This window comes from Paramagnetospirillum kuznetsovii (assembly GCF_003284725.1).
GTDB lineage: Bacteria > Pseudomonadota > Alphaproteobacteria > Rhodospirillales > Magnetospirillaceae > Phaeospirillum > Phaeospirillum kuznetsovii.
In genome coordinates this window covers 112,322-223,712 of sequence record NZ_PGTO01000005.1, presented here as the reverse complement: position 1 = coordinate 223,712, position 111,391 = coordinate 112,322, and the positions used below count along the sequence as shown (strand labels likewise).

The 111,391-nt window shown below is 64.3% G+C and carries 114 protein-coding genes and 1 tRNA gene (2 of these 115 cut by a window edge); 57 read left to right on the top strand and 58 right to left on the bottom strand.

Annotated elements, in window-relative coordinates; translation table 11 throughout:
- The 10 genes from CU669_RS09610 to nifH form a co-directional block, all read right to left on the bottom strand.
- Positions 1-142, bottom strand: the start of a protein-coding gene (locus tag CU669_RS09610; protein WP_112144074.1) for a HesB/IscA family protein. 188 nt of this gene lie to the left of the window's left edge; only the first 142 of its 330 coding nucleotides appear in the window; its start codon is at positions 140-142; the stop codon falls past the left edge of the window.
- Positions 143-243: 101 nt separating this feature from the next.
- On the bottom strand, positions 244-864 hold the full coding sequence (locus CU669_RS09605) for a nitrogen fixation protein NifQ (RefSeq protein ID WP_112144073.1): 621 nt from the start codon (positions 862-864) through the stop codon (positions 244-246).
- A gap of 80 nt (positions 865-944) precedes the next feature.
- Entirely contained in the window at positions 945-1,241 is a 297-nt protein-coding gene (gene fdxB, locus CU669_RS09600) for a ferredoxin III, nif-specific (RefSeq protein ID WP_112144071.1), read from the bottom strand.
- Between the two features lie 32 nt (positions 1,242-1,273).
- Positions 1,274-1,708, bottom strand: coding sequence for a NifX-associated nitrogen fixation protein (locus CU669_RS09595; protein WP_112144070.1), 435 nt, complete (start codon positions 1,706-1,708; stop codon positions 1,274-1,276).
- Positions 1,709-1,837: 129 nt separating this feature from the next.
- Positions 1,838-2,254, bottom strand: coding sequence for a nitrogen fixation protein NifX (nifX, locus tag CU669_RS09590; protein WP_112144068.1), 417 nt, complete (start codon positions 2,252-2,254; stop codon positions 1,838-1,840).
- A gap of 49 nt (positions 2,255-2,303) precedes the next feature.
- The gene (gene nifN, locus CU669_RS09585) at positions 2,304-3,656 is read right to left on the bottom strand and encodes a nitrogenase iron-molybdenum cofactor biosynthesis protein NifN (RefSeq protein ID WP_112144066.1); all 1,353 of its coding nucleotides are present in this window, start codon (positions 3,654-3,656) and stop codon (positions 2,304-2,306) included.
- A gap of 4 nt (positions 3,657-3,660) precedes the next feature.
- Positions 3,661-5,043 carry a nitrogenase iron-molybdenum cofactor biosynthesis protein NifE gene (nifE, locus tag CU669_RS09580; protein ID WP_112144064.1) on the bottom strand — a complete coding sequence of 461 codons (1,383 nt, stop codon included), beginning with the start codon at positions 5,041-5,043 and terminating at the stop codon, positions 3,661-3,663.
- Positions 5,044-5,242: 199 nt separating this feature from the next.
- The gene (gene nifK / locus CU669_RS09575) at positions 5,243-6,778 is read right to left on the bottom strand and encodes a nitrogenase molybdenum-iron protein subunit beta (protein WP_112144062.1); all 1,536 of its coding nucleotides are present in this window, start codon (positions 6,776-6,778) and stop codon (positions 5,243-5,245) included.
- A gap of 98 nt (positions 6,779-6,876) precedes the next feature.
- Positions 6,877-8,334, bottom strand: coding sequence for a nitrogenase molybdenum-iron protein alpha chain (nifD, locus tag CU669_RS09570; protein ID WP_112144060.1), 1,458 nt, complete (start codon positions 8,332-8,334; stop codon positions 6,877-6,879).
- A 71-nt stretch (positions 8,335-8,405) separates the two neighbouring features.
- Positions 8,406-9,302, bottom strand: a complete 897-nt coding sequence (nifH, locus tag CU669_RS09565; RefSeq protein WP_112144058.1) for a nitrogenase iron protein — start codon at positions 9,300-9,302, stop codon at positions 8,406-8,408.
- A gap of 312 nt (positions 9,303-9,614) precedes the next feature.
- Between nifH and CU669_RS09560 the strand changes: the two genes are divergently transcribed.
- Positions 9,615-10,451: an NAD(+)--dinitrogen-reductase ADP-D-ribosyltransferase gene (locus tag CU669_RS09560; protein ID WP_112144056.1), complete on the top strand. Its 837-nt coding sequence runs from the start codon at positions 9,615-9,617 to the stop codon at positions 10,449-10,451.
- A 12-nt stretch (positions 10,452-10,463) separates the two neighbouring features.
- Positions 10,464-11,348 carry an ADP-ribosyl-[dinitrogen reductase] hydrolase gene (gene draG, locus CU669_RS09555; protein ID WP_112144054.1) on the top strand — a complete coding sequence of 295 codons (885 nt, stop codon included), beginning with the start codon at positions 10,464-10,466 and terminating at the stop codon, positions 11,346-11,348.
- Between the two features lie 223 nt (positions 11,349-11,571).
- On the opposite strand, the gene CU669_RS09550 is transcribed toward draG, so the two are convergent.
- The 7 genes from CU669_RS09550 to nifA form a co-directional block, all read right to left on the bottom strand.
- The gene (locus tag CU669_RS09550) at positions 11,572-11,955 is read right to left on the bottom strand and encodes a 2Fe-2S iron-sulfur cluster-binding protein (protein WP_112144052.1); all 384 of its coding nucleotides are present in this window, start codon (positions 11,953-11,955) and stop codon (positions 11,572-11,574) included.
- A 28-nt stretch (positions 11,956-11,983) separates the two neighbouring features.
- Entirely contained in the window at positions 11,984-12,832 is an 849-nt protein-coding gene (locus CU669_RS09545) for an SIR2 family NAD-dependent protein deacylase (RefSeq protein ID WP_112144119.1), read from the bottom strand.
- 23 nt (positions 12,833-12,855) lie between these two features.
- Positions 12,856-13,071: a putative nitrogen fixation protein NifT gene (nifT, locus tag CU669_RS09540; RefSeq protein WP_112144051.1), complete on the bottom strand. Its 216-nt coding sequence runs from the start codon at positions 13,069-13,071 to the stop codon at positions 12,856-12,858.
- A complete protein-coding gene (locus CU669_RS09535) occupies positions 13,068-13,328 on the bottom strand; it encodes a nitrogen fixation protein NifZ (RefSeq protein ID WP_112144049.1) in 261 nt (86 codons plus the stop codon). The genes nifT and CU669_RS09535 overlap by 4 nt, the downstream gene beginning before the upstream one ends.
- A 32-nt stretch (positions 13,329-13,360) precedes the next feature.
- Complete coding sequence (locus tag CU669_RS09530; protein WP_112144047.1) at positions 13,361-13,549, bottom strand: 4Fe-4S binding protein; 189 nt, start codon at positions 13,547-13,549, stop codon at positions 13,361-13,363.
- Between the two features lie 23 nt (positions 13,550-13,572).
- Positions 13,573-15,060 (bottom strand): nitrogenase cofactor biosynthesis protein NifB, encoded by a 1,488-nt coding sequence (gene nifB / locus CU669_RS09525; RefSeq protein WP_192884603.1) that lies wholly within the window; start codon positions 15,058-15,060, stop codon positions 13,573-13,575.
- Between the two features lie 129 nt (positions 15,061-15,189).
- Positions 15,190-16,866 (bottom strand): nif-specific transcriptional activator NifA, encoded by a 1,677-nt coding sequence (gene nifA / locus CU669_RS09520; RefSeq protein ID WP_239988640.1) that lies wholly within the window; start codon positions 16,864-16,866, stop codon positions 15,190-15,192.
- Between the two features lie 251 nt (positions 16,867-17,117).
- Between nifA and CU669_RS09515 the strand changes: the two genes are divergently transcribed.
- Positions 17,118-17,309 carry a hypothetical protein gene (locus CU669_RS09515; protein ID WP_146747713.1) on the top strand — a complete coding sequence of 64 codons (192 nt, stop codon included), beginning with the start codon at positions 17,118-17,120 and terminating at the stop codon, positions 17,307-17,309.
- Positions 17,306-17,602, top strand: a complete 297-nt coding sequence (locus tag CU669_RS09510; protein ID WP_112144044.1) for a DUF3572 domain-containing protein — start codon at positions 17,306-17,308, stop codon at positions 17,600-17,602. Before CU669_RS09515 ends, CU669_RS09510 begins: the two co-directional genes overlap by 4 nt.
- Here the strand turns inward: CU669_RS09510 and CU669_RS09505 are convergent.
- The gene (locus CU669_RS09505; RefSeq protein ID WP_112144043.1) at positions 17,590-18,144 is read right to left on the bottom strand and encodes an antibiotic biosynthesis monooxygenase; all 555 of its coding nucleotides are present in this window, start codon (positions 18,142-18,144) and stop codon (positions 17,590-17,592) included. The two genes, CU669_RS09510 and CU669_RS09505, sit on opposite strands and share 13 nt — an antisense overlap.
- Before the next feature lie 125 nt (positions 18,145-18,269).
- Here CU669_RS09505 and CU669_RS09500 point away from each other — a divergent pair, with 125 nt between their 5' ends.
- Positions 18,270-19,109 carry a hypothetical protein gene (locus CU669_RS09500; protein ID WP_146747712.1) on the top strand — a complete coding sequence of 280 codons (840 nt, stop codon included), beginning with the start codon at positions 18,270-18,272 and terminating at the stop codon, positions 19,107-19,109.
- Between the two features lie 252 nt (positions 19,110-19,361).
- Here the strand turns inward: CU669_RS09500 and CU669_RS09495 are convergent, their stop codons facing one another.
- Both CU669_RS09495 and CU669_RS09490 read right to left on the bottom strand, forming a co-directional pair.
- Complete coding sequence (locus tag CU669_RS09495; protein WP_112144039.1) at positions 19,362-19,739, bottom strand: hypothetical protein; 378 nt, start codon at positions 19,737-19,739, stop codon at positions 19,362-19,364.
- A gap of 177 nt (positions 19,740-19,916) precedes the next feature.
- Entirely contained in the window at positions 19,917-21,884 is a 1,968-nt protein-coding gene (locus tag CU669_RS09490) for a 4Fe-4S binding protein (RefSeq protein ID WP_239988635.1), read from the bottom strand.
- A 110-nt stretch (positions 21,885-21,994) separates the two neighbouring features.
- Between CU669_RS09490 and fdhD the strand changes: the two genes are divergently transcribed.
- From fdhD to CU669_RS09445, 9 genes are all read left to right on the top strand, one after another.
- Complete coding sequence (gene fdhD / locus CU669_RS09485; protein ID WP_112144035.1) at positions 21,995-22,876, top strand: formate dehydrogenase accessory sulfurtransferase FdhD; 882 nt, start codon at positions 21,995-21,997, stop codon at positions 22,874-22,876.
- A 158-nt stretch (positions 22,877-23,034) separates the two neighbouring features.
- Positions 23,035-24,171, top strand: coding sequence for a molybdenum cofactor guanylyltransferase MobA (gene mobA / locus CU669_RS09480; protein WP_112144033.1), 1,137 nt, complete (start codon positions 23,035-23,037; stop codon positions 24,169-24,171).
- The gene (locus tag CU669_RS09475; protein WP_112144031.1) at positions 24,168-24,608 is read left to right on the top strand and encodes a DUF3306 domain-containing protein; all 441 of its coding nucleotides are present in this window, start codon (positions 24,168-24,170) and stop codon (positions 24,606-24,608) included. Before mobA ends, CU669_RS09475 begins: the two co-directional genes overlap by 4 nt.
- Before the next feature lie 231 nt (positions 24,609-24,839).
- On the top strand, positions 24,840-25,427 hold the full coding sequence (locus tag CU669_RS09470) for a TorD/DmsD family molecular chaperone (RefSeq protein WP_239988634.1): 588 nt from the start codon (positions 24,840-24,842) through the stop codon (positions 25,425-25,427).
- A gap of 14 nt (positions 25,428-25,441) precedes the next feature.
- Positions 25,442-25,651: a twin-arginine translocation signal domain-containing protein gene (locus CU669_RS09465; protein WP_239988633.1), complete on the top strand. Its 210-nt coding sequence runs from the start codon at positions 25,442-25,444 to the stop codon at positions 25,649-25,651.
- A 17-nt stretch (positions 25,652-25,668) separates the two neighbouring features.
- Entirely contained in the window at positions 25,669-28,569 is a 2,901-nt protein-coding gene (locus tag CU669_RS09460; RefSeq protein ID WP_112144028.1) for a formate dehydrogenase subunit alpha, read from the top strand.
- A gap of 14 nt (positions 28,570-28,583) precedes the next feature.
- Positions 28,584-29,174, top strand: a complete 591-nt coding sequence (fdh3B, locus tag CU669_RS09455) for a formate dehydrogenase FDH3 subunit beta (protein WP_112144027.1) — start codon at positions 28,584-28,586, stop codon at positions 29,172-29,174.
- 4 nt (positions 29,175-29,178) lie between these two features.
- Positions 29,179-29,442, top strand: a complete 264-nt coding sequence (locus CU669_RS09450) for a hypothetical protein (protein ID WP_112144025.1) — start codon at positions 29,179-29,181, stop codon at positions 29,440-29,442.
- A gap of 14 nt (positions 29,443-29,456) precedes the next feature.
- Positions 29,457-30,449 carry a formate dehydrogenase subunit gamma gene (locus CU669_RS09445; protein WP_112144023.1) on the top strand — a complete coding sequence of 331 codons (993 nt, stop codon included), beginning with the start codon at positions 29,457-29,459 and terminating at the stop codon, positions 30,447-30,449.
- Between the two features lie 4 nt (positions 30,450-30,453).
- On the opposite strand, the gene CU669_RS09440 is transcribed toward CU669_RS09445, so the two are convergent.
- On the bottom strand, positions 30,454-31,077 hold the full coding sequence (locus CU669_RS09440) for an acyltransferase (protein WP_112144022.1): 624 nt from the start codon (positions 31,075-31,077) through the stop codon (positions 30,454-30,456).
- A gap of 152 nt (positions 31,078-31,229) precedes the next feature.
- Entirely contained in the window at positions 31,230-32,012 is a 783-nt protein-coding gene (locus CU669_RS09435) for a 3-hydroxybutyrate dehydrogenase (protein ID WP_112144020.1), read from the bottom strand.
- A 184-nt stretch (positions 32,013-32,196) separates the two neighbouring features.
- Here CU669_RS09435 and CU669_RS09430 point away from each other — a divergent pair, with 184 nt between their 5' ends.
- On the top strand, positions 32,197-33,879 hold the full coding sequence (locus tag CU669_RS09430; RefSeq protein WP_112144018.1) for a methyl-accepting chemotaxis protein: 1,683 nt from the start codon (positions 32,197-32,199) through the stop codon (positions 33,877-33,879).
- 4 nt (positions 33,880-33,883) lie between these two features.
- On the opposite strand, the gene CU669_RS09425 is transcribed toward CU669_RS09430, so the two are convergent.
- Positions 33,884-34,078, bottom strand: coding sequence for a DUF1192 domain-containing protein (locus CU669_RS09425; RefSeq protein WP_239988632.1), 195 nt, complete (start codon positions 34,076-34,078; stop codon positions 33,884-33,886).
- Positions 34,079-34,146: 68 nt separating this feature from the next.
- On the opposite strand from CU669_RS09425, the gene CU669_RS09420 reads away from it, so the two are divergent.
- Positions 34,147-35,139 carry an NAD(P)H-quinone oxidoreductase gene (locus tag CU669_RS09420; protein WP_112144017.1) on the top strand — a complete coding sequence of 331 codons (993 nt, stop codon included), beginning with the start codon at positions 34,147-34,149 and terminating at the stop codon, positions 35,137-35,139.
- Between the two features lie 207 nt (positions 35,140-35,346).
- Positions 35,347-35,919, top strand: coding sequence for a DUF1013 domain-containing protein (locus CU669_RS09415; RefSeq protein ID WP_112144015.1), 573 nt, complete (start codon positions 35,347-35,349; stop codon positions 35,917-35,919).
- 363 nt (positions 35,920-36,282) lie between these two features.
- Here the strand turns inward: CU669_RS09415 and CU669_RS09405 are convergent, their stop codons facing one another.
- Complete coding sequence (locus CU669_RS09405) at positions 36,283-39,381, bottom strand: YhdP family protein (protein ID WP_239988639.1); 3,099 nt, start codon at positions 39,379-39,381, stop codon at positions 36,283-36,285.
- A 136-nt stretch (positions 39,382-39,517) separates the two neighbouring features.
- Here CU669_RS09405 and CU669_RS09400 point away from each other — a divergent pair, with 136 nt between their 5' ends.
- The 5 genes from CU669_RS09400 to CU669_RS09380 all read left to right on the top strand — a co-directional run bounded on the left by CU669_RS09400 (position 39,518) and on the right by CU669_RS09380 (position 47,314).
- Positions 39,518-42,481 carry a bifunctional [glutamine synthetase] adenylyltransferase/[glutamine synthetase]-adenylyl-L-tyrosine phosphorylase gene (locus CU669_RS09400; protein WP_112144012.1) on the top strand — a complete coding sequence of 988 codons (2,964 nt, stop codon included), beginning with the start codon at positions 39,518-39,520 and terminating at the stop codon, positions 42,479-42,481.
- 36 nt (positions 42,482-42,517) lie between these two features.
- Positions 42,518-44,284, top strand: a complete 1,767-nt coding sequence (locus tag CU669_RS09395) for an O-linked N-acetylglucosamine transferase, SPINDLY family protein (protein ID WP_161539630.1) — start codon at positions 42,518-42,520, stop codon at positions 44,282-44,284.
- A complete protein-coding gene (gene bcp, locus CU669_RS09390) occupies positions 44,281-44,733 on the top strand; it encodes a thioredoxin-dependent thiol peroxidase (RefSeq protein WP_112144008.1) in 453 nt (150 codons plus the stop codon). The genes CU669_RS09395 and bcp overlap by 4 nt, the downstream gene beginning before the upstream one ends.
- Positions 44,734-44,815: 82 nt before the next feature.
- Positions 44,816-45,610 (top strand): ferritin-like domain-containing protein, encoded by a 795-nt coding sequence (locus CU669_RS09385; protein WP_112144006.1) that lies wholly within the window; start codon positions 44,816-44,818, stop codon positions 45,608-45,610.
- Between the two features lie 300 nt (positions 45,611-45,910).
- Positions 45,911-47,314, top strand: coding sequence for a GNAT family N-acetyltransferase (locus tag CU669_RS09380; RefSeq protein WP_112144004.1), 1,404 nt, complete (start codon positions 45,911-45,913; stop codon positions 47,312-47,314).
- Positions 47,315-47,412: 98 nt separating this feature from the next.
- On the opposite strand, the gene CU669_RS09375 is transcribed toward CU669_RS09380, so the two are convergent.
- The 6 genes from CU669_RS09375 to CU669_RS09350 are packed head-to-tail and all read right to left on the bottom strand — an operon-like array spanning position 47,413 to position 51,309.
- Positions 47,413-47,853 (bottom strand): group III truncated hemoglobin, encoded by a 441-nt coding sequence (locus CU669_RS09375; RefSeq protein ID WP_205119411.1) that lies wholly within the window; start codon positions 47,851-47,853, stop codon positions 47,413-47,415.
- A gap of 43 nt (positions 47,854-47,896) precedes the next feature.
- Positions 47,897-48,298, bottom strand: coding sequence for an iron-sulfur cluster assembly scaffold protein (locus CU669_RS09370; RefSeq protein WP_112144002.1), 402 nt, complete (start codon positions 48,296-48,298; stop codon positions 47,897-47,899).
- Complete coding sequence (locus CU669_RS09365) at positions 48,295-49,494, bottom strand: aminotransferase class V-fold PLP-dependent enzyme (protein ID WP_112144000.1); 1,200 nt, start codon at positions 49,492-49,494, stop codon at positions 48,295-48,297. The genes CU669_RS09370 and CU669_RS09365 overlap by 4 nt, the downstream gene beginning before the upstream one ends.
- Positions 49,491-50,060, bottom strand: coding sequence for a nucleotidyltransferase family protein (locus CU669_RS09360; RefSeq protein ID WP_112143998.1), 570 nt, complete (start codon positions 50,058-50,060; stop codon positions 49,491-49,493). Before CU669_RS09360 ends, CU669_RS09365 begins: the two co-directional genes overlap by 4 nt.
- Positions 50,057-50,839, bottom strand: coding sequence for an FAD binding domain-containing protein (locus tag CU669_RS09355; RefSeq protein WP_112143996.1), 783 nt, complete (start codon positions 50,837-50,839; stop codon positions 50,057-50,059). Before CU669_RS09355 ends, CU669_RS09360 begins: the two co-directional genes overlap by 4 nt.
- Positions 50,836-51,309 (bottom strand): (2Fe-2S)-binding protein, encoded by a 474-nt coding sequence (locus CU669_RS09350; protein ID WP_112143994.1) that lies wholly within the window; start codon positions 51,307-51,309, stop codon positions 50,836-50,838. The genes CU669_RS09355 and CU669_RS09350 overlap by 4 nt, the downstream gene beginning before the upstream one ends.
- A gap of 217 nt (positions 51,310-51,526) precedes the next feature.
- Between CU669_RS09350 and CU669_RS09345 the strand changes: the two genes are divergently transcribed.
- Both CU669_RS09345 and CU669_RS09340 read left to right on the top strand, forming a co-directional pair.
- Positions 51,527-52,099 carry a Panacea domain-containing protein gene (locus CU669_RS09345; RefSeq protein WP_112143992.1) on the top strand — a complete coding sequence of 191 codons (573 nt, stop codon included), beginning with the start codon at positions 51,527-51,529 and terminating at the stop codon, positions 52,097-52,099.
- Positions 52,096-52,905, top strand: a complete 810-nt coding sequence (locus tag CU669_RS09340; protein ID WP_239988630.1) for a glycoside hydrolase family 25 protein — start codon at positions 52,096-52,098, stop codon at positions 52,903-52,905. The genes CU669_RS09345 and CU669_RS09340 overlap by 4 nt, the downstream gene beginning before the upstream one ends.
- A gap of 159 nt (positions 52,906-53,064) precedes the next feature.
- Here the strand turns inward: CU669_RS09340 and CU669_RS09335 are convergent, their stop codons facing one another.
- Positions 53,065-53,547 (bottom strand): MaoC family dehydratase, encoded by a 483-nt coding sequence (locus CU669_RS09335; protein WP_112143990.1) that lies wholly within the window; start codon positions 53,545-53,547, stop codon positions 53,065-53,067.
- Positions 53,544-54,824, bottom strand: a complete 1,281-nt coding sequence (locus CU669_RS09330; protein ID WP_112144107.1) for an MFS transporter — start codon at positions 54,822-54,824, stop codon at positions 53,544-53,546. Before CU669_RS09330 ends, CU669_RS09335 begins: the two co-directional genes overlap by 4 nt.
- 298 nt (positions 54,825-55,122) lie before the next feature.
- On the opposite strand from CU669_RS09330, the gene CU669_RS09325 reads away from it, so the two are divergent.
- The 3 genes from CU669_RS09325 (at position 55,123) to CU669_RS09315 (ending at position 57,339) form a co-directional block, all read left to right on the top strand.
- Positions 55,123-55,731 carry a TetR/AcrR family transcriptional regulator gene (locus CU669_RS09325; protein ID WP_112143988.1) on the top strand — a complete coding sequence of 203 codons (609 nt, stop codon included), beginning with the start codon at positions 55,123-55,125 and terminating at the stop codon, positions 55,729-55,731.
- Positions 55,728-56,837 carry an NADH:flavin oxidoreductase/NADH oxidase gene (locus CU669_RS09320; RefSeq protein WP_112143987.1) on the top strand — a complete coding sequence of 370 codons (1,110 nt, stop codon included), beginning with the start codon at positions 55,728-55,730 and terminating at the stop codon, positions 56,835-56,837. The genes CU669_RS09325 and CU669_RS09320 overlap by 4 nt, the downstream gene beginning before the upstream one ends.
- A gap of 100 nt (positions 56,838-56,937) precedes the next feature.
- Positions 56,938-57,339, top strand: a complete 402-nt coding sequence (locus tag CU669_RS09315; RefSeq protein WP_112143985.1) for a bacteriohemerythrin — start codon at positions 56,938-56,940, stop codon at positions 57,337-57,339.
- Here the strand turns inward: CU669_RS09315 and CU669_RS09310 are convergent.
- The 5 genes from CU669_RS09310 to CU669_RS09290 all read right to left on the bottom strand — a co-directional run bounded on the left by CU669_RS09310 (position 57,326) and on the right by CU669_RS09290 (position 61,582).
- Positions 57,326-58,516, bottom strand: a complete 1,191-nt coding sequence (locus tag CU669_RS09310) for a molybdopterin molybdotransferase MoeA (protein ID WP_112143983.1) — start codon at positions 58,514-58,516, stop codon at positions 57,326-57,328. The genes CU669_RS09315 and CU669_RS09310 overlap by 14 nt on opposite strands.
- A gap of 139 nt (positions 58,517-58,655) precedes the next feature.
- Positions 58,656-59,135: a cyclic pyranopterin monophosphate synthase MoaC gene (gene moaC, locus CU669_RS09305; protein WP_112143981.1), complete on the bottom strand. Its 480-nt coding sequence runs from the start codon at positions 59,133-59,135 to the stop codon at positions 58,656-58,658.
- Entirely contained in the window at positions 59,128-59,928 is an 801-nt protein-coding gene (gene trpC / locus CU669_RS09300) for an indole-3-glycerol phosphate synthase TrpC (RefSeq protein ID WP_112143980.1), read from the bottom strand. The genes moaC and trpC overlap by 8 nt, the downstream gene beginning before the upstream one ends.
- Complete coding sequence (trpD, locus tag CU669_RS09295) at positions 59,925-60,992, bottom strand: anthranilate phosphoribosyltransferase (RefSeq protein ID WP_112143978.1); 1,068 nt, start codon at positions 60,990-60,992, stop codon at positions 59,925-59,927. Before trpD ends, trpC begins: the two co-directional genes overlap by 4 nt.
- Complete coding sequence (locus tag CU669_RS09290) at positions 60,992-61,582, bottom strand: anthranilate synthase component II (RefSeq protein ID WP_112143977.1); 591 nt, start codon at positions 61,580-61,582, stop codon at positions 60,992-60,994. Before CU669_RS09290 ends, trpD begins: the two co-directional genes overlap by 1 nt.
- A 163-nt stretch (positions 61,583-61,745) precedes the next feature.
- On the opposite strand from CU669_RS09290, the gene CU669_RS09285 reads away from it, so the two are divergent.
- The gene (locus tag CU669_RS09285; RefSeq protein WP_112143975.1) at positions 61,746-62,717 is read left to right on the top strand and encodes a 2-hydroxyacid dehydrogenase; all 972 of its coding nucleotides are present in this window, start codon (positions 61,746-61,748) and stop codon (positions 62,715-62,717) included.
- Between the two features lie 68 nt (positions 62,718-62,785).
- Positions 62,786-63,286, top strand: a complete 501-nt coding sequence (locus tag CU669_RS09280; RefSeq protein ID WP_112143973.1) for an acyl-CoA synthetase — start codon at positions 62,786-62,788, stop codon at positions 63,284-63,286.
- Positions 63,287-63,383: 97 nt separating this feature from the next.
- Here the strand turns inward: CU669_RS09280 and rpoH are convergent, their stop codons facing one another.
- Positions 63,384-64,274 carry an RNA polymerase sigma factor RpoH gene (gene rpoH / locus CU669_RS09275; protein WP_112143971.1) on the bottom strand — a complete coding sequence of 297 codons (891 nt, stop codon included), beginning with the start codon at positions 64,272-64,274 and terminating at the stop codon, positions 63,384-63,386.
- Positions 64,275-64,403: 129 nt separating this feature from the next.
- Positions 64,404-65,375, bottom strand: a complete 972-nt coding sequence (locus tag CU669_RS09270; RefSeq protein ID WP_112144105.1) for an RluA family pseudouridine synthase — start codon at positions 65,373-65,375, stop codon at positions 64,404-64,406.
- 68 nt (positions 65,376-65,443) lie between these two features.
- Here CU669_RS09270 and CU669_RS09265 point away from each other — a divergent pair, with 68 nt between their 5' ends.
- From CU669_RS09265 to CU669_RS09255, 3 genes are all read left to right on the top strand, one after another.
- The gene (locus tag CU669_RS09265) at positions 65,444-65,767 is read left to right on the top strand and encodes a hypothetical protein (RefSeq protein WP_112143970.1); all 324 of its coding nucleotides are present in this window, start codon (positions 65,444-65,446) and stop codon (positions 65,765-65,767) included.
- 1 nt (position 65,768) lies between these two features.
- Positions 65,769-66,239, top strand: coding sequence for a M67 family metallopeptidase (locus CU669_RS09260; protein ID WP_112143968.1), 471 nt, complete (start codon positions 65,769-65,771; stop codon positions 66,237-66,239).
- 20 nt (positions 66,240-66,259) lie between these two features.
- Positions 66,260-66,335, top strand: a tRNA-Glu gene (locus tag CU669_RS09255).
- 219 nt (positions 66,336-66,554) lie between these two features.
- On the opposite strand, the gene CU669_RS09250 is transcribed toward CU669_RS09255, so the two are convergent.
- From CU669_RS09250 to CU669_RS09210, 9 genes are all read right to left on the bottom strand, one after another.
- The gene (locus CU669_RS09250; RefSeq protein WP_112143966.1) at positions 66,555-66,761 is read right to left on the bottom strand and encodes a hypothetical protein; all 207 of its coding nucleotides are present in this window, start codon (positions 66,759-66,761) and stop codon (positions 66,555-66,557) included.
- A gap of 11 nt (positions 66,762-66,772) precedes the next feature.
- Positions 66,773-67,138 carry a hypothetical protein gene (locus tag CU669_RS09245; protein ID WP_112143965.1) on the bottom strand — a complete coding sequence of 122 codons (366 nt, stop codon included), beginning with the start codon at positions 67,136-67,138 and terminating at the stop codon, positions 66,773-66,775.
- Positions 67,138-67,596 (bottom strand): hypothetical protein, encoded by a 459-nt coding sequence (locus CU669_RS09240; protein ID WP_112143963.1) that lies wholly within the window; start codon positions 67,594-67,596, stop codon positions 67,138-67,140. Before CU669_RS09240 ends, CU669_RS09245 begins: the two co-directional genes overlap by 1 nt.
- Positions 67,597-67,680: 84 nt before the next feature.
- A complete protein-coding gene (locus CU669_RS09235) occupies positions 67,681-68,028 on the bottom strand; it encodes a hypothetical protein (RefSeq protein ID WP_112143961.1) in 348 nt (115 codons plus the stop codon).
- Between the two features lie 295 nt (positions 68,029-68,323).
- Positions 68,324-68,707, bottom strand: a complete 384-nt coding sequence (locus tag CU669_RS09230) for an HNH endonuclease (protein WP_112143959.1) — start codon at positions 68,705-68,707, stop codon at positions 68,324-68,326.
- Between the two features lie 6 nt (positions 68,708-68,713).
- The gene (locus tag CU669_RS09225) at positions 68,714-69,022 is read right to left on the bottom strand and encodes a hypothetical protein (protein ID WP_112143958.1); all 309 of its coding nucleotides are present in this window, start codon (positions 69,020-69,022) and stop codon (positions 68,714-68,716) included.
- Positions 69,015-69,380, bottom strand: a complete 366-nt coding sequence (locus tag CU669_RS09220; RefSeq protein WP_112143956.1) for a hypothetical protein — start codon at positions 69,378-69,380, stop codon at positions 69,015-69,017. Before CU669_RS09220 ends, CU669_RS09225 begins: the two co-directional genes overlap by 8 nt.
- 643 nt (positions 69,381-70,023) lie before the next feature.
- Positions 70,024-70,230 carry a hypothetical protein gene (locus CU669_RS09215; protein WP_112143954.1) on the bottom strand — a complete coding sequence of 69 codons (207 nt, stop codon included), beginning with the start codon at positions 70,228-70,230 and terminating at the stop codon, positions 70,024-70,026.
- A 137-nt stretch (positions 70,231-70,367) separates the two neighbouring features.
- Complete coding sequence (locus tag CU669_RS09210) at positions 70,368-71,054, bottom strand: recombinase family protein (RefSeq protein ID WP_112143952.1); 687 nt, start codon at positions 71,052-71,054, stop codon at positions 70,368-70,370.
- A 313-nt stretch (positions 71,055-71,367) separates the two neighbouring features.
- Here CU669_RS09210 and CU669_RS21095 point away from each other — a divergent pair, with 313 nt between their 5' ends.
- Positions 71,368-71,781 carry a hypothetical protein gene (locus CU669_RS21095; protein WP_146747711.1) on the top strand — a complete coding sequence of 138 codons (414 nt, stop codon included), beginning with the start codon at positions 71,368-71,370 and terminating at the stop codon, positions 71,779-71,781.
- On the opposite strand, the gene CU669_RS09205 is transcribed toward CU669_RS21095, so the two are convergent.
- The 4 genes from CU669_RS09205 to CU669_RS09190 all read right to left on the bottom strand — a co-directional run bounded on the left by CU669_RS09205 (position 71,766) and on the right by CU669_RS09190 (position 77,482).
- On the bottom strand, positions 71,766-73,070 hold the full coding sequence (locus CU669_RS09205; RefSeq protein WP_112143950.1) for a tyrosine-type recombinase/integrase: 1,305 nt from the start codon (positions 73,068-73,070) through the stop codon (positions 71,766-71,768). The two genes, CU669_RS21095 and CU669_RS09205, sit on opposite strands and share 16 nt — an antisense overlap.
- 678 nt (positions 73,071-73,748) lie before the next feature.
- Positions 73,749-75,191, bottom strand: coding sequence for a cytochrome c oxidase accessory protein CcoG (gene ccoG, locus CU669_RS09200; protein WP_112143949.1), 1,443 nt, complete (start codon positions 75,189-75,191; stop codon positions 73,749-73,751).
- 214 nt (positions 75,192-75,405) lie between these two features.
- A complete protein-coding gene (locus CU669_RS09195; protein ID WP_112143947.1) occupies positions 75,406-76,101 on the bottom strand; it encodes a Crp/Fnr family transcriptional regulator in 696 nt (231 codons plus the stop codon).
- A 160-nt stretch (positions 76,102-76,261) separates the two neighbouring features.
- A complete protein-coding gene (locus CU669_RS09190; protein ID WP_112143946.1) occupies positions 76,262-77,482 on the bottom strand; it encodes a hypothetical protein in 1,221 nt (406 codons plus the stop codon).
- 336 nt (positions 77,483-77,818) lie between these two features.
- Between CU669_RS09190 and CU669_RS09185 the strand changes: the two genes are divergently transcribed.
- The 6 genes from CU669_RS09185 (at position 77,819) to rodA (ending at position 85,270) form a co-directional block, all read left to right on the top strand.
- Positions 77,819-79,363, top strand: a complete 1,545-nt coding sequence (locus tag CU669_RS09185) for a 2-isopropylmalate synthase (protein WP_112143945.1) — start codon at positions 77,819-77,821, stop codon at positions 79,361-79,363.
- 101 nt (positions 79,364-79,464) lie between these two features.
- Positions 79,465-80,505: a rod shape-determining protein gene (locus tag CU669_RS09180; protein WP_008618978.1), complete on the top strand. Its 1,041-nt coding sequence runs from the start codon at positions 79,465-79,467 to the stop codon at positions 80,503-80,505.
- Between the two features lie 311 nt (positions 80,506-80,816).
- On the top strand, positions 80,817-81,710 hold the full coding sequence (mreC, locus tag CU669_RS09175; protein ID WP_112143943.1) for a rod shape-determining protein MreC: 894 nt from the start codon (positions 80,817-80,819) through the stop codon (positions 81,708-81,710).
- Positions 81,707-82,222, top strand: coding sequence for a rod shape-determining protein MreD (mreD, locus tag CU669_RS09170; RefSeq protein ID WP_112143941.1), 516 nt, complete (start codon positions 81,707-81,709; stop codon positions 82,220-82,222). Before mreC ends, mreD begins: the two co-directional genes overlap by 4 nt.
- Positions 82,223-82,232: 10 nt before the next feature.
- Positions 82,233-84,107, top strand: a complete 1,875-nt coding sequence (gene mrdA / locus CU669_RS09165) for a penicillin-binding protein 2 (protein ID WP_112143939.1) — start codon at positions 82,233-82,235, stop codon at positions 84,105-84,107.
- Positions 84,107-85,270, top strand: coding sequence for a rod shape-determining protein RodA (gene rodA, locus CU669_RS09160; RefSeq protein WP_112143937.1), 1,164 nt, complete (start codon positions 84,107-84,109; stop codon positions 85,268-85,270). The genes mrdA and rodA overlap by 1 nt, the downstream gene beginning before the upstream one ends.
- A gap of 3 nt (positions 85,271-85,273) precedes the next feature.
- Here the strand turns inward: rodA and murI are convergent, their stop codons facing one another.
- Positions 85,274-86,086: a glutamate racemase gene (murI, locus tag CU669_RS09155; RefSeq protein ID WP_112143934.1), complete on the bottom strand. Its 813-nt coding sequence runs from the start codon at positions 86,084-86,086 to the stop codon at positions 85,274-85,276.
- Between the two features lie 221 nt (positions 86,087-86,307).
- Here murI and CU669_RS09150 point away from each other — a divergent pair, with 221 nt between their 5' ends.
- From CU669_RS09150 to CU669_RS09120, 7 genes are all read left to right on the top strand, one after another.
- Positions 86,308-87,144, top strand: a complete 837-nt coding sequence (locus CU669_RS09150; RefSeq protein WP_112143933.1) for a hypothetical protein — start codon at positions 86,308-86,310, stop codon at positions 87,142-87,144.
- A gap of 25 nt (positions 87,145-87,169) precedes the next feature.
- A complete protein-coding gene (locus tag CU669_RS09145; RefSeq protein ID WP_112143931.1) occupies positions 87,170-89,254 on the top strand; it encodes an MFS transporter in 2,085 nt (694 codons plus the stop codon).
- Entirely contained in the window at positions 89,251-90,285 is a 1,035-nt protein-coding gene (locus tag CU669_RS09140) for an ABC transporter substrate-binding protein (RefSeq protein ID WP_112143929.1), read from the top strand. Before CU669_RS09145 ends, CU669_RS09140 begins: the two co-directional genes overlap by 4 nt.
- Before the next feature lie 34 nt (positions 90,286-90,319).
- Complete coding sequence (locus CU669_RS09135; protein ID WP_112143927.1) at positions 90,320-93,055, top strand: SpoIIE family protein phosphatase; 2,736 nt, start codon at positions 90,320-90,322, stop codon at positions 93,053-93,055.
- Between the two features lie 5 nt (positions 93,056-93,060).
- Positions 93,061-93,390, top strand: a complete 330-nt coding sequence (locus tag CU669_RS09130; RefSeq protein WP_112143925.1) for an STAS domain-containing protein — start codon at positions 93,061-93,063, stop codon at positions 93,388-93,390.
- 114 nt (positions 93,391-93,504) lie between these two features.
- Positions 93,505-93,738 carry a hypothetical protein gene (locus CU669_RS09125; protein WP_112143923.1) on the top strand — a complete coding sequence of 78 codons (234 nt, stop codon included), beginning with the start codon at positions 93,505-93,507 and terminating at the stop codon, positions 93,736-93,738.
- 24 nt (positions 93,739-93,762) lie between these two features.
- Complete coding sequence (locus tag CU669_RS09120; RefSeq protein WP_112143921.1) at positions 93,763-94,473, top strand: GNAT family N-acetyltransferase; 711 nt, start codon at positions 93,763-93,765, stop codon at positions 94,471-94,473.
- Between the two features lie 158 nt (positions 94,474-94,631).
- Here CU669_RS09120 and CU669_RS09115 read toward each other — a convergent pair whose 3' ends face one another.
- A complete protein-coding gene (locus CU669_RS09115) occupies positions 94,632-96,311 on the bottom strand; it encodes a methyl-accepting chemotaxis protein (RefSeq protein ID WP_112144104.1) in 1,680 nt (559 codons plus the stop codon).
- Between the two features lie 205 nt (positions 96,312-96,516).
- A complete protein-coding gene (locus tag CU669_RS09110; RefSeq protein WP_112143919.1) occupies positions 96,517-97,215 on the bottom strand; it encodes a glutathione S-transferase N-terminal domain-containing protein in 699 nt (232 codons plus the stop codon).
- Between the two features lie 32 nt (positions 97,216-97,247).
- Between CU669_RS09110 and epmA the strand changes: the two genes are divergently transcribed.
- On the top strand, positions 97,248-98,291 hold the full coding sequence (gene epmA / locus CU669_RS09105; RefSeq protein WP_112143917.1) for an EF-P lysine aminoacylase EpmA: 1,044 nt from the start codon (positions 97,248-97,250) through the stop codon (positions 98,289-98,291).
- 64 nt (positions 98,292-98,355) lie between these two features.
- Here the strand turns inward: epmA and CU669_RS09100 are convergent, their stop codons facing one another.
- Together CU669_RS09100 and CU669_RS09095 are read right to left on the bottom strand one after the other, a co-directional pair.
- The gene (locus CU669_RS09100) at positions 98,356-100,041 is read right to left on the bottom strand and encodes a hypothetical protein (RefSeq protein WP_112143915.1); all 1,686 of its coding nucleotides are present in this window, start codon (positions 100,039-100,041) and stop codon (positions 98,356-98,358) included.
- Positions 100,038-101,387, bottom strand: a complete 1,350-nt coding sequence (locus tag CU669_RS09095) for an SEL1-like repeat protein (RefSeq protein ID WP_112143913.1) — start codon at positions 101,385-101,387, stop codon at positions 100,038-100,040. The genes CU669_RS09100 and CU669_RS09095 overlap by 4 nt, the downstream gene beginning before the upstream one ends.
- Before the next feature lie 481 nt (positions 101,388-101,868).
- Between CU669_RS09095 and CU669_RS21570 the strand changes: the two genes are divergently transcribed.
- The 6 genes from CU669_RS21570 (at position 101,869) to CU669_RS09070 (ending at position 107,615) form a co-directional block, all read left to right on the top strand.
- On the top strand, positions 101,869-102,033 hold the full coding sequence (locus CU669_RS21570; protein ID WP_192884602.1) for a hypothetical protein: 165 nt from the start codon (positions 101,869-101,871) through the stop codon (positions 102,031-102,033).
- Positions 102,034-102,092: 59 nt separating this feature from the next.
- On the top strand, positions 102,093-102,317 hold the full coding sequence (locus CU669_RS09090) for a hypothetical protein (protein WP_112143911.1): 225 nt from the start codon (positions 102,093-102,095) through the stop codon (positions 102,315-102,317).
- Positions 102,318-102,319: 2 nt separating this feature from the next.
- Positions 102,320-102,697 carry a 4'-phosphopantetheinyl transferase family protein gene (locus tag CU669_RS09085; protein WP_112143909.1) on the top strand — a complete coding sequence of 126 codons (378 nt, stop codon included), beginning with the start codon at positions 102,320-102,322 and terminating at the stop codon, positions 102,695-102,697.
- Positions 102,694-106,686, top strand: coding sequence for a Pls/PosA family non-ribosomal peptide synthetase (locus CU669_RS09080; RefSeq protein ID WP_112143907.1), 3,993 nt, complete (start codon positions 102,694-102,696; stop codon positions 106,684-106,686). Before CU669_RS09085 ends, CU669_RS09080 begins: the two co-directional genes overlap by 4 nt.
- Complete coding sequence (locus CU669_RS09075; protein ID WP_112144102.1) at positions 106,683-106,934, top strand: ribbon-helix-helix domain-containing protein; 252 nt, start codon at positions 106,683-106,685, stop codon at positions 106,932-106,934. Before CU669_RS09080 ends, CU669_RS09075 begins: the two co-directional genes overlap by 4 nt.
- A 249-nt stretch (positions 106,935-107,183) precedes the next feature.
- Positions 107,184-107,615, top strand: a complete 432-nt coding sequence (locus CU669_RS09070; RefSeq protein WP_239988629.1) for a DUF2934 domain-containing protein — start codon at positions 107,184-107,186, stop codon at positions 107,613-107,615.
- On the opposite strand, the gene CU669_RS21360 is transcribed toward CU669_RS09070, so the two are convergent.
- Positions 107,612-108,031, bottom strand: a complete 420-nt coding sequence (locus tag CU669_RS21360) for a hypothetical protein (RefSeq protein WP_161539629.1) — start codon at positions 108,029-108,031, stop codon at positions 107,612-107,614. The two genes, CU669_RS09070 and CU669_RS21360, sit on opposite strands and share 4 nt — an antisense overlap.
- Before the next feature lie 87 nt (positions 108,032-108,118).
- Between CU669_RS21360 and CU669_RS21355 the strand changes: the two genes are divergently transcribed.
- The 4 genes in view from CU669_RS21355 to CU669_RS09050 are tightly spaced (at most 26 nt apart) and all read left to right on the top strand, a layout consistent with a single transcriptional unit that may run on beyond the window.
- Positions 108,119-108,421 carry an STAS domain-containing protein gene (locus CU669_RS21355; RefSeq protein WP_161539628.1) on the top strand — a complete coding sequence of 101 codons (303 nt, stop codon included), beginning with the start codon at positions 108,119-108,121 and terminating at the stop codon, positions 108,419-108,421.
- Positions 108,422-108,438: 17 nt separating this feature from the next.
- Complete coding sequence (locus CU669_RS09060; protein WP_112143902.1) at positions 108,439-108,807, top strand: response regulator; 369 nt, start codon at positions 108,439-108,441, stop codon at positions 108,805-108,807.
- Between the two features lie 26 nt (positions 108,808-108,833).
- The gene (locus CU669_RS09055; RefSeq protein WP_112143900.1) at positions 108,834-110,957 is read left to right on the top strand and encodes a chemotaxis protein CheA; all 2,124 of its coding nucleotides are present in this window, start codon (positions 108,834-108,836) and stop codon (positions 110,955-110,957) included.
- 19 nt (positions 110,958-110,976) lie between these two features.
- A protein-coding gene (locus CU669_RS09050) for a chemotaxis protein CheW (RefSeq protein ID WP_239988628.1) crosses the window boundary here: on the top strand, positions 110,977-111,391 show its 5' portion. Its footprint extends 56 nt past the window's final position; the window shows 415 of its 471 coding nt (coding positions 1-415); it begins with the start codon at positions 110,977-110,979; the stop codon falls past the right edge of the window.

Sequence of the window (111,391 nt, the reverse complement as noted above, 5' to 3'; positions counted from 1 at the left end):
CGTCCTCGGCGGCGGCGGCTTCCAGGCCCATATTGTAGGAGAAGCCGGAACAGCCCTTCTGCACCATGATGCGCAGGCCTTCGAACTCGCCCTTGCAAACGTCACGGATGACGTCAACGGCCTTGTCGGTGAGGGTCATCATATCAGCGTCCTCCTTGGTGAACCGAATTCCACACCAATGACTAAGCAAGGAGGATGCCAGACTTTATCGCGTTGTTTTGTAACGTTTTTTTAGATTGTCGCTTATGGGGAAACCGAACAATGTCGGATCTGCGACACCGGACGATGGGCCAGCAGCGACACGCCGTCCTCGGCGCCGAAGCAGACGGCGACATCGGCGCAGACTTCGCAATTGGGCGATTTGCAGATGACGATGCCTTCGCGCTGGCACAGTTCGCGATAGAAGAATTTCTTCCACTTCATGTCACCGCTATTGGCCTCGGCCAGGCGGGAGAAGTGACGGCGCATCAGTCCGGATAGATCGGCGCGACCAGTCAGGCCGAGATCTTGCCACAGATGGTTGGCGCCCAACGAGCGCCGCGCGATCACATGGGCCAGCCATTCCTCTTCCACCAAGCCGCGGGAACGGTGCTCCACCAGCAGGGCGCGAAGGTCCGGTTCCTCGGCGGCCAGGGGCTCGTCCTCTTCTTCTCCGGACAACCCGGACAACAGGCCGGGCGCCAGGGGAAAATACCGTCCGACCAGGGCGGCGAGATTGAAGGCGGAAAGCCCCAAACCGCTGGTCAGCGGCCTGCCGGAACGATCCGCCATGGCGACCGCGATGGCGCAAGCGAACAGATGGCGGTCAAAGGAATTGCCGCTGCCTGCACCGGCCATCAGTCGGGTATAGACATCCATTGCCATGGCGTTTACCCCCACCATTGGAGAGCGGGCCTCCCGCCCGCTGGGTGAAGAGCGGGCGGGAGGCCCGCCCCCCGTTCGCGTTAAGCCGGAACCGGCTCGTGGGATTGGGCGTTGGTGCCGCACACTGCTTGGCAAGAGCCGCAGCCGATACAACTGCCAGCCTTGTCCAGGGTCATGACCTTGCGCACGATCTCTTCGCTGTCATCGAAGGGATCGCACAACTCGTCATCCTCGTTGATGCCCATCAGCTTCATGACCGACTGGGTGCAGACCTTGAAGCAACGGCCGCAGCCGATGCACAGCTCGTCGCTGATGGCGGTCAGGTACTTGGGAATCCAAGTGGACCCATCACGGGTGATGAATTGGCGAAACGACATGGAACTCTCCCTCTCCTTCGGGTGCAGTAATTTCAGGCGGCCGCCACTTCGGGGAATTTGGCGATGACGGCGGCGGCCTCGGCGATGATCTTGGTGGCCTTGGTGGACATGGACGCCACGTCGTCGAAGCCGAAGCGGTGCAGGTCGCGCAGATAGGAATTGACCACCACCAACTTGCCGCAGGTCAGCAGCATGCGGCCCCAGCCTTCATGATGGATCTTCATGATGGGCGAGGCGGCGCAGCCGGTGGCCTTCTCGATGGCGAAGGCGATGGCGTTGTAATACAGCTCGACCCGCCACAGGATGTCCGGATCGGGATCGCCCATGATGGGGATCTCGCGGCGCTGTTCCTTGGTGACGATGAAGGGAGCGAGCAGTTCCTCGTCGGACATGGTCTCCCAGGCGCCGCTGCTATCCTGGGCGCGGATCAGCGTCAGCAGGGATTTGATGAAGGGATCGTCGCTCATAAGTATTCTCCTTTAATGTCCCTCAGGCGCCGGGCGGGATGCTCCGCATCCCTTGGCTTTCGCGCCACGTGGCGCGCCGGCCCTTGGCCGCAACTCCTCGCCAATGAAGATTTCATTGGCTCGTCGGTATCAATCTTCGTCGTCGATGAAACGCTCGTCACCGGCCGCATTGCCTTGCATGGCCTTGCGCAGCCACGGCGGCGGATTGCCCTTCAGCATGGTGCGGACCCGCTCGATCACGTCGGAAATGGCCTCGTCGGACGGCAGCTTGATGGGGTGCACCTTGGCGCGCACCACGCGGGCCGCCGCCGGGCCGCCGATGGCGCGGCAGAACAGCAGGGACGTTCCCTCCAGGGCGGCGATCTTTACGCCCAGGCGATCCTCGACCTCGTCGTGATTGCCGCTCTGGTCGCTGACATTGTCGAACTGGACGGCTTCCAGGAAGGTGTGGCCATCGGGGCCGATGTCGTAGAACATGAATGTCTTGGCGCCGTTGAAATGGGCATCGACGCGCTGACGGTCCTGGGTTGCGACGGCGATTCTCATGTGACCTCCTTTTAATGGCGGCGGGCGGCCGCTTTCCGTTTCGGCCGGATCAACCAGCCGCAGCCGCCTTGTGTTCATGGTCGTGCTCCGAATGGGCGTGGCCCGGCCGTTCCATCAAGATATTGCCGAGCTGGGTGATCAGGTCGCGGGTGCCGCGATAGCCTGCACTGACCAGATGAGCGGCGCCCAAGCGGTCGAACACCGGGAAACCGGCCCGAAACAGCGGAATACCGTGACCGGCCGAAACCTGGCGCGCATTGGAATTGGCGATGATCAGGTCGCAGCCGCCTGCTTCCAGGATCTGATCTTCCAGATCCTCGAAATCGCCGACGATCACCCGTTCGGTCTTCAACTCGGCGAGGCCGGGCTGGGCCTGGGTGGTGACAGCGGCGGCGATGGTGGCGCCCATGTCGGACACCAGCTTGCCCATGGTCCAGACCAGCGAGGGCTCGCCCGCGATGGCCACCGAGCGGCCGCCGAAATAGAAATGACCGTCCAGCATGGCGTCCACCAGCTGCGAGCGGGCGCGGCGCTGGCGGGCGGGAACCGGCACTCCGGCCACCGAGGACAGCGACACCATCAGGCGGTCGACCGCTTCCAGCCCGGTGACCCGATCCAGCAGGACATAGGGAACGCCGGTCTTTTCCTGCAAGGTCTTGGCGGAAATGCGCATGTGCTCGCCGATGGCGATGGTCAGGCGCGAACGGCCCATTTCGCGCACCTGCGCCACGCTGGTGCCGCCCAGGGTGGTCGGCGTATAGGCGTCGGGAACATGGCCATCCAACGAGTCCGACAGATCGGGCAGAACAACCGCCTCCAATCCGAAATCGGCGATGATGTCCTTCAAGGCCTCCACGTCGCCGGGAGTCAGGTGGCAGCCGGGCAGCAGATTGACCCGGTTGAGCTTGGCCTGATTGCCGGGCGCGGGCACCAATTGGCGGATCATGGCGGCGATGGCCTTGCCCCAGCCGGTTTCCAGTGATCCGGCGAAGTCGGGCGCGCTGACATCGACCACGGCGATATCGTGCAATTCCTTGTTGCGGGCGCGGATCTGGCGGACATCGCCTTCCATGTCCTCGCCGCGGGTCTCGGTCAGCGCGGTGGAGATCAGGCCGATGATTTCCGGCTTGGCGCGCCGGGCGATGTTGAGCAGCCCCTGCTCCACCTGATCCATGCCACCCAGGATGGTGCTGATCTCGTTCATGGCGGTGGTCTGCAGCGGAATGGCCTCGCGGAAATGGCGGACCATCATGACCAGGGCGAAGGCGGTGCAACCCTGGCTGCCGTGGAACATGGGCAGGCAGCCCTTCATGCCCATGAAGGCCAGCGAGGCGCCCAGCGGCGCGCTGATCTTGAGGGGGCTGGTGGACAGAGCCTTGTTGTGATCGACGATGAGGGCCATGGTCTTATTCCACTTCCCAGGGGGCCGGGGCGCGAACCTGCGCCCAGATGGGGTTGTTGATGGACAGATCGATCTCGCGCACCATGGCGACCATGCCGTCATAGGCGGCGAAGCCGTGGTGGCGTTCCTGATTGATGTCGATCCAAGGCGTGCGGGCCTTGAGCGCCACGAACTGCGAGCGCCCGCCCGACAACATCATGTCGGCCTTGCCGTCCTTGAACATGGCGTACATGTCCCGAGGCGTGATGGCGTCGGCCAGCTTGTCCTCGTCGCCGCCCAGGCGTTCCAGCGCTTTTTTCTTGTCGGCCTCGGTGGCCTTGCGGACCGAGGAGCCGACCACTTCCATGCCCACTTCCTGAAGAGCCTGGATCACCGACCAGCTTTTGACGCCGCCGGTATAAAGCAGCACCTTCTTGCCCGCCAGCCGGGGCTTGTACTCTTCCAGCCGGGCCCAGGCCTTGGCCTCTTCCTCGGCGATCAGATCCTCGGTGCGGCCGATCAGCGAGGGATCGGCCCCCTTCTCCACCAGCATGCGGGCGATGTTGCGCAGCGCCTCGGAGGTGTCGGAAATGCCGTAGAACGATCCCTCGTAATAGGGAATGTCCCACTTCTCCTTCATCTTGCGGGCCAGGGTGATCAGCGCCTGGGAACACAGCACCATATTGGCCTTGGCGGTGTGGCAAGCGGCCACTTCCCGATAGCGGGCGTCGCCGGTGATGGAGGCGCGCAGGCGAATGCCGAGACGGGCCAGCAGCGGACGGAACTGGTCCAGCTCGCCCGCCACGTTGTATTCGCCCAGGATGTTGATGTCGCAGGGGCCGACATCGTCGGGCTCGACGGTGCCGATGACATGCTCGAACAGCGCCTCGCCGCCCAGACGGTTGCCCAGATTCTTCGACCCGGCGAAACCGGGCGCGTTGACCGGAACCACCGGGGTGCCCAGACGCTCGGTGGCGGCGCGGCAGACGGCGTCCACGTCGTCGCCGATCAGCGAGGCGACACAGGTCTGATAGACGAACACCGCCGCCGGTTTGTAGCGGGCGATGGCCTGCTTGATGGCCTTGTAGAGCTTCTTCTCGCCGCCATTGACGATGTCGAGATTGCCCATGTCGGTGGTGAAGCCACGGCGATACAGATTGGAGCCGCTGCTCCAGGAATTCCGCGTGTCCCAGGAATTGCCCTCGCAGGCGATGGGACCGTGAACCAGATGCACCACGTCGGTGATGGGCTGAAGGGCGATCTTGGCGCCATCAAAGGCGCATCCGCCAGCGGCGGCGCCAGGGACCAGCGTCTTGCCGCATCCCTTCTTGCGGTCCTTGTCGGACTTCGCCTGATTGGTGGCGCAGCCCGGCTCATTCATCAGCTCCTTGATCTTAGCCTTGAGCATGAGAGACCTCCCGGTGCGGTTCGGTCCTCTCCTCGCAAGCCCCATGCCAGAGCCTAAAATGGCGGAAATAAAGGGATTTTTTGCCAAAGACGGCGGGTTTGTAGCATGTGCGACAACGACATTGTCGCGCCAAGGGCAAAGAAAATCCCCGGAGCGTCGCCGCTCCGGGGATTGATCATCGTGCACCTGGGAGGTTGGGTTAGCGCACGAGATCGTAGGAGATATCGCTGGCCGCATCGGTCACTTCGAAGATGCGGTCCAGGATTTCCACCAGAACCCGCAGGGCGCCCTGATAGCCCATGGTCGGGAAGCGGTGGTGGTGGTGACGGTCGAACACCGGGAAGGTCAGACGGATCAGCGGAATGCCGGTGTCCTTTTCCAGGTACTTGCCGTAGGAGCTGCCGATCAGCAGATCGGTGGGCTCGGTGAACAGCAAGGAGCGCATGTGCCACAGATCCTTGCCGGCATAGGCCTTGCAGCCGACGCCGAACGGCGAGGTGGCGAACAGAGCCTCCATCTTCGCGGTCCAATCCTTGCCCGCATTGGTCGACAGGCAGTGGGCGGGCTCGCAGCCCATTTCCAGCAGGAAGGCGGCCATGGAGTAGACGAAGTCGGGATCACCGAAGATCGCGACCTTCTTGCCGTGCAGATAGGCCTGGCTGTCGGCCATGGCGTCGACCAGACGGCCACGCTCCTTCTCGATCGCCGGGGTGATCGCCTTGCCGGAGATCTCGGAGATCTTCATCAGCAGGGCGTCGGTGGCGCCGACACCCATGGGATAGTGGAAGGAAGCAGTCGACTGACCCTTGGAAGCGACGTATTCCAGGCTCTTGTCCGAGCAGTACTGCTGCAGGCCGATGGTGGCCTTGGCGTTGATGGCGTCGCGGACGTCATCAAGCTTGGTGCCGCCGTCATACATGCGGTAGGTGCCGTCCGAGGGGGTGTCGTAGATGTCGGAGACATCGCTGATGAAGGTGTAATCGACACCCATGTCGTCCAGGTAGCGCTTCAGTTCGCGGTTGTTGGCGACCGCGTAACCGTCGAAGCCGGGGATGATGTTGATCTTGCCGTTGGAGGCGCCGGGCTTCACTTCGCCCTTCTCGCGATCCCAGAAGTAGTTCAGCACGCCCTTGATCATGTTGTCGTAGCCGGTGGTGTGGCTGCCGACGAAGGACGGGGTGTGCGCGAAGGGAACCGCGAAATCGGCCGGAACCGCTTCCTTTTCCTTGGCGGTGTTGATGAAGGCCGACAGATCGTCGCCGATGACTTCCGCCATGCAGGTGGTGGACACGGCGATCATCTTGGGCTTGTAGAGGGTCTGGCAGTTCTGCAGGCCATCGACGAGGTTGTTGAGACCGCCGAACACGGCGGCGTCTTCGGTCATGGAGTCAGAAACGCAGGGCACCGCTTCCTTGAAGTGACGGGCCAGATGCGAGCGGAAATAGGCGACGCAGCCTTGCGATCCGTGCACATAGGGCATGGTCTCTTCGAAACCCTGGGCGGCGAACACGGCGCCCAGCGGCTGACAGGCCTTGGCCGGATTGATGACGGCCTTCTGGCGAGCGAAGTTCTTTTCGCGATATTCCCAGGTCTTGGTGTACTCGGACTGAGCGAGGACGGCTTCATCGGAGGGGCGGCACTCGAAATTGGCCTTCTTCTCCGCGAACATCTCCGTGTATTCGGGTTCCTTGAACAGGGAGACGTGGTCCTTGGTCTTTTCTGCGCTCTGAGGCATGACTTCTCTCCTTCTCAACTCCCCGCGCCCCCGATTGTTGGGCGATACGCGGGGAGGAGTTAAACGGAAACAACACGTTACAGGTTTGACGGTAAGTCTTAGGCCGCCTTCCAGGGGGCTTTGAACTTGTTCCAAACCGGGCTGTTGATGGCCATGTCCATGTCACGGGCGAAGATGGCGAAGCCGTCATAGCCGTGATAAGGACCGGAGTAGTCCCACGAGTGCATCTGGCGGAAGGGCACGCCCATCTTCTGGGTCGCGTACTTCTCCTTGATGCCCGAACCGACCAGGTCGGGACGGATCTTCTCGATGAACTTCTCCAGCTCGTAGCCGGTCACGTCGTCATAAATCAGCGTGCCTTCCTTAACGTAGTGGCCGGTGCGCTGATAGTCGTCGTTGTGGCCGAATTCGTAGCCGGTGCCGATCACCTTCATGCCCAGGTCTTCGTAGGCATTGGTGACGTGACGGGGGCGCAGGCCACCGACATAGAGCATGACGGTCTTGCCGTCGAGCCGGGGCTTGTACTTGGCGACCACGTCGGCGACCAGGGCCTCGTACTTGGCGATGACCTTCTCGGCATTGGCCTGGATGGTCTCGTCGAACTGCGCGGCGATCTTGCGCAAGCTGGCGGCGATCTGGGTCGGGCCGAAGAAGTTGTATTCAACCCAGCTGATGCCGTACTTCTCTTCCATGTGGCGGCAGATGTAGTTCATCGACCGGTAGCAGTGGATGAGGTTCAGCTTGGCCTTGGGGGCACGCGCCATTTCCGCCAGGGTGGCGTCGCCGGACCACATGCCGATGACCCGCAGGCCCATCTCTTCCAGCAATTTGCGCGACGGCCAGGCGTCGCCGCCGATGTTGTAGTCGGCGATCAGGTTGACGTCGTAGGGGCCGGTCTCGAACTCGGGCACGCCCTTTTCGAACACCCAATCCCGGATGGCGTCGTTGGCGATGTGGTGGCCCAGGGACTGGGACACGCCGCGGAAGCCTTCGCAACGCACCGGAACGATGGTCTTGCCGGTTTCCTTGTGCTTCTTCTTGGCGACGGCTTCGATGTCGTCACCGATCAGGCCGATGGGGCATTCGGACTGGATGGAGATGCCCTTGTTGAGCGGGAACATGACGTCCAACTCGTCGATCATGGCGTCCAGGTTCTTGTCGCCACCGAACACGATGTCGCGTTCCTGGAAATCCGAGGTCACCTGCATGGTGACGAAGCTGTCGATGCCCACGGTGCCGTTGAAGTAGTTGCGGCGCTGGGACCAGCTGTAATGGCCGCAGCCGACGGGGCCGTGGCTGATATGGACCATGTCCTTGACCGGACCCCAAACCACGCCCTTGGAACCGGCGTAGGCGCAACCACGGATGGTCATGACGCCAGGGATCGACTTGATGTTGGACTTCACACCACAGCCGGTAACGCCTTCCTCTTCGGTGGCCTTGGCGACCGAGAGATGCTTGGCGCGACGCTTGCCGGACTTTTCCGGGTACGCATCAAGGACTTCCTTGATCAGCGCCTCGGCGGCGGCTGTGTCGTTGGTGTAATCGAGGCTCATGGCCCTCTCCTTCAGCTTTGGTGAATGGGCCCTCCACCCTTTAGGAGGGCCCACCGGTTACCGTATTCGCCTTAGGCGGCGCCGCTGCTGCAGAGCGAGGCTTCCTTGGCGGCGAGCTCGGCCAGGGCCTGCTCGTCGGTCTTCATGATGCCGAACTCGATCAGCATGTCTTCCAGCTCTTCCATGGTGATCGGGGTCGGGATGGTGCCCTTGCCCGCATTGGCATGGATCTTCTGAGCCAGCTGACGATATTCCTCGGCCTGGGCCGAGTCGGGAGCGTATTCGATGACGGTCTGACGACGCAGCTCGGCGTGCTGCACGATGTTGGCGCGCGGCACGAAGTGGATGAGCTGGGTGTTCAGGCGCTTGGCCAGGGCTTCGGCCAGCTCGACTTCGCGGTCGGTCTGACGCTCGTTGCAGACCAGGCCGCCGAGGCGCACGCCGCCGGAACCGGCATACTTCAGAATGCCCTTGGAGATGTTGTTGGCGGCGAACAGCGCCATCATCTCGCCGGACATGACGATGTAGATTTCCTGGGCCTTGTTCTCGCGGATCGGCATGGCGAAGCCGCCGCAGACCACGTCGCCCAGCACGTCGTAGGACACGTAGTCCACGTCGTCATAGGCACCGTTCTCTTCCAGGAAGTTGATGGCGGTGATGACGCCACGACCGGCGCAGCCGACGCCCGGCTCGGGACCACCGGACTCGGTGCACTTGATGCCCTTGTAGCCGATCTTCATCACGTCCTCGAGCTCGAGGTCTTCCACCGAACCGGCCTTGGCGGCCAGATGCAGAACGGTGTCCTGCAGCTTGCAGCCCAGGATCAGGCGGGTGGAGTCGGCCTTGGGATCGCAGCCGACGATGAGGATCTTCTGGCCCATCTCGACGAGGGCGGCCAGGGTGTTCTGGGAAGTGGTGGACTTACCGATGCCGCCCTTACCATAGAAAGCGATCTGACGAAGAGACATGTGAAGGTTCCTTTCTATCTGCCTACCGAAATCGTCGGCGAGGGCAAGGCCTCCGCCACGACATGGGTATCGCAACCGGCGTGCCAACTTCCCGTGCAGCGCAGCATGATTTTTTTATTGTTTATTTTCAATGCGTTAAGCATGTCTCAGGCAGATGTGCCTGCATTTTGTGCGTCTGTCTGGAACCCGACAAACCTACGACAGAGTGTTCCAAGCCCAACAGCGGCGGAGATTCTACGGTCCTATACCGCCCATATCTCAGGTATGAGTCTTGCATGGCGTCGAGCGAACTCGAGGGGGCCTCCAGACAGCATGACCGAAAAGCAGATCCAGCGTCTTGGGCACAGCACCAATCTTATGGGCCTGTCCACCAATCTATTGGGCAGTGCATTGTTCAACGACGACCCTCGCGAACTGCACATTTCCGGCGTGCGCGAGATGAACCCGACCATGTTCGAGATGCTGGAGCAATCGGACGGCCTCGCCGATGCGGGCGATGCCTTTTATAAATACATGATGGCCATGTTCGGCATCGATCCCGAACAACAAGATGCCGACGAAGTGGCCAAGTCCGGCGGCAAGACACCGGTGCGGCGCTATCGTTCCAGCTTCCTGCGCCTGCTCAAGGGTTGGGGCTATGACTCCAACAGCCCCGAGGGCGCCGTTCTGAAAGGCTGGGTGGAAAGCCGATTCGGCCTGTTCCCCACCTTCCACAAGGAGATGATCACTCGCTTTTCCACCGCTGGCTGGATGGCCTATGTGGAAGAGAAGATGTCGTCGCGCTTCCACAACAACTCCATCTACTGCCAACTGGACATGCTCTACGAGTTCTGCCAGTGGGCGTTGGAGCGCCATGTGGCCAAGGGACAGCGGCATGTGACGCTGTACCGGGGCATCAACTCGTTCGACGAGCATCAGGTGGTGGACCGCGTCGACAAGCGCAATGTGGTGATGCGCCTCAACAATCTTGCCTCTTTTTCCAGCGACCGGACCGTGGCCGACTGTTTTGGCGACACCATCCTTACTGTCTCGGTGCCGCTGGTGAAGATCGTGTTCTTCAATACCCTGCTGCCCATCCATCCGCTCAAGGGCGAGGGCGAATATCTGGTTGTCGGCGGCGACTATCGAGTCGCCGCCAGCTATTTTTGAAAGAGAACCGACATGACTGCTCCGACCGTGCTCGATCGCGCCCTGGGCGCCTTTCTCGGCTTTGCCGTGGGCGACGCGCTGGGCGCCACCGTCGAATTCCTGACGAAGGGCGAGATCCACGACAAATACGGCGTTCATCGCAAGATGATCGGCGGCGGCTGGCTGCATCTGGCGCCCGGCCAGGTGACCGACGACACCGAGATGGCCCTGGCCCTGGGCCGCTCGCTGGTCAACCGTCAACTGTTCGACGCCAAGGATGTCTGCGACGAGTTCGCCGCCTGGCTGAAGACCGGCCCGGTGGACGTGGGCAACACCTGTCGGCGCGGCATCCGCCGCTACATCACCAACGGTACCACCGAAGGCCCCTATTGCGAGGGCGACGGCGGCAACGGCGCCGCCATGCGCAATCTGCCGGTGGCCCTGGCCACCCTGGGCAAACCCGACCTGATGGAGGAATGGACCATCGGGCAATGCCACATCACCCACCACCATCCATTATCCGATGACGCCTCGGTGGCGCTGGGCCATATGGCGCAGCAACTGGTGCTGGGCAATGGCATGAAGGCGGCGCGCGAGGAAGCCCGCAAACTGGTGGAGAAGCACAAGAGCTTCCGCTTCGAGGCCGTCCGCTTCCAGTCCACCGCCTATATCGTCGATACCATGCAGACGGTGCTGCACTTCTATTTCGTCACCGACACCTTCCGCAGTTGCATGATCGAGGTGGTCAACCAGGGCGGCGACGCCGACACCACCGGCGCCATCGTCGGCATGCTGGCTGGTGCCACCTATGGCGTTCAGGAGATTCCCGACGCGTGGCTGAACAAGCTGGACAAGAAGATTGTCTCGGAAATCATGGTCATGGTTCCGGCCCTGCTGAAGCTGTGCGGGCACCGCTAGGCTGCGGAAAAAGCCCATTCCCTTTCGTCATTCCCGCGAAAGCGGGAATCCATGCATCCACAGCACCCTGTATTGTGGTCTCGGCATGACCTCGCCGCACCATGGCCCCCCGCCTGCGCGGGGGTGACGAGAAAAAGGATGGTCTGAGAGTTTACGAAGCGGACAAAATTGAAGGGGCGCCCCTTGCGGGACGCCCCTTCGTCGATCTGCGAGCTTCCGCCACCTACCGCCGCAGATCGATCTCGACGCCCGGCTCTCCCGAGAATTCCACCAGGATATCCTCGTTGCGGACGATGTACTGACAGGCCAGCCGGTAGGGCGGCGGCATGTCGTTGGTCTCGGCATTGGCCAGCTGTTCCTTGGTCAGCTTGCCGTTCACCGAAAGGGTCAGCTTTTCCTTCTCGGTCAGGTGAATGCCCGCCGGACGCTTGTCCTCGAGGATGGTCACCTTGATCAGGCACGAGCCGCACTGGCCGTCCTGGCACTGACAGGGAAGAGCGATGTTGTGCTGCTTGGCGACGCCCAGCAGGGTCTTGTTGTCGCCCGCCACCGCATAGACGGTGATGTCCTTTTCAAGGGTGGGAGCGCTGAATGTTACGTTTGCCATTATTCTTCCTCTCCAAGGGTTGAGTGGCTCAGGGTGCGGCGGTCAGGCCGGCGACGGCCTCGGACAGCGGCATGATCAAGGGCTTGATGCCTTCGAGTTCCAGGAACTTGATCTCGTTGCGGGTCATGTCCTCGGGGACCACCGCATAGCGCGGCCCGCCGGAACGCTTGCAGATCTGGCGGGCGAAGGTGCGCAGGATCTGGTCGTAGAAGCGACACCCTAAGAAGATGAAGCCGCGCCCGGCCCGACGGGATTTGACCGCCTCGGGAATGGGGGTCTGGATGTCGATGTCGGTCAAGACCTCCACATAGTCGGAGTCGGAGACCAAAACGTCGCCGGTGGGCTGCGCCGCCCCGTGGGGCTTGTACAGAACGGTCCCCCACCCGACCGCCTGCTCGTCGGCGACGATGGTGCCGTCGGGGGTGACGGCGCGGTTCCAGACGCCGCCGTCGATGCGCCGCGCCTTGGAGGCGCCCTGGACAATACCCCAATCGGTGCGACCGGCGGCGACCAGGGCGGCCCGCATGGCGCCGTCATACCAGGTATCGACGATCATGGGCAGCTTGGGCAGGCCGGCCAGCCAGACATGCAGGGCATTGGGGGCCGGAACCGTCTTGAAGGTGTCGGCCATCATGCGGTCGATGGTGACGCGGTGCTTGTGGGTCTCGATATACTGGGCGGCATGCCACAGATTGTTCTTGATGCGACCGGGGACGCCGACCTTGCTGGCCAGCAGCAGCGCCAGTTCCCGCGCCCCGGTGGGAACCGGAGAGGCACCGTCCAACAGCAGCGTGTCCGGTCCCAGGAACGGGATCAGATTACCAGCGGCGACTTCGGCGCCGATACCGTTGAGCAGTGCCTTGGGGGAATCCAGCATGGGGGCGTTCTCCTGATCGGGGCTCACTCGTCGCCGCCGCCGATCTTGCGGGCCTCGACGGTAATGGGCAGCCTGGTGTCCGGCGGCATCTCGGGCATGGCGAAGGTCCAGCCGTTGGCGATCTTGGCCCAACCGCCCCACAGACCTTCCTTTTCCATCTCGACGACGTTCTCCTCCAGGTCCTTCTTGGGGACATAGATTTCGTAAACCTCGCCTTTCTTGCGAACCATGACCTTCATGACGCCTTCCCCTCCAGTTCGTGGGCGCGCATGCCCACAAGGCGACCGCTGTCGATGAACTCGACGGCGTAGATGTAGAAGCGGTTGAGGTAGGTGCCCACATTGTGGACATAGCCCGCCTCGCCCTTGCGGATCAGGATTTCCCCCATCTTGGCACCGGGGTAGGTACCGTCGTTGCGGACGTCTTTCAGCGAGATCACCTCGTCGCCGCGTTCGAAGGCGGCCGGATCCCAAAGTTCAAAGACTTCCTCGGTCATTGGTTGACCTCCCCCGGGTGCCGGATTGGAACCTAGCCCTGAACGATGCAGCCCTCGACCGGGCAGACCGCCTGGCACTTGGGGGCGTCGCCGTCGCACTCGGTGCAGCCCGAGGCCTTGATGACATAGACATCGTTCTTCAAGGAAATGGCGGCGTTGGGGCACTCGAATTCGCAAGCGCCGCAGGAGGTGCATTCGTCAGCAATGATCTTGAGGGCCATGATGTTCTCCTTTGCTCGTTAAATCAGGCGATGACCGAGGTCTCGGCGCGGTTGCCGAACCGGTCGGCATACCAGGCCGCGATCGCGGTCTCGATGTATTCGAAGGGGTATTGATCGACGGCTTCGATGCCGGCTTTCTTCAGGTCGTCCTTAGGGCAACGGCCGATCTTGGCGACGAAGACGGTCTCGATGCCTTCCAGGGCGGCAAGGACCACGTCCAACTTGTCATCGTCGCCATAGCCGCCGACGCAGTAATTGTCGGCCTTGCGGTGGCCGGAGAAGCGAACGCCCTTGGCGTCCACCTCGAACACCTGGAATTCCTTGGCGTGGCCGAAATGCTGGTTGATGCGGCCGCCGCCCTTGGTGCAGATGGCCACCAGCTTGGCGGGAGCCTCTTCCACCGTCTCGGCCAGTTCGGCCTCGGCCGAGGCGACCGCCTTGTTGCGGTCGGCCCGCTCGCGCTCGACCACTTCGCGGTAGAGACGGCGCGGCTCGGGATCGTAGGAGGGCGCCTCGGGGATCTTGTCCAGGGTGAAGTCCTGGGACAGATCCTCGCCCAGCATGCCGACGGCATCGGCGCGGCACTGGCGACAGTGGCGCATCAGATTGGCGCCGCCCGCCAGCTTGTCCTGCAGATCCTTCAACTCGGCGGGCTTGGGGCCGCGCTGGCCGGACAGGCCGAAGGCGGTGCCGTGGGCGGCGTCCGAGATCAGCGGCATGACGTTGTGGAGGAAGGCGCCACGCGCCTTGATGGCCTTGTTGACCTCGATCAGGTGCTGGTCATTGATGCCGGGGATCATCACCGAGTTGATCTTGGTCAGGATGCCCTTCTCGGTCAGACGCTCCAGGCCCTCCATCTGCCGTTCGTGCAGGATGCGGGCGCCCTCGATACCGGTGTAGCGCTTACCCTTGAAGTAGATCCAGGGATAGATCAGCGCGCCGATTTCCGGGTCGATCATGTTGATGGTGATGGTGACGTGGTCGATATTGTGCTCGGCCAGCTCGTCCACATGGTCCGGCAGGGCCAGGCCATTGGTGGAGACGCAGTATTTGAGGTCGGGCATCAGCTTGGAGACCTCGCGGAAGGTCGCCGAGGTGTGGCGCCAGTCGAACATGGAATCGCCGGGACCGGCGATGCCGAGCACCGAGAGCTGCGGCACCTTGGCCGCCACCGCCGCCACCTTGCGCGCCGCCTGCTCGGGCGTCAGCTTCTCGCTGGTGACGCCGGGCCGCGACTCGTTGGCGCAGTCGTATTTGCGGTTGCAGTAGTTGCACTGGATGTTGCAGGCCGGAGCCACGGCGACATGCATGCGGGCGAAGTAGTGATGGGCTTCCTCGCTATAGCAGGGATGGTCCTTCACCTTGTCCCAGATATGGGCGGGCATGTCGCCCTGGCCGTCGGACGAACCGCAGGAGCTTGAGGAACAGCCGCCACCGGCCGGGGCCTTGGGCGCTTCGGAAACCGGGCGGGACCGCAAAATGCTGGTCAGGGGTACGACGTTGCTGGACACCGGCAGCCTCCTCGTGAAAGGGATCACGAGACTGGCTTTGCAAGCGCGATGCCAGTTGCTGCACCGCAAGAAAGTGGCGGAATTGCTGGGTTTTGGCTCTGTCGCACATGCGACAGAGCGTCGCAGACCCTACAACTGGCGGACTTCGATGTTGTGCTTCTTCAGGGCATAGCCGATCTGACGGGGGGTCAGCCCCATCAGCCGGGCGGCCTTGGCCTGAACCCAACCGCATTTCTCCATGGCCTGGATCAGACGGTCGCGTTCCGAGGCGTCATCCCCTTCGGCGAGGGGCGCCACGGGATCCGCCACCGGTGGCGCGGCGGCGACGGGCGGTGCGGGCGGCACCAGCGGGCCGGTGGGAACCGGCACCGGAGCCGAGCGCTGGTTGGTGGCATGGGCTTGGCCCGGCTTGCTCCACAGCGACGAGGACAGACAGGTGTCCTGACGACACGACAGGTCCATTTCCTCGATCACCTGGCCACGGGTCATGGTGGCGGTGCGATAGACGCAGTTTTCCAATTCGCGGACATTGCCGGGGAAATAGCAGCACTGCAGCACCTGCAGCGCCTTGTCCGAGAAGGAGAGCGCGCGGCTGTTCTCGGTGTTGAACTGCTTGAGGAAATACATGGCCAGCAGCGGGATGTCGCCTTGGCGCTCGCGCAGCGGCGGCAGGAAGATGGGCACCACGTTGAGGCGGAAATACAGGTCGGAGCGGAAGCTGCCGTCGCTGACGGCGGCTTCGAGATCGCGGTTGGTGGCGGCGACAAGGCGCACATCCACCTTGACAGTCTTGGTGCCGCCCACCCGTTCGAACTCGCCTTCTTGCAGAACCCGCAGCAGCTTGGCCTGGAAGTTGGACGAAATCTCGCCGATCTCGTCCAGGAACAGGGTGCCGGTATGGGCCAGCTCGAACCGGCCCTTGCGGTCGGCGACGGCGCCGGTGAACGAGCCCTTCTCGTGGCCGAACAGTTCGGATTCCAGCACGCTTTCCGACAGGGCGGCGCAATTGACCTTGATGAAGGGCTTTTGCGCACGGGGCGACAGGATGTGAACGGCACGGGCGACAAGCTCCTTGCCGGTGCCGCTTTCGCCGCGCAGCAAGATGGTGGCCTTGGTTGACGCGGCCTGCTGAACCTGGCCGAACACGCGGGTCATGGCCTCCGAGGTGCCGACCACATCCTCCAACCCCTTGATGGGCAGAGCGGGAGCGGCGTCCTCCATCTGCTTCTTCAACCGGCTGGTATCGGTCATCAGCGTCTGGCGGTCGGCGGCGACCTTGCGGTGCAGGCTGACGGTCTGCCCCACCAGGGTGGCGACCATGGTCAGGAAGCGCAGATCATGCTCGAAGGTGTATTGGGGGCTGCCGTCCCAGACCCGTTCCACCGACAGGGCGCCGAACGCCTTTTCCGTGGTCTTGATGGGAACGCAGAAAAAAGAAACGTCCTCGCCTTCCAGGGCGGCATTGCCGGTCACGTAATCGGCCAGCAGCGGCTCGTCGATGGCGTTGGCGGCGACCATGGGCACGCCGGTGGAGATCACCTTGGCGGCGGCGGTGAAGGGATATTTGAGCCCGCCGTCACGGGCGGCCTGCAACGACATGCCGGTCACCGCGGCAAGGGTGGGCTTGCCGGTGTCGTCATTGAGCACCACGGCGCCATGACGCATGTTGAGATAGGCGGACAGGACGTTGAGAACGTCGTGCAACGCCTTCTTCAGATCCAGCGTCGCGCCAAGAATCTTGCTGATCTCATAGACGCCGATCAGCGGAAGCGCACTCTCGTCAGCCCGATTGACACTCATCTTCATCATCTCACGCCCAATACCTTCACCCCCCGCGCGACGTGTCCCCGACCGACTCTTGATTATTGAGATCATTCTTAGTCCAAGCAGGCTCTGGCGTCCACTCCTGCATATCCTCAAAAAAAACTGGGTCCGCGACGACCGCCGCATGGCTGGGTGCGTGAACAGCGATCGCCATGGGGAGAGGGCCGCACGAAAATTATATGTTGCTGTTTTGTTCTTTTTGGATTTTAATGGTCTACAAGATGGAGGTGCGAATGATGGACGACGCCATGGAAACCGCCGCGCGAAGAATGCTTGACCGTTTCGGCCCTCTGGCCGCCGAGATTTTGACCAGCCAGGCCCGTGATTTGGCGGCGCGCGGCGATTGGCCGGCGCAGGATCGGGCATTGCTGATGCTGACCCGGGTGGAATTCATGGCCAGCCGCCCCATGCGGAGGGTTGCATGATGGCGCGCATTCCCCAAACGGAGCAGGCCGAGATCATCGCCCTGCGAGGCTTGGCTTGGCTGCTGTCGGACTCCGAACGGGCCGAACGCTTCCTGACCACCACCGGCTGCGACGCATCGACCTTGCGTCAGCGGGCGGGCGACCCTGCCCTGCTGGGCTTCGTCCTCGACGCCTTGCTGGGCGACGAAGCCGCGCTGGTGGATTTCGCCGCCTGGGCGGAGGTCGGAGCCACCGAGGTCTCGAGGGCCAGGGCCTTGCTGCCGGGCGCCATGCCGGATTTTCATGCGCCATAGAGCCAGGGACGCAACAGGCGCGTCACCCGCGGCATGACCAGATAGGTCATGATCAACACCTGGGCCGAAACGAAGATCAGCGCCTTCAGCCACAATGGCAATCCCGCCACCAAGCCCCCGAAGGTCAGGTTCAGCCCCAGGACGACCCCATAGGCGACAACGGTGATGACCAAGGCCATCTTGTGGGGCGACGGTTTGGCTTCCACCGGAACCTCGGGCAGATCGAACCAGAATTCCAGGCCGGTCACCTTCTTGACCGAGGCTTCGCCCTCGACGATGTCGCCGATGCGGTCCAGCCAGTGCCGCCGGGCGTCGGAGACCTCGAAGGCGTGGCAATGGCGCCAGGATTCGAAACGGTAGATGGTCACATAGGCGAAATCGGTGGACGGCGCCGGCCGCAGCACGTTGACGCCCTGATAGCCGGGCCAGGACGACGCCTCGGTGGTGATGCCGCTTACCCAGGCTTCGTAATCCCTTTCACATCCCGGCTTGATCCGTCGCGCGATGCTGACCGTCACCGGTCCTTCTTCGTCATGGGCCATGTCATTCGTCCTGGGAAGCAATCATACCTGGGATAAGCTAGTCATTGTGGAACGGGGTTGAAACCTTTCTCCCGCTGCCGTCACAATGCCGCCTGCGCTTGGGAGGCTACATGATGAAGCGGTTGATGACCTTTGCGGCTTATTTTTGCGGGCTGTTGGCCGCTGTCCCGGCCATGGCGGCAAGCCCGACCGCGCCGCCACACGACGGCCCCCTCGCCGCGAGTGTCGGCGTGGAGAAATTTGCCCTGGTGGAGCGCGCCCCCGTTCGCAACGGCTTTGCCCCCTTCACCATCGAGGCCACCGGCCTGCTTCCGGCGCCGCGCAAACGGGAAAGCTTCACCCCCACCGAGGACGCGCATTTCTACACCCTGCGGCGCACGGTTGAACGCTTCCTCCAGCGCAAGGAAGTGGCGGTGGGCTGGTCGAAGGCCAACGACGCCACGATCGCCTTCAACTCGGAATTGTCGCATTTGCGCAACTCGGACGGTGTCGCCTATGCCGTCGAGGGCGAATTGGTGGTGCGCGGCACCAGCGCGATACCGCTCGGCCTGTCCATCACCGCCCCGGCGGACGGACCGCTGATGCGTTATTCCGCCGGACTGATCATCGCCGATCAGGTGGTGTTGATGAAGGAAGGCATGCTGGAGGCCGGACAGCGCAAGGCGACCTGGATGGTATCGCTGAGCCCAAGCGGCGAGGACGCCGCCATCCCCGTGCGCGCCGTCTTCGCGGTACGAGCAGAGGGCGATGACCCCGAGGCCAACCGCAAGGCCCTGGGCGCCGTCACCGCCCTGCTCACATCCTCGTCCGACGGCCGCGCCGCCACGGCGGAACGTCCCACCGATGCCGCTGAATGGCTGAAGCCCCTGACGGTCTATGTCAGACCGGGCGAGATTCCGGGCGCGGCGGGCGGCCACGGCGCCAAGCCCGCCAAGGCCGAGAAAGCCGAGAAGAAGGGTCACTGATTCCAGATCCCAATGAAATAAGGCACGGCGAAACGTGCTCGACCGCAAGGAGGGATCGTTGTGGTAGGCTTCGTGTCATGACATCTTCGCCGCCGCGCCGCCCCGGGCGGACACCGACAGAACGCGCGACCAGGGCCGAGCCGCCAGAGGACTGCCCGGTCAAGGACCGCTGTCGGCGGGCCAGAGCCGCCGTATGCCTGGATTGCGGCGCCAAGCGCCCGCCCCGGCCGAAGGCCCAGCCGAAGCCGGATGTCAGTCGATCGACAGCTTTTCCAACTGACCGAAAATGAAACTGACGATCACCAGGATGAAGGGCAGGATGAACAAGACCCAGACCAGCATATGGACGAAACGGTCGCGGGCGGTATTGTCCACCGGAGCGTATTGACCATCCGAAGTGGCGGGCAGGCTGGCCAGGATGCGCGGCCGCAGCAAGACCCAATAGGCGGCGAACAGCCCCAGGCAGGCCAGCACCGTGACGCCGACGATCTCGGCGCCGACCGAGGCCGCCTTGTCCAACTTGACCCCCATGACCATCAACCAGACCGGAGCAGTCAGCCCCGCCCCCGCCGGAACGATCACGGCGCAAAGCGTGGCGAAGATGCCAAGAGGCGAACTGGGAAGACGCATGGGAACCCTCGAACAGTGACGAACCGGTTGTGGAAAAATCCGTCCAACCTTTCCAAATTCCGTCACCCCCGCGAAAGCGGGGGTCCATGGCGGAGCTAAGCCGATGGCGCAACTCCAAGCGCCACACTGGCTGAAACATGGATTCCCGCTTTCGCGGGAATGACGACGATAATTACCTCACTTATCCGAACCGTCGCGTTCGCGCAAATAGTCATCGGTGGTGCGCGTCACTTTCGGCGCGGCCCCCGCCAGGGGACGGGCGCGCTCCTCCAACTCGTATTGCGCCACCACCCGGCAATCCTCGCACATGCGGATCAGATCCAGGCGGCCCGGCTGGGCGAACATGGAATGGGTGCTCATGCGCTCCACCATGCGCTCGATGGCGGATTTGGACGCGAAGGGCTTGCCGCAGCGGACACAGGGGTAAGGCTCCTCCTCCTTCAGGATCTGACGGGTCTTGGCCAGGGAGGTGAAGGTCAGGCGCGGCACCAGGGTGACCGCCTTTTCCGGGCAGGTGACGCGGCACAATCCGCACTGCACGCAATTGGCTTCCAACAGGCCCAGCGACGGCTTGTCGGGATGGCCCGACAGCGCCTTGGCCGGGCAGGCGCCGACGCAGGCCATGCACAGCGTGCACTTGGCCTGATCCACCGCGATGGCGCCGAAGGGGTCGCCGAGTTCCAGATCCAGCGCCTCGATGGGACTGGGGGCATGACGATGCAGATGGGCCAAAGCGAGGCTCATGGTCTGGCGCTTGCCGCCCAGCACCAGGAATTCCGCCGCCGGGTCGACGCCTTGGCCATGCTGTTTCGCCAGCAACCCGCCAAGGGCGACGGGATCGGCCTCCACCTCCACCAAGACGTCCGATGTCCAACCCAGCGCCGCGACCACCCGATTGGCCAGCGATGCCGCCGCCCGCAGCGGCGCAAGGTCGTCGCGCCGTTTGGGATCGACCAGCACCACCACCCGCGCCGCGCCCTTGGCCAGGGCAGTCAGCAGCAGGTCCGGCCCCAACGCCGCCACGGCGGGAATCGCCAGGGGCAGCACGGCTGCGGGCAAACCGTGGCCGAACCGGGCCAGGGCGGAGATCATTTCGGCGCCATGCTCGGCGTCGTGGAGCAGCACCACCGGCCGCCGACCGCCGCCGGAACCATAGGTCTCCAGCAGGGCGGCGAGCCGCTTGTACAGACCGTTGCCAGCCGGAACATCGAATTGTATGGCGCCGGTGGGGCACGTGCTGGCGCACAACCCATGGCCGTCGCACAGATGGGCATCCACCGTCGCCGCGTCGCCCTTGGGGGTCAGCGCCCCCGACGGACAGACGTCGAGACAGCGGGTGCAGGCGATCTGGCCATTGCGGGAATGGGCGCAGAGCGCGGCGTCGATCCTGATCCAGCGCGGTTTCTCGAACTCACCCACCAGAACGCCGATCTCGGCCAGGGCCTTTTCCAGCGCCACGGCGTCGCCGGGCTTGACCGCCAGCCAGCCGTCGCGGGCCGACAGCAGCGGCGTCTCGCCGCTAAGGTCCAACACCACGTCGGCGCTCAAGCTCCGCTCGCCCACCGGGGCATCGAACGCCAGGGCGCCGCGCGCCGAGGGCGAGGCCCCGGCGATGTCGCTCACCGACAGGCTGAAAGCGCCGAGATAGCCGGAGGCCTTTGTCGGCTTGCCCGAGAACAGTCCCAGACCGCGCACCGGCGGCGGCACCAGATCGGCGTCATGTCCCGGCAGCAGCAGGCAGGTGACGGCGCGCTCGGCCCCCAGGCGGCGGGCGGCGTCCAGCGCCACTTGCCCCTTGCCCAGCACCAGGACGCGGCCCTCCGAGGTCAGGGTCACCGAGGGCGTCGCCTCGATGGCCAAGCTCGCTTCCGCCAGCAGCGCCGCCATCTTGGGGGCGCAGGCCTTGGCGTCATCGGACCAACCGGCGCGGTCGCGGATATCGACGCAGAGCGGGGCCTCGCCCCCGGCGGCGGCGGCCAGTTCCTGGAACAGCGGCGCCTCCTGGCCACAGGCCACCAGCAAGGGCTCGCCCCCGGCCAGAGCGGCGCGGTAGGCCTCCAACTGGGAGCGGCACAGATGGGTGAAGGTCTTGTCCGGCGGCGCGGCCCCCAACGCCTTGGCCACCGCCTTGGCATCGAGCGGCATGGTGCCCTCGCACGAACACAACAGAACCCGCCGTCCACCAAATTTCATTTTGCCGCTCTCCCATTGCCCCCCGTGGGAGGGACGCCTACTCTAAATGGGAGGAGATTTTCATGATAGAGCAAGAAATGTTGGTGCGCCCCGACCCCGAGGACCAGCGTCTCTACCAGTTGGTCGGAGGAATCGATCACGAGGGCAAGCCCATCGAGGCGGCGGTGATCAACGAGCGGCCGCTGACCATTTTCCTCAACGGCCGCGAAATCGTCACCGCCATGACCATCGGCGATCACCCGGAATATCTGGCGCTGGGCTATCTGCTGAACCAGAACATGCTGCGGGCCGACGACGAGATCCGCGCCGTGGACTACGATTCCGAGATCGAGACGGTGGTGGTCCGCACCACCCGGCAGACCGATTACGAGGAGAAGCTGAAGAAGAAGATCCAGACCTCGGGCTGCGCCATGGGCACCGTGTTCGGCGACGTCATGGAGAAATTCGAAACCGTCAGCCTGGACACCTCGGCCAAGTTCCATACCTCGTGGCTCTACGCCCTGCAAAAAAGCATCAACACCATGCCGTCGCTCTATCTCAAGACCGGCGCCATCCACGGCTGCGTGCTGTGCGAGGACGAACGCCCGCTGATCTACATGGAGGATGTCGGCCGCCACAACGCCATGGACAAGATCGCGGGCTACATGTTCCGCCACGGTCTGTCGCCCCAGGGCAAAAGCCTCTACACCACCGGGCGGCTGACCAGCGAGATGGTGATCAAGACGGTGCAGATGGGCATTCCGGTGCTGCTGAGCCGCTCGGGCTTCACCGCCTGGGGGGTCGAGCTTGCCCGCAAAGCCGGTCTGACCCTGATCGGTCGCGCCAAGGGCAAGCGCTTCATCGCCCTGGCCGGGACCGAGCGCATCGTGTACGACGCCGATCCCTCGGCCGCCCATGACGAGCCGGAGCGGATGGCGCGCAAGGGGAGCCGGGATGATGAGTGAGACTCGCCTCGTGCGCATAGCCCCTCCCCTTGATGGGGAGGGGTTGGGGTGGGGTGATCGCATCAGCGAAGCAAGTCGTCTGAGATCGGCGCGGCGGAACCACCCCCACCCTGGCCCTCCCCACGCAAGCGGGGGAGGGAAATGATGGAGTCTTCATCATGACCCCCCCCAATCCCCCCATCGCCGGGCTGATTCTGGCCGGCGGCCTGTCGCGCCGCATGGGCGGCGGCGACAAGACCATGATCGAGGTGGAGGGCCAAAGCCTGCTGGACCGGGTCATCGAACGCCTGTCGCCCCAGGTCGGCCCCATGATCCTGAACGCCAACGGCGATCCCGACCGCTTCGCCGAATTCACCCTGCCGGTGGTTCCCGACGTGGTCGATGGCTATGCCGGGCCGTTGGTGGGTGTTCTGACCGGGCTGGAATGGCTGAAGGACCACACCATGGGGGTGGAGTGGATGGTCAGCACCGCCGCCGACACCCCGCTGTTCCCCTTGGACCTGGTGGAGCGGCTGCATGCCGCCGTCAAGGCCGAAGGCGCCGACATCGCCGTCGCCTGCACCAAGGGACAGGCCCACCCGGTCTTCGCCCTGTGGCCGGTGCGGCTGGCGGCCGAACTGCGCGCCGCCGTGGTCGATGAATCCATGCGCAAGATCGACGCCTGGACCGATCGCTACAAGGTGGCGCGGGTGGAATGGCCGGTCACGCCGGCCGATCCCTTCTTCAACGTCAACACCCCGGAAGACGTGGTGCGTCTGCGCCTGATCGTCACTGGCCGCCTGCCGCCCGAGCCGCCGCTGTCGGCATCCACCGAGGTCGCCGTGGTGGTGGAGCGCCGCGACGGCGCCACCAGCTGGATCAAGAACGCTTGGCGGCCGCTGGAGGTGGTGGCGGAGCCGCCGCCCCACGATCAGCCGCTGGTCCTGCTTCGGCAAGAACAGGGATTCGAGCACTACCTTATTCCTCGGGTGACGCTGGCGCTTCACCGCTCCGATCTGGCCAGCTACCGCTACAATCTGGGCGGCGACGAGCCCAGGCTTTACGTGGTGCTGCGGCCCCAGGACGATGCCGAGCAGCCCGTCAGGGTGGTCATGGTCACCGCCGCCCCCGATCAGGCCCAGGCCATGAGCGAAAGCGGCGAGGACATGGTCGACGGCCTGCCCATGCCCAAGGCGCTGCGCGACTGGGTCGAGATGTTCTGCGCCTGCCACCCGCCCGACGAGCCCATGAAGAAGCGCAAGCGCGACACCCTGGACGCCGAGGGTACTTTCGCGGGCAAGGGACGCCGATCATGAGCGAGGCCTTCCTTGAACGCTGGTCCAAGCGCAAGCGAGAGGCCAAGACGGCGGCCGTGGTGGCTGACGAAAGCCCGCCCACCCCAACCCTCCCCCACCAGGGGGGAGGGAGTCCCGCTGAACCGCCGGAACCGCCCGCCGATCTGCCGTCCATCGACTCGCTGGGGGCGGAGTCCGACTATTCCGCCTTCCTCAAGCCCGGCGTGCCCGCCGCCCTGCGGGGCCAGGCGCTGCAAAAGCTGTGGGCCAGCAATCCGTCGCTGATGGCGCCGGAAGTCATGGACCTGCACATGGGCGATTACACCAGCCCGGCGGTGGCCGAGGTGGTCAAGACGGCATGGCGCCTGGGCAAGGGCGTGCTCGACGCCACCGAGTTAGCCGAGGAGAAGTTGGCATCGAACAGCGAGCCGACGCAACAAAATCCCAGTGATGTGTGAATTTATGTTTTTTATACTGCACAACTAGAAATTATACATATCAAAGTCAATATGCTGCGCGGCAGCACTAATTCTCCCAAGGAAATGGGTTGAACTCCCATCATCGTCTTCCGACATTCTTGACTGGTCAGACCATTCCGAGGATGATCGTCATGTCACTTATTTGAAGTGACCAAGGTTTCGGCGACAGATCCGAACCAAATGGGAGATGAGATGCAGGCGAGTTCTGCCATGTCGGCCGTTGCTGAGGAAGATTTCCTGCGGGCTCGCTTTTACGGCCTGTTGGCGACCTTGTTCGCCTCGCCGCCCACCGCCCGCCTGCTGGAGCGCCTGCGCGCCCTCACCCCCGACCCCACCCCGCTGGGCACCGCCCTGGGCGAATTGGCCGCCGCCGCCGCGTCCTCGGACGAAGACTCCGTCGCCGAGGAATACGACGCCCTGTTCATCGGGGTCACCGGCGGCGAGTTGGTGCCCTTCGGATCGTGGTACCTGACCGGCTTCCTGCATGAAAAGCCGCTGGCCGATTTGCGCGCCCACATGGCGCGCCTTGGCATCGAGCCCACGCCCGGCGTCTCCGAACCGGAAGATCACGTGGCCTCGCTGCTGGAGATGATGCAGGGCCTGATCACCGGATTGTTCGACAACGACCTGACGCCGCGAGCGCAGAAAGAGTTCTTCGAGACTCATCTGGGCGGCTGGATGCCCCGCTTCATGACCGATTTGGAAAAGGCCGAATCCGCCCGTTTCTACCGGGCGGTGGCGAAGGTCGGCCGTCTGTTCCTCGACATCGAAACCCAAGCCTTCGCCATGGTGGACTAGAGATGGAGCCCCCGATGACCGAACGTCCCGATAAGACCGCCGCCGCGCTGGACCGTCGCGCCTTTCTCAAGGTCGCCGGGTTGTCGGCGGGCGCCGCCGGAGCCGCCGCCGTGGGCGTCACCGCCACCAAGGCGGACGCCAAGGCCGCCACCGAGGCCCAGACCGGGGCCGGGTATCAGGAAACCGCCCATGTGCGACGCGCTTATGAAGCCGCTGGCTTCTGACCTCGGGAGAACGTGCCATGCTGATCAAGAAGCGTGCCCCCCTCACCTCGCATAATCAAGCTGCAAATAGCCGCCTCTCCGACGCCCTCTCCACCGTCGCCGGCAGCACCGTCGATCGACGCACCTTCCTCAAGCGTTCGGGGCTGGCCGCCGGCGGCGCCGCCCTGGCCGGGGGACTGGCGGCGGGAACCGTGCGCAAGACCGAGGCGGCCGCCCTGGTCTCCGATCCCAAGGCAGAGGTCAAGAAGGCCATCTGCACCCACTGTTCGGTAGGCTGCACCGTCAATGCCGAAGTGTCCAACGGCGTCTGGATCGGCCAGGAACCGGCCTTCGACAGCCCGCTCAACCTGGGCAGCCACTGCGCCAAGGGCGCGGCGGTGCGCGAGCACGCCCATGGCGACCGCCGCCTGAAATACCCCATGAAGCTGGAAGGCGGAAAGTACAAGCGCATCAGTTGGGAACAGGCCATCACCGAGGTGGGCGACCGCCTGTTGAAGATCCGCGAGACCTCTGGTCCCGATTCGGTCTACTGGCTGGGCTCGGCCAAGTTCTCCAACGAACAGTCCTATCTCATGCGCAAATTCGCCGCGCTGTGGGGCACCAACAACGTGGACCATCAGGCCCGCATCTGCCATTCCACCACCGTGGCCGGGGTCGCCCAGACCTGGGGCTATGGGGCCATGACCAATTCCTACAACGACATCCACAATTCCAAGGCGATGTTCTTCATCGGCTCCAACGCCGCCGAGGCCCATCCGGTGGCCATGCTCCATATCCTGAAGGCCAAGGAGCAGAACAAGGCGCCGCTGATCGTCTGCGACCCCCGCTTCACGCGGACCGCCGCCCATGCCGACGAATATGTCCGCCTGCGTCCCGGCACCGACGTGCCGCTGATCTGGGGCATCCTCTACCACATCTTCGAGAACGGCTGGGAAGACAAGGAATACATCCGCAAGCGCGTCTGGGGCATGGATCAAGTCCGCGCCGAAGTGGCCAAATGGACCCCGGAAGAGACCGAGCGCGTGACCGGCGTGCCCGGCGCCCAGGTCAAGCGCGTCGCCGAACTGCTGGCCAAGAACCGCCCCGGCACCGTGGTCTGGTGCATGGGCGGCACCCAGCACACCGTCGGCAACAACAATGTCCGCGCCTATTGCATCTTGCAGCTGGCGCTGGGCAATACCGGCGTGGCGGGCGGCGGCACCAATATCTTCCGTGGTCACGACAACGTCCAGGGCGCCACCGACATGGGGCTCGACGTCACCACGCTGCCCGCCTATTACGGCCTTGCCGCCCCCGCCTGGAAGCATTGGGCGCGGGTCTGGGGCCTTGACTACGAATGGATCAAGGCCCGCTTCAAGACGCCCGAGCTGATGGAAGCGCCCGGCATTCCGGTGTCGCGCTGGTATGACGGCGTCAACGAGGCCAAGGAGAACGTGGCCCAGCCCGACACCATCAAGGCCATGATCTATTGGGGCCACGCCCCCAATTCCCAGACCCGGCAGCCCGAGCTGAAGAAGGCCATGGAGAAGCTCGACACCCTGGTGGTGATCGACCCCTATCCCACCGTCTCGGCGGTGCTGCACGACCGCACCGACGGGGTCTATCTGCTGCCCGCCGCCACCCAGTTCGAGGTGGACGGCTCGCGCACCGCGTCCAACCGCTCCATCCAGTGGTCCGAGCGGGTGATCAAGCCCATGTTCGAGTGCAAGGCCGATCACGAGATCATGTATCTGTTCGCTCGTAAATTCGGCTACGACGCCGAGCTGTTCAAGAACATCAAGGTGAACGGCAGCGAACCGCTGGTCGAGGACATCCTGCGCGAGATCAACAAGGGCGCCTGGACCATCGCCTATACCGGCCAGTCGCCCGAACGCCTCAAGGCCCACATGGCCAACCAGCAGACCTTCGACAAGACGACGCTGCGCGCCGTCGGCGGGCCGTGCGACGGCGATTATTACGGCCTGCCGTGGCCGTGCTGGGGCAATGCCGACGCCAAGCATCCCGGCACACCCAATCTCTACGACACCTCCAAGCCGGTCAAGGAAGGCGGCCTCAACTTCCGCGCCCTGTTCCCCGAATACAAGGGCGAGAGCCTGCTGGCCGTCGATTCCTGGCCCGAGGGCTCGGAACTGCCCGCCGGTCACCCCGGCGTCACCTTCGGCATGCTGAAGAAGCTGGGCTTCGAGGCCGACTTCACCCCCGACGAACTGGCCGTCATCCAGAAGATCGGCGGCGAGAAGGTGGACGACGTCGCCTGGACCGTGGATATGTCGGGCGGCATCCAGCGGGTCGCCGTCAAGCACGGCATCGCGCCGTTCGGCAACGGCAAGGCCCGCGCCGTGGTGTGGAACTTCCCCGATCCGGTTCCCATCCACCGCGAACCGCTCTACACGCCGCGCCGCGATCTGGTGGAGAAGTACCCCACCTATGCCGACAAGAAGATGATGCGGCTGCCCTTCCTCTATAAGACCGTCCAGGACAAGGACGTCTCGAAGGAATTCCCCATCATCCTGACCTCGGGCCGCTTGGTGGAATACGAGGGCGGCGGCGACGAGACCCGCTCCAATCCCTGGCTGGCCGAGTTGCAGCCCGACATGTTCGTCGAGGTCAACGTCTTCGACGCCAACAATGCCGGTCTGCGCCACGGCGAATACTGCTGGGTGCACGGCCCCGAGGGCGGCAAGGTCAAGGTCAAGGCCAAGATCACCGAACGGGTGGGACGCGGCGTCGCCTTCATGCCGTTCCATTTCGGCGGCTGGTTCCAGGGCAAGGATCTGCGCTCCAAATACCCCGAGGGGGCGTCCCCCATCGTGTTGGGCGAAAGCACCAACACCGCCCAGACCTACGGTTACGATGCGGTGACGGCCATGCAGGAGACGAAAGTCACTCTGTGCCGCATCGAGAAGTTCACGGCGTAGGGAGGAGATAGATCATGGCACGCATGAAATTCCTCTGTGACGCCGAACGCTGCATCCATTGCAGCGGCTGCGTCACCGCCTGCAAGAACGAGCACGAGGTGCCCTGGGGCATCAACCGGCGCCGGGTGGTCACGCTGAACGACGGCAAGCCGGGCCAACGTTCGCTGTCGGTGGCCTGCATGCATTGTTCCGACGCGCCCTGCATGGCGGTCTGTCCGGTGGATTGCTTCTACCAGACCAACGACGGCATCGTTTTGCACAACAAGGATCTGTGCATCGGCTGCGGCTATTGCTTCTACGCCTGCCCGTTCGGCGCGCCGCAATATCCCTCCACCGGCAATTTCGGTGGACGCGGCAAGATGGACAAATGCACCTTCTGCTCCGGCGGGCCGGAAGAGGATCACTCCAAGGCCGAATTGGAAAAATACGGCCGCAACCGCATCGCCGAGGGCAAGCTGCCGCTCTGCGCCGAGATGTGCGCCACCAAGGCCTTGCTGGCGGGCGACGGCGACATGGTCTCGACCATCTACCGCGAACGCGTCATGGCGCGCGGGTTCGGCTCCGGCGCGGCGGGCTGGAGTCATGCCTATGGCAAGAAGGGCTGAGGCGATGAAACCGCTGGCCGTCATGCTCGGGCTGGTTTTGCTCGTCGGCTGCAATGCCGATGAGCGGGGCCATGTGGTCTGCCTCGAGAAGGGCGTCTACAAGGGCAAAGCGGATACCCAAATCTCCGACGCCACCCGCACGGATTTGAGGCAACGCATCGCCCTGCAAAGCGAAGGCCCCGCCCGGGTGGCGACGCCACCGGGCATGGCCGTCATGCCTTCGGGCGAGGCTGCCGCCACCGGCCGCATCGCCGGGCAGAAATTCTGAGGCGGAGGAACGCCATGCGCTGGACCACCTTCCTCGCTCTGTTGATGATGGTCGCCGGATTCTGGGCCGGATACGGGCTCGAACCGGCCTTGGCGGCCTCAAGCGACGGCGACGTCCCCACCGCCGCCCAATCCGGTCAGGTCACCTTGCCCGACACCTGGCGGGCCATCCGCCAGGGCGAGCCCGGCTTCATCGCGGGCCAACCGCAAGACCGAGGCGTGCTGATCCAATCCGAGGGCGAGACGTGGCGGGCGGCGCGCAACGGCAAGCTGACCTGGTATGCCGGGCTGGCCCTGGTGGGCGTCTCACTGGCCATCGGCGCCTTCTACCTCATTCGCGGCAAGATCATGATCGAGGGCGGCCCGTCGGGGCGCATGATCCTGCGCTTCAACCGGATCGAACGCATCGGCCACTGGCTCACCGCCGGGTCATTCCTGGTGCTGGGCGTCACCGGGCTGAACATCATGTTCGGCCGCTGGCTTCTGGAACCCATCATCGGCAAGACGCTGTTTTCCTGGCTGACCTGGGCGGGCAAGTGGCTGCACAACCTGTCGGGCTTCGTCTTCATCGCCGGATTGGTGGTCATCTTCGCCCTATGGGCCAAGGACAATCTGTGGGACCGCTATGACTGGGGCTGGATCATGCATGGCGGCGGCCTGCTGAAGATGGGCGACCACCCTCCGGCCGCAAAGTTCAACTTCGGGCAAAAGACCCAGTTCTGGATGGTCATCGTGGTGGGCTCGCTGGTGGCCTCGACCGGGGTCAGCCTGCTGTTCCCGTTCACCTTCGCCCAACTGCACGGCATGCAGGTCATGCAGCTGATCCACGCCGGTCTGGCCGTGGTCATGGTGCTGTTCATCCTGGGCCATATCTATATCGGCACCGTAGGCATGGAAGGCGCCAGCACCGCCGTCACCACCGGCTATGTGGACCTGGAATGGGCGCGCGAGCACCATTCCGTCTGGGTGGAAGAGGTGGAAGGCAAGCAGACCAAACCGGCGGAGTAAGCGATCACCCCTTCCCCCCGGGCTTGTGGCGGGTCAGGTCGTCGGGCCAGATGGCGCTGGGGTCCATGGATTCTCGTCCCGGTTCCGGTTCGGGCAGCGGCTGGCAGGGCTTGAAGCTTTCCAGGCATTTCGCCGCCAGCATCTGATAGGCCTCGGTGCCGCGGGTCTTGCGGGCGATCTCCTCGGCGCTCAGCGCGCGCAGAACCTTGGCGGGAAGGCCCGCCGCCAGCACGCCGGGCGGAATCTTCGCCCCGGCGGGTACGAAGGCCATGGCGCCGATGATGGCGTTCTCGCCGACCTCGGCGCCGTCATAGATGGCGCTGCTCATGCCGATCAGGGCGTTGCGCCGGATCAGGCAGCCATGCACCACCGAGCCGTGGCCCACATGGCCGTTATCCTCGATGGTGGTGTGAAAGCCGGGCGTGCCGTGCAGGATGCAATAATCCTGGATATTGACCCCGGCGCCGATGATCACGCTGGAGAAATCGGCGCGCAGGCTGGCGCCCGGCCCAATATAGCAGCCAGGACCGATGCGGACGTCGCCGATCAGCACGGCGGTGGGATGGACGAAGGAGGACGGGTGAACGACCGGGATCATCCCCTCGAACGAATAGCAAAGACCGGTCATTCAATCCTCCGATGGCGCTCGAACACGGCGCGGATGGGTTCCGGGATGGGAACGGGACGCGATAAAGACACCTGTGGAATGCGGGCGAGACGCCCGCGCCCCGACTATAGCGCGCCATGAGGAGCGCGGCCGTCTCGCCCGCCACGTATAAGTCACTGCGCAGTCCAGCCCCCGTCGGCGGTCAGGCTGGCGCCGGTGATGTTGGCGGCGGCCGACGAACACAGGAAGACCGCCAGCCCACCCAATTGTTCGGGGGTGGTGAATTTCTTGGACGGCTGCTTTTCCGACAGAAGATCGCGCCCAGCCTGCTCCACCGACACGCCCTCGCGGGCGGCGCGGGCGTCGATCTGGGCTTGCACCAGCGGCGTCAGCACCCAGCCGGGACAGATGGCGTTGCAGGTGATGTCGATCTCGGCGGTTTCCAGGGCCACCACCTTGGTCAGCCCCACCACGCCGTGCTTCGAGGCGATATAGGCGGCCTTGTTGACCGAGGCCACCAGACCATGGGCCGAGGCGATGTTGATCACCCGTCCCCAGCCCCGCGCCTTCATGCCGGGCAGCGCGGCGCGGGTGCCCTGGAACACGGCGGTGAGATTGAGGGCGATGACGGCGTCCCAGCGGTCGAGCGGAAATTCCTCCACCGGCGCCACATGCTGGATGCCGGCGTTGTTGACCAGCACATCCACCCGGCCCAGCCGCGCCTCGGCGTCGCGGACCAGATCGCCGGCGCCGTCGGTCTTGGACAGATCGGCGCCGCTATAGAGCACCGTGACGCCGAACTCCGCCGCCAGGGAGGACCGCAGACGCTCAATCTCGGCGGCATCGCCGAAGCCGTTGAGCATGATCTTCGCGCCTTCGGCCGCCATGGCGCGGGCTATCCCCAGGCCGATGCCGCTGGTGGACCCGGTGACGACCGCGACTTTGCCCTTCAACATGGCGCTCTCCCTCCGACCTGTGGTCATAGCGCGCCATGATCACCTGTTCAAGCCAGCCGGTCGAGTTTTTCATGGCAGCACCGCATCCGACCGACTGGTGTAGGCAGGCACAGCTTTAGTATGATATTTCGGGGTTTGCTTAAGTGGATCAACGCTAAAGTGGCGCGTCCAGGGGAAGGTTTTCATGGGACTCTCGCGTTTATCGCTCCGCGTTCGGATACTTGTGATTCCGGCGCTGGCCGCGCTCGGCCTGCTGGTTTTCGCCACCACCAGCGTCATGTCGTTGCGCACGGCCCAGATGGATGTCAGACGGGTTCAGATCCACAGCGTCGTCGAATCCGCAGCCAAGATCGCCGAGGCCTATCACGCCAAGGCCAAGAAGGGCGAGATGAGCGAGGCCGACGCCAAGGCCGCCGCCCTGTCGGCCATCTCGCTGATGCGCTATGACGGCGACAACTATCTGTGGGTCAATGACCTGGACGGTATCTTGCTGATGCATCCCTTCCGGGCGAAGGAAGTCGGCAAGAGCATGCTCGAGGTCAAGGATACCGCCGGAAACTACCTCTACCGGCTTTTCACGGCGTCGGGAAAGGCCGGCGGCGGGCTGGTGGAATATGTCGGGCGCCGCCCTGGCGCCGACAGCTATGATTCGCCGAAACTAGCCCAGATCCTACCCTATGCGCCATGGAACTGGGGAATCGGAACCGGCGTCTATATGGACGACGTGGAAGCCGCCACCCGCAAGGCCATCGCCACGGTCGCAATCATTACCCTGGTGATCCTCGGTCTGGTCACCTCCGTGTCGGTCTGGATCGGCGTTCGCGTCGGCAATCGGGTGCGCCATCAGGCGCGCATCATGCGCCGCCTCGCCGACGGAGACCTCGGCGTCGAAGTCGAGCATGTGGAGGGTCATGACGAGATCGGTGAAATGGCGCGGGCCCTGGAGGTGTTCAAACAGAACGCCACCGACAAGCAACGCATGGAGCAAGAAGCCCTCGCCCAGCGAGAGCACGAAGACCGCGAACAGGCCGCGCGCAACGGCGCCGCCAGTCAGCACGCGGAGACGGTCAAATCCAAGGTCGGCGCCGTCGACAGTGCCACCAGCGGCATCAGCACCACCGCCACTCGCATGGCCGAACGTTCGGAACATAGCGGCAGCCTGTCCCTGGAAATGGGTGACGCCGCGCGCATCACCAGCGAACTTGCCTCGGTGGTGTCCGATGCCACGCAACAATTGTCGCTGGCGGTCGATGAGATTTCAGCACAAGTCGAGAGTGCCAATCAGATGACCCGCAACGCGGTGGATCGGGTCAGCGCGACCGCCGACCAGATGGCCGGCCTGTCGCACTCGGTGCAGTCCATCGGCGACGTGGTCAATCTGATCAACGATATCGCGGCGCAGACCAATCTGCTGGCGCTGAACGCCACCATCGAGGCAGCACGGGCCGGGGAAGCAGGCAAAGGCTTCGCCGTGGTCGCCAACGAGGTCAAGCATCTGGCCAATCAGACCGCGAAGGCCACCGAGGACATCGCCCATCAGGTCAACGAGATTCAGCAATCCGCCCAGGGGATGACCGGCAGCATTTCCGAAGTGGTCGATATCATCCAGGCCCTGAATGGCGTCTCGTCGGCCATCGCCGGAGCGGTGCAGCAGCAAGACGCCTCCACCCGCGAGATCGCCAGCAACGTGGAACAGGTCGCCCATCAGGCCAACGTGGTGTCGACGACCGTCGCTCAGATGGCCCATGCCTCGGCCCAGACCTGCGCAGGCACGGTGCGGGTGATTTGGAGCGCCAAGGCCCTGGCGTCCACGGTGGAAAGCCTGAGCGGCGAGACGGAAACCTTCGTGGCGAGCCTGCGGGGCTAGATGTTCAACGCTTGAAAAACGCTTCCGCTCCCGCCTTCACCGCCTGCTTGCGGGAAATGGCCTGCTTGACCCGTTCGATCTCGGCTTCGAGGTCGCCGATATAGTCGCCCAGTTCCTCGATGGACATGGGGTCCAGATTCTTCAGGGCGGGAGCCTTGCGGACGGGGTCCAATTCGTCGGCATCCATGGTCTGCGCCATCCTCTCTTGCCATTGCCGGTCGAAGGTACCAGATTGACCGCGTCATCGACAGACCCGGGGAATAACAAATGCTGCCCGCCGCCATGACCTGCGTCGAAATCTCCAAGCCCGGCGAGCCCGAGGTGCTGGTCGCCGTCAGCCGTCCGACGCCGATCCCGAACCCCGGTGAAGTGCTCATCAAGGTGGCGGCCGCGGGCGTCAACCGCCCCGACGTGCTGCAGCGCCAGGGCGCCTATCCGGCGCCGCCCGGCGCCTCGGACCTGCCGGGGCTGGAAGTGGCGGGCACCATCGAAGCCCTGGGTGACGGCGTGACCTCGGCCAGGATCGGCGACGCGGTCTGCGCCCTGGTGCCCGGCGGCGGCTATGCCGAATACTGCACCGTGGACGCGCGGCTGTGCCTGCCCATTCCCACGGGCTACGACATGATCCGGGCGGCGGCGCTGCCCGAGACCTTCTTCACCGTCTGGCACAATGTGGTGGAGCGCGGCCGCTTGCAGGCGGGCGAACGCCTGCTGGTCCATGGCGGCGCGTCCGGTATCGGCACCACCGCCATCCAACTGGCCAAGGCGCTGGGCGCCACCGTCTACGCCACCGCGTCGGGCGCCGCCAAGTGCAAGGCCTGCGCCGATCTGGGCGCCGCCATGGCCATCGATTACACCGCCCAGGACTTCGTCGAGGTCATCAAGGCGGAAACCAAGGGCAAGGGCGTCGATGTGATTCTCGACATGGTGGGCGGCGACTATATGCCGCGCAATGTCAAAAGCCTCGCCATGGACGGCCGTCTGGTCTCCATCGCCTTCTTGCGCGGCGCGACGGCCGAGATGAACATGATGCCGGTGATGCTGAAGCGTCTGACCCTGACAGGCTCGACCCTGCGGCCCCAGTCCAACGACGCCAAGGCCCGCATGGCCGAAGGATTGCGCAAGACGGTCTGGCCGCTGCTGGAGGCGGGCGCCATCGCCCCGGTGATTCACGCAACCTTCCCGCTGGCCCGGGCCGCCGAGGCCCATCGCCTGATGGAGAGCAACGCCCATATCGGAAAGATCATCTTGACGGTTTGACCGCTGCCTCAATCACCCATATAACTAGCGTCGCATTCCACGGATTGTCACCGCCCGCCACGCGGCCCCCAGGGCCCCGGCGGGTATTTCGCAAAGTTTCGCGGGGGAGTTCCCGCCCCATCCCGACCGGATGGAGGGGCGCTTGACCGCCGGAGCCGCCGCACCTTGTGCCGCCCGGCTCCTTGAAAGAATTATACAGGAGGTTTCATGGCCCTGCCGCTCATGCCCAAGGCGACCGCCGTCTGGCTGGTCGAAAATACCGCCCTCACCTTCGAACAGGTGGCCGATTTCTGCGGCCTGCATCCGCTTGAGGTCCAGGCCATCGCCGACGGCGAGGTGGCGGTCGGCATCGTCGGTCTCGATCCCGTCGCCAACGGCCAGGTCACCCGCGCCGAGATCGACCGCTGCGAAGGCGATGCCGATTCCCGTCTCAAGCTGACCGTCACCGACATCCCGCAATCCAGCGCCAAGCCCAAGGGCGCCCGCTACACCCCGGTGTCCAAGCGCCAGGACCGCCCCGATGCCATTTCGTGGATCTTGAAGCACCACCCGGAAATGTCCGACGCCGCCATTTCCAAGCTGATCGGCACCACCAAGCCGACCATCCAGTCGGTGCGCGACAAGACCCACTGGAACGCCACCAACATCAAGCCGCGCAATCCGGTGACTCTCGGCATGTGCTCGGAAGCCGATCTGGAAAAGGCCGTCGCCCTGTCCGGTCGCTCACGCGCCCATTACGACGACGCAACTCCCGCCGCCGAGCCTTCCGCCGAGGAATAGCTCGACCGGAAATAGGTCGCATCAACGCCCGTCGGGACCACCCGGCGGGCGTTTCGCGTTTTCAGAAGGAATGGTGGTGGTCCAGCTTGTCGGCCAGCCAGAGCTTGATCAGCGACTGACGGGTCACCCCCAGCCGCTGGGCCTCCAGACAATCCCTAAGAGGAGGATGGCTCCCCCTTTATTCTCCCTCGCCCGCTTGCGGGAGAGGGCCGGGGTGAGGGCCTTTGCGTCGGCAAACCAGTTGCTTGGCGCGCCGACGCGCGCAGCCCTCACCCGTCTCGGCTTCGCCTCGCCACCCTTTCCCGCAAGCGGGAGAGGGGCTTTAGGCAAATGCTCCTTCACCCGATTGCCCAGGATTATTCCCTACGGCTTTGCCTTCTCCGTTCCCTTGCGGGCGTCGGTGGAACTGCCGTCGTCGAAGATGTTGAACAGCTTGCGCAGGAATCCGGGCGTCAGGGCCGACAGCGGATTGACCAGCACGCTGGGATCGCTGGTCGGGCCCTTCATGGAGTAGTTGAAGGCGATGACGCCGCCGCCCTTGTCGCCGCCGGTGATCAGCCAGCCCAGCACCGGGATGTTGCCCAGCACGCTGTTGAGCACATAGGCGGGCACCACGGTGCCTTCCAGCGCCATTTGCGAACGGTCCAGATCGACGCTGCCCTTGGCGGTCAGGCCGAGCGCCGGTCCCCAGGCGCGGCCGTCATGCAGGACCAGCAATCCGTCGGCCAGGGTGAACGGCGCTTCCAGTGACGAGAAGCTGACGCCCTCGCCCTGCAGCACGTCGACGATGCCGGTCATGGCCACCACCGTCAGCAGGCGCGCCAGGGCGGGCGCATTGCGGACGTGATAATCGGAAATCCTGGCGGTGCCGATGAAGGGCTGCTCCTTCCTGGCATCGTCGATATGGCCGTCGACCGTCAATTCGCCGCCGCTCAGATCCTCGTAGACGTCGAAGGCCCGCAGCACCGCCCCGGCGTCGTTGGAGAGGACGGAGAAGGTGCGCCGCTTCGACCCGCCGGGCTGCACCATGGCGGTAAAAGTCTTGCCGCCGCCGACCGTGCCCTTCAGGGAGACGTGCTGCCATTCCTCGGAATCGCGTTGCAGATTGGCGCTGGCATTGCTCAGCGCCCCTTTGTCCGATACCCACATGGTTTTCGCGCTGGCGGCGACGGTCATGGGCGGCGGCTTGTCCTGCTTCTCGCCGCGCTTTTGCGATTCGTCGCGGGTAATGGTGGGCTGGGCGTCGAAGCTGGCGCCCTTGAAGACGATGTCGAGGCCGCCCTTGTCGGGGCGGATGCCGATGGTTCCCTCGCCATTGGTGCGGCCATAGGCCAGTTTGGAGAATTCCACCCGGCGGACGCGGCCATCGGCGCCGAAAGCCGCCGAGCCGCGCACATCCATGTCGCCGGTCTTGACCTCGAAACCGGGGACCGAAGCGACCAGCTTCTTGTCCAGCTTGACGGTGACATCGGCAGTTCCCGGCTTGCCCTCCGGCTTGGTCCAGCCCAGCCCCGGCAATTGCATGTGGGACGCCGCCAGATCCACCTTGGCCTCGATCTCGCCCTTGCCGCCGTCGGAGAAGGTGGCGGTCACCTCGCCGCCCACCGGACCGGCCACGAAAGGGGCGACGAAAGGCACGCCGTCCAGGCCCAGCAGCTTGCGCTGATCCTCGCTGACCGCAGGCGCCTTCAAGTGATAGCGCGAGCGGAACGGCTGGCCCTTTGAGAAATTCTCGCGCCACGCCAGGGTGCCGGGGATGGTGGCCAGAACCACCGGGCCGGTGGCGTCGAGGCCCTTGGCGTCCACTTCCAGATTGAGCACGCCGTCGCTGAGGTCGAGGCCCATCATGACCCTGGGGATGACCACATTGCGGACGGTGGCGTTGGCCTTGATGCCGACGTCGTCGAGCCGCAGGGTCTTGAGCAACGGGAACTTCAGGCGCACCTTGGCGACGGCGTCGCCGCTCACATTGGCGGGCTCGATGCCCAGCGCCTGGGCATAGCGTAGCGGCGGATTGTCGATCAGCCGCAGCGCGTCGGTGGCGGGCCCCGCGATCACCAATTCGATATCGGCGAACTGGTCGTCCTTGTCGAGGCCAGTGAAGACGATGGCGCCTTCCTTGAGCCGGAGCCCATAGACCTCGCCGCCCTTCAGCGCGATGCGGAAACTGTTGGTGTTGAAGGTGCAGTCGCCGATGGTGTTCCGCGCCACCGGCATGGGATGCAGATAATCGACGGTGACGCCTTCCGGATGGACCTCGCCCGCCAGATGGTCGATGGCCACATCGTCGAACCGGCCCGAGGCCGAACGCATGGACAAGGTGATGGTGGCTTCGCGGACCACGCCCTTGCTGAGATTGGGCACCACCCAATCGCGGGCGTTCTGAGCCAGCCCTTCCGGCCACAGATCGCGCACCTGATCCACCGGAGTATCGCGAATGGCGCCTTCGGCCTTGACGACGGTCTCGCCGCCCAGGCCATCGGCCACCAGCGCCAGGGTGAGATTAGGACCACCCAGGTCGATGCGAAGCTCGTGAAGATCCAGCCGGGTCATGCCCTTGGTCAATTCGCCGCGCAGCGCGGCCGAGGTCACGGCATGGCGGGCAGAGAACGGCGCGGGAAGGTCCAGGGTTCCGACCCCGCCGGACAGATCGAAGCTCAGACGCTCGACCACGCCGTCGCCGCCCATCCGGCCCGAGATGGACCCCGACAGCGGCATGTCGATAATCGCCAGTTGCGCCAGCGCGCCGCCGAACCGCGCCAACACCGCCGGGCGAACGCCTCCCAGGCGCAGATTGGCATCCACCGCGCCGCTCGCCTTGCCATAGGCGGCGTCGAGGATGACTTCGCCCTTTTCACCGGACAGATCCAGCGCCGCCTTGCCCTTGGCCGCGACGCCCCCATCCACCCTGCGAATCACCAGATCGACGGCAGGCGCATGCCACGTACCCCCCAGGGCGCGGTCGTCCACCATGAGATCGGCGCCCTGGACGGTGAGGCTCTGCAAGGCGCGGCCGGGCTTGGCGGGATCGGGAGCGCCCAGCATGGCATCCTTGATGGCCGCCACCACCGCCCCGGCATCGGTGGGTGTCTCGTCAGCGGATTGAGCCCCCCCGCCTATACCCCATTGCAGACTGCCGTCTTGGCCGCGCACCAGCCGGACCTGGGCGCCGTGCAGGCGGATGGAATGAGGGGCGACGGCGCCGTGCAAGAGGGCGCGGCCGCTCAGCGATAATCCCATATCGGGGACCGAGGCGATGGGCTGGTCGCCGCCCGCCACATAGGCGCGGACATTGGAGGCATGGATTTCCAGCATGCGTTCGCCGCCGCCCATGGCCAGCACGGTGGTGTCGAGCTTGACCCGCAGCGACCCGTCCTTGGCGGTCAGGCCCTGCTCGATATAGGGGGTCAGGAAATCCAGCGTGATGGGGCCAGAGGACAGCCGCCAGACGAACGCGGGCACCGCGATCAACAGAACTGCCAGGACAGCCCCAATAAATTGGAAGAGACTCCTAACAGCGCCGTGAACCACTCGCACCACACTCCATCACCGCTTGACCCCGGATGTCCTCTTCCGCAGTGTGAAGCAACCACAACCCATGGGGCCGCACAAGGTGAGTTTTCCGCTAGACGAAGCTTTCTTCCCGACTGTTGCCGCGCCGTCCCGGACCGCCGTCGGTCTGCAACGGTGGCAAGAGGCCGCCGACGGCGTCGACGACGTCCAACTGGCAGCCTTCATGCGGGGCCTGCCCGCCCAACCCGGCATCGGAAGATTGCTGGACGGCGTCTTCGCCAACAGCCCCTTCCTGACCCTGTGCCTGGAAAAGGAACCGGCGTTCCTGCGCCAATGCCTCGCCCTCGGCCCCGATGCCGCCCTGGACGGACTGATCCGCGATCTGACCACGGAATTTGCCGGGGAAACCGATCTCGGCCGCCTGATGACCGGGCTGCGCACCGCCAAGCGGCGCTGCTCGCTACTGGCCGCCCTGGCCGATCTGGGCGGCGCCTGGGCCTTGGAGAAGGTCACCGGCTCGCTATCCGTGATGGCCGAGACCGCCATTCGTCTCGGCTTGCGCTTCCTGCTGCGGCGCGAGGCCGAGCGCGGCAACCTGACCCTGGCCCATCCCGACGACCCCGAACGCGGGTCGGGAATCATCGTGCTGGGCATGGGCAAGCTGGGCGCGGGCGAGCTGAACTATTCCAGCGACATCGACCTGATCGTCTTCTACGACCATGAAAAGCTGGTCTATACCGGCCGCAAGAGCGTCCAGGAATGCGTCATCGCCCTGACCAAGGATCTGGTGCGCATCCTGGACGAGCGCACCGCCGACGGCTATGTCTTCCGCACCGATCTGCGCCTGCGGCCCGATCCCGGCTCGACGCCGCCCGCCGTGGCGCTGGTGGCGGCGGAGGCCTATTACGAGGGCTTCGGCCAGAACTGGGAGCGCGCCGCCATGATCAAGGCGCGCCTGGTGGCGGGCGATGCCGAGACCGGCGCGGCCTTCCTGAAGTTCCTGCGGCCCTTCATCTGGCGCAAGTCGCTGGATTTCGCCGCCATCCAGGACATCCATTCCATCAAGCGCCAGATCAACGCCCATAAGGGCAGCCGCTCCATCGCGGTGGCCGGCCACAACGTCAAGCTGGGACGCGGCGGCATCCGCGAGATCGAGTTCTTCGCCCAGACCCAGCAGTTGATCTGGGGCGGCCGCCAATTGGAAATGCGGGTCTCGGGAACCCTGGCGGCGCTGAACGCCCTGGCCGAGGCGGGCCACGTCACCCCCCAGGTCCGCGACGACATGACCAAGGCCTATCACTATCTGCGCAAGCTGGAACACCGGCTGCAGATGGTCGACGACAAGCAGACCCAGACCATGCCCTCCAACCCGGAGCAATTGGCCGAGATCGCCGCCTTCATGGGATATGACGGTTTCGAGTCCTTCGCCGCCGATCTGACCTTTCACCTGCAGACGGTGGAGGGCCACTACGCCCATCTGTTCGAGGACGCCCCCGCTTTGGGCGCGGGCGGCAATCTGGTGTTCACCGGCGGCGAGAACGACCCGGAAACGGTGCAGACCATCACCGGCATGGGATTCGGCAATGCCGAGGCGGTGTGTTCCACCATTCGCGGCTGGCACCACGGACGGGTGCGGGCCACCCGCTCCACCCGCGCCCGCGAGCTGCTGACCGAACTGACCCCCACCCTGTTGACGGCGTTGGGAACCACCGCCTCGCCCGATGACGCCTTCATGCGCTTCGACGAATTCCTCGGCCGCCTGCCCGCCGGGGTGCCGCTGTTCTCGCTGTTCCACGCCAATCCGTCGCTGCTGGAGCTGGTGGCCGAGATCATGGGTGACGCGCCGCTGCTGGCCGAGCATCTGGCGCGCCGCCCCACCACCCTGGATTCGGTGCTGCAGGCGAAATTCTTCGAGCCGCTGCCGCCCCCCGCCGCGTTGGAGGCCGATCTGGACAAGGCGCTGTCCCAGGCCGACGACTTCCAGCAGATGCTGGACATCTCGCGGGCCTGGACCAACGACCGCAAGTTCCAGGTGGGGGTGCTGACCCTGCGCAGCGTCATCGAGGCCCACGACTCCGCCCGCGCCCTGTCCGACATCGCCGGAGCGGTGCTGGCCCGGCTGGGGCCGAGGGTCGAGGACGAATTCGCCCGCGCCCATGGCCGCGTTCCCGGCGGGGCCTGGGTGATCCTGGCCATGGGCAAGGCGGGCGGCCGCGAGATGTCGGCCACCTCGGACCTGGACCTGATCCTGATCTATGACGCGCCGCCCGAGGCGGAGGAATCGGACGGGGCACGCCCGCTGGCCGCCCCCACCTGGTTCGCCCGCCTGACCCAACGCATGGTCACCGCCCTGATCGCCAAGACCGGCGAGGGCACCTTATACGAGGTGGACCTGCGCCTTCGGCCGTCGGGCAACAAGGGCCCCATCGCCACCAGCCTGGAAGCCTTCACCCGCTATTACGACGAGGCCGCCTGGACCTGGGAACACATGGCCCTGACCCGCGCCCGGGTCGCGGCGGGCGATCCCACCCTGGCCGCCAAGGTCGAGGCTATCATCGCCCAGGTGCTGACCCGCAGGCGCGATCAGGCCAAATTGCTGAGCGACGTGGCCGAGATGCGCGAGCGCATGGCCAAGGAACACAAGGCGGCCAGCCATTGGGAGGTCAAGCATCTGCGCGGCGGGCTGGTGGATATCGAATTCACCGCCCAATACCTCCAACTGGCCCATGCCGCCGACCACCCCACCATCCTTAGCCCCAACACCGCCCAGGCGCTGGAAAACGCTTGCGCCTGCGGCGTGCTGGACCGCTCGGACCGCGCCGCCCTGATCGAGGCCTTGCGGCTGTGGCTGGCGATCCAGACCGTGCTGCGCCAGACCATCGCTGGGGCCTTCGACGAAGCCACCGCGCCGCGCGGCCTGAAGGACGTTCTGGTCCGCGCCGCCGGACTCACCGATTTCAAGACCCTGACCGATCGCATGGACGATTGCGCCAAGGACGCCCATGACGTCTTCACCCGGCTGGTCGCCCAGCCTGACGGAAATGCCTGAGACGCCGAGTGACTCAAGCGGATGGGCCGTCGCCCCATGCGACATGACGTGGACTGTTCGGTTCCGGAGACCTTGATCATGCTACCAGAAGCAAAGCGTCCCGGCTCGGTTGCCGACGATATCATCCAAACCATGCTGTCCGGCTTCCATTCGACAGCGGAGAAAAAATGCGGAAAAGCCCTAAGGTCCGACCCTGACAACCTTCATCTCAAATTCCTGTTGGCCGTAACGCGCACCTCGCAGAAAAATTGGACCGGCGCCGTTACGGTGTTGCAAGAGCTTCTATCGCGAGCCCCCCATCACGCGGATTCCCTTTTCTGCCTGGCCAAGGCCCAGGTCGAACTTGGCCGAATATCAGAGGCCCTCGATAATTTCCGAGCCGGTCTCAGCATCAAACCGGATATGGCAAATGCGCTGGCCGTTTCGAACATTCTGTTCGACCTTGGGCGCGTTACGGACGGCGTCGAGGTCTTGCGTTGGGCGGTTGATCGCTTTCCCGAATCCGCGGACGTTCATTCGGCTTTGATCTCGCGTCAGCTTCTTTGTCCGGATCTCTCGAATGAGACCATGTCCACGGAAATCGAGCGATGGCGACAACGCCATGGCGCCACGCGGTCCAATGGCATCCGACTGACCAACCAACGAGATCCCGAGCGTAAGTTGAAGGTCGGTTATGTTTCCAGCAGCCTGGGATACTACGCGCCATTCGGCCTATGGCTCCAGATGCTGCCGATTCTAGAGCATCACGATCCCCAGGCTGTCGAGATCTCGCTTTACGGTGATGCCCGCTTCAACCAAGCCGAACTGGGACCAGTCTGGCCGCTGGTAAAATCCTGCCGCGATCTGCAAGGGCTGAGCGATGAAGAGGCCGCGAGACTGATTCGAGACGATCAGATCGACATCCTGGTCTGCCTGATCGGCCATACCGGAGGTGATCGTATTGGCATCTTCACTTATCGGGCAGCACCAATCCAGATCAACTACGACGGATTGTGTAGCAGCGGCGTCGATGACATGGATTATTGGCTCGGCGATCCCGTCGCCACCCCGGAGGCAAGCAGCGAAAAGTTTGGCGAATCCATTCTCCGACTTCCCCATCTTTTCTGCTTCGGCCCCATCACCGACGCGCCTCCCGTATCCCCGCCACCACATACACACAATGGCGGCCAAATCGTTTTCGGCAACTTCAATCTTGCCTCCAAGATCAGCCCGCAGTGCGTCAACGCCATGGCCGCTATACTGAAGCAAACCCAAGACTCAATCTTAGTCCTCAAATCCCGCGACAAGGGTTACATCCATGACGCTGCCCGCAAGGCCATCATCGACCAATTCATCGGCGAAGGGATTTTGGAGAGCCGCTTGAAATTCCTGCCCCCGGCACCGTCACAAGCCGAACATCTGGCCCAATACTCGAAAATCGACATAGCTCTGGACAGCTTTCCCTATAGCGGTTGTCTCACCACTTTCGACGCCCTTTGGATGGGTGTCCCTGTCATCGCATTAGGGGATGGAGATCGCTTCATCTCCCGCATGTCCAAGATGCTGCTGCATTCGGCAAACTTGGATCATTTGGTGGCGGGCGACCGCAATGACTATATTGCCAAGGCGGTCGCACTTGCCCAGGCCCCATCCAGATTGGCGGACTACCGTACTTCGCTTCGCGGCACCGTTACGGCGTCTCCTCTCTGTGATATCAAGGCGTTCACCAAAAGCTTGGAAGCCGCCTATCGCCAAATATGGCAAATATGGTGCAGCAACCCTGTGCAACCGGCCTCAGCCGAACTCAGCGAGGAACCCGCATGACCACCAAACCCGCTCCCGACTTTTCCATGGATTGCGACGACGGCAAGACCTGCCTCGCCGATTACCAGGGCAAGCTGCTGGTGCTGTATTTCTATCCCAAGGACGATACCTCGGGCTGCACCAGCCAGGCCAAGGCCTTCCGCGATTCCATGGCCGAGTACAAGGCCGCCGGGGTGGAAATCCTGGGCGTCTCCAAGGACTCGGTGGCCAGCCACGCCAAGTTCCGCGCCAAGCACGAACTGCCCTTCCGCCTGGGCTCGGACCCGGACGGCGCCGTCTGCGAGGCCTATGGCGTGTGGAAGAAGAAAAGCATGTATGGCCGCGAATACATGGGCATCGAACGCTCCACCTTCCTGATCGACAAGAGCGGCGCCATCGCCAGGGAATGGCGCAAGGTCAAGGTCACCGGCCATGCCGCCGAGGTTCTGGCGGCGGCCAAGGCGTTGTGACGACCGTGACTACGGTCGCGCGTCTCGTCCCGCGAAAGCCCAGCCGCCGGAGGCGGCGCCCGGCGACTGAGGGCGTTTCATCATGACCACAACCCTCACCGAGGCCGCCTGCCGCGTCCTTCTTGCCGCCGACCCGGCCGAGAAATGCCGCCTCACGCGGGACTTCGCCGAGGATTGGCGGGCGGGACGGATCAGCGAATTGGGCGCGACCAGGCCGCCCGATCGCCCGGCGCGCCCCGAGCGGCCGCAATTGCTGCCGTTCAAGGAAATGCCCAGGCGTTCCTATGGCGGCGACAGGGGCCGCGTCAGCCTGATTCACGCCCTGGCCCATATCGAGCTCAATGCCATCGACCTGGGCTGGGACATCGTGGCGCGCTTCGTCGGCCAGGATTTACCCAGGGAATTCCACGACGACTGGGTGCGGGTCGCGGTGGACGAGGCGCGGCATTTCGAGATGCTGGAAGACTTGCTGGCGAGCCTCGGCGCGCGCTATGGCGACCTTCCCGCCCATGACGGGCTGTGGCAGGCCGCCGAGAAGACCGCCGACGACCTGATGGCCCGCCTCGCCGTGGTCCCCATGACCCTGGAAGCGCGCGGCCTCGACACCACGCCCGCCACCATGGACAAGCTTTCCCGCAACGGCGATACGCTGACGCCACCGGTGCTCGACGTCATCTACAACGACGAAATCCACCATGTGGCCGCCGGAGTGCGCTGGTTCTCCTTCCTGGCGGAACGGCGCGGAGAGGACGGCGAGGCCGCCTTCCACGCCACCATGGCCAAGCACTATCCCGCCGGACTGAAAGCCCCCTTCAACCACCAAGCCCGCGCCATGGCCGGATATCCTCGCGACTGGTACGAGAAGCTGGCGCGCTAGGGACCGGACCTACTTCAGGCACCCAAGATTAGCCGAAATGGGCTGGGCTGTTTTGGACGCCGATTGACAGCCAAGGCCACCTTCGCCTTAATTGCCGACGTGTGGATCCGTCGGGTACGCTTCGTCATCGTGCCTCCTGATCTCGTGGTTTCATTGCCGCTGTCAGGCAGAACATCCACTTGGCGCCTGTCCGAATTTCCCCGGCGATCCCTGGATTCCGCTTGATCAGGGACAAAGGTCTCGCGGCTCCACAAACTAGAGTTCTCGGTGCGCTGCTGTGAATATCGGGATAATGGGCCGATGGTGATTCAAGAAGTGACCCGACCGGTCAATCCCCTGGATCAGGCGATTGCCGCGCTGATACAGGCCCCGTTCGAGGAGCGCCTGGAGCCGTTGCGTCATGCCTTGCCTCCATCCCTGGTTCAGTCACTGGACGCCTTGGCGGGCGGGCGGGCCGATGCCTTGATGCTGGATGCCTTGGCGGGCGGCCTAGCCGATATCGGACTGAGCGCCGCCGCTGTCGCCGCTTACGGAATCGCCGCCGCTGCCTGCCCGCCAGGGGAGTTGGATCTGTTCTGTGCCGAGGTGATGGATCGGCTGGCAAGCATGGAAAGCAGGCTGGGTCTGGCCTGGAGCGCCCAGGCCGACCGGCGGGTCGCACGGAGGCTACGGGGAGAGATCGATCCTGACGAAGAGTGTCCGGCGCTGGAGAGCGCCGGTTTTCACGTCGTCGACGCCTGGAACCAGCCCGAGCCCTATGCCCGCCTCTTGGAAGAACATGGCGCGGATCAGTTGCGTAACGATCCCCTGCGCGATCCCTTTCGGGCCAAGGGAAACTTCTTCGCCGCCGCAGACAGCCCGGTCCCGAGGCAGAAGCAGGATTTTTCCTTCTTCGTCTGCGCCGAATCCGGCAATCCCGTCTTGCAGGTGGAATGTGATGTGGACGGACGGCGTCACTTGGGTTGCCGCGAAACCGCAATCCGGCCGGTGGCGATCGGGGGATGGGGAGCATCGCCCCAGGCCGAGGATTTGGCCATGCGTCAAGTCCATCTGGCCGCCGCCTGGGCGGGTTGCCACAGCCTTCTGTTCGAACTTGGCGCACTGGAGGAGGCTTCGGCCACCCAGCTCGCATATCTGCGACGATTCTCCTCCGGCGCCCGTAGCATGGCCGAGGCATGGGTCGATCTGAGCCGTGAGGGCGAGGCCATCTCCGGCGACTATCGCACCAATCACCGCCGCGGCATTCGCTGGGGAGAGAGAAACCTGGAGATCCATCGTCGAATGGCGACGGATGTCGAGGCGCTGGACGCCTATTTCGATCTGTACCGGCAGGCGGGGCGACTGGCGCCGCTCGGCCGCGACACGCTGATACGCCAATTGGAGGCGGGCTGGCTCAGCCTTTTTCTCGCCACCTGGAACGGGGAGGAGGTCAGCCTTCTGCTGACCTCCCACCACGGCTCCACCAGCTATTACTCCTGCGGGGTCAGCAGGCCGGGTTTGGGGGTTCCTCTGTCTCACGCCCTGATGCATCGGGCCATTCTCGACGCCAAGGCCATGGGGCAGAGCCGGTTCCACTTCGGGGACATCTACACCGAGTCCTTCGGCTCCGACAAAATGCGGAGTATCGCCCAGTTCAAGATCGGATTTACCGGCCGGGTGATCCCTAAGCTGTGGTTCACTCTGCCGACTCGGCCCTCGCCGTAAGCCACCCCCGTTCCACTTCCAACGTCCCGGCCACTTCAGTCAGGCCGAGGGCGTCATCGAATTCACCCAAGGCGAGCAGACCAGCATCGTGGCGAGATTCAGAACGGCGGCTTGCGGGTGGGCTTGCCCTCGGCGTCGCGATAGGGAAACAGCCCCACCGTGATGCTCTGCGTCATATGGGCCGCCTTGGCCATGGCTTGCTGCGCCAGCATGGGGGTCAGGGTCTCGTCGGCCGCCTGCTTGAAGGTCTTCAGCCACAGGTCGAAATGCACTGGTTCGATAGGCAGGCGCATGTGCGAGGCGAAGACATTGCCGCGATAGCGCTCGGTGCCCAACAGATGGCGCGACCAGAAGTCGGCGACGATGGCCATGTGTTCCGGATAATTGGGGATGGCGGCATCGAACAGCGGCCCCAGCACCGGGTCGGCCCGGCCAAGCTCGTAGAAACGGGCCACCAGATTGACGATGCGGGCTTCGGACTCGGAATTCGAGGTCGGCACGGCGACGCCGATGGAAACAGGTCTTTTGGCTTCGCTCACAGGACTCTCCTGGCGAACGGGTCTTGGCGGCGGAACCAAGACCCTAGAACGAAGCCAGTGCCTTTGCCAGTGCCTTGAACGGCAACAGCACGCAGTCGTGACGGCTTTTATGCGGCCGCACCGCCAGGAACGGCTCCAACCCGGCCAGGGCGGGCGCGTCACCGCCCTTGAGCATGGCGCGGACCTGGTCGGCCAGGGCGGCCGCCTGCGCCACCGGAAGCCCCGGCGCCTGTTCGGCGGCGACGGTGGCCGCCGCCTTGCACAGCAGGCACCCCTTGGTGACATGGCCCAGCGCGACGATGCGGCCGTCGGCGGTGGTCACGTCCAGGGTGACCTTGTCGCCGCACAGCGGATTGTCCAGGGTCGAACTGGCGTCCGGCACGGCAAGCCGCTCGGAGCCCTTGGCGGCCAGATCCTTGATGGCCTGCTGGTAAAGCTCGCTCATCCCAGCACCTGGATCGCTTCCGCCAGACCGGCCAGCAGGGCGTCGATGTCGGATCTGTCGTTATAGGGCGCCAGACTGGCCCGCACACAGCCCTCGTCCAGCCCCAGCGCCGTCATCAGGCGGCGGGCGCAATGGGCGCCGCCGCGCACCGCGACGCCGCGTTCGGCCAGCACATGGGACAGGTCATGGGGATGGCAGCCCGCCACCGTGAAGGACACCACCGGAACGCGCGCGGCAAGGTCGGTCGGCCCCACCACCCGGACGCCGGGGATCTCTGCCAGACCGGCCAGCAGGCGTGCCGTCAGTTCCATCTCCTCGGCCCGTATCTCGGCCCAGTCCAGCCGTCCCATCCAGTCCAGGGCGGCGGCCAGCCCCACCGCCTGGGCGACGGGCGGGGTGCCCGCCTCGAAACGGTGGGGCGCTTCCAGAAATTCGATGCCGTCGTCGTCCAGCGCGGCCACCATGCCGCCGCCCCAGGTCACCGGCGGCAGATCGGCAAGGATCTCCTTGCGCCCCCACAACACGCCCACGCCGGTCGGTCCATAGGCCTTATGCCCGGCGAAGGCGTAGAGATCGGCGCCGAGCGCGCGCGGATCGACCGGCCCGTGCGGCACCATCTGGGCGCCGTCCACCACCAGCACGGCGCCTGCTCCATGGGCGGCCTCGGCCAGCCGGGGAATGTCGCTGACCGCCCCGGTGACGTTGGAGGCATGGGTCACCGCCACCACCTTGCAGCGCCCATCGATCATGGACAGATCGGCGAGGTCCAGCCGCCCGTCGGGGCCGACCGGAAGGACGGCGACCGCGAATCCCTTGCGCTTGGCCAGCATCAGCCAGGGCAGCAGGTTGGAATGGTGCTCGGCCGCCGAGACCACCACCCGGTCGCCCGGCCCCAAGCCCTCGGCCAGGGCGGCGGCGGCCAGATTCAGCGCCAGGGTGCAGCCGCCGGTGAACACCACCTCGTCGGCCTGAGCGGACAGGAATGCCGCCACCGACTGCCTTGCCGCGTCATAGGCGGCATCGGCGCGCCGCGCCATCTCGTGGACGCCCCGGCGGATATTGGCCCGCGCCGTGCGGTCATGACTGGCGACCGCTTCCACCACCAGACCGGGGGTCTGGGCCATGGCGGCATTGTCGAGATAGTGAAATCCAGCCCGTGCCAGGACCGGAATGATCGAGCGGATGGACTGGGTCATGCCCCTGCCTCCAAGATTCGTAAGTCTTCGGGGGTATCCACGTCCACCAGCACGGCGCGGTCCATGTCCAGTTCCACCACCGCATCCGCATGCCGCGCCATCAGGCCGCGAGCACCCTTGTCGCCGGTCAAGCCGACGATTTCGGGAAAGAAGCTTCGCCCCAGCAGCACCGGATTACCCCTACGGCCCGCGCAGATGGGAACCACGATGCCCCTGGGATCGAAAGCCGCCGCCAGTGCCGCCACATGCCCGGCGGTCACCAGCGGCATGTCGGCCAGCAACACCACCACCGCCTGGGCATCGGCGGGCAGGCTTTCGACGCCGAGGACCAGGGACGACGCCATGCCGCGTCCGGGATCGGGATTGCGGATCACCTGTACCGTCGGGGGCAAGCCATCCAGCGCGTCCGGCCCCGTCACCACCATGACCGGGTCAAGACCGGCGCCCTGGGCCGCCTGGATCGCCAGCAGCACCATGGGCACGCCGCCCACCGGCAGCAGCCGCTTGTCGCGTCCCATGCGGGAGGCGGCACCCGCCGCCAGCACCAGACCGGCGATCTTGGTCATCCGCAGCGCTCCACCGCCCGCGCCGCCATCACCCCGATCAGATGGGCGCGGTATTCGGCGGTCGCGTGCAGATCGCGGTTGAGGTCATCGGACGGAACGCTTAACCCGGCCAAGGCCTTGCCGCTAAACTCTCGGCCGAGCGCCCGTTCGAAGTCCGGCAGACGGAAGACGCAGGCCCCCGCCCCCGTCACCGCCACCCGAACCCCCGACGCCGTTTCGGCGACGAAGACGCCCACCACCGGATAGCCCGAGGCGGGATTGCGCAGCTTGGCGTAGCCAGCGCGGCTGGGCAGCGGATATGAGACCTCGACGATCAACTCGCCGGGCTCCAGCGCCGTCTCGAACATCCCGAGAAAAAAGTCGTCGGCGGCGATCTCGCGCCGGTCGGTGCGGATGGTGGCGCCCAGCCCGAGCACGGCGGCGGCAGGATCGCCCGCCGGATCGTTGTTGGCCAGCGAACCGCCCAATGTGCCCATGTTGCGCACCTGCAAGTCACCGATGGACCCCGCCAACTCCGCCAAGGCCGGAATATCGGTCAGCACCGCCATCTCGGCATGGGTCACCGAGGCTCCGACCACCACCGCGTCGCCCTGGCGGCGGACGGCGCGCAACTCGGGCAGGCGGGCCACGTCGATCAGCAAGGAAGGCTGGGCCAGACGCAGCTTCAGCGCCCCCAGCAGGCTTTGCCCGCCCGCAAGATAGCGGGGCTCTCCTTCCGCCCCATGGGCGGCGACCGCCTCGGCGGCGTTGGCGGGGCGGATGAAATCGAACGGCATCATGACGCGGCTCCGGTTCTGGCGCGGATGCCGTCGCCCACCGCCTCGACGATGGGGCGATAACCGGTGCAGCGGCACAGATTTCCCGCCAGCCCCTGGCGGATGGCCTCCTCGTCGGGCCGGTCGAGATGCTCCACCAGATCCAGCGCCGTCATCACCATGCCCGGCGTGCAAAAGCCGCATTGCAGGGCATGGCGGTCGCGGAAGGCTTCTTGCACCGGATGCAATGTCTCACCCGACGCGACGCCCTCGATGGTCAGCACTTGGCGGCCCTCGGCCTGCACCGCCAGGATCAGGCAGGACTTCACGGCGCGGCCGTCGAGATGGACGGTGCAGGCGCCGCACTGGCCGGTATCGCAGCCCACATGGCTGCCGGTCAGGCCCAGATGGTCCCGCAGCAAGGTGACCAGCAGGGTGCGGGGCTCGACCTCTGCCTCCACCGGCTTGCCGTTGATCGTCAGCGATAGATGCATCTGCCCCTCTCCCGGTCCCATCTTGTGAAAGTGATGCGCATCCGGGCAATGGTCAATGGCCGCGAGCGGCGCTATGATCATTCACCTCTCGGCTCGTCATCCCCGCGCAGGCGGGGATCCATGGTGGAACGGAATCGATGCGAACCATCCAATGCAAGTCTGCCGGACGCATGGATTCCCGCCTGCGCGGGAATGACGAAGGATATTGTGGTCCGACATGCCCATCGCGGTGAAATCCTGTCTCGACGTTGTGTTCTGGATCTCGGACCAGGCGCTCAACGACCGGGAATATATCCAGCCCCAGAAGCTGCATCGCCTGCTCTATCTGTCGCAGGCCTATTTCGCCGTGGCCTATAACGGCCGCAAGCTGATGCCCGCCACTTTCGTCACCGACGCCTTCGGCCCCGTCGAGCCGACCGTGTTCCACACCTTCGCCTATGGCCGCCCGCTGATGATCGAGGGCAATGCGCTGTCCGAGCAGGTCAGTCATTTTCTCGAAGGAATCTGGCGCCGCTTCGGCCAATACAGCCCCGACCAGCTGACCAAGAAGCTGGCGGAACATGCCCCGGTGGCCCTGGCCATGGCCAAGGGGGTCAACGAGGAAATCCCCTTCGCCGAGATGGTGGCCTATTACACCCAGGAAGCCGCCGCCCGCTCCGCCAAGACGCCCGGCAAGGTCGATCACGTGGATTCGGTGGTGAAGCCCCGCATGATGCGCTCGCAATCCGGCAAGGCGGTCACCGTCGCCACCTGGAAACCCAAAGCCGCCACGGTCAAGAAGGACGAATGATCAACCGCCGCTCCGTTCTGGCCGGAGGCCTCGCCCTGGGGCTTGCCGGTTGCGGCACCGCGCCGCCCCACGTCGTCTTGCCCCCTCGGACGAAAGCGACGCCGGGACTGGTGGACGAGCCGTCGCTGTTGGGGCTCAACGCCGTCATCGACCTCTATCACGCCAATGTGGTGCGCAGCTTTGCCGCGGCGCGCGACGAAAGCGGCATCCTGGCGGTGATCCACAAGGCCAGCGAGGGCGACTGGCTGGACCCCAGGTACCAGGAACGCCGCGCCCAGGCCAAGGCCGCCGGATTGTTGTGGGGCGCCTATCACTTCGGCACCGGCCAGCATCCCGGCCGCGCCCAGGCCCGCATGTTCCTGGACGCCGCCAAGCCGGAGCCGGGAACCCTGCTGGTGCTGGACCTGGAGCTGAACGAACGGGCGCCGGACAACACCATGCGATTGGATCAGGCCGAGGACTTCGTGCGCGAGATCGCCACGGCCACCGGCCGGCTGCCCCTGCTTTACAGCCATCCGGCCTGGGCCGACGGCGAGGTGATGATGGGCCGCTCGCTGGGCGGGGCCATCCGGCCGGGCTCCGCCCTGGCCGCCTGCGATCTGTGGCTGGCCGACTATCGCTTCGAGCCGGAACAGCCCCGCGCCTGGGACGGGCGCGGCTGGTCCTTGTGGCAATATGCCGGTGATCATCCCGCCACCGGCGGTCCGTTCCGCGATCAGGCCCGCATGGTCAAGGGGGTCGAGCGCTGCGACCGCTCGGTCTTCGCAGGCGACCGCGCCGCCCTGCTGCGCTTTTGGGGCGCTTAGGCCCTATCGATATTCAAACGGATAGAAGGGGAATAGGCCACAGATGCACACAGATACCCGCTACGCGGGGCACAGATAAGGAAATCTCTCACTTCATCTGTGTGTATCTGTGTTCATCTGTGGCTAGAATTTCTGCCTGAAAGATATTCTGGCCGGAAATCAGCCGAATTCCCTCAATGTCGATACAACCAAGGCGGCCCCCGCCCGGGTCGGCACCAGCAGATTGGTCACAAGTGTCTGAACCGGCTCGCCTTGGGCGTCCAGGGTGACCACCCGCAGCTTGGCGAGTCCCAGTCCGGGCTTGGACTTCATCTCGCGGGTTTCCAACACCTCGATGCGCGCCGTCAGGACATCGCCGGGACGCACCGGCCGGTGCCAGGCCAGGGATTCCAGGCCGGAGCCGATCACTCCCAGGGGCAGCTTCATCTCGCTGGTGACGATGAGGCGCATGGTCGCCGCCGCCGTGTGCCAGCCCGAGGCCGCCAGCCCCTCGAAGAACGAGTCCTTGGCGGACTCCTCGTCCAGATGGAAATGCTGGGGATCCCAGGCGGCGGCGAATCCCTTGATATCCTCCACCGTCACCGTGTAGCTGGGCGAGCCAAAGATCCGTCCGGGCGAAAGGTCTTCCAGATAGCGGATCATGCCGCCTCCCCCTGGACCGCCGGGGCCATGCCGCCCTTGCGGCCGATCATCAGCGCCATGGCCGCCGCCACCAGACAGGTCAGCCCCGCCGCCACGAAGGCCAGATAGTAATCGCCCAGATCGGTCCTGATCCAACCGGCCATGAAGGCGGCCACGGCGGCACCCACCTGATGGGAGGCGAAGATCCAGCCGAACATGACGCCCGCCCGCTCGCGGCCAAAGGCCTGGGCGCACAGCTTGACGGTGGGCGGCACCGTGGCGATCCAATCCAATCCGTAGAACACGGCGAACAGCCACAGACCGAACACGTCGGGACCGAAGGCCCAATCCAGGAAGATCAGCGACAATCCGCGCAGCCCGTAATACCAGAACAGCAGCTTGCGCGAATCCCAGCGATCCGACAGCCAGCCCGACAGGGTAGTTCCCACCATGTCGAACAGGCCCATGGCGGCCAGCAGGCCGGCGGCCTTGACCTCGGGGATGCCGTGATCGAAACAGGCGGGAATCAGATGGGTGCCGATCAGCCCGTTGGTGGACAGACCGCAGACGAAGAATGTTCCCGCCAGCAGCCAAAAGTCCCGCGACCGCATACCGTCCTTCAGCGCCACGATGGCGGCCACCGCCGGATTGCCCGCCCGGACCGCATGGGGCGGCGCCTCGGTGGCGCCCACCGGCCACAGCCCCACATCCACCGGACGGTCGCGCATGAACAGCCAGATCACCGGGGCAAGCACGGCGGCGGCGGCGGCGATCAGCATCACCGCCTCGCGCCAGCCCCAATGCTCCACCAGCCACGCCATCTGGGGCAGGAAGATGAGCTGGCCGGTGGCGGTGGCCGCCGACAGCACGCCCATGACCGTGCCGCGATAGGCGTCGAACCAGCGGCTGACCACCGTGGCGCCCAGCACCAGGGCGATGGTGCCGGAACCGCCGCCCACCACGATTCCCCACAACAGGGTCATGTGCCAGGGGCGGCTCATGGCGGTGGTGGCGAGAACGCCCACCGCCAGCACCGCCAGGGCCAGCGCCATGGTGCGGCGAACCCCGATGCGGTCCATCACGGCGGCCGCGAAAGGCGCCATCAGGCCATACAGGATCAGATTCACCGAGACGGAAACGGAAATGGTGGCGCGGCTCCAGCCGAACTCGGCTTCCAGCGGCACCATCATGACGCCGGGCGCCGAACGGATGCCCGCCGCCACCAGCAAGGTGACGAAGGTCAGCGCCGCCACGATCCAGCCGTAATGAAGCCTGTTGGGAAGCGGTGCTGCGGGCATGGCGCCCTCCTTCAAGAGTAATACCGGCGAGCCGCTGACGCGACTCGCCTCATTGCCCTCAATCGCCGGGCGCTTCGCTTGGCTAACGCGGGACGAGACCAATCTGTCTCATTGCATTTGTACAGACAGGTCTGTATCATTGTCAATGTGAATTGCCTTCCCAATAGCGTCATCCCCGCGAAGGCGGGGATCCATGGATGGACCACTTTATGCCTAAGGCCAAAGAGCCGATCTGCCCCAGCATGGATTCCCGCTTTCGCGGGAAGGACGGCGGTGAGTGGCGTCCCAAGGTCGCCCTATGAACAACCTTCCCGCCCATTCCGATAAAGCATCCGCCCGCGACCGCATCCTGGCCGCCGCCAACGAGCTTTTCTATCACGAAGGCATCCGCGCCATCGGCATCGACACGGTGATCGAGAAGGCGGGCGTCGCCAAGATGAGCCTGTACCGCGCCTTCCCCTCCAAGGACGATTTGATCGCCGCCTTCCTGGAAATGCGCGACCGCATCTATTGGGACTGGTGGGACGGCGTCGTCGCCCGCCATCCCGATGATCCGCGCCGTCAGTTGCAGGCCCTGTTCGCCGCCGTGGGCAGGCGGACCTCCGGCCCCGACTATCGCGGCTGCCCCTTCGTCAATACCTCGGTGGAATTCCCCGACCACGCCCATCCGGGACGGGTGGTGATCGCCCGGCATATGGAAGAATTGCGCCGCCGCCTGGGCGCCATGGTCGAGGCGCTGGGCGTAACCCAGCCCAAGATCCTGACCGACCAGTTGATGCTTTTGCTGGAAGGCGCCTATTCGGCGGGCAACACCATGGGGCCCGACGGCCCCTCCGCCGCCGTGGCCCAAGCCGCCGACAGCCTGATCCAACTTCACGTCTCCCCCACATTGCAGAGGCCCCTATGACTCAACCGCGCCTGTTCCAGCCGCTCTCGCTTCGCGACCTGACCCTCGCCAATCGCGTCGCCGTCGCCCCCATGTGCCAGTACAGCGCCGTCGACGGCGTGGTCCAGGACTGGCATTTGCAGCATTACGGCGCCATGGCGGCCTCGGGGCCGGGCATGATCGTCATTGAGGCCACCGGCGTCGCGCCGGAAGGCCGCATCTCGCCCCATTGCGTCGGCCTTTACGACGACGCCACCGAGGCCGGGCTGACCAAGCTTGTCACAGCCCTCAAGAGCTTCGGCACCAGCGCCATCGGCATCCAACTGGGCCATGCCGGACGCAAGGGCGGCGCCGATTATCCCTGGAAGGGCGGCGGCCCCGCCCCCGACGGCTGGCAGACCCTGTCGGCCTCCGACATTCCGTTCGACACCGGCTGGCCCGCCCCAAAGGCGGCGAGCCTCGACGATCTGGCCCGCCTGAAGCAAGCCTTCGTGGAGGCCGCCCGGCGGGCGATCCGGATCGGCTTCGATGTGATCGAGTTGCATTCCGCCCACGGCTATCTGCTGCACCAGTTCCTGTCGCCGCTGTCCAACCGTCGCACCGATTCCTATGGCGGGTCTTTGGACAACCGCATGCGCTTCCCGCTGGAGATCATCGAAGCGGTACGCGCCGTCTGGCCCGCCCATAAGCCGCTGGGCCTGCGCATCAGCGCCACCGACTGGGTCGACGGCGGCTGGAGTGTCGAGGAATCGGTGATCTATGCCAAAGCCTTCAAGGCGGCGGGAATCGACTATGTCTGCGTCTCGTCGGGCGGCGTGGTGCCCAAGGCCGATATCCCCGTCGGGCCCGGCTATCAGATTCATCTGGCCAAGCGCATCCGTGACGAGGCGGGAATCGCCACCCGCGCCGTCGGACTGATCGCCACCCCGCAGCAGGCGGAAGCCGCCCTGGCCGAGGGCGCCGCCGACCTGATCGCCATCGGACGCGGCTTCCTCGACAATCCGCGCTGGGTGTGGCATGCGGCGCAGAGCCTGGGCGCCGACCTCGCCTATCCGCCGCAATACACCGCCGCGCGCACCGTCTATTGGCCGGGCGCCGGTCTCGCCCGCCCGCAAGCAGCGGAATAGGATCGCTATGTCTTTAGGCATGGGTTGGTAATCTTACCAATTGCGCCCCAATGCTGGCCGTTTATACTTCATTCTTGAATATGACTGAGGTGCAACAATAATGTCGGCTCCCCGCCGCGCCCCCCATGCCATCGGACACCCGGACATCGACCGGGCTCACAGTGCTTTGGCCGATGTCATTGGGGTATTGTCGGCTGGCTATTGCGACGCGGACCTGGTCGATACCCAGATCAAGATTCTCGAGCGCTATGTGATAGAGCACTTCGCCCTTGAAGAATCGTTGATGTTCGACAGCGGCTACCCGGATCTTGCCGAACACAAGGCGCTACATCAGTATTTCCGGGAGAAGGTCAGACGATTGCGCGCCCAATGGGCGGAAACCGGGCATCCCGATCTGCACAAGAGCATCGCCGAGGATCTGTCGGACTGGCTGAGCGGCCATATCGAAAGCGCCGATCGCGCCTATATTCCCTGGATTCTGGGAACTCTTACAGCGGAATAGCCCGCGCCATGTCGCCTGCCTTGGCCGCCGGGGCGAAGGGCGGTCGGATCACCAGACAGGCGGCGCGGACCATGCCGGACAACACGGCGCTGTCCTGCTTCTCGAACGGAATCGCCACCTGGGCACCGTCATCGGCGCTTGCCAGCGATGAGCGCAGATAATCCTGGCGAATATCATTGGCGGGCAAGTCGCGGCCCAGCCGGACCGCCACGGTTTCCGTGTGGCTGGGCAGGCCCAGCATGGTCCGGATCATGGGCCGCACCAGCAGAACGGCGCAGACCATCACCGAGACCGGATTGCCCGGCAGGCCGAGGACCGGCACGCCCTTGAGATCGCCGAACATCAGCGGCTTTCCCGGCCGCATGGCCACGGTGTAGAAGTTCAACGCCAGACCCGCCGCCGCCAGGGCGTCCTTGACCAGATCGTAATCGCCCACAGAGGCGCCGCCGGTGGTGACCAGCAGGTCGCAGCCCGCCGCCGCCGCGATCATGGAATCCAGCGATTCCCGGCTGTCGCGGGCGATGCCGAGATGAACCGCCTCGGCCCCCTCCATGCCCACGAAGGCCGCCAGTCCCGGCCCGTTGGAGCCCAGAATCTGGCTGGGCCCCAATGGCTCGCCCGGCATGGCGATCTCGTCGCCGGTCGACAGGATGGCGATGCGGGGGCGTCGGCGCACCGACACCCAGGGAATGTTCATGGCCGCCGCCAGGCCGATGGCGCGGCCGTCGAGCACGGCGCCCGCCTCCAACAGCACATCGCCGGTCTTGAAGTCGAGGCCCACCGGGCGGATGAATTTTCCCGCCGGAACCTGGGTCTTGATGGTCACGGATTGGCCGTCGCGCTCGCAGTCTTCCTGCATCACCACCGCATCCGCCCCGGCGGGCAAGGCCGCTCCGGTGAAGATGCGGGCCGTTTGTCCCTGCCCCACCACTCCGTCGAAGGGGGAGCCCGCGGCGGATTCGCCGATCACCGACAGGCGGGTGGGCGGCGCGGCGAGGTCGGCGGCACGCAGGGCATAGCCGTCCATGGATGAGACCGGAACCGGCGGATGCGACACCCGCGCCGCCAGGGGCTGCGCCAGCACCCGACCGGCCGCCTGGGCCAGCCCGACCGTCTCGGCCGCCACCGGCTTGACCCCCGCCAGCACCGTCGCCCGCGCTTCGTCCACTGAAATCATTATTCCGCCTCGCCAACTACAGCCGTCATTCCCGCGAAAGCGGGAATCCATCTCCCCGATGGAACGCACCATGAAAGGACGGGCCTTCGCACCCGCCATGGATCCCCGCTTCCGCGGGGATGACGGAAGCGATTGAATGTCAGCCCGCCTCGTACAATCCCGACTTGCCGCCGGATTTGCGGACCAAGCGGATATTTTCGATCCGCATGCCCTTGTCCACCGCCTTGCACATATCGTACACGGTGAGCGCGGCGACCGTGACGGCGGTCAAGGCTTCCATCTCGACGCCGGTGCGGCCCACCAGCTTGCACACCGCCTCGATATGGACGGCGGAGGCCGCCTCATCAAGGGAGAGCTCCACCGAAACCGAGGAAAGCGCCAGCGGATGGCACAGGGGGATCAGGTCGGGCGTGCGCTTGGCGCCCATGATTCCCGCCAGTTGCGCCACCGACAGGACATCGCCCTTCTTCATGCCGCGCTTGGCGATCAGGGCGGCGGTTTCCGGCTTCATGACAACGGAGCCCCGCGCCACCGCCACCCGCTCGGTCTCGGCCTTGGCCGAGACATCGACCATCACCGCATTGCCGTCGCCGTCGAAATGGGTGAGATCGTCAGACATTGGCGCCGGCCAGCAGCACCTTCAGCGCCTGCTCCACATCGGCGCGGCGCATCAATGCCTCGCCGATCAGGAAACGCCACACCCCGGCCGCCGCCATGCGCTTGAGATCGCCGGGGCCTTCCAGGCCGCTTTCCGAAATCACCACCTTGCCCTTGGGCACCATGGGCAGCAGCCGCTCGGTGGTGGCGAGGTCGGTCTTCATGATCTTGAGGTCGCGGTTGTTGATGCCGATCAGCGGCGACTTCAGCTTCAAGGCCCGCTCCATCTCGGCCTCGTCATGGACTTCCAGAATCACGTCCATGTTGTAGCCGAGCGCGATGTCTTCCATCTGCGACAATTCGGCATCGGTCAAGGCGGCGACGATCAGCAGAACGCAATCGGCGCCCAGCGCCCGGGATTCCACGATCTGATAAGGATCGACCATGAAATCCTTGCGCAGCACCGGAATGTCGCAGGCGGAACGGGCGGCGCCCAGATCGGCTTCCGAGCCCTGGAAGAACTTATGGTCGGTCAGTACCGACAGGCAGGCCGCCCCGCCGCGCTGATAGGCGCGGGCCAGCAGGTCGGGCTTGAAGTCGGCGCGAATCACGCCCGCCGAGGGCGAGGCCTTCTTGATCTCGGCGATGATGCCATAGCCCAGCTTGGCGACCTGGCGTTCCATGGACAGGGCGAAGCCGCGCGGCGGCGCCTGATCCTTGGCGCGGTCCAGCAGTTCCTTGATGTTGCGGCGGCCCTTCTGCTCGGCCACCTGCTTGCGCTTTTCGTCACAGATCTTGTCGAGAACGGTGCTCATGACTCGAGGCTCCGATTGGTGATGGCGACCATGCGCGCCAGAACCTGGGCGGCGGCGGCGGAATCGATGGCCTGTTCCGCCAGCCGGGCGCCCGCCGCGATGTCGGCCGCCTTGTCGGCCACCACCAGGGCGGCGGCGGCGTTCAGCACCACGATATCGCGATAGGCCCCCTTCTCGCCCGCCAGCACCGCCATCAGCGCGGCGGCGTTGGCGTTGGCATCACCCCCCTTCAACTGGTCGGGCGTCGCCCGCTTCAGCCCGGCATCCTCGGGATTGACCACGAAGACCTTGACCTCGCCGTTGTTCAACTCAGCCACCTTGGATGGCCCGGTGGTGGTCAATTCGTCAAGCCCGTCGGAGCCGTGCACCACCCAGGCGCGCTCGGTGCCCAGATGGCCCAGCACCTTGGCCAGCGGCTCCACCCATTGGACGGCGAAGACGCCGACCACCTGACGCTTCACCCCGGCGGGATTGGACAGCGGCCCCAGCAGGTTGAAGATGGTGCGCGTCCCCAATTCGCCGCGCGGACCGCCCACATGGCGCATGGCGTTATGGTGGCGTGGCGCCATCAGGAAACCGGCATTGTTGGTGTACAGCGTCTCGGACACCAGGGCGAAATCGGCATTGATGTTGACGCCCAGCGCCGTCAGCACGTCCGAGGCCCCCGATTTCGAGGACACCGCCCGGTTGCCGTGCTTGGCCACCGGCACGCCGCAGGCGGCCACCACGAAGGTGGCGGCGGTAGAGATATTATAGGTTCCCGCCTCGTCGCCGCCGGTCCCCACGATGTCGATGGCGCCATCGGGGGCGTCCATCTTCAGGGCCTTGGCCCGCATGATGCGTGCCGCGCCGGTGATCTCTTCCACCGTCTCGCCGCGCACGCGGAGCGCCATCAGAAGGCCGCCGATCTGGGCGGGGGTGGCGTCGCCCGACATGATGACGTCGAACACCTCTTCCGCCTGGGCCTCCGACAGGGTGGCGCCGACGGCGAGACGACCCAGCACTTCCTTCATCAGGGCCAGGGTGACGGGCGCGGGAGCGGGAATAGCAGCGGAAGGGGGCATCAGGCGGCGTGTCCGGTACGGGTTTTGGTGAAGTCGAGGAAGTTGCGCAGCATATGATGGCCGTGCTCGGTCTCGATGCTTTCGGGATGGAACTGAACGCCCCAGATGGGAAGCGTCTTGTGGGCGAGGCCCATGACCAGACCGTCGGCGGTCCAGGCGGAGGGATGCAGGCAATCGGGGAAGCCGTCGCGCTCCAGCACCAGCGAATGATAGCGGGTGGCGCGGAACGGGCTGGGCAGTCCGGCGAAGACGCCGGTTCCATCGTGGAGGATATCGTCCACCTTGCCGTGCATGGGCTTGGGGGCACGCACCACCTTGCCGCCGAAGGCCTGACCGATGGCCTGATGGCCCAGGCAGACGCCGAACAGCGGAATGGTCCCGGCCGCGCGGGCGATCAGCTCGAGACAAATGCCCGCGCGGTCGGGATCGCAAGGACCGGGCGAGATGACGATGCCCTGGGGCTGCATGGCCATGACCTGATCGACGCTCAGCGCATCGTTGCGCCGCACCTCCACCTCGGCCCCCAGTTCCCCCAGATAGTGCCAGAGGTTGTAGGTAAAGCTGTCGTAGTTGTCGATGAGGAGGAACACGCGTCACCTTAACGGGTTTGAACGATTTGAGACCGGCCTCGCCTCTGCGCGGCGCAACGGGCGGCGTCAAATTACACGTCCTTTTTGCCGGTGTCATCCTTCTGACGGGCTTTGGTTTGCGCTAGGGTGACGCATCGCCCGTTCCGCCGGAAGGATCGCCGCCATGACCGCCAAACCGCGCCTCGTCATCACCCGCCGCCTGCCGCCATCGGTGGAAGCCCGGGCCGCTTCGCTGTTCGAGGTTCTGTCCAACCCGGAGGATTCCGTTCTGACCCCCGACCAGATCATCGAGCGGGTGGAGCGGCACCGGGCCGACGCCTTGCTGGTCTGCCTGACCGACCGCATGGACGCGGCCCTGATCGGCCGCCTGCCCGCCGGACTTCGGATCATCGTCACCTATTCGGTGGGCACCAACCACCTGGATCTGGCCGCCGCCCGCCAACGCGGCATCACGCTGGCCTATACCCCCGACGCCACCACCGAGGCCACCGCCGATCTGGCCATGCTGCTGCTGCTGTCCGCCTGTCGGCGGGCGCATGAGCATCAGGCCATCCTGCGATCCGGCGGCTGGGGCGCCTGGAACGCCTGGGACAAGTTGGGCACCGATCCGGGGGGCAAGGTTCTCGGCCTCGTCGGCATGGGCCGCATCGGCCGCGCGGTGGCCAAACGGGCCAAGGGCTTCGGCATGACCATCGCCTATCACCAGCGCAACCGCCTGTCCCCCGATCTGGAAGACGGCGCCGTCTTCCACCCCACCCTGGAAGCACTGTTCCGCGCCAGCCGGATCGTCTCGCTGCACACGCCCAGCACCCCCGAGACCATGGGCCAGATCAACCGCCGAAGCTTGTCCTGGCTGCCCGACGGCGCCATCCTGATCAATACCGCCCGCGGCGATCAGGTGGTGGACGACGACCTGATCGAGGCGTTGCGCCAGGGACGGCTTGCCGCCGCCGGTCTTGATGTCTTCACCGGCGAGCCCGATTTCGACCGCCGCTATCTGGAGCTTCCCAACGCCACCCTGCTGCCCCATATCGGAACCTCCACGGTGGAGACCCGCGACCAGATGGGATTCGATGCCATCGCCAATCTGGATGACTTCTTTTCCGGCAGGCAACCGCGCTGGAGCGTCGCGTGATGCGCCGGTCATAGCGCCATACGCCCTGGTGCATTGCCAATCCGGCGACGAGATGCCATGATTCCGCCATGGCGAAGAAGCAGGTATCGGCGGTAGCGCAGGCCAAGGCGGCAGCGGCGGCCAAGAAGGGCGGCAAAGGCGGACTCGGCGTCAACAAGGGCGTCGTGCTGGCCATCCTGGCCGCCCTGGTGCCGTTCTCGTTGCCGTCGGCGGTGTTGATCTTCTTCACCATGTTGCCGACCCTGGGATCCTGGGCCACCGAGAAGGGGCCGAACAAATACGCTTTCCTTTGCGTCGGCGGCCTCAATTTCTCCGGCCTGTTCCCCTATCTGTTCGGCCTGTGGTTTGGCGTCCATACCCTGGACGAGGCGCTGCGCATGGTGACCGATCCCCTGATGCTGATGACCGCATATGGCTGCGCCGCCCTGGGCTGGGGCCTTTACGCCGCCATGCCGCCCATGGTCGCCAGCTATCTGGCGTCCAGCAGCCAGCGCCGGGTCAACAACCTGAAGGCGGCCCAGAAGAAGCTGATCGACGAATGGGGCGACGAGGTCGCCAAGAAGACCTGATGGGAAATGGCGTGGCGGAACGCGGGCGGGACGCCCGCGCTCCAAAGTGGCGCAACCTCTTGGAGCGCGGGCGTCCCGCCCGCACCGACGACACGGTCTAGCGCAGCGTTCCCGCCTCCATGGCGGCGGCGGCGCCCTTGACCGACTTTTGCAGCTTCTCGAAGGCGCGCACCTCGATCTGGCGCACCCGCTCGCGCGAGATGCCGTAATGCTGCGACAGGTCTTCCAGGGTGGCGGGGCTTTCCGACAGGCGGCGCTTGGTCAGGATAGCCCGTTCGCGGTCGTTGAGCCCGGCGAGGGCCGAGGTCAGCATCTGACGCCGCTGGCCCAGTTCCTCGCGCTCACCCAATTCGGACTCCTGGTCCTCGTGGTCGTCGACCAGCCAGTCCTGCCACTCGCCCTCGCCATCCATGCGGACCGGAGCGTTCAGTGAGTGATCGGGGCTGGATAGTCGGCGGTTCATGCTGATCACCTCTTCCGGGGTGACGGCCAGATTATGGGCGATCTTGGCCACATTCTCGGCGGACATGTCGCCTTCCTCGATGGCCTGCATCTGCCCCTTGAGCTTGCGCAGGTTGAAGAACAGCTTCTTCTGGGCGGCGGTGGTGCCCATCTTCACCAGCGACCAGGAATGCAGGATGTATTCCTGGATGGCGGCGCGAATCCACCACATGGCATAGGTGGCAAGGCGAAAGCCGCGCTCCGGATCGAAGCGGCGGACCGCCTGCATCATGCCCACATTGCCTTCCGAGATCAGTTCGCCCAGCGGCAGGCCATAGCCGCGATAGCCCATGGCGATCTTGGCCACCAGACGCAGATGGCTGGTCACCAACCTGTCGGCCGAAGCGATGTCACCGTGCTCACGGAACCGCTTGGCCAGTTGGTATTCCTCCTCTGGCAGCAACATGGGAAACTTGCGGATGTCTTGCAGATAACGCGAAAGGTTGCCTTCGGGCGCGAGCGACAGACTGGAAGCAATAGCCGACATTGTCTTTCTCCTCTTACGACGCGAAGGGTGTTCCCTTGTTTCCCGTGCGGGCGCCAAAAGACACCAGACCGGCGACGTCGCTCCATGGAAGTCAGAATGTCACAGCCCACAGCTCAAGTATATACAATCTTACATTTCCTCTAAAGTAGAGATCAGGGCATTGATATCAGGTGCCATACTGCTTTCGAACCGAACCATACCTCCTTTGGTCGGGTGCGAAAAACCAAGTAGGTAGGCATGTAGCGCCTGGCGCGAAAAACCAGCCAAGGCCTGTCGCGCCTCGAGTGAAAGTCCGGCGATCTTGCCCGCCCGCCCCCGGCCATAGACCGGGTCGCCCACCAGGGGATGCCCCTTGCTGGTCATGTGGACGCGGATCTGGTGGGTGCGCCCGGTGGCAAGGCGGCATTCCACCAGACTGACGGCACCGCCGCCGAAGGTCTTGAGCACCTCGTAGCGGGTCAGCGCCGTCTTGCCGCCGCCCTTGACCACGGCCATCTTCTTGCGGTCGCGGGGATTGCGGCCGATATTGCCCTCGATCTCGCCCTTGCTGGGATTGGGCAGGCCCCAGACCAGGGCTTGATAGGCCCGCTCCAGGCTATGGGCGGCGAACTGGGCCGACAGCGAGCGGTGGGCGATGTCGGTCTTGGCCGCCACCATCAACCCGCTGGTGTCCTTGTCGAGCCGATGGACGATGCCGGGACGCTTGACGCCGCCGATCCCGGCCAGGGATTCGCCGCAATGGGCCAGCAAGGCGTTGACCAGGGTCTCGTCCAGATTACCCGGCGCGGGATGCACCACCATGCCGGCGGGCTTGTTGATGACGATCAAGTCCTCGTCCTCATAGACCACGTCCAGGGCGATGGCCTGGGCCTCGGGCTCGGCGGGACGGTCGGGCGGCACGCCCACGGTATAGGACTGGCCGGATTTGACCCTATGCGAGGGGTCGGCTATGGTGACGCCCGCCGAGCTGACCTGCCCCTCCTCGATCAGCGACTTGATGCGGGTGCGCGAAAGCTCGGGAAGATGCGCGGCCAGCCATTTGTCCAGCCGGGCACCGGCTTCGTCGGGCTCTACCGGGTTCGGATCGAGACGTTGGCTCATCACGCAGTTCACAACCCCATCATGGCCGGTCCCCATCCGGGCGGCGAACACGGATTGAAGCGCACGGCATGAAAGCAATCAAGGGATTGGTGGTGTTCTTGGGCCTGCTTCTTGTGGCCGGTCTCGGCCTGATGGCCTATGGACTCTTCGTCAAGAAGGCCCAGAACAAGGGAATGGCCGCCGCCCCGGCCGCCACCAGCACGACCGCCGATTTCGGCGCCGTCAGCCTGCCGGTACCGCAAGGCAGCCGCATCGAGCAGATGATCGCCGCAGGCGAGCGGGTGGTGATTCGCCTGTCCGGCCAGGGCCCCGAACGCATCCTGGTCATCGACCCGGCCTCGGGCCGCATGGTGGGCAGCTTCATGCTGACCCCCGAACCAGCGGTCCGCTGACATGCTGGTGATGACGGCGGAGCAATTGGCCGTCATCGCCGCCGCCGCCGAGGCGGCCTTCCCCGCCGAATGTTGCGGCCTATTGGTGGGAACCGGCAAGCGCCCCATCCGCGTCACCCGCCTCGTCCCCGCTCCCAACCTGCTGCGCCACACCGCCCCCGACCGCTTCGAGCTGGACCCGCGCATCCGCTTCGAGACGGAGCGCGCCTTGCGCGGGACCAGGGAACGGGTGGTCGGCCATTGGCACTCCCACCCCGACGGCAGCGCGACGCCGTCGGCCACCGACCTCGCCCAGGCCTGGGAGCCGGACATGGCCTGGCTGATCGCAGGCGTCGCCGCAACACCCCAGGGCCGCCCCCAGACAGTACAGCTTCTGGCCCATCGCCTGAACCGCGACACCGGACGCATCCGCCCGATCCGCCTGCGTTTGGCGGAAAAAAGTGCTTGCAAGCCCAAGGCCTTTCCGACATAAAGCCCACCTCGCGCCTCGACGTCCCCATCGTCTAGAGGCCTAGGACGACGCCCTCTCACGGCGTAAACCGGGGTTCGAATCCCCGTGGGGACGCCAATCTCTCAACATCGCTAATTTCTCAATGAAAACAAGGCAGTAGCAGCCTTGCTTTTTGCGATCCCCCACACGGCTCCCCCACACGCTTGACCCGAAGGCCAGGGGCCGATCCTGGGGTTGCCCCATGCCTTCCCGCGATTATCCTTGCCGTCCCCTCGCAAGGGGCATCGGGTTGGGTCACGGGTCAGCATGGGGCTTGCCCTGGTCATGTGCCTGGGATCAGTGATCCACGCGACCAATGACCGGGGCAGTACCAGAACCATTCGCCTTGATGGTGGCGAACAGCTTGATCATGGCCTCGGTGGCGTTGCCCTGGCGGGTGCCACCGGCATCGACGAAAGACACATCCTGATCCTGGTGCTTGGTCAGGGTGATGGTGCCGCCACCGGGGCAAGTGATGGTGACGGTCTCAACGGAAGCATTCATGGGGGTGATCCTCAGTAAGGGGAGACAGGGACGGGACAAAGGTCGTCGTCGTTGAAGTCGGGTTGCCGGGGCACGGTGTCGTAACCATGAACCGGGCGGATCAGGCGAGACACCCAGGTGTCCACCTTCTCGAAGTAGAGGCGTTCGTAAGGGACAGACAGGAGGTTAAGACCCTCCCCACCACCACCCACCCCTGAGAGAAAGCGTAAATCTCCAGTGGGACGGGGGGCGCGAGGGCGGATCATGCCTTCACTCATGATCTTGAACGGCCCCCACTCAGCAGGGGGAACCCAGGTCTTCTTCTTGAAGCCTTCAATGGGTTCGTCGATGTCATCGACCCTGGTCCGCAAGTTGCCGTTGGTGACGTATTCAGCCATCAGCGTCGGGCCTTGCTGATCTTGATCAGGCCAGCCTTGATGGCAGAGCGGTATTCCAGTTCACCCTTGGGGGTCTCCAGGACGATCTTGCCATTGCTGGACCGCTTCACTTTCAGCCCCTCGCCAAGCTGGGCATTCAGCAGGGCATCCGGGTTGATGGTGTCCAGGTTCTCCAGGTACGCCTGGGCCACCTTCTGGTAACCCGAAGTGGTCCGCTTGATGGCCTGATCATGGATGGCCTGCTTCATCAGGTCGCGGCCCTTCTGATCCTGGGATGCCCAAGCGAACACGTCATCCGCATGGAGACCGGCACGGTCCACCACGGAACGGGCCTGGGTCTCGAAGGCACCCTTGACCTGATCCACCATGGCGCGGACCTGGGCAGGCTCCTTGCCCATCTGGGAAGCGGCCTGGGTGATGTGACTGTCCCGGATCGGCTGGCCGTTGGCGATGTCCATGACGGCACCAATGGAGGTGCTGGGGCTGACATGGTTGGCGAAGGTGGTGATGGTGGCTTCAGAGGATTGGTCAAGACCTTCCTCCTACCCATCCATCCCCAAGGCTTCAGCTTCAGCCTGGGCACGGGCCTGCTGTCGCTGCTGCTGGGCCTGGGTTCTGGCCTCCTGCGACACCACGGCGAAGGTACCATCCGGGTTCTGCTGGACGTAACCGGCAGCCATGGCGGCTTTGATGCTGGTCTCAACGCCACCGATGTTGATGACGGAGTTGGCATTCAAGCCGCCACCCATGACCGGCGAACCGGAGGAAGTGCGGGCCTGGGTGATGGTCCCCGTGGTGGACGGGGCAGGAGCAGGGTTGATCTGGAAGGACTGGGGGGACTGTTCAGGGACGAACGAAGACGCCCCATCAGTGATGGTGAGTTCAGGCATGGGTATGGTTCCGTGTGTGGGGGTGGGTTGTAAGCGGGTGGGCTAAGTGGTCGAATGCGAGTGCCGCCTCCAGCACCGACCATCCTTCTCAGGAGGCCACTTCAGTGGTGCTGCGTGATGGATACGCAGTGGAGCTGGCAGGCTTAAACCTGCCATCCCATTGGAGGACCAGATATGGTCACCAAACGCATGGATCGGGCTGCCCGTCTCGTGATGGATCTCATCCGCGAGGCCTTAGAAATCTGGCTGATGAACCAGTAACGTGACGGGCTGTTGGGGGCGGCACCCTCAAGGGTCAGGGAAGCGCCAGGAGGTCCATGCTGGGCAGCAAGGATGGACGCTTGGGGTTCATGGGGTATCCGGCCAACCGCCTCTCAGGGCCATTAGCAGACAGAAGGCGAAGGTTGGAAAGACGGCAGTCGAGGACATTGCCGTTGATGTGCTGGACCATGTGGACCTTGGGCTGTGCCCTGGTCAGCAGACGGCACAGGTAGAGACACCAAGCCCCACCATGGGCAGCCCGGTCCTCCTTGGGGAGGATGGTGTACGGCCTGCCATTCCCCGACCTGTCCCGATACCAACGGGCCTGGGACAGGGTGGGAAAGGTGGAGGCATCAACAAGGATGGTCTCAGCGTCATTGGCAATGGGCAGGTGACAAACGCCAATGGCTTGGACCATGGAGGGTCAACCTCTCGGAATGTCACTGGTCTTGCTGGGAACCAGGGTGAGGTTGGCCCTTGTCAGGTTGAAGGGGTCACCATCCTTGAAGGCAACCTGATACCCCCTCGGGGGCTTCATGATCAGGGAAGCAACAGGGACAACCCGATCATGTGGGGTATGAGCCAGGACGTTATCCCCCCGATGACCCAGGAACCATTGATTGACACAGCCACCCCACAGCAGATCATCCAGGTCTTCCTGGTTGATCTTGGCCTTCCTGTTCCACTGCCCCTTGACCTGAACAGGGACGGAGACATGGACACCGTCAGCCATGGGCCTTCCCCTGGTTCTCAGCCTTCAGGGCCTTGCGGGTCTGAAGGACAAGGTTGCATCGACGAAGGTCTTTCCGGTCGTTGTTGTGGTAACGAACGACGTACCCAGGCGGAGGGTTCATGATCAGCCGAGCCACCTTCTTGTTGTTGTTACCGGCAGCCTTGTCATTGACCATGACGTAACCAGCGGTCTTCTGGAGGTTCAGATACCAGCCACCAGTGAAGCCTTTCTCCCGGATGGCGAGGTAGTCTTCCTCGTCCACCTTGGCGAAGCCACGGTTCAGCGAGAGGGGGACAAGGACGACACGCTTCTTCCGGTCGTCAATGATGGTGGTCGGTTCAGGGGTGATGTGGGACATGGGTGTGGTTCCTATTCAAATGGTGAAATACCACCAGCCTCCTACTAGGTAGAGAGACAGGTGGTGACAGACGAAGGCAGGGGAAGAACGATGGTCATCCTCTGGAGCCACAGGGGTTCACCCTGTCCAGCAGAGGTCATGTCATCGGTTCAACATGGTTGGTTGTTGGGTGGGGAGGTACGGAGTACCACCACCTCACTGACACCCTGGTCACACTGAGGTGGAATCTTCCAAGCAACCAAAGGACAACATCAGGGAAGCATGAGGTGAACCAATGTGATCATCATGAGATACACATTGGTGTTTCATCATTCGCCCTATCTTACTGGTGCAACGTAATTCAGGGTTGCAGATAAAGGCGGGGCAATGACGTACTAAGGTTGTGGTTCCTTGGGGGTGGTGCAGGCGGTCGTAAAACCCACACCACCCCGCCACAGACGGACAGGAACCACCCTGCTTCATGTACTGGTGCAACCAAATTGCCCATGTGCCTGGGAGTCGATTTAAGGGGTGCTGGAGACTCGAAGGGGTTTGTCTGGTGGGTCAGTAGCCCACGGGGCTGCAATCGACTCCAGCGAGTCCTGAAACGCAAAAGCCCCCACCATGGAAGGCAGGGGCTTCAGTCCGATTGACCCCCTTGGGATCAGGCGAAGGATGGAACCTCCCCGCTCTCCAACAGGACAGCGAAGGCCTGTTGATCCTCGGGGGACATGAACGACAGACCAGCAGTCAGGGCACGTCCCGCCCAGGTCAGAAGGTCGGTGGTGTCCATGATGCCTCCCCGGAGGTCATTCCCGGCCTCACTGATCAGGGTGGCGATGGTGGCGGCAGCAGTGGTCTGGGTGGTCATGTCTGGGGTTCCCCTGGTTGATGTCCCCGCCTGTATGAGTCCCCATGGATTCCCGGTCAACGACAAAGATCGTTTGACTTCAACGACTTATCCAATCTCGCAACTGATGCGAGGTCGCATGAATGGCTGTCCCAGGGTCAGGCTGCCAGCCTCTTCAACAGCCTGGACACGCTCATGGGATGCCACTGCCCACCGGCAGCAGTGGGGATGCCCCGGTCGTTCAGGGCCTTGGCAATGCCGCCCATGCTGGTGATGCCCTCGGCCTGAATGGTGGCGATGACCGGCAGCAGGCTTGCGGCCCTCTGATCAGCCCCAGCAGCCCGCACCTCTGCCGACCGATCCAGGCCCCGTCCCCGCTGCTCCTCGGTCAGGTCGTACCCGCGATACCCACCCAGCTTCACCCCACGGGCCTTGGCTGCTGCAAGGGCTGCCTTGGTCCGCTGGCTGATCTTCCTGGCCTCTTCTTCGGCAATGGCAGCCTCAATGTGCAGGCGGAAGGGATCAGCCTCGGGCATGTCGCAGGCGACGAAGCGAACATCCGACTTCATCAGGGTGGCGATGAAGGCCACGTCACGGGCCAGCCGGTCCAGCTTGGCAATCAACAGGGAGGCTCCGGTCTTCCGGCAGGCGTCCAGTGCAGCGGCAAGCTGGGGCCGGTCCTGGTCTGTCTTCTTCCCGCTCTCCACCTCTACGAAGGGTGGCTTGATGGTGGTGTCTCCTTCCCGGAGGAACCGACGCACAGCCTCTTGCTGCGCCTCCAACCCCAAGCCAGAGCGCCCCTGCTTCTCCGTGGACACCCGGTAATACTCAACGTAGCTGGTCATGGCCTCACCCGTAACGTCTGCTGTCAACGTGCATTGAGGCCAAGTGTTACGCCTGATGGAGTCAGGGTGTCAAGGTCCATCCGAGGGTGCGGCATGGTCAAACCAGGGCTGCCCCAGGCGAGCGACAGGGAGGACACCCAGACGCCCACCGATAACAAGGACACCCCCCGGCCAAGGGGGAAGCCATCGCGCCGCACAGAGCGCAGGGGTCTGAGATTTTTCCACCAGTTTTAAGCCCGGCATGATTGCGATGTTTCGTGACTGGACTTATCTTGGTTGTGGATTAAAGGAGTGGGATTGAAGGGGGCAGAAAATGACTGTTAGCCTAAAGGATTTTGTAAGCCAGACCCTTGTTGACATTGTGCGAGGCATTGAGTCAGCAAAGAAAGAAATAAGTGCTGATGGCGCTCAAGCGGTTATTTCACCACCTCCAGCCAATGCTGGTGACGATAGGACGATATGCATTATTGATGATGAAAAAGGCCCCCGCCACATTATTGGACAGGTTGTCCACTTCGACCTCGCCACCCATGCCGAAGAAAGTGCTGGGGCCACGGGTGGTTTCAAAGTCGCTGTGGCTTCAGTCTTGAAGGTCGGAGCAGATGCGGAGGGAAAGACCACCGATAAAACAATCAGCCGGGTTCAGTTCAGTGTCCCGGTGGTGCTCTCCATTCCCAAGCGCAAGGGGGATTGGGAACCACTTCCATCAAGTCACACCTCTGGGTAACTCAGCATCTCCATGATCGGCCCCAAGGTCTCCATCCGGGCCTGATCCGAGGCATACCGGCCAAAGGTGATCTTGTCATGCTCATGCCCCAGGATGTCAGCAGCCAGGGCCTCCTCAACACGAAGGCTCTTGAACATGGTGGCGACGGTGTGGCGGATGGAGTGGAAGACGTACTGAGAACCGAACCCGGCCTCCTTCTTCAGGCGACCAAACCGCTTGCCGATGGCATTGGAGCGATCCCCGTACTTGTTCTCTGACAACCCGGCCATGACGTATTCGTCCTTGGCCTTCTCGCTTGCCTCGATCAGCCGGGCCATGGTGGGGACCAGCTTGGAGTGGATCGGCACCTTGCGCCACCCGGCGGGGGTCTTGGCGTCCTCCACCTCGAAGAACCCCTCCCCCACCTTCGACAGCTTCAGGGAGCAAAGCTCCTCCAGGCGGGCACCTGTCCACATCCCCAATCGGATCAGGTCGGCAAGCTGGTGGTCGTTGTCATCCTCGGCAGCCTTGAGGAGTTTCACCACATCTTCAGGAGCAAAGGCCCGGCGCTCGTTCTTGACGGCTTCCTTGACCCCTTCCTTGGGAAGGGTCAGCTTCTCGAAGGGAAGGGCATCCTCTGGGGCTGCTTCGATGGACACCAGATATGACCAGTATCCCCGCACCTCAGACAGGGAGCGGCGAACGGTAGAAACCCTCTTACCTTCCCCTTGGACCAGGGCATTGACCCACCGTTGGATGTCCTTGCGTTTCACGTCCGAGACATAAGGGAAGGTCTCAGAGAACTTGAGAACCGTGGACCGCTTCATGTCGTTGGTCTTGGTCTCCCCCGACAAGGTTGCAACCCACTCGTCCAGGTGTTCGTCCAGCCGCACCAGCTTGCCGGTGGCGATGGCATGGAACCGCTGGGCCTCCTCAACCTCGGGAAGGTCCATGGCTCCGTCTTCCCGGTAATCGACGTATCCGGCCCTCTCTATGGCCCGTTCAACGCGGGTGGTTGTCTCGTCGGCAATCAGATCAAGGACGATCTCTCGCTGTTCCTCTGGGGTCTCCCGGAGAACCTTGCGCCAGTATGCAGCATCCTGCTCGATGTGCTCCCGATTTCCCTTGCGGGCCTGCTCGATCTCGGACAGCCAACGGACCTTGAGGGGCGTTGCCCGGCGCTCGGCTGCCTTCCGGTCCTCGGTCTCCAGGCTCTGAAAGAATTGCTTGCCCTTGCCGATGATCTCCCGCACATCCTCGGGTATCTCATGGATTGCGTACCACCGACGACGCCGCTTTTCCAGGTACATAAGAACCACCTTCCCCAACACATTCCCCCCACACAATGCACTACAAGAGTGGCGGAAATCAATGGTTATGCGGCTTACATCTTGAGGTTCATCGTCTCCCCGTGGGGACGCCAATCTCTCGACACTGCTGATTTATCAATAGAAACAAGGCCATAGCAGCCTTGCGCTTTGCTGTTCCGCCAACGTTCGCCCTAAAATAAAGCCCCCCCACCAACCAGGATGGCTTATGTGGGTACAAGGGTTCGAATCGGAAGTCAGAAAGGGGGGACGCCCCCCTGATTGCCACACGGAAGGCTTTCCCACACCCGCTCAGAGCCCCCGTTCCCTGATCTTCTATAAGAATCCCCCTCCAGCCCGAAGGCCAGAGAGGGTGCTGGATTTTGTATGAGGCCGTGGCGGGAGCCCTTTTCCAGAAAGAAAACCGGCCTCTCCCCAGAAAAATTGCGCTTCTCAGCCCTGAAATCAACCGGCTATCCGCCACTGTAAGAGCCAGACCTGACGATGGTGGTCAAACCCGTTGGCGTAGAGCGGGTTAAAGCCCAATCCCACCAGAAGGGCAGCGGCAATCGGCTCAAGCAGTCCCGAGGAAGTGTGTTCGGCGCAAATGGTGGGCGCCCCGTCACCAGGGAAAAGGGCGGATCGCGATGCGACCCGCCCCTTCGCTAACATCGCCCTGTCTCAGGGTTCGGGACCGGCGAACAGGCTTTCGCTCGCCACTGTCCGGCCCCCACCTTCCAGCACGAAGGTCAGAGGCAGGCTCTTGGCCGTCACCTTTTCAGCGGGCACCGTGACATAGACGCGGAAGGTGCCGACGCTGTCTCGCCCCACTTCCAACCGAGAAGCGGTCGCGTGGGCCTCGCCCCCAACCACGTCCAAGGTGGCGCCGTCGATTCCGGCAAGCGACAGGGTGAACACCCGGTCCTCGGCCTTCATGTTCAGCACCTTGTAGACATAGCCGTTGCGGATGGAGCCGTCCGACATCTGCACGAACAGGGGCGCGCGCTCATGCAAGATGTTGACGTCGACATCGGGCCGGGACAGCAGGCGCCCCAGCATGACCGAGGCGGCGATCACCAGAATTGCGGCATAGACCAGTGTTCGCGGCCGGATCAGCCTTAGGCGCGCGGCCAGCCCCTGCCCCCTGGCCGCCAGATTGGCCGAGGAGTCGTAGGACACCAGGCCGCGCGGCAGCTTGAATCGGTCCATGACGGTGTTGCAGGCGTCGATGCACAGGCCACAGCCGATACAGGCCAGTTGGTTGCCGTTGCGGATATCGATTCCCGTGGGACAAGCCTGGACGCAGGCGGAACAATCGACGCAATGCCCGCGCCCCTGGAAATTGCCGTCGCGCGGCGCCGCTGCCCGCTGTTCGCCCCGCCACGCCTCGTAGGAGATGATCAACGAATGCTCGTCGAACATCGCCGACTGGAAGCGGGCATAGGGGCACATGTAAATGCACACCTGCTCGCGCGCATAGCCGGCAAGCAGGAAGCAAAGCCCGCCCACCACGCTGATGGTGCCGTAGGTGGCGAAGCTGGCATCGCCCGTGACGATGTCGCGGATCTGTTGGAAGGCGTCTCCGAAATACAAGGTAAATCCCACGCCGCAGGCCGCCGCGATCAGTGCCCAGGCGGCGTTGACCGCACCGACACGGGCCAGTTTGCCCAGGCTCCACGGCCGACGGTCAAACGCGAGGCGCGCATTGCGATCGCCGATGACCAGACGTTCCACGGCGACGAACAGGTCGGTATAGACGGTCTGCCAGCACAGGAAGCCGCACCACACCCGCCCGGCCAGCGCCGTCATGGCGAACAGGCTGATGGCGGCGATGAACAGCATGCCGGTGATGTAATAGACCTCCTGGGGCCAGATCTCGATGAAGAAGAAATAGGCCCGCCGACCGGTGATATCGAGAAGGATGGCCTGATCCGGCGCACCCGGCCCGCGGTCCCAGCGCAGGAAGGGCGCCAAGTGCCAATAGGCCAGAAGCAGGGCCATGGCGGCCCATTTCAGCGAACGGAACCTTCCCTTCACGGCGCGCGGATGGATCTTGGGGGAAAAAGCATAGGCGGAGGACTGCCTTGCCTCCGCCGTTTCGTTGGGCGTTTGGATGATGGACATTTCGGGGCTTTCGGATGGCGGAGCGCGCTAGCGTTTCTTCAGGACCAGGAAAAGACCCAGGCCGATGGTGATGGCCAGGACCGAAGCCAGGCCACCCAATGCCAAATAGGCATCCAGATCGAGATACATGACGAGAAACTCCCAGGATGGCTGTTCCAGGGAGGCTAGGCCCGGGCACATCGCGCCCGCACTGACAATTCTCAGTCGGCCCCGATTATTGGCCGTCGGCGATGGCCTGCAGGGCCGCCACGTCGCGGCGGAACTGGTTGGGGGCGATCTCCTCGACCAGCTTGCGGCGCTTGAAATCCGAGATCATGCGGCACGCTGTCTCGGTGGTGATGCCCAGCAGCGCGCCCACGTCGTCGCGCCCGAACAGGCGGCAGGTCGGCGCGCCGGGAAGGCCGAGAAGCAGGATCAGCCGCGCCACCCGCTGGCGCGCGCTGCCGGTGGACAGTTCGCGCGCGCATTGGTGGGATCGCAACACCATGTCGTGCCACTTGGTCATAAGCTGGCGGTGCAGCTTGGGCGACAGGCGGTCGATCACCGGCTTCGGAATGCGGCAGACCTTGGTGGGCACCAAGGCCACGGCGGCGTGTTCGTGGGCGGGAGCCAGCGTGGCTTCCAGTCCGGCCACATCGCCCTGGCCCAGCAGGCTGACGATCCGGCGCCCGCCATCGGGAAGGTATTGCTCCAACTTGACCAGCCCCTCGCGGATGGTGAACACCGCCTCGGCCGATTGGTCCTGGCCGTATAGCTCGGTGCCCGGCGCCAGCCACAAATCCTCGATCGGCAAGTGGACGGCGCTGAAATCCTCGCGCTTCAGATCGGCGAACAGGACCAGATGGCGGATGGCGCACTTCTCGCAGGTATCAAGGCCGTACCACGCCGCCTGGATCTGTGTATCGCGCATGAACTCCCTTCCGCCTGATCCAGGTCCGTCTTGCTCGGTATCTTGCCCTGGGATCATTGAGAGTAACTCGGCGCGCCAAAAAAGCCAGCCTCGGTCTGTGCCCATCCGAGTGTTCTTCACGCTTTCGTGCGGTGGCGACGCATCGATCCGCCTCGCCCGATCAGCGCCCGAAGCGGCTGAACAGATCGCGCATGAAGGCGGCGAAATCGGCGGGGTCGCTGTCGGGGCCAAGGCCGCCCATGCGGGCCTTTTGGATGAGGGCCAGGATCAGCATGGCGTCGCCGTGGCGGCCGAAGACCTTTTCGAACACCGGCTGCGGCAAGGCGAGGGCGGCCGAGGCCAGCATCAAGCCCATTTGATCCACCGACAAACCGAAATCCACCGCCAAGCGCCGCACCGTCCCGGCGCCGGTCCCCGCCATGACGCGAGACGCCCGCAGAAGTTCCGTCTGGCTGGGCCAACCCAGCATCGCCTTTGTCTCGGGCCGCAGCAGGATCGGCACGAAGGCCTCCATGCGCAAGGTGCGGCCATCTTGGCTCAGCACCTCGCCGAGACGCGCCCTGCCGTCGGCCACCAGCGGCGCGCTCGGCAACGAGGCGCCACCAACCACCGGAGCGGGCGGCGGCGGCATGGGCTCTACCTCGACCAATGGCGGAACCGAAGTCTCCACCGCTTCCACGGCCCAGCGCTCGGGCACCGAATTGCTGTTGGCGCCGCGATCCAGATAGGCGGCCAGTTCATCGGCGTCGCGGAAATCGAGGATGCGAGCGCCGAGGCTCCAGACCTCGGGCGGCGTCATGCGGGCGTATTGCGGAATGATGGGAACCTGCCAATCGTGCAGCAGATACTTGCGAATGGCGTCGTAGAGCTGATCACCGGACGACGTCACCGGCCGCATGGCCACTTGCCGACTTTCCTCGGCTCGCCCGGTCATCCAGCGGAGCATGCCGCCCCAGCCCACCTCGACCGGCTTTTGGAGACGTGGACGCGACTTGACGCCGTCGGGCCAGGGCGCGCGCCGGTCCAGCCGCATGCGGAAATGCCGCTTCGCCGCCGAACGCACGATCATGGATATCACCTGATTGACGGTCCGCCCGCAGGCCAGCGGCGCGTTGTCATTTTCCACCGGCCGGTCGCGACGGTCCACCAGCAGGGTCCGGAACCGCTTGCGCTCGCCGCGAAACGCGTTGAAACAGCGATGCAGCAAGGCGCAATCGCTCAGTGCCATTTCCAGCCTTCTGTCGCGGGGGAAGACCGCGAGGTCGGGGACCAACTCCGCCAGAACCTCCATCACGGGGCCGTTCAGGGTCAGATTGATCCGTCGTCGAGCGCGCTCGTTGAGGACGGCAGTGTTGGCGGTAAGCGCCGAAGCGGTGGTCATGGCCTTCTCCAGTCTCGGACCTCCGGGTCTCAATCCCCACCAGATCGAGGATCGGAGGATAGGGTGTTCTCCTTGGGAGATACCCTAGCAAGCCACTGCGGAACTATCTGTGAGCCCCACCACATATTGTAGTTTTATGTCTAAATGACTACTAACCGCCCCATTTGTCGTGCAGATATCCTTGGCTGCCAGGGAATTGCGAAATATGGCCCCCATCCGGTCGATTCGACACATGATCCTGTTGACTTTGCGCTGCAAAACAGACTTCTTATATCGACCATGAAACCTGTTTCACGACCTGTTTCACCGTCTTTTCCCTGCCCCTAGAGCCCGTCCATGGACACCAACCGCGTCATCATCTTCGACACCACCCTTCGCGACGGCGAGCAATCGCCCGGCGCCTCCATGAATTTGGAGGAGAAGGTTCGCATTGCCCTGGCGCTTGAAGAAATGGGCGTCGATGTGATCGAGGCGGGCTTCCCCATCGCCTCCAATGGCGATTTCGAAGCGGTGGAGGCCGTGGCCAAGGTGGTCAAGACGTCCACCATCTGCGGCTTGGCGCGGGCGACCAAGGGCGATATCGACCGCTGCGCCGAGGCCATCAGGCCCGCCGCGTCGGGCCGCATCCACACCTTCTTGTCCACCAGCCCGCTGCACATGAAGTACAAGTTGCAGATGGAGCCGGAAAAGGTTCTGGAAAAGGTCAGGGAATCGGTGGCCTATGCCCGCAAGCTGACCGACAACGTGGAATGGTCGGCCGAGGATGGGTCGCGTACCGAGCACGACTTCCTGTGCCGTTGCGTCGAGGCCGCCATCGACGCCGGCGCCACCACCATCAACATCCCCGACACCGTCGGCTACGCCATCCCGGAAGAATACGCGGCCTTGATCGCCATGCTGTTCAACCGGGTGCCCAATATGGACAAGGCCATCATCTCGGTGCATTGCCACAACGACCTGGGGCTGGCGGTGGCCAATTCCCTGGCCGCCGTGGGCAAGGGCGCCCGTCAGGTGGAATGCACCATCAACGGCCTGGGCGAACGCGCGGGCAACGCCGCCATGGAAGAGATCGTCATGGCGCTGCGCACCCGGCCCGATCTGATGCCCTACAGGACCGGCATCAAGACCGAGGCCATCACCCGGGCCTCGCGACTGGTCTCCACCATCACCGGCTTCGTGGTCCAGCCCAACAAGGCCATCGTCGGCAAGAACGCCTTCGCCCATGAATCCGGCATTCATCAGGACGGGGTGCTCAAGCACGCCCAGACCTACGAGATCATGACCCCGGAATCCGTGGGCCTGCATCGCTCGTCACTGGTGATGGGCAAGCATTCCGGCCGCGCCGCCTTCAAGGCCAAGCTGAAGGAGCTGGGCTACGATCTGGGCGACAACGCGGTGGAAGACGCCTTCAACCGCTTCAAGGATCTGGCCGACCGCAAGAAGGACGTGTTCGACGAAGATATCGTCGCCCTGGTGGACGACGCGGTGGTGCGCGGCAACGACCGCGTCAAGCTGGTGTCGCTGGAAGTGCTGTGCGGCACCAAGCACCAGCCGCCGTCCGCCACCCTGGAACTGTCCATCGACGGCGAGACCAAGGGCGTCCACGCCACCGGCGACGGTCCGGTGGATGCCACCTTCAACGCCATCAAGGCGCTGTTCCCCCATGAAGCCAAGTTGCAGCTCTATCAGGTGAGCGCGGTGACGCAAGGCACCGACGCCCAGGCAGAGGTCACCGTGCGCCTGGAAGAATGCGGCAAAAGCGTCAACGGCCAGGGGGCCGAGACCGATACGCTGGTCGCCTCGGCCAAGGCTTATGTCAACGCCTTGAACAAACTTTTGGTGAAACGGGAAAAAAGCGCACCGGACGCTCTGTCGGCGTGATATAGCACCGGGCACCTGGATTCCATTTTGAACCGCGTTGCCACAATGGCCGAGCCTGCGGCGACGTACTGAAGACGACATCGGATGTTGAGCGAGGGATTATGTTTTCGAAGCTGACCGGTTGGATGTCCGCGGATATGGCGATTGATCTGGGAACCGCCAATACGCTGGTCTACGTCAAGGGCCGAGGCATTGTCCTCAACGAGCCATCCGTGGTCGCCATCGCCGAGGAAAAGGGCAAGAAAAAAGTCCTGGCCGTCGGCGACGAAGCCAAGATGATGCTGGGCCGCACCCCCGGCTATATCCAGGCCATTCGCCCGCTGCGCGACGGCGTCATCGCCGATTTCGAAGTGGCCGAGGAGATGATCAAGCACTTCATCCGCAAGGTCCATAACCGCCGCAGCTTCGCCAGCCCGCTGGTCATCGTCTGCGTGCCGTCCGGCTCCACCGCCGTCGAACGCCGCGCCATCCAGGAATCGGCCGAAAGCGCCGGAGCCCGCCGCGTCTTCCTGATCGAGGAGCCCATGGCCGCCGCCATCGGCGCCGGACTGCCGGTCACCGAGCCCACCGGTTCCATGGTGGTCGATATCGGCGGCGGCACCACCGAGGTGGCCGTTCTGTCCCTGGGCGGCATCGTCTATTCCCGCAGCGTGCGCGTCGGCGGCGACAAGATGGACGAAGCCATCATCGCCTATATCCGCCGCAACCATAACCTGCTGGTGGGTGAAGGTTCGGCCGAGCGCATCAAGAAGGAAATCGGCTCCGCCTGCCCCCCCGAGGACGGCGAAGGCCGCACCATGGAGATCAAGGGCCGCGACCTGATGAACGGCGTGCCCAAGGAACTGATCATCTCCGAACGCCAGATCGCCGAAAGCCTGGCCGAACCGGTCGGCGCCATCATCGAGGCGGTCAAGGTCGCCCTGGAGCACACCGCTCCCGAACTGGCCGCCGACATCGTCGACAAGGGCATCGTGCTGACCGGCGGCGGCGCCTTGCTGTCCAACCTGGACTATGTGCTGCGCCACGCCACCGGCCTTCCCGTCTCCATCGCAGACGATCCGCTGTCCTGCGTGGCGCTGGGCACCGGCCGCGCCCTGGAAGAAATGCCCAAGCTGAAGAACGTGCTGACCAGCATGTACTAGCTGCGAGAAAGGCAGAGGTTTTCACCGCCTTTCTCAATCGTCATGGCCGGACGTGTTCCGGCCATCCACGCCGTTCTGCGGTAAAGCCCCCGGAAACACAGTGGTTGGCGGAGCCGCGTGGATACGCGGGACAAGCCCGCGCATGACGAAGAGATGAGGTGATATCTCTTTTGAATGAGTCGGTGTACTAATTCTAGGGCTGGGTCCGCCGGGAACCGAAACTTCTCTGGCTCCCGGTCACTAGATGTAGTAGTCTACGGGATGATTCCGCTCGACCGTCCTGAGCGGATCTCTCACAACGGAGGGTCTCGGTGAAGCAGTCGAATGCGGCAGGTCGGCTCGCTACGTTCAGGCTGCTCGTCCAGCGTTTCGCCTTCCTCTCGCTGATCGTCGCCTCCGTTGCTCTCATGATCCTCGGCAAGGCCGACATCATTCTGATCGAGCGCACCCGCGCCTTGGTGGCCGATGCGCTGGCACCGGTGCTGGACGCCATGGCGCGCCCGGCCGCCACCGTCGCCCAGGTGACTCAGAATTTCCACGAACTGACCAATCTTCGGACCGAGAACGCCCGCCTGCGTGAGGAAAACACCCGCCTGATGCATTGGCAAACGGTGGCGCGGCGCCTCGAATCCGAGAATGTGGTGCTGCACGAGAATCTGAACGTCATTCCCGAGCCCGACCCCGCTTTCGTCACCACGCGGGTGATCGGCGATATGGGCTCGGCCTTCGGCCATTCCATGCTGTTGGGGGCTGGTTCCAAGGACGGCGTGCGCAAGGGCCAGGCGGTGATGTCGGGCGAAGTGCTGGTCGGCCATGTCGCCGAGGTTGGTCTGCGTTCGTCGCGCATGCTGCTGATCACCGACATCAACGCCCGTACCCCGATCCTGGTGGAATCCACCCGCACCCGCGCCATTCTGTCGGGCGACAACACGGCGCGTCCCCGCATGACCTATGTGGCGGGCAGCCCCAATATGGCGGTGGGCGACCGGATCGTCACCGCCGCGTCGGGCGGGGCTTTCCCGCCGGGAATTCCCATCGGAGTCATTTCCTCCATCAATGATGGCGTGACACGGGTCGAGCCCTTCATCCAGCGTCATCATCTGGAATTCGTCTCGGTGGTGGATTTCGGTCTGGGCGGCATCATCCCGTTCGATCGTCCGCCGCCGCCCGAGCGCCGCCGCCGGGGCAAGGAGAAGGAAGAGTGACGCCCTCGATCTGGGTGAAGATGGACACCTGGGTCCGCCACCTGGTTCCCTTCGGCGTTACCCTCTTGCTGCTGCTGCTGACCGCCGTCCCCACCCATCTTCCCGAATTTTCCGGCATCTCGCCCATGCTGCCCTTGATGGGGGTCTATTACTGGGCCATCTACCGCCCCGATTTGCTGCCGGCCTGGCTGGCCTTCGTCATCGGCCTGCTCTACGACATCGTCAGCGGCACGCCCTTGGGGGTCAATGCCCTGGTCATGCTCTTGGTGCAGGGAACCGCCGCCTCGCAGCGCAAGTTCTTCCTGGGCAAGTCCTTCGCCGTGACATGGTGGGCCTTCGGGCTGCTGACGGCGGGCGCCATCAGCCTCGCCTGGATCCTGGTGTCGATGATTCTCAATCGGGCCATGGACCCGTCGCCGGTGATCTTCGAATATCTGATGACTCTGTGTTGCTTCCCGATCCTGACCTGGATCCTGGCGCGCACGCAGATGGCCTTCCTCAAGGACGTCTAGGGAGGGGTTGATGTATCACGACAACGACCGCTCCAAGATGTTTTCACGCCGTGCCCTGGTGTTGGGGGGCGCCAAGGCGACCCTGATCGGCGCCCTGGCCGCCCGCATGTACTACCTCCAGGTCATGGAGGCCGACAAATTTGCCATGCTGGCCGAGGACAACCGGGTCAGCACAAGATTGTTGGCGCCGCCGCGCGGGCTGATCCTGGACCGCAACGGCATCGCCATGGCGGTCAACCAGCACAATTACCGCGTCATGGTGGTTGCCGAGCGGACTCCGTCGTTGGACTACACCCTGGACGGGCTGTCGCGCCTCATCAGTATCGGCGACGCGGAGCGCGCCCGCGTCCACAAGGAAGCCCGTCGGCGGCGCAGTTTCGTGCCCATCAGCGTGCGCGAGAACCTGACTTGGGAAGAAGTCGCCCGTGTCGAGGTCAACTCGGCCGATCTGCCGGGCGTTCTGATCGATGTTGGCCAAAGCCGCTATTACCCGCTGGAAAGCCTGGGCGCCCATATCCTGGGCTATGTCTCGGCGGTGTCGGAGAACGAGCTGACCGAGGATCCGCTGGAAGAGTTGCCCGGCTTTCGCATCGGCAAGGGCGGCGTCGAACGCATCTACGACATGGCCATGCGCGGCCGCCACGGCACCAGTTCGGTGGAGGTCAACGCGGTGGGGCGCGTCATCCGCGAATTGGAGCGCAAGGAAGGCGAGCCGGGCGTCGATCTCAATCTCAGCCTGGACGTCAAGTTGCAGGAATACGCCGCCCAACGCCTGGGCGACGAAAGCGCCGCCGTGGTGGTGATGGACATCCATACCGGCGACGTCATCGTCATGGCGTCCACCCCCAGCTTCGACCCCAATTCCTTCAATCGCGGCCTGACCTCCGAGGAATGGAAGGAACTTTCCACCAATCCGCGCTCGCCGCTCAGCAACAAGGCCATCGCCGGGCAATTCGCGCCGGGGTCCACCTTCAAGCTGGTCACCGCCCTGGCGGCCCTGGAATCCCGCGATATCACCCCTGAGATGCGGGTGTTCTGCTCGGGCCACACCCAATTGGGCAGCATCAAGTTCCATTGCTGGAAGAAGGAAGGCCACGGCGGCCAGGATCTGGTCAGTGGCATCAAGAATTCCTGTGACGTCTACTTCTACGAAGTGGCGCGCCGCACCGGCTTCGAAAAGATCGCCGAAATGGCGCGGCGCTTTGGAATGGGTGGCCCAACCGGCGTCGACCTGCCCAACGAGCGTCCGGGCAATATTCCCGACAAGGCCTGGAAGAAGAAGGCGCTGAAGCAACCCTGGCATCCGGGCGAGACCCTGATCAACGCCATCGGTCAGGGCTATGTCACCGCCACTCCGATCCAGTTGGCGGTCATGACGGCGCGCATCGCCAATGGCGGTTTCGCCGTGGTCCCCCATGTCGCCCGCGATATGATCACCGAAAAGACGGCGCGGGCACGGACTAATCCCACATGGCCAAGCCTGGAAGTGTCGCGTCAGTCGCTGGCCCTGGTGCGCAAGGGCATGTTCGCCGTGTCCAACGAGCCCGGCGGCACCGCCTATCGCGCGCGCATTACCCAGGAGGGAATGTGGCTGTCGGGCAAGACCGGCTCGGCCCAGGTACGCCGCATCACCATGCGCGAGCGCGAGACCGGCGTTAAGAAAAACGATCAATTGCCGTGGAAGGAACGCGACCACGCCCTGTTCGTGGCCTATGCCCCGGAAGAGAATCCGCGCTATTCCATCGCCGTGGTGGTGGAACACGGCGGCGGCGGCTCGGCGGTGGCGGCCCCCATCGCCCGCGACATCATGGTCGAGGTGCAAAAGCGTGATCTGGCCCGCATCGCCGAGATCAGCAGCCCGTCCACCGACCTGAGGAGATTCTGATGCTGCGGCCCATGCCTCGCATGCCGTCGCGGCTCAACCGCACCGAAATGTCGGTGCGCGACAAGGTGTGGCAGATCAACTGGTCGCTGATCGCGGTGCTGTCCGCCATTGCCGGCATCGGCTTCGCCACCTTGTATTCGGCGGCCCAGGGATCGCTGGACCCTTGGGCCATGAAGCAGATCATCCGCTTCGGCATCGGCATCGCAATCATGATCGCCGTGGCCCTGGTGGATTTGCGCTTTTGGGTGCGCAACGCCTACATCTTGTACGCCGTCGCCTTCGTTCTGCTGGTCGCGGTCGAGATCAAGGGCACGGTCGGCATGGGGGCGCAGCGTTGGATCGATATCGGCTTCATCCAGTTGCAGCCCTCGGAAATCATGAAGATCGCCTTGATTTTGTCGCTGGCGCGCTATTTTCACGGCGCAGGCTATCAAGAGATCGGCCGCCCGCTATTCCTGATCCCACCGCTGATCATGGTCTTCGCGCCCGCCGCCCTGGTGCTGAAGCAGCCCGACCTGGGCACCGCCATGATGCTGGTGCTGTCGTCGGGCGCCCTGTTCTTCATGGCCGGGGTGCGCATCTGGAAATTCGTCGTGGTCATCGCCGGAGGGCTGGCCGCCATTCCGGTGGCGTGGCAGTTCCTGCGCGAATACCAGAAGAAGCGGGTTCTGATCTTCATGAATCCGGAAGACGACCCTTTGGGCGCCGGCTATCACATCACCCAGTCCAAGATCGCGTTGGGTTCCGGCGGCATGTTCGGCAAGGGCTACATGATGGGAACCCAAAGTCGGCTCAACTTCCTGCCGGAAAAGCAGACCGACTTCATCTTCACCATGTTCGCCGAGGAATGGGGAATGATGGGAGGCCTCGTCCTGCTGGGCCTCTACGGCCTATTGCTGGCGTTCGGCTACGCCATCGCCATCCGCTGCCGCAGCCAGTTCGGTCGGCTGGTGGCCCACGGCATCACCACCACCTTCTTCCTGTATTTCTTCATCAATACCGCCATGGTGATGGGATTGGTGCCGGTGGTGGGCGTGCCCTTGCCGCTGATCTCCTATGGCGGCACCGCCATGCTGTCGCTGCTGGCGGGCTGGGGGCTGGTGATGAGCGCCTATATCCACCGCGACATGCCCATCTCGCGGCGCGGCCTGGGCGAGGAATAGTCCCTAGAAGAGGTCCGCCAGTTCCACCCGCGATGCCTCGTCCATGGTGGGAAACAGTCGCTGGGCGATCCGCGAGAAGCGCTCGGGCGCATCGGTGGCGATGAGGGTGAGGCCGCCGCCGGTGTCGGCAGGAGCCTCGCATCCGGCCAGTGTTTCCACCAGCAATGTCGCGGTGGCCTGGGCGCAATCCACCAGCCGGACCTTCGGTCCCGCTAGGCGTCCCAGGGCATCGGCCAGCAACGGGAAATGAGTGCAGCCCAGCACAAGACAATCCTCGCCGCCGGAACCGTCGAACAAGGGCGCGAGATAGTGGCGCGCCACGCTTTCGACGATGGGACCGTCGGTCAGCCCCTCTTCCGCCAGGGCGACGAAGAGCGGGCATGGAATGCAGGTCACCCGACTGTCGCCACGCCAACCGGCGATGGCCCGCTCGTAAGCCATGGATTTGCAGGTGCCCTCGGTGGCCGCCACCACGATCCGCCCCGAGACGGAGGCGGCGACAGCGCCCGCCGCTCCGGCTTCGACCACCCCCAGCACAGGAAGAGACGGGAATCTCTCGGAAATGGCCTCCAGCGCCACCGCCGACGCCGTATTGCAGGCAACCACCAACGCCTTGATACCCCGACCGACAAGAAATTCCGCCGCCTGAACGGCATAGCGGGTGACCGTTCGCGGCGATTTTGTGCCATAGGGCTGGCGCGCCACATCGGCCAGATAGAGCAGTTTCTCGTCGGGCATCACGCGCCTGATGGCGGCCGCCACGGTCAATCCGCCGACACCGGAATCGAAAATACCAATGGGGTCGGCTCGTCGCATAGGAGCGGCTAAGGTTAATGCTGTATGCGGCTTGGCTTGCGACATTGGCTTCCCATCATTGGTCATATGCAAGATTGGATGTTCTGTGGCGTTGTTGCACGAAAGCCGGGGTTTAGTCGTCGCGGAGTCTTGGACAACTCAGCCACATATCCTATAAGCTTCCTCGCGTCACTTCGGAGTTAGTGGTCTAGCATCGCCGGACGGCGGAGGAAACAAGGGCCTTGGAAAAAGTCGGACCGACCAGCACTGCCGCCGCCGCCAGCGGTCTGCCGCCGTCTCGCCCGGTCCGCTGGTCGCTTGTGCGCAAGGTCACGCTGGCGCTGGTCACCATTCTTCTGTGCACCTTGCTGGTCTCCGGCTTCTTTGCCTACTACAAATTCGAGAGCGTTTACTCCTCCCTGGTGCAGTCACGCTACAGTTTCGTGGTGTTCACCATCAAGAAGCGGGTGGAGGACAACCTCAATCTGGGTCTTGCGCTGCGGCAATTGCGGCAGGTTCAGGACGTCTTGGAACGCGAGAAGACCCGCGATCCTCAGGTGATCGCCGTCGAAGTGTTCGATGCCCGCGGCGAGGTGCTGTTCGACACCGATCGCGGCGCCATCGGAAGCAAAGTCCCCCAAGACCTGATCGAGGCCATCCGCGGCGGGTCGTCCCAAGCCTTCGGCACCACCGACGAAGACAATCTCATCGTCGGCCTGCCCTTGGTCAACAATCTGGGCAAGGTGGAAGGCGGAGTGGTGCTGCGCTATCCCGCCGTCTACGTCAATCACGGCGTCACCGGCCTGTTGCTGCATTTGCTCAAGACCGGCGCCGAGGAACTGGCGGTCTTTTCAGCCCTGGCCGCGCTGGGTCTATATGTGTTGTTCGGCGGCGTCGGCCGCAAGCTTACGGGCATGGAGCATACCTTGAACGCCGTCATGGCGTCCGGTGGCTCGGCATTGCCCGGCGGCGACGGGTTCGAGACACACTTCGCCGAATTCGTCGCCAAATCCCGCGAAGCGGTCGAGCATATCCGCGACGCCACCGAGGAAGTGGGCCGATTGGACCGGCTGCAATGAGACGCCAGATCCAAAGAGTCCGGCCATGACACTGGACCACACCCGCCCCCTGTTCATCCGACTGCTGCTGCTGGCCTTCATCGTGCTGGTGCCTCCGGTGGGGCTGCTCGCCCATGGCGCGCTGGGCGAATTCGCCCGTGGGCTGGTCCCGGAGATGGACAAGAAGGCGGAAACCGTCGGCCGCGATCTTGCCAGCAGCATCGAGCGGGCCATCGGCTATGGCATCCCGCTGGATAAGTTGCAGGGCATGGACGAATTCTTCGCCCCCGTGCTCGCCGCCAATCGTGAAATTCGCTACCTGGCGGTGACGGATCGGGATAACCGCATCCTGTTCATCAACGGCGCCATGCCCGAACTGCTCACCCCTTATTTCTCGGTAACGGATTTCGAAGGGGGCGGATCGCGCAAGTCGCTGATCGGCGATTTCGTCAATCTGGCCCAGCCGCTGATGTCGAAAGGCGTTGTGGTGGGCCATGTCCAGGTTGGGCTGGACCAGGATTACGTCCAAAGCCGCCTGATGGAAATCGCCGTCGATATCGGGGTGATGACCCTGTGCTCCCTGCTGGTATCGGTGGAAATCCTGCTGTTTATCGTCACCTTCAACGTCATCGGTCCCATTCGCGCCGTCTCCACGGTGATGGATAGGGTTCGCCGGGGTGACTTCGGCTACACCTGCGGCGTCATCTCCGACGACGAGGTCGGCCGCTTCGTCCATGGCTTCAACGGGGCCATCCGTCATGTGGATGGACTGTTTCGTCGACTCGAAGCCTATATGGACGAGATCAAGACCGCTCATTTCGACAAGACGGTGGTCGGGCGGGTCATGGATATCGAAGCGCGGGTGCGCTTCCTGTTCCGGTTCTCACGCACCGGCCAGCCGGAAGTGATCAACGAACATCAGGCGACGGATATCAGGCTTCCACTGTTCCTGTTCGTTTTCGCCGAGGAGATGTCGCGCTCGTTCATGCCGCTTTTCATCCGCGACCTGTACACGCCCTCCACGGGACTGGACCAGGAAATGGCCATCGCGCTGCCCATCGCGGTGTTCATGTTCTTCATCGCCGCCGTGTCGCCGTCAGCCGCCATGATTTCGGCCCGCAAGGGCAGTCGGCGCGTGTTCCTGATCGGACTGCTGCCCGCGACCGTCGGATTTTTCATGTCGGGTCTGGCGGACAACGTCTTCGATCTGACCTTGTGGCGCTCGCTGACCGCCATCGGCTATGCCCTGGTCACCATGGCGTGCCAAAGCTATATCGCCCAAGCCGCCCAGCGGGAAAGCCGCGCGCAGGGACTTGGGGTCTATGTGGGCGCGGTGCTGACCGCCAGCATCTGCGGCACCGGGATCGGCGGCGTTCTGGCCGAGCGCGTGGGCTATCGCGCCACTTTTGTATTGGCCGCCGCCCTCAGCGTCGTTGCCGGACTGCTGATCTATCGTCTGATGGACGCGGCCCAACCGAAGGCGGAGCCCCTGTCGCCGCGCAAGCGCGAATTCCTGGCTCTGTTGCGCAATTGGCGCTTCTTCGCCCTGGTCACATTTGCAGCCATTCCCAGCAAGATTGCCCTGACCGGCTTCTTCTTCTTCCTGGTTCCGCTGACCTTGCTCCAGACGCCGGGCTACGACCTCGGTGATATCGCCCGAATCATGATGATGTACCCCATCTCGGTGGTCCTGCTGTCGCCGCTGGCGGCCCGGCTGGCCGACAAGATGGGCTGGAAGGCCGGCTTGGTGGCGGTGGGCGGCCTGATCGGCGGCTTCGGCCTCTTGCTCCCCGTCCTGAGCGGCGACTTCAACGTACTCGGCGTTTCCATTGCCCTGCTCGGCGTCTCGCACGGCCTGTCGGCATCGCCGCAACTGGCCATCATTCCAGACATCTGCTGGACCGAGTGCCGCAACATGGGCCAGACCAATGTTTTGGCCTTCCTGCGCCTCGCCGAGCGGGTCGGCAGCGTCATCGGTCCCTTCCTGGCCGCCGCCTTCATTCCCATCTATGGCATCTCCGGCGCGGTGATCGCCCTTGGCGCCGTGGTTCTCGGCATGAGCGTGGTCTTCGCCCTGCTGTCCTTCGCCTACGGCTCTGGTCCCCATATCGAGGCGGAGCTGGCCGAATGACGTCCCGCCGCCCTCTTCTTGCCGCCCTCCTGATCGCCCTGACCGCCATGGCGATCTGGCCGTCCGGTGCCTGGAGCGCCGAGCCCAAGCCCAAGCCCTACCGCATCTACATGGCGCTGTGGCGGGGATGGGAAGAGGCGGCCCAGGGGTTCAAGGACTACTTCACCAATCAGAACATCCCGGTCGAACTGATCATCCGCGACGCGGGCCAGGACAAGAGCAAGCTGAAGGACTTCGTGGCCGAGGCCAAGCGGCTGGAGGTGGATCTGGTCTTCACCTGGGGTACCACGGTCAGCGAGGAGATGCTGGGTCGGCTGGACACCGTCGCTGCCGACAAGCACATCACCGAGATTCCCGCCGTCTTCGCCATCGTGTCGCAGCCACTGGGAAGCATGGTCAAGGATTTCGCGTCGTCGGGGCGCAACATCACCGGCACCACCTATCTGGTCCCCACCGAGACGCAGGCCAATCTGATCCAGTCCTATCGGCCGTTCAAACGGCTGGGCGTGGTGTTCAATCCACTGGAACGCAATGCCCAGGTCGCCATCGGCGAGTTCTCCGAAGTCGGCGCCAAGGCGGGGTTCGAGGTGATCAGCCGGTCGGTGGACCTGGTGGACGGCAAGCCCAATCCCGCCAGCATTCCGGCCAAGGTGGCGGAGTTGAAGAAGGCGAAGGTGGACTTCCTCTACATTCCCCCCGACACCTTCCTCAACGTCAACCGCGACATCCTGACCGGGGCGGCTCTGGAGCAGGGCATTCCCACTTTCGCGGCCGGCGAGAATCCGGTTCTGACCTCGAAGGCCATGTTCGGCGGTGTCTATCGCTATTACACGGTCGGGCAATTGACCGCCTATAAGGCGGAACAGATCCTGGTGCACAAGATCAAACCAGCCGAGATTCCCATCGACGCCCCCAAGCGGCTGTCGATCATCATCAACATGCCGGTGGTGCGCCAATTGGGGCTTTACCCGCCCATGAAGCTGCTGGGATTGGCCGAGGTCATCGACCCGACGGAGGGCAAGGGGAAATGATCGGGGCTCGGTCCAATTTCCGATGGGGGGACGCATGCTGCTTCGCACGCGGGTAACCCTTATCGTCACCTTGACCTATACCCTGTTGGTGGGCGGTCTTACCTTCGCCGGCTTGAAGAGCGAGGAACTGGCGGACGAGCGCTATGCCACCGCGACCCTTAACGGCCAGCAGATCTTCTGGGACAAGCTGGTGGAAAACACCGTGCAGCGCCTGGATGCCGCGACGCCGTCCTTGGTGTCCAATCACGAGATGATCAACGCCGCCGGACGCCGGAGCCCATCTCAGGTCCGCGAAGCCATGGCCCCGACCGCGGAATTCCTGTCGCGCCGCGCCGCCGTGGCCCATTACGAAATCGCGGGGCTTGACGGCGAATTGCTCTACTCCTCGCGGGGGGCGCTGTTGGACGCGCCCCTGGTGGATTCCGGCACCAGCCGCGCCATCATCGAAAGCGGCAAGCCGCGCACCGGCATCATGCAAAACAGCGACAAGCGCTTTATCGTGGTGTTGACGCTGCCGCTGATCGGGGCCGATGGCGTTCCGGTCGGCGTGGCCACGCTGGTTTCCGACTTGAAGCCGCCCATTGCCGAATTCAAGGCCTCCACCGGCGCCGACGTCTATCTGGTGGATCGCGGCGGCCATATGACCGACGGCACCGACGCCCAGCTCTGGCAAATCTTCGAGGGCAAGCTTTCCGTCCGCAAGAGCCGCCTGGACACATGGCACGACAACAGCAAATTCTATTCGGTGGTGGTCTTCCCACTGATCGACGGACAGTCCCGCGTCATCGGCGCCCTGGTCAGCGTGCGTGATTCCACCGAGACCCAAGCCCGCCAATACCAGATCCGTATCGTCTCCATCGGCGCGGTCGCCGGGTTCCTGGTTCTGGTCCTGGCGGTGTTCTCCGTCTATCTGCGTCGCTCCTTCGATCCGCTGGATCAGGCCATCACGGTATTGAATGCGTTGTCGCGCGGCGACACCTCGGTGACGCTGGACGTCCAGAACGACAATGACGAGATCGGCCGCATCGCCAGCACCGTCGGCGTGTTCCGCGAAAACGCCATCAAGCTGGACCTGCTGGAAGAGCGCCGCGAGCGGCAGCGCCGCCGTCAGGAGCTGTTCATCCGCCTGCAGATGCTGAAACTGTCCGAGATGCTGGAGCAAGAGGCGCGGGAAGCCGTGCTCGAGGATCTGAAGCAGATCGAGGCCCTGTCCAATCGGGAACCCGGCCAAAGCGGTGAATCCGATGGCGGCAAGGGCGAGTTGGAAGTCCTGGCGGTCGCCTTCCAGACCATGTCGTCGCGTATCCGCGAGCAGCATGAGCGCCTGGAAACCTTGATCGCCGAACGCACCCGCGATGTTGAAATCCTGCGCGAGGCCCTGCGCACCCGTGACCAGTTGGCGGTTCTGCGTCAGGAATTGGACTTCGCCCGCGAATTGCAGCTGAGTTCGCTGCCGCAGGTGTTCCCGCCCTTCCCCGACCGCCACGAATTCCAGATTCATGCCTCCATGGTACCGGCCAAGGAAGTGGGCGGCGATTTCTACGACTTCTTCCTGATCGATCACCACCATCTGGGCTTCGTCATCGGCGACGCGTCGGGCAAGGGCGTGCCTGCCGCCATGTTCATCGCCATCACCCGCAGCCTCGTCAAGGCCGTGGCCCCCCTGTCATCCAGCCCCGGCGAATGCCTGGCCTTCGTCAACACCATGCTGTCGCGCGACAATCCGCAGACCCTGTTCGCCACCTGCTTCTATGGTGTCCTGGACACGCGCACCGGCGAGGTGGCGTTCTGCAATGCCGGACATCCTCCCCCCCTGATCTTGCGCGGCGGCGGCGTGGTGGATGCCATCCGCGACGTTTCCGGCGTGGCGCTGGGCGTCATGGAGGATCTGGACTACGAAACCGGCAGCTTCATGCTGCAAGTGGGCGATGTCGTCCATCTCTACACCGACGGGGTGACCGAGGCCCAGAACAGCGCCGACGAACTCTACGACGAACCCCGGCTGATCACCCATCTGGGCGAGATCACGGAAACCCATCCCGAAGCCGTCATCGCCGATGTCTTGAAATCGGTGGAGGACTTTGTCAGAACCGCCCCGCAATTCGACGACATCACGATGCTGACGTTGCGATTCGACCAAGCGTCGAATGACGGCGATACGGTGACGGAGCCGCAGCGCCGCCTGATGCTGACTGGCTTCAAGGGGACGGGAGACGCCGAGATCGCCTCGGTGGCCGAAGTTCAGCCAGCGCCTGCGCCCCCCCCGCCCGCCCCCGTGGCGGTCCTGAAAGGCATCATTCGACCGCCAATGCCCAAGCCGCCGCCCCGGCAGCGCATGGAACCCGACCATCTGTCCGTCACCATCACCAACGATGTGGCGGAACTGGAACGCCTCGCCAATCAGGTGGACGCCTTCGTCGAGAAGCACGGATTGCCAGAAAAACTGTCGTTTAACCTGAACGTATGCTTGGACGAATTGATCACCAATATTATCTCATACGGATATGGTGACGATGCGCCCCATGACATCGTGGTCAAATTCAGTTACGACGGCGTAGAGTTCATGACCGAGATCGAGGATGACGCCAAGGAGTATGATCCGTTCACCGAGGCTCCGGAGCCGGATTTGGAACTGGATGTGGATGATCGCCCCATTGGCGGGCTCGGCGTCTTCCTGGTGAAAGAGTTCATGGACACGACGGACTACCGGCACGAAGCCGGTCGGAATACGACCACCCTCCGCAAGACCATCGGAGAGCAGGAGAGCTAGAGCTCATGGAAATTCGCGAGGAAATCATTGGAGACGCCACCGTCCTGGTGCCTTTGGCCAGGGTGGACAGTTCCACCGCCAAGATATTCGAGGCCAAGGTTCTTGCCGTCGTCAATGGCGGCGCCGCGAAGATCGTCGTCGACTTCAGCGAACTGAACTATATCTCCAGCGCCGGACTGCGCGTCGTTCTGGTCGGCGCCAAGATGACCCGAGGCACCCGGAAATTCGTCCTGTGTGGCATGAAGCCCAATATCCGCGAAATCTTCGACGTCTCCGGCTTCGCCAAAATTCTCTCCATCTATCCCGACCGTCAAGCGGCCCTCGCCGCGTTGTAGGTGGGGCCGCCCTGCACCTGTTGACGGTGGTGCGTCAATGACGGCTGGGGTAGGATGATAGGGTGAATTCCGGTCGTCCCTGCCGACCGCCGATTCGCCATCAGGAGAGGAAAAATGACTGATCCGCTAAAAAACATGATCGCTCTGCAACAGGCCATGCTGGACGGCTGGATGGCGTCGTCCACCCAGATGATGCAGTACTGGAAGCATATGTTCGAGCTTCAGCAGAACCTGATCAATCAGGCGAGCACCTTGGCCCGCAGCCATGTGGAAATCGACGACGGTCCGTCATTCACCGGAAAATACGGCAAGCGCCGCTTCGACATCGATCCGGAACGCGACGTCTGACGACGACCTGGAAAGGGGCGGCGATTGAGCGATCTGACCAACCGGTTCGGCCAGCCCGTAGGGGTTCCCATCCCGGACTGGACAACACGGCCCAAGCCGGGGCGGACCACCGTTCAAGGCCAGTTCTGCCGCCTGGAACCGCTTGATCTCGCTCGTCATACCAGCCAGCTCTACAACGCCATGGTGGAGGACCGCGAGGGCCAGACCTGGACCTACCTTTATTACGGCCCCTTCAAGGACGAGGCCGAATTTCAGACATGGCTGGGCGTCGCCGCCGCCAGTGACGACCCCCAATTCTACGCCGTCGTGGATAATGTCAGCGGCACCGCGCTCGGCATGGTCGGCTATCTGCGCATCGAGAACACCGGGGGGTCCATTTCCGTGGGCCACATTATTTTCGCGCCCTGCCTGCGCCGGACTCCGGCCGCCACCGAATGCATGTATCTCATGCTGCGCCGCGCCTTCGACGAATTGGGCTACCGCCGTTGCGAATGGCGATGCGACGCCCTGAACACCAGTTCCCGCAACGCCGCCCAACGCTTCGGATTCAGCCTCGAGGGCGTGTTCCGTCAAGCCACCGTCAACAAGGGTCGCAATCGCGATACCGCCTGCTTTTCCATCATCGATTCGGAATGGCCGCACATTCGGGACAGCTTCCAACGTTGGCTGCGCCCCGACAATTTCGATGCCGAAGGCCGCCAGCGCGAACGGCTGTCGGTCTTGAACAAGGGCTAAGACCAATAGACATTCGAGTGGATAGGATGAGACATGGGCCACAGATAAGGAAACACCTCAATTCATCTGTGCTTATCTGTGTTCATCTGTGGCTAAAGTTTCTGCCAGAAAGACATTCTGGCCCGACATCAGCCGAATTCCCTGAATGTCGATACAACCTAACCTTGTCGCATGGACGACAGGAAGGTTCCCACCTCGCTGCGCATGGATTCCGATTCGTGAACCAGTTCGTCGGCGGCCCTGAACATGTCGGCGGCCATTTCGCCGGTGGCACCGGCCGCCTTTGACACGTCGCCGATATTGCGGGTGATCTCGGCATTGCCGTCGGAGGCCTGCTGAACACTGCGCACGATCTCGCTGGTCGCGGCGCTTTGCTCTTCCACCGCGGCGGCAATGGAGGCCACCACCTGATTGACGCGGTCGATGGTGCGTCCGACGGTGCGAATGGTCTCGACCGCGTCTTGGCTGATGGACTGGATGCCAGCGATCTGCTGGGCGATCTCGTCGGTGGCCTTGGCGGTCTGGTTGGCGAGCGTCTTGACCTCGCCCGCCACCACGGCGAAGCCCTTGCCCGCCTCGCCCGCCCGCGCCGCCTCGATGGTGGCGTTGAGCGCCAGAAGATTGGTTTGCCCGGCAATGGCGTTGATCAGTTCCACCACCTCGCCGATACGACCGGCGGCGGCGGCAAGGCCGTCCATGGTGGTATTGGCGGAATGGATGCCCTGCACCGCCTCCGAGGTAATGGTGGTGGTCTCGGCCACCTGGCGACTGATTTCCTGAACCGAACATCCCAACTGCTCGGCGGCGGTGGCCACGGTGGCCACATTGGCGGCGGACACTTCCGCCGCAGAGGCCACGGCGGCGCCCTGTTGGCTGGTCTGTTCGGCGGTCGCTTGCAGGGAATTGGACACGGTGTGGACATGCTCGATGGAGTGAACCACCGTCGCCAAAATCCCTTCCATGGCCGCATTGAACTTGGCGATCAGATCGTCGCGCCGGGCGATCAGGCGCGCCTGACTTTCGCGCTGGCTGCGCTGGTCGGCCTCAAGACGGGCCGCCGTTTCCATGCCGTCGCGGAAGACCGCCACGGCGCGGGCCATGGCGCCGATCTCGTCCTGATTGTCCAGCGAGGGAATCTCCACCTCGGTGGTGCCACCGGCCAGACGCCCCATGCTCTCGGTGAGCGCCGTCACCGGACCGGCGATCAGGCGGATCATGATCAGGGTAACGACGGCGCCCACCGTCAGCGCGCCGACCAGCACCAGGAAGAACTGCGCCTTGGCCGCGCTGGCGATATCGGAGGTATCGGCATAGTCGGCGGCCGCCTTGGCCGCCGCCTGCTGGGAAAGACCGCTCAGCAATTTGTGCAAAGCGTCGTATTCGATCTCGGTGGACCCCATCATGGACAGGGCGGTGATATGGTCGGACGAATAGATATCCAGCACGTCGCCAGCGGCCAGGCCATAGTCCTTGACCTGCTTGGCGGCGGCGGCATCGGTGCCGAGCGCGACGAACAGCGCCCCCGACTTGTCCCCGAGGTTCTTCATGTCGGCACGTATTTGGGCATCCAGTGCCTTGATCTTGTCCTTGTCCTCCTTGGCCGCCTGCCAGCCCAGCAAACGATAGACATTGGACTGAATGGCGGCGGCCACGCCGTCCAGTTCGGCGGCGGCGCGGCTGTTGGCGAAGGAAACCGTCACCATCCGTTCCATGGCCGCGCCCTGGCGATTCATGGCGAAATGGAAGACAAGGCCCAAAACCGCCACAGACACCACCAAAAGCAGTGGCGCGATGAAGACCTTGACCGCGATACGAGCATTGGAAATGCGAGCGAGCACTAGTTCCCCCGTAACCAAAGGGTGATCGAGCCGCGATACGGCCTCGAACTTGAAAACTTTGCCCATCTTCCCGTGGCGGATGCTTGTCATTGGTTGGGTCGCACCCTGCCGCCCCCCCTAAATTGGTATGCCGATACCTATTTAGTCAAGGCCTTGTTTGGCCCGCCCCTCCGATTGCTCCCGTTCTAAAGTATTATGCAAGAAATCACCGCCGGACGGTGCCGCCATCCTGGCCGAACAGCACCTTCTTGGCCTCCTCCGAAACCACCTGCTGGGTATTGATGTCCTTGGCCCGCTCATAGGCGCGCCGCACCGCCGGACGGGCACCGATGGTCTCGAACCAGCGTTTCAAATTTGGCGTGTCGTCGAGGCGCTGGCCCTGGCGCTCCCACGGGACGACCCAGGGATAAGCGGCCATATCGGCGATGGAATACTCCCCGGCGATGAACTCGCGATCGGCCAACCGCTTGTCGAGGACGGCGTGAAGCCGACTGGTCTCCTTGACATAGCGCTCGATGGCGTAGGGGATCTTTTCCGGCGCATAGAGGGCGAAGTGATGGTTCTGTCCGGCCATTGGCCCCAGCCCGCCCATCTGCCAGAACAGCCATTGCAGCACCTCGACCCGGCCGCGCAGATCGCCGGGGATGAATGTCCCGGTCTTTTCCGCCAGATAGAGCAGGATCGCCCCGGATTCGAACACGCTGACCGGCGCGCCTGCCTCGGCCGGGTCGTGATCGACGATAGCCGGCATGCGGTTGTTGGGGGAGATCTTCAGGAAGTCGGGCTTGAACTGCTCGCCCTTGCCGATATCCACCGGGATGATGCGATAGTCCAGTCCGGCCTCTTCCAGGAAAACGGTGATCTTGTGGCCATTGGGGGTGGTCCAGTAATAAAGGTCGATCATGGGGACGCTCCCGGTTCGCGAAGGAAAAACAGATGACGGCTAACAAGTGGTGGCACCCGGAGGTTTTCGCCACCCGCAGGGATAATCTCGTCCTTCGCGGCAAGGCCGTCCAGGCGGTTCGCGGCTTTTTCGCCGCCCAGGACTTCGCCGAGGTGGAAACCCCCTGCCTCCAGGTCTCGCCGGGCATGGAGCCCCATCTGAAGGCCTTCACCACCGCCCTTAGCGATGCCTATGGCGGCCCCGATGTGATTCTCGGCCTGCACACCAGTCCCGAATTCGCCATGAAGAAGCTGCTGGTGGCGGGCGTGCCGCGCCTCTACCAGATGGCGCGGGTGTTCCGCAACGCCGAGCGCTCCGCCACCCATCACCCCGAATTCACCATGCTGGAATGGTATCGGGCGGGCGAAAGCCTGGAACGGCTGATGGAGGACATGGAAGCGTTGACCCGGACCTGCGCCACGGCGGCCGGGGTTACGTCCCTGCGGCGCGGCGGCCTGTCCTGCGATCCTTTTCTCCCATGGCGGCGGCTGTCGGTGGCCGAGGCCTTTGGCGAATACGCCGGGATCGACATCCTGGCCACCGCCCCCGATCCCCAGGCGCCCGACCGCGACCTGTTGGCCGCCGAGGCCCGCCGCATCGGCATCTCGGTCAGCGAATCCGATCGCTGGGACGACATCTTCTTCAAGGTGATGATGGACCGCATCGAGCCCCATCTGGGCTTCGACCTCCCGGTCTTCCTGCATTCCTATCCCGTCTCCATGGCGGCGCTGTCGCGCCCCTCGCCCACGGATTCCAGGGTGGCGGAACGCTTCGAGGCCTATGCGATGGGGGTCGAGTTGGCCAACGCTTTCGGAGAATTGACCGACGCCGCCGAGCAGCGCCGCCGCTTCGAGGCCGATATGAGGTTGAAGCAGGAGCTATATGGCGACAGCCATCCGGTGGACGAGGATTTCCTGGCCGCCCTGGAATACGGCATGCCCGAGGCCTCCGGCATCGCGCTGGGCTTCGACCGCCTGGTCATGCTGCTGGCCGGAGCGGAACGCATCGACGAGGTGCTGTGGGCGCCGGTGGTGTGATGCGGCCGGGACGGCCGCGCTCCAACGGCATCGGAGCGCGGGCATCTTGCCCGCCCCAGCCGGATCACCCGAAGCCGCATTCCACCAGCAGCTTGTGAAAGTCGCGCAGGCTTTTCTCTCCCTGGGACGGGTCAGGGCAACTGGCGACGAACTTTTCCTCGAACTGCTTCTGGCGCAGATGCTCGATGACGCGGGCCTTGGCCATGTTGAGCGACTTGCCCTCGATCAAGACGCCTGCGCCGCAGAACTTCACCAACCGCACGGCGCGGGCCGCCAGGGGATCGTCGGGCTTGTCCACCTTCTCGATGATGCCTTCCTCGGTCAGGTAGCGGACCATGACGTCGTCGATCAGATCGGCCAGCGCCTTCTTGAAGTCGTCGGCGAGCACAGGGCAGGTTCGCAGCGCCTTGTTGGCCGCCGTCAGCGCCGCCATGCGCTGGGGCGGCGGCAGGCGCACCGCGATCCACTGATCGATATGCTTGGAGCGCCGCACATGGTTGTCCAGCACCTCGGTCAGCACTTCGCCCATGCTCTTGCCCAGGGAGGAGGCGCACAGCGTCAGCAGGAACTGCAGGCGGACGCAACCGTCGGACAAGGCCCCCAGCATCAATTGCAGGGCCTGGGGCGCCGCCACGGTGGCGCCGCCGGAATTGAGCACCCGCGAGCCGCGCTGCAGCAGCGACTCGGCCAAGGGCGGCCCGCCGGTCACGCTGTCCTTGTCCACCAGACGATGCAGCATCTTGTGGAACATCTCGAACTCTTGGTCGGGGTCGTTGCGCGACAGCGGATTGGTGCCGCCGATCTCGCGCATCACCCGCGCCATCAGCACCTCGCGGGTCAAGGGCAGGCGCCCCGCCGCGAACAGGGTGTTCAGATCCGTGAAGGTCTGCGGCGCGAATTTGGCGGCCTCCGCCTTGCCTTCGACCAGATTGACGATGGTGCACAGCGCCGCCGACAGATTGGACTGGAAACCCAGCAAGTCCTGGATGACCTGGGCGGGCACCATCAAATCGGCGATGACGCCGTCGATGACGCTCATATTGGCCTCGCCCGCCGGTTCCGCCGCCCAGGCGATCAGCATGTCCAGCTTGCCGAACCAACTGCGCTTTTCCAGCAAGGCCATGACCATCAGGGCGCGCAGGGTGAAAGGATCGCCGCCGCTGCCCTTGACCGCCTCGGCGAAATTGGCCGGGGTCTTGGGCTTCTTGCCGACGAACTCCTTGGCGCGGGCCTGAAGCTGTTCCCACGATTTGTCGAGGAAGTCCTTGCGGGCCTTGCTGTTCTCGTCGCCCGCCGCCTTGGCTTGCAGGCTGGACACCTTGTCGATGGCGCCGAACAGCAGATTGCCCTTGTCGCCGAATCGCTTCATCTCCTTGGCGTCGTGCAGCAGCTCGGTGGGCGTGATCAGCGCCTCGTCGAGATATTTGCGCAGCAGCTTGCCGATGGTGGTGCGCGACGGCTGACCGTAGAAATCCTCGAGCTCGGCACACAGCGGCGCATCGGTGATATTGGCCAGGGTGGGGTCGCTTGGCCCCTTGGCCGCGATCTGCTTTTCCAGCACCACCGTCTCGGTATGGGTGCCGTCGATGCGCTGGTAGTCCTTCACCACCCGCACCGCCGAGTGATTTCCCGCCTGAGCGATGCTTTCGGCGAAGGCCTTGGCCTTTTCCTCGTCACCGGCCATTTCGGCGATGACCCAGTGCTTGTCCTCCATGACTTGGACCTCGAACGAGGTCTTTGGCCCGCTCATGACGAGGCCTCCGCCAGGGACTTCTTGCGACGGTTGGATTCGGCCAGACCGGAATCGCCGAGTCTGGCCGCCAGCGCCTCGGCGGCCTTGCGCGCATTGTCGGCCACCACCGCCAGCGAGGATTCGGCGGCGAGACTGAGCCAGACATGCGCCTCGACGGGATCGGCGGCCACGCCCTGGCCGCGCTCGCACATGATGGCCAGTTGGTACTGGGCGGCGGGATTGCCCGCCTGGGCGGCGCGGCGCAGCCAGAAGGCGGCGGAGGCTTCGTCCTTATCGACGCCCGCCCCCATCAGCAGCATCAGGCCGAAATTATACTGGGCCGCGGGCAAGCCCTGCGCCGCCGCCCGGCGGCACAGCGAGGCCGCCTCGGCCGGATCGGCCTCGGCCCCCCTGCCCTGGCGCAGCATGTTGGCGAGGTTGAACTGCGCCTCCGCCTCGCCCAGCTCGGCCGCCTGGCGATACAGTTCGACCGCGAGTTCCTCGTTGCGCTCGACGCCGCTTCCCGCCTCGTGCAGCGCGCCCAGGGCGAACAGAGCGGCGGAATCACCCTGGTCGGCGGCCTGCCTGTACCATTTGGCCGCCACGTCGGGGCTGGCCTCGACACCGCGCCCCATGCGGATCATGTTGCCCAGGTTGAACTGAGAGGCCGCGTCGCCCTGCTTGGCCGCCTCGCGGAACCATTTCAGCGCATGGGCGGCGCTTTGCGCCACGCCCAGCCCAAGATCATACATGACCGCCAGCGAGTACTGCCCCCGCGCATCGCCCGCCTGGGCAGCCAGGGAATAGAGACGGAACGCCTCCGCCGGATCGACCGGGACGCCCTTGCCCTCGCGATAGGCATTGCCCAGGGCCACCAGGGCGGCCGCCTCCCCCTTGTCGGCGGCGGCCTTGAGAAGCGCCGGGTCCACTTCTTTTTCCTCGCCGATCTGAAGCGGGTCGGTCTCCACCTCGATGACCGGCAGGGCGATCACCTTCGCCTTCGCGGCCTTCTCCTGTGCGGGCGGCGGTGGCGGTGCCGGAACGGAAGGAAAAGTGATTTTGGGCCTGGGCGGCGGCGGCGCGACGACCGGCTCGGATCGTTCCAGGGGCGGCGGAGCTTTCGGCGGCAGATCTTCCACCTTGCGGTTAATATCGACGCCGTCGGCCTCCATCTTCTTCAAAAGATTGATGGCGTCCTTATGGCCCTGGCGGGCGGCACGCACCAGCCAGACCACCGCCTCGTCCACATCCCGCTTGACCTGATAGCCCAGGCGATAGAGGTCACCCAGCTTGAACTGAGCAACCGGGTCGTTTTCGAGCGCCAGTTGCTTGTACCGGATGACGATTTCTGGTTCGCGCGCCATGACTTCTGTCCGCCTTCAACCTCGTCGAGATGAAGCATGCCGCATCGGCACCCGCCTGTCGAGTTTGCGAATAGGTCTCAGGCTTCCTGGGCTAAAAATCTCCAGAACCGGTGACCATGAGTTCAGGAAAAAATCATTCGTGAAGAAAACGCCGAATTTGCACTGCAATATCAAGATTATAGGCTTTCATAGCGTTATGTCGCCATATATGCCACAATCAATCCCCATAACAGTGAGGGACTATTTAATGGAAAGACCTGCCGATAATTGTTGCCGATGGATCGATGGAGACGTCAGATCCGGCACGGCGACTTGGTGCGGTGTCCCCACTCGCGATGGCGGGCCTTGGTGTCTTGAGCACCGCCGCGTCGTCTATGTCGGCTGGCGCCCCGCCGGTGCGCTCCGCCGCCCCGCGCCGGTGGTCATCGCCGACGTCGTCACTCCCGATCCCTGATCCTCCCGCCGTCACAGGACCCGCCCCATGGCTTTCAAGCCGAATTACAATCAGCTTCGCAACGACCGTAACCGGGCCAAGCAAGCCAAGAAGAACGAAAAGATGCGCCAGCTGGAGGAAGACACCGCCAAGCGCAAGACAAACGACGACTCCAGCACCGAATCCCAGCCCGACGAGCCGCCGCCGCAATAGCCCTTGCCGAGCGATGACGCAGGTTCTATGACCTGCCCCAACACTGACCGGAGGGGGCCATGGCCCGCAAGAAGCCCACGGACAACACCTATGTGTTGTTCAACGTGACCTATGAGGACGGAACCCTGAGTTCCAACCGCAAGATTCCCAGCGCCGAACTGCTGGGTCCGGAAGGCGACGACCCCGCCAAATGGCTGATCGAGGCCCAGGACCGCAAGATCGGGGAGATGTCGGGCAATCCGCGCGGCGCCATCAAGGCCATCTGCCGCACCCCCGGCCAATAACGTTGCGACTGGACGACCAGACCTGGCTGCATCGTCGGGTGGCGGATCATCCCGCCGCCCGTGCCGCCGTCTTGCGCGACCGATTGCTGGCCATAGCCGTATCCTCGCGGGGGCCGGTGGGGGTTGATCTGGAACCCCTGAATCAGTGCGGCCATGCCCTGCCCACCGCCACCGCGTTCTTCGCGCCCCACGAGGCATCCTGGCTGGCCGCTCCCGATTTCAGCCCCCTTGCGGCCACGAAACCATCATGGCCGCCGGTCGTTGCAGTGCTGAACGGCGCCCCCTATACTGTCGTTTGGTATACCTCCATCGTTGATGAAGCTTTGGTCATTGCCGCCCGCGCCGATGTCGTGCCGGGCAGGCCCATTGGATCCCCATGAATCAGCCTCCCGCCTCTTTGCCCGCTCCCCTGCATGGCCCGATCGACCCCTCTCTCCTGCGCGATGAGATGCTGTGGGAGATTTTCGCCGCCAGCGCCGCCCGCACCCCCGATGCCGCCGCCATTACCTTTGGCGACACCACCCTGACCTATGGCGAACTGGCCGCCCGTGCCGAGCGGGTCGCCTGTGCCCTGGCCAAGCGAGGCATCGGCCGTGGCGCCTTCGTCGGGCTGTGGATGAGCCGCTCCCTTGACCTGCATGTGGCGCTGCTGGGTATCTTGCGGGCGGGCGCCGCCTATATTCCGTTCGACACCGACGCACCGGCCGATCGGGTGGCGGAATGCCTGGACGACTGCGCCGCCGCCGCCGTCATCGTCGATGCCGTCACCGCGGGCGGAGTCGTCCGCCCCCTCCCCGCCGTCATGCTGCCGCTTCCCGCCCTGTTGGAAGAAGCCACGGACGGCGCGGCGCCGGACCCGCGAGCCCAGGGCGCCGGGGCCACCGATGCCGCCTATGCCATCTATACCTCGGGCTCCACCGGCAAGCCCAAGGCCATCGTCATCAGCCACCGCAATATTTGCCATTTCCTGCGATCGGCCAATTCGCTTTACGACGTGCGGGCATCGGACGTGATGTTTCAAGGTGCCTCGGTGGCGTTCGATCTGTCGCTGGAGGAAATTTTCGTCCCCTATCTGGCGGGAGCCTCGCTCTGGGTCGCCGGACGCCAGACCCTGGCCGAGGCGGACCAGCTTCCCGACGTGCTGACCAAGGCCGGAATCACCGTGCTGGACACGGTGCCGACCCTTTTGTCGTTGCTGCCCCGCGATGTGCCGTCGCTGCGGCTGATCCTGCTGGGAGGCGAGGCCCTGCCTCCGGCCCTGGCCGAGCGCTGGTGCCGTGACGGCCGCCGCATCTTCAACACCTATGGCCCCACCGAGGCCACCGTGGTCGCCACCGTGGCCGAGGTCTTGCCGGGCAGCACCGTCACCATCGGGCGGCCCATTCCCAATTATTCCTGCTGGATCGTCGACGAGGTTCTCAATCCGGTCGTGTCCGGCGCCACCGGTGAGTTGCTGATCGGCGGCCCCGGCATCGCCGCCGGTTACCTCGGCCGACCCGAACTGACCGCCGAGAAGTTCATCGCCAATCCGTGGGAGCCGACAGGCTCCGCCCCCGTCCTCTACCGCTCGGGCGACGCCGTCAGCCTGGACGAGAACGGCAACCTCGCCTTTCACGGCCGCATCGACGATCAGGTCAAGATTCGCGGTTTTCGTGTCGAGCTGGGCGAAATCGAGGCCCGCCTTGCCGGTCAGCCCGGCATTACCCAGGCCGCCGTGTCGCTGCGCGGCGACGACGGCATCGAGCGGCTGGTGGCCTATCTGGTGAGCGACCAAGAGATCGATACCGCCGCCCTTCGCGAGACGCTGCGCGTTCAGTTGCCCGCCTATATGGTGCCGTCGCATTATCTGAGGCTGGACCAACTGCCCCGCCTGATCTCGGGCAAGGTGGACCGCCGGGCGCTGAAAGCCATTGCGCTGGGCACCGTCTCGGCGGAGGCCCAGGAAGCCGCCAGCAGCGCCACCGAAGCGGCGCTGCTTGACGCCGCCCGGCGGGTGTTCCCCGGACAAAGCATTCCGTTCGACGCCGATTTCTTCACCGATCTGGGCGGCCATTCCCTGCTGGCGGCCAAATTCGTCTCGGCGGTGCGCGAGACTCCCGCCCTGGCCAGCCTGACCCTGAACGAAATCTATGCCCAACGAAGCTTGCGAGGCATGGCCGCCGTGCTGGACGCCCGCGCTCCGGCGGCGGACGCCGTGGCGGCCGATCTGTCCTTCGCGCCGCCCAGCCTGACCCGCCGTTTCCTGTGCGGGTTGGCCCAGGCCATCGCCATGCCCTTCGTTCTGGCCCTGACCACGGCGCCTTGGCTGGGCGTTTTCATCAGCTACATGCTGCTATCGGGCGAGGATGCCGGATTCCTCGGCGAGGTCGGCACCCTGATGGTGGTCTACGCCTTCATCAATATCGGCACCATCTCCGTTTCCATCGCCTTGAAATGGGTAATCCTGGGCCGCACCAAGCCGGGCCGCTACAAGCTGTGGGGCGTCTATTATTTCCGCTGGTGGCTGGCCCAGCGGGTGGTCAGCGTCGCCCATATCAAGTGGTTCCAGGGAACCCCCATCATGGGGATCTATCTGCGCCTGCTGGGCGCCAAGGTGGGCAGCGACTGCATCATCTCGGAACTGGAAGCGGGCGCCTTCGATCTGGTGGAGATCGGCGACGGCGTCGCCACCGGCGGCAAGCTGCGACTCGCCAATGCCGAGGCCATCGGCGACGAGTTGGTCATCGGTCGCATCCACATCGGCGACGACGCCTATATCGGCTCGTCCTGCGTGGTCGGCCATGACGTGACCATCGAGACCGGCGGCGAACTGGGCGACATGACGGCGGTGGCGCCGGGCATGCGGATCGCCGCCTACGAGCATTGGGACGGCTCGCCCGCCCGCAAGATCGGCATGGTCGACAAGGATGCCCTGCCCGAGGCGGCCAAGGCCAGCACCGGCCGCAAGCTGCTGTTGACCGCCTTTTACGCCCTGATGCTGGTGGTGCTGCCGCCCATCAGCCTGTTGCCCATCTTCCCCGCCTTCAAGATCTTCGAGAAGATGAACGATGTCTTGAATGTGAACGAGACCCAGGACTTCATCATGACCCTGCCCGTCATGGCCTGGCCGACCTCCATGGCGCTGATCGCCATCACGGTGCTGTTGATCGCCGTGGTGCGCTGGACCGTTTTACCGGTGGTCACCGCCGGGCATTACTCGGTCTATGGCGGGTTTTACGTGCGCAAATGGATCGTGGCGCTGGCCACCGAACTGATGCTGGAAACCCTGTCTTCGCTGTACGCCACGGTCTATATGCGACTGTGGTACCGGCTGATGGGCGCCAAGATCGGCAAGGACGCCGAGATTTCATGCAATCTTTCCGGTCGCTACGACCTCACCGATATCGGCGAGAAATGCTTCATCGCCGACGAAGTGGTGCTGGGCGACGAGAGCATCCGGCGCGGCTGGATGCATCTGGAACCGGTCAAGACCGAGGCCCGCGTCTTCGTCGGCAACGACGCGGTGGTGCCGCCGGGCTGCCTGATCCCCACCGGCACCCTGATCGGCATCAAGTCGCGCCCGCCCGCCAACCACGAGATGAGCCCCGGCGACACCTGGTTCGGCAGCCCGCCCATCAAGCTGCCGGTCCGCCAGCGCTTCGACGCCGTCGGCGCCAACTGGACCTATGAGCCGCCTCGTTGGCGGCGGATCCTGCGGGCGGTATTCGAGGCCTTCGCGGTCTCGCTGCCCACCATGCTGTTCATCACCTTCGGCATCACCACGGTGGAAACCCTGGAACCGTTCATCACCCGGCGCGAATACGCCACGGTGACGCTGCTGTTCATCCTTGCCTCGGTGGCCATCTCGCTGGCCCTGGCGGGGTGCTCGGTGGCGGTGAAATGGCTGATGATGGGAGTCTACAAGCCCACCGCCAAGCCCATGTGGTCGTGGTGGGCCTTGCGCACCGAGGCGGTCGCCGTGATGTATTGGGGACTGGCGGGCAAGGTGCTGCTGGACCATCTGCGCGGCACTCCGTTCCTGCCCTGGGTTCTGTGGCTCTATGGTTGCCGGTTCGGCGCGGGCGTCTATATGGACACCACCGACATCACCGAATTCGATTGCATCAATGTGGGCGATTTCTGCGTCATCAATTCGCTGTCGGCGCTTCAGACCCATCTCTACGAGGATCGGGTGATGAAGGTCGGACGCGTCAATCTCAGCCGTGGCGTGACCATCGGCAGCGGCTCCACCGTGCTCTACGACACCCAGGTGGGCGAATTCGCCCGTATCGGCGCGCTGACCATCGTCATGAAGGGTGAATCCATTCCCGCCCACGGCGAATGGGAAGGCGCCCCCGCCCAGACGGCGCCCAAGCGGACGAGCGCATGACCATCGCCAAGCGATCGGTGACGATCGCCGGTCACGCCACCAGCGTGACCATCGAGGCGGCATTTTGGGACGAGCTGAAGGGCATGGCCGAAACGCGCGGCGTTTCGGTCAACCAATTGGTGGCCGAGATCGATTCCGGCCGCGACGGGAACCTGTCCTCGGCGATCCGCCTGTTCGTGCTGGCGGAGTTGAAGGCGCGGGCGGCCGCAAGGACCGCCCCACCTTCCCTGCCTATTTCATGCGACTGAGCACAAACCAAGTCAGTCCGCCGGTGACAGCCAGAATGGCGACCAGGAATCCAAGGGCGATTCTCGCGGTGTCGTCGATAACCATGTGTTCCCCCACATCTCGAATATGACGATCATCAAATCTAGCAGCGCCCCGTGGCGCCCGCTTTGATCTGGATCACTGGCGGGATCGTCACCCAAACGTCACCGATGCAAACTTGCTAGGTTGGATTGTTATTGATACTATTCATCTTTCCGGTTGAGATGAGAATGCCGATAGCCATGAGTTGCCGCCATACGTTGAGCCTTGCCGAAACCGGTGCCTTGGCCCTGGAGGATGCCGCCCGCGACCTTGATCGCGCCGCCGACGCCCCGACGTTTCTGGGCGCGCTGGAACGCAATCGCCGGGTCTGGCGGAGCATCGGTCATTTAGCGGCCATGCGGTCATGGCAGGTGCCCAACCGCCGCATGGTGGCCTATGCCATGAAGACGACCTGCCAAGCATCGGGGCGAGGCGGACGCGACGACCAGATCCTGGCGCTGATCGACATCAACCGGCAGGTGTCGGCGGCTCTGGCCGAGGGCAGCGATATCGAGGCCATCCGTAGCCGCGCCCATGCCATTTGGGAAGACCGTGGTCGCCCGTTCGGCAACGACATGGACCACTGGCTGCTGGAGGAGATGGAAGTTTCGGGAACCTAGCTCGCGCGCTGCAGCCGCTTGATGAAGGCCCAATAGGTTCCCAGGATCGGGCTGACCTTAAGATGGAGGCGCACCCGGTAGGGCAAGCGGGCGTGGGCGCAGTCGAACACCACGTTCAACTCGCCATTGGCGACGCCCTTCTTGAATTCGTCAGCGATGGCCGATCCCCTGGCCCAACCGGCCACATCGGTGAAGAAGTCGCGCCCGACGATGGGTGCCCGCGCGCCACCGCCCAGATCAGGCTCGGTGTCGTTATGGCCGAGAACGGTTCCCTCGGCCGAAAGCTCCACGGCGCCAAAGGGAATCAGGGTGATATCCCGGTCGTCGAGACGGCCAAGCGGATTCTCCGCGTCACCCGATTCGTAGGTGTAGACGGTCATGTTCCACGGGCCGGTCTTGGTGATTACGCTTGCCATAGGCTCAACTGGTCCTCCCCCCTTACTTGGGCTTGGAATTTGCCGTATTATCCCTCCCCGGTCCACAGGAACTTCAAGGACATTGGCATGGAACTCAAAGAAGGCAACGGACGGCTCGAGATCGAACTGCCGACCGTCGTCGATCTTCCCGTCGCCGCCGAGCTGCGCGACATCCTGCTTGATGCCCTGGCGCGCGACAGCGCCGCCGACGTCGTGCTTAAGGCCGCCAGCGTGGAACGGCTGTCCACCGCGGCCGTCCAGGTGGTACTGTCCGCCTCCGGTGGCTTCAAGGGGGCCGCCCGACGGTTCGAGGTTGAAACCCCCAGCGCCGCCGTGACCGAGACCTTCACCCAGCTCGGTCTGGCGTCCGACCTCCAGAAACTGGTTTAACAAAGGAAGTGTGAGAAATGGGAAAGTGCGTTCTGGCGGTTGACGATTCCAAGACCATGCGGGACATGGTGTCCTTTACCCTGCGCGGCGCGGGCTATACGGTGGTCGAGGCCGACAACGGCGTCACCGCGCTCAAGGCGCTGCAAGCCGCCGCCAAGGTCGATGTCATCATCACCGATGTCAATATGCCGGAAATGGACGGCATCACCCTGGTCCGCAAGATCCGTGCGCAGCCGCAGCACGCCGGAACGCCCGTGCTGATCCTGACCACCGAAAGCGACCAGTCGAAGAAGGACGAGGGCCGCTCCGCCGGCGCCACCGGATGGATCGTCAAGCCGTTCAGCCCCGACAAGCTGTTGCAGATCGTCGCCAAGGTCTGCCCGTAACACTCGACAGGGGGGGGATAGCACGCATGGCAGACGACCAGTCCTACGACCTGACCAGATTCAAGGCGACCTATTTCGAGGAATGCGCCGAACTGCTGGCTGCGGCCGAGGAAACCCTGACCCGTCTGCAAGAGGGCGGCGCATCCGCCGACGATCTCAATGCGGTGTTCCGTTGCGTCCACTCCATCAAGGGCGGCGGCGGCGCCTTCGCCTTCGAGGATCTGGTCCATTTCGCCCATGTGTTCGAGACGTCCATGGACGCCCTGCGGTCGGGCCGCGCCGAACTGACCCCCCATGTGGCCGACATCCTGGTGCGCGGCAACGACGTGCTGGGCGATTTTGTGCGCGCCGCCCAGGAGGAAACCGCCCTTCCCGCCGACCACGGCGCCGATGTCAAGGCGCAGTTGGCGAGCATTCTGACCGGCGGAACTCCCGCCCCCGCGCCCAAGCCCGCCGCCGCCGCACCGCCCGCCCCTGCTCCGGCCAAGACCGGTTTCGCCACCTGGACCATCCGCCTGACCCCGGCGCCAGGGCTGCTCAAGACCGGCAACGATCCGCTGCTGATGGTGCGCGAACTGGCCGGCCTGGGCGACATGGACGTCGCCGTCGATGCGTCGCGCCTGCCCGCCCTGGCCGAGATGGATGCGCTGGCCGCCTATCTCGCCTGGACCTTCACCCTGGTCACCGACAAGGGACGCGCCGCCATCGAGGAGGTGTTCGAATTCGTCGCGGGCGATTCCGCCGATGTGGTGATCGAACAACTGGGCGATGCCGTGCTGGCCGAGGAAGGCGACGGCTGGGGCCTGTTCGCCCCCATGCCGCCCGCCGCAGACGCGGTGGCGGCCCCGGTCCAGGCGGCGGCGGCTCCCACCGCCGGAGCCCACCCGCCCGGCGCCAAGCCAGCCGGCGGCGAGGCCGGAGCTGGCGGTATCCATACCTCCTCCATCCGCGTCGATCTCGACCGCGTCGATCGCTTGGTCAACATGGTGGGCGAGCTGGTCATCACCCAGGCCATGCTGGGCCAGCAGGCCAGCGGCTTTTCCATCGAGTCCCACCCGGAACTGGTCCAGGGGCTGCAAGAGCTTTCGCACCACACCCGCGAGCTGCAGGAAAGCGTCATGGCCATCCGCGCCCAGCCGGTCAAGGCGCTGTTCTCGCGCGCGCCGCGTCTGGTCCGCGATCTGTCCACCAAGCTGGGCAAGCAGGCCCGCCTCGTCATGAGCGGCGAGGGCACCGAGGTGGACAAGACGGTCATCGAACAACTGTCCGATCCGCTGACCCATCTGATCCGCAATTCCCTGGACCATGGCATCGAATCGCCGGAAGAGCGCATGGCCAACGGCAAGCCTGCCGAAGGCACCATCCATCTGGGCGCCGAGCATCGATCGGGCCGCGTCATCATCCAGGTCTCCGACGACGGCAAGGGCATCGACCGCAAGCGGGTGCTGGAAAAGGCCATCGAGAAGGGGCTGGTGGATCGCGGCGCCCAGATGACCGACGAACAGATCGATCAGATGATCTTCGCGCCGGGCTTTTCCACCGCCGCCCAGGTTTCGGACGTGTCGGGACGCGGCGTCGGCATGGATGTGGTTCGCCGCAACATCCAGGACGTGGGCGGCCGCGTGGTGGTCCAATCCACCCCCGGCCAGGGATCGCGCTTCATCTTGTCGCTGCCGCTGACCCTGGCGGTCATGGACGGCATGCTGGTGGCTGTCGGCAATGAACGCTATGTCCTGCCGCTGACCAATATCGTCGAATCGCTTCGCCCCACCGCCCAGCAGGCCCGCACCCTGGTCAATGTGGGCGACGTGCTGACCCTGCGCGGCGACTATATCCGCCTGATCCGCCTCTACGACCTGTTCGGCATCAAGAACGCCATCACCGACAGCACGCGGGGGCTGGTGGTGGTGGTGGAGACCGAGGGCGGCGACCGCATCGGCTTGCTGGTGGACGAATTGCTGGGCCAGCAGCAGGTGGTGATCAAGAGCCTGGATTCCAATTACCGGCCGGTGGAGGGCATTTCCGCCGCCACCATCCTGGGCGACGGCCGCGTCGCCCTGATCCTGGACGTGGGCGCCCTTCGCATCATGGGCGAGAGGCTGAACCGCGCCCAGGTCGAGGCCGCCGCAGCCGCGCAAGCGGCGGAATAGAATTAGGAGGGAGGGGATCTTGTCCGACAACACCATCCGTCAATTCATCTCGTTCACCATCGGCGACGAGGAATACGGCGTCGATATCATGGCGATCCGCGAGATCAAGGGCTGGACCGCCAGCACGGCGCTGCCCAACGCACCCACCTATATGCGCGGCGTCATCAATCTGCGCGGCGCCATCGTGCCGATCCTGGACCTGCGCGCCCGCTTCGGCCGCAACGCCACCGAGACCACGCCGCGCCATGTCATCATGGTGGTCGCGGTAGGCAGCCGGGTGGCGGGCCTGCTGGTGGACGCGGTGGCCGATATCCTGGCCGTCCCCGCCGAGGATATCCAGCCGGTACCGCAACTTGAATTGGTGGCCACCGGTTTCCTGACCGGATTGGTGACCGTCGAGGGCCGCATGGTCGCCCTGCTCGATCTTGACCATG

Excerpts from the sequence above, each read along its gene's own strand:
- CU669_RS09190 (WP_112143946.1), bottom strand. The coding sequence starts at position 77,482 with ATGACCACCGCTTCGGCGCTTACCGCCAACACTGCCGTCCTCAACGAG.
- CU669_RS09400 (WP_112144012.1), top strand. The coding sequence starts at position 39,518 with ATGGGGCCGCACAAGGTGAGTTTTCCGCTAGACGAAGCTTTCTTCCCG.
- CU669_RS09560 (WP_112144056.1), top strand. The coding sequence starts at position 9,615 with ATGACCGAAAAGCAGATCCAGCGTCTTGGGCACAGCACCAATCTTATG.
- nifD (WP_112144060.1), bottom strand. The coding sequence starts at position 8,334 with ATGAGCCTCGATTACACCAACGACACAGCCGCCGCCGAGGCGCTGATC.
- CU669_RS09360 (WP_112143998.1), bottom strand. The coding sequence starts at position 50,060 with ATGACCAAGATCGCCGGTCTGGTGCTGGCGGCGGGTGCCGCCTCCCGC.
- CU669_RS09145 (WP_112143931.1), top strand. The coding sequence starts at position 87,170 with ATGACACTGGACCACACCCGCCCCCTGTTCATCCGACTGCTGCTGCTG.
- CU669_RS21570 (WP_192884602.1), top strand. The coding sequence starts at position 101,869 with ATGGCTTTCAAGCCGAATTACAATCAGCTTCGCAACGACCGTAACCGG.
- nifN (WP_112144066.1), bottom strand. The coding sequence starts at position 3,656 with ATGGCCCTCATCGTCGATCACAACAAGGCTCTGTCCACCAGCCCCCTC.
- CU669_RS09350 (WP_112143994.1), bottom strand. The coding sequence starts at position 51,309 with ATGCATCTATCGCTGACGATCAACGGCAAGCCGGTGGAGGCAGAGGTC.
- CU669_RS09215 (WP_112143954.1), bottom strand. The coding sequence starts at position 70,230 with ATGACCACCCAGACCACTGCTGCCGCCACCATCGCCACCCTGATCAGT.
- CU669_RS09445 (WP_112144023.1), top strand. The coding sequence starts at position 29,457 with ATGCGCTGGACCACCTTCCTCGCTCTGTTGATGATGGTCGCCGGATTC.
- CU669_RS09510 (WP_112144044.1), top strand. The coding sequence starts at position 17,306 with ATGATGGCGCGCATTCCCCAAACGGAGCAGGCCGAGATCATCGCCCTG.
- CU669_RS09380 (WP_112144004.1), top strand. The coding sequence starts at position 45,911 with ATGGTGATTCAAGAAGTGACCCGACCGGTCAATCCCCTGGATCAGGCG.
- CU669_RS09225 (WP_112143958.1), bottom strand. The coding sequence starts at position 69,022 with ATGGCTGACGGTGTCCATGTCTCCGTCCCTGTTCAGGTCAAGGGGCAG.
- CU669_RS09220 (WP_112143956.1), bottom strand. The coding sequence starts at position 69,380 with ATGTCCCACATCACCCCTGAACCGACCACCATCATTGACGACCGGAAG.
- CU669_RS09205 (WP_112143950.1), bottom strand. The coding sequence starts at position 73,070 with ATGTACCTGGAAAAGCGGCGTCGTCGGTGGTACGCAATCCATGAGATA.
- nifK (WP_112144062.1), bottom strand. The coding sequence starts at position 6,778 with ATGCCTCAGAGCGCAGAAAAGACCAAGGACCACGTCTCCCTGTTCAAG.
- CU669_RS09395 (WP_161539630.1), top strand. The coding sequence starts at position 42,518 with ATGCGACATGACGTGGACTGTTCGGTTCCGGAGACCTTGATCATGCTA.
- CU669_RS09320 (WP_112143987.1), top strand. The coding sequence starts at position 55,728 with ATGACTCAACCGCGCCTGTTCCAGCCGCTCTCGCTTCGCGACCTGACC.
- rodA (WP_112143937.1), top strand. The coding sequence starts at position 84,107 with ATGCTGCGGCCCATGCCTCGCATGCCGTCGCGGCTCAACCGCACCGAA.
- draG (WP_112144054.1), top strand. The coding sequence starts at position 10,464 with ATGACTGCTCCGACCGTGCTCGATCGCGCCCTGGGCGCCTTTCTCGGC.
- CU669_RS09430 (WP_112144018.1), top strand. The coding sequence starts at position 32,197 with ATGGGACTCTCGCGTTTATCGCTCCGCGTTCGGATACTTGTGATTCCG.
- CU669_RS09490 (WP_239988635.1), bottom strand. The coding sequence starts at position 21,884 with ATGCCGCTCGATGCCAAGGCGGTGGCCAAGGCGTTGGGGGCCGCGCCG.
- CU669_RS09185 (WP_112143945.1), top strand. The coding sequence starts at position 77,819 with ATGGACACCAACCGCGTCATCATCTTCGACACCACCCTTCGCGACGGC.
- CU669_RS09075 (WP_112144102.1), top strand. The coding sequence starts at position 106,683 with ATGACCATCGCCAAGCGATCGGTGACGATCGCCGGTCACGCCACCAGC.
- CU669_RS09530 (WP_112144047.1), bottom strand. The coding sequence starts at position 13,549 with ATGGCCCTCAAGATCATTGCTGACGAATGCACCTCCTGCGGCGCTTGC.
- CU669_RS09060 (WP_112143902.1), top strand. The coding sequence starts at position 108,439 with ATGGGAAAGTGCGTTCTGGCGGTTGACGATTCCAAGACCATGCGGGAC.
- CU669_RS09335 (WP_112143990.1), bottom strand. The coding sequence starts at position 53,547 with ATGATCCGCTATCTGGAAGACCTTTCGCCCGGACGGATCTTTGGCTCG.
- moaC (WP_112143981.1), bottom strand. The coding sequence starts at position 59,135 with ATGTCTGACGATCTCACCCATTTCGACGGCGACGGCAATGCGGTGATG.
- CU669_RS09180 (WP_008618978.1), top strand. The coding sequence starts at position 79,465 with ATGTTTTCGAAGCTGACCGGTTGGATGTCCGCGGATATGGCGATTGAT.
- CU669_RS09435 (WP_112144020.1), bottom strand. The coding sequence starts at position 32,012 with ATGTTGAAGGGCAAAGTCGCGGTCGTCACCGGGTCCACCAGCGGCATC.
- trpD (WP_112143978.1), bottom strand. The coding sequence starts at position 60,992 with ATGCCCCCTTCCGCTGCTATTCCCGCTCCCGCGCCCGTCACCCTGGCC.
- CU669_RS09325 (WP_112143988.1), top strand. The coding sequence starts at position 55,123 with ATGAACAACCTTCCCGCCCATTCCGATAAAGCATCCGCCCGCGACCGC.
- CU669_RS09515 (WP_146747713.1), top strand. The coding sequence starts at position 17,118 with ATGATGGACGACGCCATGGAAACCGCCGCGCGAAGAATGCTTGACCGT.
- mobA (WP_112144033.1), top strand. The coding sequence starts at position 23,035 with ATGACCCCCCCCAATCCCCCCATCGCCGGGCTGATTCTGGCCGGCGGC.
- CU669_RS09545 (WP_112144119.1), bottom strand. The coding sequence starts at position 12,832 with ATGCTGGATTCCCCCAAGGCACTGCTCAACGGTATCGGCGCCGAAGTC.
- murI (WP_112143934.1), bottom strand. The coding sequence starts at position 86,086 with ATGCGACGAGCCGACCCCATTGGTATTTTCGATTCCGGTGTCGGCGGA.
- CU669_RS09340 (WP_239988630.1), top strand. The coding sequence starts at position 52,096 with ATGATCAACCGCCGCTCCGTTCTGGCCGGAGGCCTCGCCCTGGGGCTT.
- CU669_RS09110 (WP_112143919.1), bottom strand. The coding sequence starts at position 97,215 with ATGATCGACCTTTATTACTGGACCACCCCCAATGGCCACAAGATCACC.
- CU669_RS09210 (WP_112143952.1), bottom strand. The coding sequence starts at position 71,054 with ATGACCAGCTACGTTGAGTATTACCGGGTGTCCACGGAGAAGCAGGGG.
- CU669_RS09135 (WP_112143927.1), top strand. The coding sequence starts at position 90,320 with ATGCTGCTTCGCACGCGGGTAACCCTTATCGTCACCTTGACCTATACC.
- nifE (WP_112144064.1), bottom strand. The coding sequence starts at position 5,043 with ATGCTCAAGGCTAAGATCAAGGAGCTGATGAATGAGCCGGGCTGCGCC.
- fdhD (WP_112144035.1), top strand. The coding sequence starts at position 21,995 with ATGATAGAGCAAGAAATGTTGGTGCGCCCCGACCCCGAGGACCAGCGT.
- trpC (WP_112143980.1), bottom strand. The coding sequence starts at position 59,928 with ATGAGCACCGTTCTCGACAAGATCTGTGACGAAAAGCGCAAGCAGGTG.
- CU669_RS09285 (WP_112143975.1), top strand. The coding sequence starts at position 61,746 with ATGACCGCCAAACCGCGCCTCGTCATCACCCGCCGCCTGCCGCCATCG.
- CU669_RS09605 (WP_112144073.1), bottom strand. The coding sequence starts at position 864 with ATGGCAATGGATGTCTATACCCGACTGATGGCCGGTGCAGGCAGCGGC.
- fdxB (WP_112144071.1), bottom strand. The coding sequence starts at position 1,241 with ATGTCGTTTCGCCAATTCATCACCCGTGATGGGTCCACTTGGATTCCC.
- CU669_RS09365 (WP_112144000.1), bottom strand. The coding sequence starts at position 49,494 with ATGACCCAGTCCATCCGCTCGATCATTCCGGTCCTGGCACGGGCTGGA.
- CU669_RS09245 (WP_112143965.1), bottom strand. The coding sequence starts at position 67,138 with ATGGCTGAATACGTCACCAACGGCAACTTGCGGACCAGGGTCGATGAC.
- CU669_RS09470 (WP_239988634.1), top strand. The coding sequence starts at position 24,840 with ATGTCGGCCGTTGCTGAGGAAGATTTCCTGCGGGCTCGCTTTTACGGC.
- CU669_RS09130 (WP_112143925.1), top strand. The coding sequence starts at position 93,061 with ATGGAAATTCGCGAGGAAATCATTGGAGACGCCACCGTCCTGGTGCCT.
- CU669_RS09355 (WP_112143996.1), bottom strand. The coding sequence starts at position 50,839 with ATGATGCCGTTCGATTTCATCCGCCCCGCCAACGCCGCCGAGGCGGTC.
- CU669_RS09385 (WP_112144006.1), top strand. The coding sequence starts at position 44,816 with ATGACCACAACCCTCACCGAGGCCGCCTGCCGCGTCCTTCTTGCCGCC.
- CU669_RS09250 (WP_112143966.1), bottom strand. The coding sequence starts at position 66,761 with ATGAATGCTTCCGTTGAGACCGTCACCATCACTTGCCCCGGTGGCGGC.
- CU669_RS09265 (WP_112143970.1), top strand. The coding sequence starts at position 65,444 with ATGAAAGCAATCAAGGGATTGGTGGTGTTCTTGGGCCTGCTTCTTGTG.
- CU669_RS09475 (WP_112144031.1), top strand. The coding sequence starts at position 24,168 with ATGAGCGAGGCCTTCCTTGAACGCTGGTCCAAGCGCAAGCGAGAGGCC.
- fdh3B (WP_112144027.1), top strand. The coding sequence starts at position 28,584 with ATGGCACGCATGAAATTCCTCTGTGACGCCGAACGCTGCATCCATTGC.
- CU669_RS09450 (WP_112144025.1), top strand. The coding sequence starts at position 29,179 with ATGAAACCGCTGGCCGTCATGCTCGGGCTGGTTTTGCTCGTCGGCTGC.
- CU669_RS09550 (WP_112144052.1), bottom strand. The coding sequence starts at position 11,955 with ATGGCAAACGTAACATTCAGCGCTCCCACCCTTGAAAAGGACATCACC.
- CU669_RS09125 (WP_112143923.1), top strand. The coding sequence starts at position 93,505 with ATGACTGATCCGCTAAAAAACATGATCGCTCTGCAACAGGCCATGCTG.
- CU669_RS09100 (WP_112143915.1), bottom strand. The coding sequence starts at position 100,041 with ATGAGCGGGCCAAAGACCTCGTTCGAGGTCCAAGTCATGGAGGACAAG.
- CU669_RS09140 (WP_112143929.1), top strand. The coding sequence starts at position 89,251 with ATGACGTCCCGCCGCCCTCTTCTTGCCGCCCTCCTGATCGCCCTGACC.
- CU669_RS09535 (WP_112144049.1), bottom strand. The coding sequence starts at position 13,328 with ATGACCGAGGAAGTCTTTGAACTTTGGGATCCGGCCGCCTTCGAACGC.
- ccoG (WP_112143949.1), bottom strand. The coding sequence starts at position 75,191 with ATGTCCATCATCCAAACGCCCAACGAAACGGCGGAGGCAAGGCAGTCC.
- CU669_RS09345 (WP_112143992.1), top strand. The coding sequence starts at position 51,527 with ATGCCCATCGCGGTGAAATCCTGTCTCGACGTTGTGTTCTGGATCTCG.
- CU669_RS09495 (WP_112144039.1), bottom strand. The coding sequence starts at position 19,739 with ATGCGTCTTCCCAGTTCGCCTCTTGGCATCTTCGCCACGCTTTGCGCC.
- mrdA (WP_112143939.1), top strand. The coding sequence starts at position 82,233 with ATGTATCACGACAACGACCGCTCCAAGATGTTTTCACGCCGTGCCCTG.
- CU669_RS09235 (WP_112143961.1), bottom strand. The coding sequence starts at position 68,028 with ATGCCTGAACTCACCATCACTGATGGGGCGTCTTCGTTCGTCCCTGAA.
- nifT (WP_112144051.1), bottom strand. The coding sequence starts at position 13,071 with ATGAAGGTCATGGTTCGCAAGAAAGGCGAGGTTTACGAAATCTATGTC.
- nifX (WP_112144068.1), bottom strand. The coding sequence starts at position 2,254 with ATGAGAATCGCCGTCGCAACCCAGGACCGTCAGCGCGTCGATGCCCAT.
- CU669_RS09195 (WP_112143947.1), bottom strand. The coding sequence starts at position 76,101 with ATGCGCGATACACAGATCCAGGCGGCGTGGTACGGCCTTGATACCTGC.
- CU669_RS09260 (WP_112143968.1), top strand. The coding sequence starts at position 65,769 with ATGCTGGTGATGACGGCGGAGCAATTGGCCGTCATCGCCGCCGCCGCC.
- CU669_RS09230 (WP_112143959.1), bottom strand. The coding sequence starts at position 68,707 with ATGGTCCAAGCCATTGGCGTTTGTCACCTGCCCATTGCCAATGACGCT.
- rpoH (WP_112143971.1), bottom strand. The coding sequence starts at position 64,274 with ATGTCGGCTATTGCTTCCAGTCTGTCGCTCGCGCCCGAAGGCAACCTT.
- CU669_RS09310 (WP_112143983.1), bottom strand. The coding sequence starts at position 58,516 with ATGATTTCAGTGGACGAAGCGCGGGCGACGGTGCTGGCGGGGGTCAAG.
- CU669_RS09465 (WP_239988633.1), top strand. The coding sequence starts at position 25,442 with ATGACCGAACGTCCCGATAAGACCGCCGCCGCGCTGGACCGTCGCGCC.
- bcp (WP_112144008.1), top strand. The coding sequence starts at position 44,281 with ATGACCACCAAACCCGCTCCCGACTTTTCCATGGATTGCGACGACGGC.
- CU669_RS09315 (WP_112143985.1), top strand. The coding sequence starts at position 56,938 with ATGTCGGCTCCCCGCCGCGCCCCCCATGCCATCGGACACCCGGACATC.
- CU669_RS21095 (WP_146747711.1), top strand. The coding sequence starts at position 71,368 with ATGACTGTTAGCCTAAAGGATTTTGTAAGCCAGACCCTTGTTGACATT.
- CU669_RS09460 (WP_112144028.1), top strand. The coding sequence starts at position 25,669 with ATGCTGATCAAGAAGCGTGCCCCCCTCACCTCGCATAATCAAGCTGCA.
- CU669_RS09420 (WP_112144017.1), top strand. The coding sequence starts at position 34,147 with ATGCTGCCCGCCGCCATGACCTGCGTCGAAATCTCCAAGCCCGGCGAG.
- CU669_RS09500 (WP_146747712.1), top strand. The coding sequence starts at position 18,270 with ATGACCTTTGCGGCTTATTTTTGCGGGCTGTTGGCCGCTGTCCCGGCC.
- CU669_RS09415 (WP_112144015.1), top strand. The coding sequence starts at position 35,347 with ATGGCCCTGCCGCTCATGCCCAAGGCGACCGCCGTCTGGCTGGTCGAA.
- CU669_RS09440 (WP_112144022.1), bottom strand. The coding sequence starts at position 31,077 with ATGACCGGTCTTTGCTATTCGTTCGAGGGGATGATCCCGGTCGTTCAC.
- CU669_RS21355 (WP_161539628.1), top strand. The coding sequence starts at position 108,119 with ATGGAACTCAAAGAAGGCAACGGACGGCTCGAGATCGAACTGCCGACC.
- CU669_RS21360 (WP_161539629.1), bottom strand. The coding sequence starts at position 108,031 with ATGGCAAGCGTAATCACCAAGACCGGCCCGTGGAACATGACCGTCTAC.
- CU669_RS09505 (WP_112144043.1), bottom strand. The coding sequence starts at position 18,144 with ATGGCCCATGACGAAGAAGGACCGGTGACGGTCAGCATCGCGCGACGG.
- CU669_RS09595 (WP_112144070.1), bottom strand. The coding sequence starts at position 1,708 with ATGAGCGACGATCCCTTCATCAAATCCCTGCTGACGCTGATCCGCGCC.
- nifH (WP_112144058.1), bottom strand. The coding sequence starts at position 9,302 with ATGTCTCTTCGTCAGATCGCTTTCTATGGTAAGGGCGGCATCGGTAAG.
- CU669_RS09330 (WP_112144107.1), bottom strand. The coding sequence starts at position 54,824 with ATGCCCGCAGCACCGCTTCCCAACAGGCTTCATTACGGCTGGATCGTG.
- CU669_RS09090 (WP_112143911.1), top strand. The coding sequence starts at position 102,093 with ATGGCCCGCAAGAAGCCCACGGACAACACCTATGTGTTGTTCAACGTG.
- CU669_RS09270 (WP_112144105.1), bottom strand. The coding sequence starts at position 65,375 with ATGAGCCAACGTCTCGATCCGAACCCGGTAGAGCCCGACGAAGCCGGT.
- CU669_RS09240 (WP_112143963.1), bottom strand. The coding sequence starts at position 67,596 with ATGGACATCGCCAACGGCCAGCCGATCCGGGACAGTCACATCACCCAG.
- epmA (WP_112143917.1), top strand. The coding sequence starts at position 97,248 with ATGACGGCTAACAAGTGGTGGCACCCGGAGGTTTTCGCCACCCGCAGG.
- CU669_RS09055 (WP_112143900.1), top strand. The coding sequence starts at position 108,834 with ATGGCAGACGACCAGTCCTACGACCTGACCAGATTCAAGGCGACCTAT.
- CU669_RS09280 (WP_112143973.1), top strand. The coding sequence starts at position 62,786 with ATGGCGAAGAAGCAGGTATCGGCGGTAGCGCAGGCCAAGGCGGCAGCG.
- CU669_RS09095 (WP_112143913.1), bottom strand. The coding sequence starts at position 101,387 with ATGGCGCGCGAACCAGAAATCGTCATCCGGTACAAGCAACTGGCGCTC.
- CU669_RS09070 (WP_239988629.1), top strand. The coding sequence starts at position 107,184 with ATGCCGATAGCCATGAGTTGCCGCCATACGTTGAGCCTTGCCGAAACC.
- nifA (WP_239988640.1), bottom strand. The coding sequence starts at position 16,866 with ATGAAGATGAGTGTCAATCGGGCTGACGAGAGTGCGCTTCCGCTGATC.
- CU669_RS09370 (WP_112144002.1), bottom strand. The coding sequence starts at position 48,298 with ATGAGCGAGCTTTACCAGCAGGCCATCAAGGATCTGGCCGCCAAGGGC.
- CU669_RS09425 (WP_239988632.1), bottom strand. The coding sequence starts at position 34,078 with ATGGCGCAGACCATGGATGCCGACGAATTGGACCCCGTCCGCAAGGCT.
- CU669_RS09080 (WP_112143907.1), top strand. The coding sequence starts at position 102,694 with ATGAATCAGCCTCCCGCCTCTTTGCCCGCTCCCCTGCATGGCCCGATC.